Here is a 112034-nt window from a genome sequence, read left to right as displayed (position 1 = left end):
CTGCTGGTTGGTGGTTTCTTCGGACATTACACAAAAGCAACCAGACACCCTATGGATCGAGCGTTGGCAACCGAAGCAAGATCACACCCGTGATCACCGAACAGGCGATCACTGAACAGCCCCCCAGGGCTCAGCCGAGGGGATCGATCAGGCCGTAGAGCAACGCCATCACCGCCAGCTCCCGCTCGGTGAGCTCTTCAATCAAGGGCGGCAGGTTCGTTGCGGCGCCTGGGCTGCACCGAGCTGGCGTATCTCCTCGGGGAGATACACACCTCCTTCAGCGAGGGTGTGAAGGGCTTGAACGAAATCACCCTTGCCGGTGCCGAGGCTTGATTTGAAGATCACCGCATCGGCATAGGCCTGCATCGCCTCCTGCACCACGGCCTGGGTTTCACGCACCAGCACGATCAACAGCTGACAGGTGGGCAGCTCCGCCTTCACCTGCCGCAGCAGGTTCATGCCGTAGCCGGTCTCCAGATCCGAGCTGCAGATCAGCAGGCTCGGCTGATGGCGCAGCACCAGCTCAAAGCCTTCCTCTTCAGTGGTGGCAGCCCCCACCACGGCACGACGAATCGGTTCCGCCAGACAAAGGCAAGCCAGGATGAGGCGATCACCGCAGCAGGCCGCCACCCGCTGGTCTTGAAAAACTGCGCCGTCGCGTCGATGGCTTCATGCAACGCGCGCTACTCGAGCCGCAGCTCCATCCCAAGCATTTACGAATGCTTTTCTTCTAACGGCGTTTGGATAGCTCAGCTGCAGAGCCATCACGCCCACCATCCCGACGCACAACACCACGGATGCAGTGGGGATTCGCTCACGCCCCAGGCGCCAGGCCTGGGCGGCATCGACCGCCTGCACCGTTTCGGTCTGCAGCTCGCTCTTGCGCTGAAGAATTAGTCCATAAAGAGGAGACATCACAACCGGCGGCGCGCTTCCTTATTCAGCAACAAGCGATTGGATTCCACATTCCTCAGTTGGGGGAGCCGTGTGGGTGGTTGTATCCCTCAACTGAGGAATACAGCGCAATGACCAAGCGGCAAGCCACCTTCGTGTCATTTGGCACAACAGCATTGATGTGGAGCCAGCACATTGATGTTGTTGCTTGAAAGCTGTGGCCAGCAGGCTGCGTCGTTCCCTGCTTCAACTGGGTGACCGTGTTAGCCGCCGAGTGCAGCGCTGGCCTGAGGGATCCTGGCCTGATGCCATGCAACGCAGCCCCCGCCGCGTACGCAGCACCGCCAAGGATGTGATCAAAAGCACCGCCCAAGCAGCTCTGGGGCTGGGGCGCCGTGCTGCACGCCTCGGGATGGATTCGATCAAACGCGCCAGCAACCGATGAACAGTGGCTTGCTGGTGTTGTCTGTTCTGTTGTTTGTAGCGGGTGTCACCTTGATCAGCATGGGCTGATTAAGCACAAGTACTCAACTCGATTAAACGGATCGATCGACAACCAAATTCAAAAAAACGACAGCGGTTGATACAGCTTGCCGCTGGAATTTAACTGATTATTGATTCATCAAATCCCAAAGCAAATGGAATTCCTAGTTGCCAGCTGCTTCATTTTTCCGCTCTCAGCCCTGTGGATTCAATCCCGGGAAGACGACAACAATGAAGATGAGATGGACTTCCTCTGAATCAAGTTCTGTCGGACGGCAAGACTGAGGCCTTCAATAAATGGGCCAGAAGTTCCGCCGCCAGCATGGTGAGAGTGATACACCCAGCACAATTGACATGCCCTGATTGTCGCCGAGACGACAACTACATTCCTGGCCAATTCCAGATATTTGTCCCAGAAGAAATACATCACCTCCAAGCTGATGCCTGAATTCAAAGGCCATAAGCCTTGGCAATCCAAGTGATCAAATGAAGACGGGATGGACTTTCCCTGAATTAAGCCCTGGACGATGGCAAGGCTGATGCCTTCAACTCATGGGACAGAAGATCTGTGGCCAGCATGGTCAGAGCAACACCCATCAGCGCAAGAGCTATGCCCTGATTCTTGTCTGACGCAACAGCTACATTCCTGGACAATTCCAGATGTTTTTCCCAGGAGAAACGCATCAGCTCCAGGCCTATACATGCTTTCTAAGGCCATAAGCCTTTGCGATCCGAGTGATCAGCGGTATTCAGAAATGTTCTGTAATGACAGCAATGCATTGAGATGAGCATTCTTTCCTCAAATCGGTTGCAAGTACTACGTTTTTGATTTGCAGCAATAAAAGTTCTCGGGTACGTTCCGCTCACAAAGCCACAAGCCAATGGAACCGATCGCGTTGACTCTGGGCCAGAAATTTGAAGTCGAGAAATTCTCACGCGAGATCGACAACTCGGATGACCTTGCAGCCCTACGCAGCATTGCCAAAGAGCTGTTGGTGGCATGGAAACAACAGCAAGCCGCATCAGCCTGGATCGTGCGCCAGCAGTCCCAGGGCCTTTGAAATCAGCTCCCTTCGCTCTTAGCGCCAATGGAAGGCAACCAAATGATCACCACCATTACGTTGGAGCGAGATGTTCTGCGTCTTCTGCACCGTGTCGTGGCTGAAGCTCACGACAACTGGCCCGGCGGTGATGCCAACGAACAGGCCTGCCTGTTGAACATGAAGACCCAGCTCTATGCGGCCTTGATGGACCACCTGCTGGAATCGGGGTCCATCTGAGCTTTAGTTGAGCATGAAATAAGTACTTTTCCTTTACCCAGTAGAAAAACTCATGTTGAGGCAGGAGCAGCGGCAACAGACTTGACCCGGCCGTGGAGTTCACCATGCAATCTGATCGCTCCCGCCTGCGCGAACTGGAGATTCGTGTCGCCAACCCGCAGCACTGGAGTTCCGGCGAAAACCAGATCAATGTTGAAAACCTTAGGCAGCTGCGCTTTCAAATTGAAGATCAGCTCAAGAAACTGCACCTGCACAATCAGCCCTTACCTTGATCGGGCAGCTTGCATGTTCAGCTCGCCTCAGGCTCGGCCTGCGTTCGGCTGTGGATGAAGTCCCATGCCTCTTTCGCCGAGTCCGAGAAATGAATCAGATCGAGGTCGTCATCTGAGATCAAGCCCATCTCAGCGAGGTAATCAAAGTCCACCAGCCTCCTCCAAAACTCTGTTCCGAACAGAACAATGGGCATGCTGCCTTTGGTGCCGACTTGCCGCAGGGTGAGCAGCTCAAACAGTTCATCGAGCGTGCCAAAGCCGCCCGGGAAAAGGATGGCTCCAATCGAGCGCATCACAAAATGGAATTTACGCAGTGAGAAATAGTTGAACTTGAAGCAAAGGTCGGGGGTGATGAAGGGATTGGGATGTTGTTCAAACGGAAGCGTGATATTCAGCCCGATGGAACGGCAGCCAGCCTCAAAGGCACCTCGGTTGGCGGCTTCCATAATTCCCGGTCCGCCACCGGTCACGATCACGTGGGATGCGCATCCATGGCTTTGTCCTTTATCCGCCTGACCATGCTGGGAGGCCAAGGCGGCAAATTCTCGAGCTGCATCGTAAAAACGGGACAAATCCACGAGCTGTTTTGCGTGGATGACTTGCCTGTTCAACGCCGATGAGCCTGGAGTTGCGCTGAGCCGTTGCTCTGCTTGCGCCAGCTTCGCTGCAGCAGCGTCTTTATCGACGATTCTGGCGCCACCAAAAACAATGATCGTCGATTCGATCCCGGCAGTTTCCAGATACAGATCCGGCTTGGTGATTTCAAGCAACATGCGCACACCACGCATGGCATTGCTGTTCAGCAAGTCGGGATCTTCGTGGGCAATTCTGTAAGTGGGGGAATTCAGAATCGCATCGAGGTTGGCTCGTTCAGGTGTTGAAGGTTTTGGCAATTGAGTCATCTGTTCAACAGTCGTTGGTGTCGGCGATCACGGCGATGCCGTCTTGCGTCAGAGGATGTTGGCGGCCAGTTCGGCCAGTTCGCTGCGCTCTCCTTTGGTGAGGGTCATGTGTCCCACCAGGGGTTGGCCTTTGAGCTTTTCCACCAACCAGGTGAGCCCGTTGCTTTCGGCATCCACATAGGGATTATCGATTTGGTAGGGGTCACCGGTGAAGACAACCTTGGTTCCTTCACCCACCCGCGTCACGATCGTCTTCACTTCCAGGGGCGTGAGGTTCTGCGCCTCATCCACCACCAGGAACTGATTGGGAATCGATCGGCCGCGGATGGTGTTGATCGCTTCAACCTCCAACAAGCCCATGCCTTGCAGATCGGCCCAGGCGTTGCGTGGTTCGCGGTGTCGCTGTTTCTTGGTCTGCTCAGCCTCCTCGCCAGGGGACGAACCGGTAATGAAGTCGATGTTGTCGATGATCGGCTTCATCCAGGGGCCGAGTTTCTCCTCGAGCGTGCCGGGCAGGTAGCCAATGTCTTTGCCGAGGGAGATCGGTGGGCGCGTCACCAACAGACGAGCGTAGTAATGGGTATCGGCCACCTGGTGCAAACCCGCGGCGAGGGCCAGCAACGTTTTGCCTGTGCCGGCCTTGCCCACCAGAGTCACCAGAGCAACAGAGGGATCGAGCAGCAAATCCAGAGCGAAACTTTGCTCGCGGTTTCTCGCCTTGATGCGGCCCAAATGGGCACGATTCAGCCGGTGAAGCGGCTTGATGCTGTTGCTGTTGCCTTGATGCCGAGCCAGCAGGGTGTGGCTGTCGTTGTGCTGATCCACCAGAACGACGCCTTCATTGGCCTGGAGATGCTGCCCATCGGGATCGGTGAAAGCCTCCAGAGGCAGCTGATCCTCGTCATGCAGGGTCTTGATCGTCTCCGCATCGGTGCTGAGTTCACGGAAGCCTGAGTAGAGATCGTCAATCGAGACGTTGTCGTTGACATAGTCCTCGGCCTGCAGGCCCACCGCATCAGCCTTGATTCTCAGGTTGATGTCTTTGCTGATCAGCACAACCTCGGGCGCCTGCTTCAGCCCACTGCATCGCATCTGCTCGAGGGCCACCGCGAGGATGTTGTTGTCGCCCCCGCCCCCCTGAAGCTCTGCGGGTAAGTCTTGAAGGGCTTGGGCCTGACAGAAAATCACCTGCAGCATGCCATGGTTCGTTCCCTCGATCGGAACGCCATCAGCAAGGCTTCCGCGGGCACGATAGGAATCCAAGAGCCTTGCAATCCGCCGGGCATTTCGGCCTTTTTCAGAGTGATCTCTCTTGAAGCGGTCGATTTCTTCAACCACTTGCATGGGGATCACAACCCTTAAATCACCAAAGCGGTGCGGCGCCTCAGGATCGTGGAGCAGCACATTCGTGTCGATAACGACAATTTTATCTTTCATTGAATCGCACCATTAATTGATCAACTGGTGTTGAAAAGGCCATAAGGGTCGTGATTTGCAAATATCACCGCAGCAGATTCCTTTCTCCCCGCTGTTAAAACACGGGGAGATCAGTGGATGTCAACAACAAACATGGGCAGGTCAGCCAGGGTTTGTTGTTTAAACCAAAGGGAATCGATTGCGTTGCCTTGATGACGTCAGCTGAGACGTGCCGTGCTCAGTCGTCGTAGATCTTGCAACCAGGCGCAGTGGGGGACTTGTCGCAACGTTCCTCCCAGTACAGATCGTGCTGAGATTTCATCGCTTGCCTGGGTCTATCAGCCTGCTCTGGATGCGTCTTGTCAAATGCATTGAGGGGAATGCATAGATCGAAAAAACCTGAACAGATCGTGACCATCTCTCTCCTTGTCGCTGACTTATCTCTACTCCTCTCCCCTTCAAAATCAATAGGTACTTAACCCATGCCTTTACACAAAAAAACCGTTCTTCCGAAAGGGAAAACGGCCGATGGAACGCACAGCTGGATGAACCAACCGGCGATCTGGTCAGTTGTCTGACGGATGCTCAGGCAGCCTGCTGGTTGCCTGTCTCTTCTTCCTCGGACCGGATGAAGCGCTTGCGTTGAGCGGATTCATTTCCAGAAAGGTCGTTTGGCTTCGACGACCCATCGGATTTGGGTTCTGGTTTGTCCAGCCCCATCAAAAGTGGATGAATACCTCTCCTGCTCATTGGAGTTTCCTCTTATTAGGATCTCGCGTCGTGGTCTCTCGGCCCTTACGCGTGAGATAACTATCGCGCAGATCGGTTTCAGACGCGGTGCGCAATGCTTAAGAGAATCTTGCGAGTCGGCCAGCAAGGCCGGCCTGGGAAGGATTGAGGCAGCAGAGTGCGTTCATGAATCGAACGCAACGCACGGCGGAGTGCTCAGATGAATTGCATTCGAACCAGCCTCGCTGCGGCCAGCCTCGCTATCTCCACAGCAATTCCAGCAGGAGCGGAGATCGTTGCCTCAACATGCCGACTGCTCAGCTACAACGGCTCCAACACCACCGTTGAGACCTTCCGCTGTGACTTCATGCAGCGCGGCGGCAACGTGATGGTGAACAGCGCTGAGCATGAGTTCAGCTTTCTGGCTGCTGATCAGGGCGAGACCTACATCCGCATCAACTCCATCCCGCTTCGCTTCACACGCACGGGTGTATACACCCTGGAGGTAACGCAAGCGCCCTGGCTGCGATGACCGTTGCGACACCCACCCCAAATGAGGGCATCGAGAAGCGCATGCATGGGAGTTGATTGATCACACCGGCGGCAGATGTTGCAATATGTCTGCGGTCGTCGAGCCAGTGCCCTGAGGTTCTCCATGCTCTTGGGGTCTTCCTCCTCGAAGCCGAGAGAGCTTTGAAACCCACTCTTTCGGGTGGATAAGAAAAACCCTGGAGCCGTCACTCCAGGGTTTTCTTTTTTGGAGCAGCTCGTGGTGTAAGGAACGTGGCAGAGGAGAAGCAAAAAAAAGGAAGCCACCGTTCCCGTTTGCCTGCCGCCATAAAACAGAACCGTGCGTGGATGAAAGCGTGACCAACCAATGAGTATCGGGTGGTTACTCAATTCAGGATTTCTTCCGTGAATCTTCGGGGGGCATTGCCTCAGCAGGCATCTCGATGCTCATAGCGTCGAAGCAGTATTTAGCTCCCCTATGTGCCCACTTGACCTTTCCAGTCTCAAGTGGGGCGATGACGGCGAGTTGTCTCCCAACGACACCCTCAGCTTGGTGGAGCGATTGGCTACGGCAGAAGAGATCAGCCAAGGGGCCGACCAATCGAGTCTCAACTCCAGTTCCATTCCCCAGGAGGAACCAACGCAGGATTCCTGATCTGAGCAGATGGATCGAACAGGGTCAGGCTGACCTTGGACCTGCCCACGCCTGTCCACCCTCAGCTGAACGACTCAACCAACCAGCCGGTCATCGGAATTCATAAGTGCCTTTCAGTTCGAAACTCTCACCACTTCGCCTGAGAGCCCAGGACTTTGATAGATGACGCGATACACGTTCGTAAAAGCAAGCGATTTGGATCGTGCATTAACGAACGCCTTGAACCCAGTCTTGAAGCACTGCTTTTGAACCCATTGGTCAGCACCATTGCTTCGCTCAACGCAGTACATCGTCGGAGAAAAGAGGACAAGCAGCCTGATGAGGCTGCGGCGGCTTGCCCTCGATCTACAAGCCAGCTTCGGGATGACGTCTTCAGTTGGTGGCGCGGAGCTTGAAGCCGTCACGCACCAAGATTGTGTTTGTGTCTAAACGTCGATCACGCCTGGATGCACAAGACGGAATCACATCGCGTCGAGCGATGAGGGGATGCGATTCCGCCACCGGTGTGCCCTCGAACTCACAGCACGGCATCCCGGTTGTATCCCCACTCAGCGGATCGGAATCGAGTCACTTACTACCGATGCCCGTTCTTGCTTGAGCCCTCAGGGTGTGATCGTCAACACCAGAGACGATTCCAATCCTGAGACCAAATCGTGTTAAGTTTCGATAAGCGGTTCCAGGTAGATGCTGAAAGCTTTGTTCTCCCTGGTGTTTGCAGCAGTGATGTGGGTTCAGGTGCCCCAGTGGCAGCCGGACTGGTCGCAGTGCTCAGTTGATACGCCGGATGTGGATTGTCACTGGTACGTCACTGCACCAGACAACACCTTTGGCGAAGGCTTCAGCTGGGAGAACGCACCCTGGTTCAGTGCCGAAGGTCTTCGTGATGTGGGCGATCTGAACAACACAATGACAACGATTCACAGCCAGGCCCTTCCAGCCAGCTGAACGACGCTTGCCAATGTGGCTCAAAGCCTCTTACTCACTGGCTCCCGTACAATCAACGCAGAGAGCGAAGCGTCAGCCCTAACCTTTCATTTTGGAGAGACCTCGGTGACCGACTACTCAGCAGCTATCACCGCTCTCATTGTGGTCACCGTGGTCATTTCAGCTGCCGTCGTCTACGTGCTGGCTCAGCCGACTGACCTGCCGAGATACAAAGAAAACAAGGACCAATAGACGTCATCACGTCGGTAAATACTGACCTTGCCACCCACATCGCCTCCAAGGCCTGAATCCAGCACTAGGTTCTTCCAACTTGCGGCACACACCTCACATGAAGGTTCAGAATTTCGCATTAGTAGGTGGCTCATTGATCGTCGCGATCATGGCTGTAGTTGTTTTTATTGGCGCCGCTAACGCCGGTGACTGCCCTCGAAGCAAATCGGCTGAAGCGACCTCAGTTGAGGCCCATCACAATGCGGATGACAAGGCTGACGTTGAAGCTTGATCTGCTCAAACTATTCAGCCAAGAGGGGCAACTCCTCTGAAGCGATCATCTGGAGCGTGATCAACGCCTCACCGATGGTCTGCCCAACCAAGACCCATCGGTCAGCACCGCACGAAGCAACCCAGCTCGAGGATTACTCAAGCCGAAATGCGAGCGGAGCTCGAATTTTCTGGTTCTCGCTTCTCAGTGCAGGATTCCATTTGAGTTGCTGCGACAAACCAGTTGTGGCACTAGCCGTACCTCGTTTCAACTGCACATCGAATCACTCCTCAGCTTGATCCGCCCTCGCGCCCTGGTCTTTGCTGTTAGCCCTATTTTCAAGCGGTTCGGTGCTAAGGGTGTCGGCAAATATTTTCACTTTTGAAACTATTTCGCGAACAACACAGCCGAACTACGAGTTCAGATTGATACGCATAAACGGTATCCACGTGAACCTGCATCAACAACTATCATGCATCTGAGAGGTTTTTACTTGTAACCAGTAGAGTCATGCGGCTTGAAAAGACTCGTGCTTCGCAGGTCTTCTCCTCTCTCAGTGCCATTCCGTGTGACCAATCCCAAACCTAAAAGGTGGAGAACCTCCATCAAAGCAAGAGAGAATCAGCTAGTGACTCTTGCCAAAGAAGCTTTGCAAGAGAAGAAGGAAAGAAAAGTAATTAATTTTCTGGACTATATCGATCAGGACATCGCTACATAGCCATCATTTGGTGCGGCAAATTGAACACATCCGGCTGAACCACTACCTGATTGACTGCGCTGTAGCCCTCTGCGGGAGATTCACCACCCAGAGCAGGGAGAACACAAAAAGGCCTCTGGAGATCTCACCTCCAAAGGCCCATGTCCCTCGTTTGACGACAAGTCCACTTTCTTCCAGATGAGTCGTGAAAGGAAGTGGGAGAACCGTCTGAACAAGTCGCGAACACCGGCCACAGTTTGGTCGCCCACAGGCAAAAAAAGCGGCAGGGAATTCCGCCCATCAACAAGGGAGCGAATGCATTACAGGTGCTGGTGTCCCAGCGATACCACCCTCTTCAATCAGTCAGCACTGCCGTGGGCATCGTTTTCGAACTGCCAAAAAAATGGGGGCGTTACCTAAGCACCCCCGCATTTGACGCATCGCCCCTTCACCGAAGAAGCATTCAAACAATGACGTGGGGTTCAGCGACTGGTCGTCGCCATCACGACAAAACGAGGGCTGGGTTCAGCAACCCAAGAAAAAGACAGGGTTCCTTCGCCGCTACGGGTAAAAGCGCTTATCGGCGCTCTCTGGTACCGACCGCTACGACAGCGCTGCTTCAACCCGAGTCATTACTGAAGCAGGCCACAACACAACCTTCATGGAGTTCGCACTGCTTGCGTTGTTTACGTGCTCGCTTGCTTCAGTCATCGCAACAGTTTTCCGCGGGACCTACTGATGAGGAGCACGTCCCGTAGGTTTGCCTTGGAGCACCGCTTCGCAAGCACCGTGCTTTGGTCGCTTTTAGCTGCTCTGGTCTTCCAAGCACTGGTGAGTCGATAGACAGGTTCATCTGCACAAGCAATTAAAAACCCTTCTTGCGACGGGGTGAATGTCACTCCTTGACAAACCGCCGAATTATGCAGACATAGCGTTGAACTCTTGCCTGTTCTTCAAAACTTGAGCATTGATGTGCATCAAAACATTATCTGCTTCCTGAATAAATTTTTCCCGATACCATTCGTCCGAAACCCTTCCAGCTGCATCCATCAGAGTGATGTATTGCTCTTCAAGCGTCACCTACTTTATGCAGTTAATTGATAATGGCAGGGCTGACACAGGGCGCAGTAGTTGCTGATACCTGAGGCTCGATAAAAAGCATTCTGCTCGCTACGCAATTGGGCAATCAAAAAAAGACCTCCGCCTAAGGCAGAGGTCTCGAAACGATCTCAGGGATGCGACCTTGTTTCCATCCCATGAGGCGTTTTCCTCACAAGTGAATCGTGTCCAGAGAATGGAAAATCGGGAAGTCTTCTGTGGACAGCCTGTTGGTTGCCCCTCTGTCTGGTCGCTCATCTGAAGACGGTGGGGCGGTATCCCCACGCCCCAGTCCATGTTCAAAGCTTTTACAACGAACCGTGGGCGCTAACCAAGAAAAAGTCCTGGTGTTCGATGCCGGGACCTCCGCCTCTCATGCCGCGCCCAAGACCCAACAGACGACTAAGTATTGATGCGTATGGCGATACGACCAGCTTGTAGCAGATGGCACGTCTAAGCCCGTTTCGACAGGGCTACGACTGAAGTGCCCCGGGACGGCCCGAACCACTCAGGGGCGGCGAAACCAACTTCGAGCGGTCATCTGACCGGTAGTTTCGCCTGAGAAAGATCTGCAGAACCTCTCAGCTCCGACCAACGGCCTTGGCAAGGGCCTGATCCAAACGGATATACAAGGGCAGCAGCTTCGAGGGAACCTGCCTGAGGAATTCCCTTTCGGCTTTAACCGTGGCCAACGCATGGATCACTTGTCCCTTCTGGTCTTCGTAGGTGAAGACCTGAAGCCCTTCTGGTGAGACTTCAGCACCAACCTTGTTCCCGTCCCTAAGCAAAAAGCGCGCCACTTTCATTTGAAGCTCGGGTTGATTCTCAGATGGTTTTTCTCTGGCAGAGCTGCTGTCTGCATTCCGAGACCTGATCTGCCTCGCGCCGTGCCAACGAGGGCTTCAGACCCTTGGAACGATGTGGGTCACATAATCGGCGTCAACCCAATTGATAACGCCGGTATCGACAACAGCCACATGAAACATCGTCGGAATCCTGGAGTTCCTGGAACCACCATCGCCCCGGATCACGTCCGCCATGCGCCAGGCCCCATCCGTATCAGTGACGATCACGGTCATTCCCGACTTGACGCGCAGGAAACTGGATCCGACTTGGGCGTTGAAACGCCGCTTACACGATCAACCGCCACACCCATCACGCTAGTGCACCAGTACGGCCCCCAAGTAGCTCAAGGGGCCAGGAACAAAACCTGAAGGCTCAGGGAACAGGCTGAATTCGATGCCGGTTTCGGTCGCCAGTCGCCGTCGTAGTGGAGATGTGGATATTGATTGACGTACCTTTCCGGTCACAAAAAAGAGCCTTGCGGATCCGTGGGATCCCCAGCAAACGGAAGGTTTTGAAAAATGGAACCGTAGACAACGCTGATCTGATTCCCTGCATCGCCAGCAGGGAGTCAGTGCAGTGATCAGCGCCCAATGGTGAACGAAACAACCATTGGAAAGAAGGAGCCTTCGTCTGCGCCTTCCTGTTCCACCATGGCTTGGGTGGAAGCGGACAGGGAGCGGCAATGACACATTGAGACTGCACAATTGACGTGCCGCAATATTGTGACGCTCAAGAAAACAGTCTGATCACATCCATCTCGGCCTCCTCCTCACCCCGATGGTCTAGTTCAACACCCAAGCTGCTGCAATCAGAATGACCAGCCGAAGGGCATGACTGCAGATCCACCATGGTCTCGCCCTTTGGTGGCCAAGTCGTACATTCCCCTGGCATCTTTTTGCGGCTCATTAAAAACCCTCTTCATCAAGAAGGAAGAGTTCACCGAGGAACGGATCGTTGGTACCCGGTTCATCATTCCCGAGAACGACCTCGCGGATGGCTTCATCTGCCTTGAAATAAATGAGGTCATCTCGTTCAAGATCAACTCCGCGCATCTCTGGATGACCACCAACAAGCTGACGCGCTTCCTTCCATTCAGATAGTCGCTCGTAGAAGAGCTTACCGAGATAATCAAGCAACGCAAAACTGGAAAGCAATAAGAAACAAACATTGAGGAAGGCCATCTGCTCTCCTGCTCTTTATTGGCAGCATATTCCTTAAGCTCGAATACAAAAAGTCGTGCAATTACTACAGTATTTATACTGGTTTATCCAAGTGAACACGCAAAAGAGGACCAGCAGAGCTTCTAACAACAGCACCGTCCTGTTCAAGCAACTCCTGTTTGACATCTGCCAATACCTTCGCATGGGGGTATCAGGCTTCTCATATAGATGAGAGATTCATCTCACGCGGAAGGGCCGAAAGGCCACGACGCGAGATCTGCATAGGAGGTCTCAACAAAGAGAAGAAGAGGAATACATCCACTGTTAATGGGCTTGGACAAGCCAGACCGCAAAGTCGAGGACAAACCTTTGGACAGGCCGGACTCTCAGATGGCTGGGCTTGAGTCACCTCAAAACAAGCATTTCCTTCGTGCCGCGGCAGAAGAGGAAACACAGGCCAAAGCCGGCTGAATGAGATGAGTCCGACCAAGCTGACCAAAGCGCCAGCAGGCTTTGATTACTTCAGAGTTTGCGATCATCAAGGCATCTGCCATGTGGTCAGAGGAATGCGGGAAGTCCAGCAACTTCTTCATCAGAGGCCTGGCCTGACTGTCACCAAGATTCCTTGATGAAAGTCCTACGCTCTAAAGGGCTTGTCACTCACTACCGCTCACTTGCTTCGAGGAGGGAATGACCTTTCCCCCAGACCAAATCCGACATGCCCGTGAGCTGGCGAGAGAACGAAGGAAAGATGACGCGATTCAGCACCTGCTGAACGATGAGTTCAACTTGCGACCCGCCCAGTGCCGTGCGCTGCTCATTACCGCTCTAGCAGACGAGAAAACTGCTTAATCATTTCTCGAACATGACTACCGGACTGTGTTAACACCAATAGTTGTGAGTAAGGACAACCCTTGTACTGCATCCATCAAGAGGACGCTCCTGACCATTGGATCAAAGACTTGTGCTTTAAAACTGAGGTAAGGACCTATCTCCGAGCACGTGTCATGTCGAAGGTCAAGGCGTGCAGTTACAGAGTTGTCGCCCAGACCACTAACGATGTGAAAGCAATCGTTCGCGACGGCCAAGATTTTATGGGGTGACTGGAGTCCCCATTAGCTCTTGCCTTCGTTTGAAGTGAGGGCTCACTGGCATTCGATGCAAGCCCGTTGCATAGGTCTACCTTGCAACCGTCGTCCTTTTTAGGGACATGGGATTAGACGGTGTCGACAAGACAGACCGCTTCATCATTGCCGCGAGGAGACGAGCCGAAGCTGCGTTGCATGAGACGTCTCCAAAGCTGACGGCACTTGAAAAAGCGATGTGGCTCAAGTTGAAGAGAGGGGAGCGACCCTGCAAAAACAGCAAGGCCAGAACCTGAAGAACAGGTGCTCTGGGCTTACCCGTGGCAAACGGAGATGGGCTGAGATCCTGAAGCGGGCTAACCCCAATGCGGAAACCACTGAGGAAGAAGTCCTGCACGTGCTAGGCCAAGTACGACAGCAAGTGTCACCAGCTTCACTCCCGTCAGGATTCCTGCGGTCTTCCAGCTGAACAGTGATTTCGTAAGAGTGAACACCACGAATGCTCGGCCAAAGCACATCATGTGCCATTGACGAGCTGGGCTCCTGATTCTGACTGGGTCCCTTGCTCACTGGTCGCCAACTGAAGACATGATCCCGAAGCTCATTTGGAGATAGCAAGCGAGCAGCTCCACCCTCAGCAAGCTGAGAGCCTCAATGGATACAGATGATGTTCTGCGTTGAACGAAGCGATGGGCCCGACATTTGGTTTCAGGAACAGTGCTTCGAGACTGAGTTCAAAGCTTTCACCAACGCCCGGACCAAATCGCTAAATACTTTCGGGCTTTATCGAGTCGTCTACGAAAGCTCAGGCAACTCAGGTGAGGTGCTGAGGATTTCAAAAGGGAAAGCGATCCTGGCTGAAGATGACCGACTCGTTGGATAAGTGCTGGTGCCCAAACAGCGGAAATTCCGTGGTTTGGGCGGGTGCATCAAAAGCATTGCTAGAGCAAGGAACCAGGCAATAGCTGTGTACAACGTCGTTAAGCAAGAAGCTCCCGACCGTTGGGTCAAGGAGCTCTACTTCCAAACTGAATTCAGGGCCTACTTGTGTGCCCGCACAAAGTCGAAAGCGCTGATGTGCACTTACATGGTGGTTGACTCGACCACCAACCAAGTGACCTCGATCGTTCGTCATGGCAGGCCCCTTGTTGCATGAGTGATGATGACAGCGCCATCTGCCTGATCTGGGATGACATCGGCTAGCGCCACACTGTTGCTTTAGAAATTCTTCTGCTACTCATGCTGGCAGTGGCTCTCCTTCTACTCAGAAGGATCGCGAAGAGGACATATTCACGGTCCTACAGGCTTCCGCCACAAGATTTTGACCTAGAAGACTTGCTCCGATAGAGCGAAGAATAAAGCACCCAACATCAAAGAGTCTTTCGAAGACGAAAACCATCGACATGCCACTGACAGAAGCCCTGCAGCGTCTTCTTCAGTCCTTCAAAGTCAAGCAATCGCTGCCCACTCGGAATCTGGGCATGCGCATATGCATCCCACCAGCCGTCACTGATCAGCTTGTAGAGCTCCGAACGACTTGGATCCAAGAAGCTTCGCAGCGGCACTCACAATTATGAGTTGCATTGATCTGTCTACTTATATCTCTAAGTGTCCAATGTTTGGACAATGACTGTCTAGATGATCAACGCGCCTTCGGATGGCCTGCGTTGAGTTAGTCTAGAAGGACCACTAAAGAGTCCACCACTGAAGACCTCTCTCAAGGCTTATACGGTCCAACCAATCTAAAAGTAATTCAGCTTTGCCCCCAGTTAAAACCGAATTTTTTTGAGGCAGCGAACTCCATTTCTTTCCGGAGCTGCGACATCGCCTCGCGAGCAAACGCCTTCTCATTCTCCTGTGCGGTGATGATCTGTTTAGTAACCTCGCGAAGCTTATCTAAGTCTTGGCAGGCATCGATCTCTCGAAATGCAGCTTCGAGATGAAACCTTTGCTCAACTGAAAGATGGTGATTTGTCATGAGGGATGTAGAGGGAAAGGGCCTGGCGATTAGTCAGGCCAATAATTGCTTTAATCTCAAACAGTCGAAATGCTGAAAGGAGCCGCAGGGAAGCTAGTTGGCATAGGGTCGGACTTACCTTCTGCAAGTGCTTTCGCACGGATATACATCTGACTATTAGTTGCACCTTGAGCTTCCATCAAAGCAGCAACGACAGCCCAATTACGAATTTCGGTGGTCATGGGATTGATTAAAATAACTCAGTTACTCTCGCCAGCCTTAGAAGCACTGCGTGAGTGAGATAACCGAACCGCAACCGAACACCTTGCAAAAATCGAAAGCGCTAAACAAGAAATCAATCAAGCACCAGGGAAGTCAAGACAAGATAATGCGAGGGAAATGAACTCTTGAAACGTTAAAGTTTAGGATTCGAAGATTCACTATCATTACCTTTACGTGGTCCAAAACCAAACACATGCTGCACGGCGGAAAAAATTAGCAACGGTTTGAGAAGCACCATCAGCACTGAGGTTGAGACGGGAATCATGACTCGTCCTTCCATAGTTGTGAGGCAGCAAAACGCCAAGCGACGATTGAACTTGCAGAAGCACCGAACGCGAGAAATGCGATCAGCACCTGAGAAGTATTCATGGATAACTAACGGTTGATGAGTTTCTAGCTAGTCACTAACGATTGGCGCTTTTGTTACCGATAGGGGGTGTCTTGGCGGCTTAGCAAAGTCCAATTCTGGATCGATATAAAAATGGAGGCCGCCCCTCCCAGGTGGAAGAGACGGCCTAGCTCGCTCGCTTGTGCATCTTTAAAACCCATGATGTGATCAAGGGTTGAGAGACCAGCCCACCTACGACAGGAATGGGGTGACCTCTCCTATGGCTCGCTTCCGACACCCCTGAAGTGGCAGATCAGGGGCCATGCCGTATGTCATTGCTGACGTCGGGCGAAGCGTCGGTCTTTCAGGTACCTAGGGCCATGACGTCCAGGTGTTGGGCTGGTCTCCTACTGGGCACCTACGAACGGTGCGGAGGAGAGAGTCGACTGTTCTGACGTACTGCAGTGTCGTCACAGACGAGTAGCCCACGGTTGGGTGGAAACTGTTGGAGAAGGGACCTAAAAGTCAGGCGACTTCTACAGCTTGCTCAGGTGGAGTGTCGGCCGTCATTGGCTCCTCCGATCTCGATGGACTCACTCTCGGCAGCGGTCACGCACGAGGCAATCAGCCTTAACGCTCATTGCCTTTCAGGCCCTAACCATCCGATGTTGGTTTCGATTTGCTTTGCCAGGGAGGCAGGGGCAAGCAGTTTGGCGATCAAGGAGTGCCAGCCCGTCAGGAAGCCATAGGACTTTTCTTGGGGGACTAACCGGACACATCGGACATCCGATCTGTTTCTGTAACTGAGAGCAAAGTGGCAGCAGCGGCGAGAAACCCCAACGCTGACCCTCAGGATTTACACCAGCTCCAACCACCCCACTGCCCATCAGTTAAGTGATTATGCAGAGATCAGTGGAGGGCCATCAGCCTGATCTGATCAGACGAATCAGCGAAGAGGGTCAACCTCAACCGGAGCAATGGTCTGGAGCGTGTTCAACGCCTCACCGATGGACTGCCCAACAAAGATCCCACCGGTCAACACCACAGCGAAACAACTCAACCCGAGAATGAGTCCAGCTGCAATGCGAATGGAGCTCGTGGTTTCTGCTTTGCGTTGCTCAGTACTGAAACCCATCTGAGTTGTTGCGACAAACCAGTTGTGGCTCAAGCCGTCGTTCCTTTCAACTGCTAATCGAATCACGAGAGATGCTTGATGCTTTTCAGCACCCTTCCCACAACACTGGGCTGACTCCCAGGACATTTCACTGGCAGAGGTGTCAGTGGTGTTGTGAGCGTGCAGTGGACTTGGCGCCCCTTGGATTTAGATTCCGTTGCCGCAGAACGTTCAAAGACACCACCATCCCGGCTATGGGTTGAGAGCGGTTCAGACTAAATAGGGGGAGTATCCCTTGAGCCCAAGCAACGTCGCGGTGGATGCCTGATTCATGGAGTCCTCAGTCTTGGCTTTGCGTTTGAGACCCGTAGATAATTTGAACCAAAAACAGCACCAGGCCAGCGAGGGGCAACACAAGAGGAGTCATGTCACAAGATCCACTATTGATTCCACAAGACCACTGCATGAGCAAACCGCACTTGCAAATATCACGTAGCGCTGTTCAGACGCCAATCACGCTGAACTGACTCACCCCTGGTCAGAGAGAAGCCAGCTTCCTTGTCAGCGCCCAATAGTTATGCAGGTTCCATTGGATGGAGGTGATGGACGCTCCAACGGCACCGTCGCCGAGGCCATCGGTTCAGTGACGACCCAATGGGGCAATGGCAGTGGTGCCTCCGAATGCGTCTAGAGGGATGGCTGAGGGGCCGCCCTCTTTTTTGTTATGTCACCCACCCGTCGAGCAGATTGGGCGTTCCAGAGAATCGCTGCCATGCTTGGCGCATGGGCAAGAAAACCAAAGAAGCGAAAAAGGCCAAGGCGACCAACTCGGTCCTTCTCTGGCATCAGACTTTCATCAAGCGGATCAGGCAGCGGTTTGGTCTGAGCAAGTACCAAATGCTCTGGCTCACCTTCGGCAAAGGTCTAGTGATCGGGTACGTCCTAGCGTTCCTGGCTCACCGTTGAGTTCTGAGCACCGACGACTGAATGGACTCGACGCAGAAACTCATAAAAAAGCTTGTAGAGAGACGAATGCAAAACACTGGAGAGTCTCTAGCGGTAGCCACTGCAAACGTGATGGCAGCTTTCGAAAAGCTCAAAAAAAATGAGATCTAACCTGAAGCGAATCGATGGACATTGTTTGAGGCTCGCAAGGTCCGTGGGTGCGGCTTTACAGCTGAGAAAACCATAAATCCAAGGTGCAGACAAAAAAAACCGCCCCTAGATGTGGAGCGGTTCGTCGAAGCCGTGCAATCCCCATCACCCGGCTGTCTGCACCAGACATCGATGCACTGGTCAAATAGTACCCATAGATCACCTAGACATGGCTCCCTCCACAGTCACTTAAGGGTGCGGTGCCCTTCAAACTCGTTTGTTCTTGAGGTTGATGCGACGCTGCATGTAGCGGTTACTAGCTTTAGATTTTCAGCCCCCTCATCACCTGGCCCGCTCTTGAAGTGGGCTTTTTTGTAGCTCGACACCAAATATTGGGGAGCAGTTACTCAATGATGCGTCTGAACTTCTTTTTTTTGACCACACAGCCAGCGACACCACAGATCACTTCGTGGGTCTCGTCGCTCAGTTCGATGAGAGTTGGTGGCTCAAGTGATGCCAGGCGTTTACCAATCTTGCGAGCTGCCATAAACCACTGAAAGTCCATCTGTCTGGAAGAAGAGCAAGTGAATAAAAAGGCAAGGTCGTTCCCCTGCCTCCCCTTTTCACGACGCAGGCAAGCCGCCAAACTTGCCCCTCAATTAGTTTGTGCCCTTCCGATACAAAAGAAATCGGCCTAATGGCTCATTGCCATAGGGGTAGTCGATCAGACCCTTATGGCTCAACCGTTACTGCTGTTCCGCTGGCGTCCAACCAAATCCACCTGTGGGGTTCCCCTCCTATCGCTTCAACAGAACAAGAAGCAGTGTCAAGGAGCATCAAACGAGGGGCAGACCACTGCGAATGGATCACTTACACAGGTCTTTTCTTGAAGGATGCTGAGGCGTCCACGGCTAGAGATGAAAGCCCAGGCTCAGCTGCGCTCAATGCCTGAATGCTTTCTAAAACAGAGCCGCCGAGCTCCTCAAATACGTCGACGTCACTGTGTGTTCTGCATCCATCGAACAGTGCCGTAGACAAAGGCCATCACACCAATGATTACCGCGCAGGCTGCAGCGGTGAGGAAGAGGGTGTATGCATCTGAGCCTCCCTTCGCCTGACCTTTGGCTAAATCTGCCGCACAGAAATACAAAGGAGGAGACCGCCCTTTTGCGTTCGTCTTACCGTCTTAATGACCAGGTCAGTAGATGTTGTTCTCATCACTCACACCATTCTCTCCCCCACACTCAATCCATTCAGCATAACGATCTTGCCTACCGGGCCATAGGCATGACTTCTGATCCGCCAAGGGCTCTTCCTTTGGTCGCCAAATCATACATTTCTTGGTGAATGTTATCTGATTCCTTGTTGAACCAATTGGCCAACACTGGCTGCACAACTTTTTTGGGGCCCAGATCAACGAATGAATACTCAAGCGTGATGAAATCACCTCCAACAGTTCGATAACCAAGCTCACAAAGCATCTGACCACTTGCAGATGGATTATCAATCTGTGCTTGCGTTGCATTGAGGCTGAGCTCCTCCAGCTTGCTCGCAACAGTTCCATCGCCGCATGCGTCTCTGATTCTGATCATCAACGCTGATCCTTTACTTTGCCTCAGCAGGAGCTGAGTTTGCTTCCTCAAAACCCATTGACACGAAATGGAATTGGGGCCAACCGAGGTCTTGAAAAACGAGAGATCTTCCTTCCGGTTCTGGGCCTTTTTGTCCTGGTTGAGCCAACCAAGCCTAGAGAGGAGCCATTTCATCGCATGGTTTTCAACCGAAACAGTAGATAACCCATATTGGGGCTGAAAAGAGAGATTCTTTTTAACGCTTAACTCAAGTATCTATTGTTACCAAGAGGCTTGAACAAATGACATTGTCGAAGTGTGAGCGTTGTAACGCCCAGATAACAACGATGGAAGCCATGACATGGGTGATTTGCCAGAAAGCTCAATGGCTCACGCAGACTTAATCGCTCAGACCCCGCGCGGTTCGTCCATCCAAAAAATCGAAGCCGGCAAGTTTCTGGTGTGCGATAGCGAAAACGTGTGCTTCTTCACGCGCAGCCTCTATCTCGCCGAGGAGCAGCTGGAGGAAATGGAACTTGGCTACCGGTTCCCTTATTCAACCAATTTCTGCAAAGCACGCGCCTGACCAGTGGAGCCATGTGAATAACGAATTTCGCTGAATCGACTGGCTTTTGTGGCTTAAGCACGGCCAGTCCTGGCCTCATGCACCTAGCCCGGGACGCGGACCCATGTCAGCGGCAACTGCTGGGTCCGTTTGTCCAGTAAATCCAGCCGGGATCCCGTTCCCCATCAATCAAAAGGCCTGTAGAAACCTCTTCACAAGGTGGGGGCAATCGAGGCTTGAATGAGTCCGTATCAATCGCAACCATCATCTGGATCTACCGAAATTTTTGGAGGATCAGAACATCTTCAGAAGTTCCCCGCAAGCCTGCTGAATGGCCTGATCATTGGACCCTCAGTTGCCTGCACGCCAGATGTGGTGCTGAGCAGTACGGGGAGAGCGAGCTTAGCGCTAGCAGAAGAGTTTCCCCATCGAGAGCAATCGATAGAGAAACCCCTCCGTATCTTAAAGCTGTAGAAATCCAGTGAATCAGTCACAAATCGATATGAAGGAGCGAACATGATTAGACGGACTCGCATCGCTCGGGGAGGACCAGTTTCTCTTCGCGGTTCCGTGGCTCCACATCGTTAAGTCGCAGCTTGGTTGAAGGTCAGCCATCGCGGCAGAAGGAGCTGCTCGAAAACGCCAGTCACGCCCTGAGAACCATTCGGTCGAACGAGGCCTTGATGAGAAAATAATGAAAGAAATATAATTACCCATTTGCGATATTTAAAGCTTTGAAAACGAGCAGGCAAGCAAGTGCTTAAGTCATCCCGTTATTTCATGGAGGACAGTATGCACAGTCAGAAGAACTCCCCAGCCTGCTTTTTACGCTGGTCTGTGAGCAAGGTTGCTGACAGGCTTTATGCGGTTGCGGCGACGGTTGATGGAAAGGAATACGACTTTGTCGGCAATTTCAAAAGCGTTCGAGAAGCCCAACAAGCAGGCCGCCGCTACGCCGAAGACTTGGTTCACAACTCGATGGCCGGCGGTCGCTTATCACTGAAACAACAGCCTCTAGCTGCCTGATCATTTCCATTTGAACCTGACTTGAACAGAAGCATGGGTTCCCCTGGAGAGTGCACCTCCGGGTTTTTTTCAACCTGAATCCATGGAACACTTGGGCACCGCCTGAGAGCCAATGGCCAGCTTCGACAAGTCCACACCCTTCATGTTGCTGGCGCGAATCCACGTCAAACCCGGTTGTGTTGACCAGTACTTGGAGCTCGCCCGCGTCACCGATGAAGCCGTTCAGGCTTCAGAGCCAGGCATGATTCACCACACCTTTGATCAGGACCCAGACGATCCCCAGGCGTTCGTGTGGTCGGAGGTCTACGCCAACGACGAGGCGTTCAGTGCCCATGTCGCCAATCCTCCTGTCCAGGAGTATCTGCAGAAGCACGCGGAGCTTGGCGATGGCTTCACCGTTGAGGTTTACGGCACGGTCGGCGATGAATGCCGGCAGCTGATGGAGTCGTTTGGACTTCCACTCAAGATCTTTAAAACCAAGCTCGGTTACAGCAGAGTCTGAAGAACCTGGCTAAAAACATCGCTCAAGTAGTGGAAGTGATGCCTACGAGTTGCTGTTTAGTTCATTCTTGAGCTTGTCAAGACGCGTTGTGAGTTGCTTCGCACGACGGGTTGTGGGTTTGTCGCCATGGCACTTCAATGCTGTTTTGATCACAGCAATCTCCTTCTCAAGCTTCCGTCTCCTGGTGAAGAAAAGCGCTTCCTGAGCAAGGCCGATCAGAAAATCGCCCCGCGGGGCATAACAAGGAGGAGCTTCACCTGAGTTGTTATGCGCGGGCGCGTCCTCAGGTTCAATCATGATCCAAGGTTTTCTCTGCAACATCGGCCGCCACAAGAAATACATAGGAGAGTGCATTCATATGACTGGCCAGATCTTTGATCGATGCGACGATCTTCTTTCGCGACAAACCACTCTCTCGCTGAAGTCGAATGATGTCGTGCGTCAAACGGGTCACATGGTCGCGACCATAGTTGTAAGCAGTACCAAAACAATCCTCACTCTCCTCATCACTTCTGCAGGCTGAGGCAAAGTCTGAGGCGATTTTTTGGGAAAAATCTTCAACCTGATGGCAGGGCATCGCTTTCTGGATTTCCCGGAATGTACGGAAGGAAACAATGAAGCACCAATAACTTTTTCGACCAATGATTTAAACTTCGAATTCTTGCTTATCGATCAACAACAAAACTTTATGTTTTTCTTAGAGAAAAAAGATCCTCGAGATCTTGCTCGAGAACCTGGACTCACGCATCTACCAGTGCAAAGGTGGTTCGCCTTGGTTGGACTGTGGTCGCAAGCCAAGGTCACCAGAAGCTTCTCTCAAGCCTCGTTTTGACTGAGACAAGCTTCTTTTTCTCGAGCACAACAAACGCACCCATCAATGTTCTGTTGGACTCGCCAGCGCCCTTGAGGCATTGAGGCCCGAAAGGCTTCCTGCTCGAATCGGGCCACCGCCCAAGCTGCGAATTCGCCATCGTGAAGCCGGGGAGTTGCTCCGGCAGCAGTGCTTTGCAGAGCTGTCTTCTTTTGCCGTCGCCCCAGCCCCCTTGCCCCTTACCGCGCCACACATGAACCACCGCAACAGACCTGAGGGGAAGGCTGGCTGGTAAACCCAGAGCAGCAGAAGGTGGTGCAGTTCAAACGAGACGCAGCCACCGTTCATGCCCAATGGGTGGCGGTGCGCACATACAGATGGATTCCGCCCAATCCACCGGCGCCCCAGAACCGGCGGCGGATGCTGCGGCACAACTCGATAGAAGCCTGAAACACGATGCTCAAAACAGGCTGGCGGAGCTGTTCACCACCCGTGCGCTGATGGCATCAAAAACAATCAGCTAGGCCTTAGCCCTTTCCGTTGGACTCCACAGTTGTGGCTTGGGTGCAAGAGGGGAAGCATGAGCGCCATGGCGCCTTGACGAAAGGGCGATCAGAAGTGGAGATAGAAGCGTCAATCAATTTCCATCGAGGCCTGCATCGGAATCGAGGCCGACATCGTCGATGCAGGCTTGTTTGTCGGCTTGACACAACAGCTGCATCAGGTTTTTTCGATCAAGAGCTGACAACTCACCGTTGATTTCCCACTTCAGACAGGTTCTGCGCTGGCAGCTACCGGTATGACCCTTGAGGACCTGAAACATGACAGCCTCCTTTGGGCTGATGATTCGATCCCTAGGACGGATTGATCGAGTAATTCAAGAGCAGCAGTACCTACTTGCCTTGGTGCTCGCCAATGATCTCCAACCTTGCGCTGGTGAATGTCAGTGACGACTGCTGGACCCCTGCAAATTCTTTCGCCAACGTGATTGAAGTTGCGATCAACCGATGACCAACGGATCCGGCACCTGGACCAACAATCAGCCCCCAGCAGCAGCTGAAAAACTCTGGAGAGGCCTGGCTCTGGTGGGAGCCTTCCACATCGGAGGAATGCTGATCAACGTCATCTTCCAGATGATGGGCAACAACAGCCTGGATGGAATTCCGGCCAAATTCCTCGGCCTCTGAACCGATCAGCCAAGAACAACCACGTTCTTCAACCCCTGCCCATGGCAGGGGTTTTTTATTGGCGGGTGGCGACGCATTAAATGCGACGCAGGCGCAAGAGCAGCCAAAGCGAGACCCAGCCCTCTCAGACCGAGCACAATTGCTCATTGTTAAGGGAGATTGCGCAGCATTAAGTTCTCGGCGCATGCATGAGTCGTTCCCGAGGAGTGGGCTCTTTGGGAACTTTTTTTTGGGTAAGTTCGCATCAGGACTGCGATGTATCCCGTAGGTGGGCCTGCGGATACATCTCTTCCTATCTGTGGGCCGCTTCTCCATAACAGCGGAACGGAGCAGGGGAAGGAACCTGCTGCCTATTTCCTCCAAAAGCGATTGCCGTGGCGCTCGCGTCAACACAATCATCGATCAGGCGGGGATGATTCTCATTCAGCAGTAATGCCAATTTCGTCTCCTGAGAGTTCTCTGAGAAACGCTCCACTCGTCCCGCAAGCAGAGCTCAGCTGATCCACTCTTGAGGTGAAGGCAGTGGTGCCTTCAATGCGTCAAGCAAGAGCGGGCTGAGGGGCCGGCTCTTCTTTTTGAGGAGAAGGTCAGCAGTCCGCTTCACCAGCCACAAGACTGAAAGCAGCCGATCCACCGCCGTGCTCCACCCGCTCAAAGCGTTGCTGCTGGCGCTGAGCCTTTGGAGCATCCTCCCCGCAGCTGCAACCCCGATCAGTCGCGACGATCCGGAATCCACCGACCCTGGCCGCAAGGACATCTCAAGCGCTAGCGGGTCTGCCGTGGTGGTCACCGCCAATCCCCTCGCCAGCAGGGCGGCGCTGGCGGCGTTGAGCAACGGCGGCAGCGCCATCGATGCTCTGATCACAGCGCAAGCAGTGCTGGCGGTGGTTGAACCCCAGAGCTCCGGCCTGGCTGGTGGCGGTTTTCTGCTGCACTGGAATACCCAACAACGACAGCTTTCAGCCCTGGATGGCCGTGAAGTGGCCCCCGAACGCAGCCGCCCCGGGGACCTACTCGACGCCGCAGGGGATCCCCTCCCCTGGCGTCAGGCCACCAGCCAAGCCAACGCCATCGGTATTCCCGGCACCGTGGCTCTGCTCTGGGAGGCCCATCAAAACCACGGCCGTCTGTCCTGGGCACAGACTCTGCAACCGGCGATCGACCTGGCTAGTGCTGGCTTCCTGCCGAGCCCGCGGTTGTTGCGCTCCATTCGCCTGGCTCAGCGTTTCGGTGTCGCCCACAGCCCTGGATTTCAAGCGCTCTACCTGCCCGGCGGCAAGCCACCAGCAGCGGATCAACCCTTCCGCAACCCAGCCTTGGCTCGCACCCTGAGGCTACTGGCCAAAGAAGGGGGCCCAGCCTTTTATCAGGGGCCTCTGGCACAGCAAATCCTTGGTGGGATCAACGCCCTGCAAGCCAGCGAGCCGAACTTCCTTGGCTGGAGCTCCGCTGATCTGAGCAGCTATGCCGTGGTCCGGCGCCCCCCCCTCTGCAGCCAGGGTTTGCAGCACCGGATCTGCACGATGCCGCCCCCCAGCAGCGGTGGCTTGGCGCTGCTGCAAACCCTGGCGCTGCTGAACAAGACCACCAACCTGGCCGGCTCCAGCGCTGGTGAGCCGCAGGTGTGGCGGCAGCTGGCCCGCGCCCAGGCCTGGGCAGATGCCGACCGCCTTTATTGGGTGCATGACCCCATTGATGGCGCGGTTCCCAGCACAGCCCTGCTGGATCCGGCCTACATCGCCAGCCGAGCCAGAGCCGTGCGACGCGAGAACGGCTCAAGGCCAACGCCGGGTTTGCCGCCAGGCATCGATCGCTATCCCTACGGCCGGCCGGAACGCGGCACTGAACAGGGCACCAGCCAGATCACAATCGTGGACGTGGGCGGCAATATCGCCTCCTACACCTCTTCGGTGGAGACGATCTTCGGGAGTCGGCACCTGGTGGGAGGCATGGTGATGAACAATCAGCTCACCGATTTCGCTTTCAAGCCCAGCCTTGGCGGCAAACCGGTCGCCAACCGCCGCCTGCCCGGACGGCGGCCGATGTCGTCGATGGCACCGACGCTGGTGTTTCGCAACGGCGAGCCGGTGCTGGCCCTCGGCAGCCCCGGCGGCCGCAGCATTCCGCATCTCATCAGCCGGGTGCTGCTGGCGTCATTGGCCTGGAGCGAACCTCCCGCACGGGCGGTAGCTCTTCCCCATCTCTCCCGCCGGGGCGCAACTTTGGTGGTGGAAAGCGATCCGCCGCTGCCCTGGCCGTTTCCACTGGAGCAGCTCACGGGCGAGGCAAGCCTGCGGCGTCAGAGCATCGGCAGCGGCACCGCTCTGATTCAAAAAAACGATGCTGGCTGGCAGGGGGCCGCTGATCCGCGCCGAGAAGGAACGGCCCTGGCCCTGCCCTAATGCCGCCAACCGCCGATCAGCCCTTGGAGCGCAGGTGCTTGAAGCTGGGAACGCCATTGCCCCAGGCACGGGTGATGGCCAGGATTAGCGCCCCGATCAGGGCCAGGTTCATCGCAAAGCCGCTGTCCACCGGGAAGGTGTGAAAGATCAGCGTGGTGGGTACCAAGAACAGCAGCAGCAGCGAGGCCCCCAGCACCGTGTTGCTGCCGAACACCAGCAGGATCGATCCAGCGATCAGCACCACAATCGACGCCACCAACAGCAAAGAAGCCAGGGGTTCGGGAATTCCCTTGGAAGCGATGAAACCTGCGGTTTCACCAAAGTTGGTGAACTTGGCCGGCAGGGCATTCACAAATACGGCCGCCATCAGCACCCGGCCGAGGAAATCGAACAGCTTTGAAGCAGTCATGGAGATCAGTAGCCCGCAGGGGCAGAGGAGTCGTGACCTGCACCCTAGAGAGCAACTGTTCAGCAAGAACATTCATGCGCCACCAGAGGATGAGCTGATTCAGGGATGGAGATCAGCCGTCAAAGGCGGTAAGACGGAGTTCAGCAGGGTCGGGATGGGCCGAGCTGTCGATGCTGGAGATCAGGCCTTTCACCCAAGCCGACCTCGAGGTGGTCACGGCCCTGGCCCGTGAGCAGGATTTCGCTCCAGGTGTCGGCGACATCGAGATCTATGCCAACACCGATCGCCAGGGGGTTTGGCTCGCCTGGCAAGACAACGCACCGGTGGGGTGTATCGCGGCGGTCACCTACAACCCCGACTACGCCTTCATTGGCCTTTTCGTGGTGAAGCCGGAGCATCGGGGCCAGGGGATCGGCCGTCGCCTCTGGCAACACGCCTTAAAAACCCTCAGCGGCGTGCAGTGCATCGGGCTGGAGGCCGCGGTGCAGATGGTGGACTTCTACGAACAGGCTGGATTTCAGAAAAACTGCATCACCACACGCCGGCAGATGCTGTTCCGCAACGAGGGATCACTTGACGCAAGTCACAGCCAGCGCAGCGACGTTGCCGTCGTGCCCTTGCGCGAGGTGTCGCTGGATGCGATTCAGCGCTACGACGAACGCCATGAGATCAGCCCAAGGCCCCACTTCCTTGAATTATGGCTCCGCCATAGAGCGGGAGATGTGTTCGCGGCGAGAGATGCCGAGGGCGAATGCCATGGCTACGTGCGCATTCGGCCTTGCCTGCTGCCGATCGGCGAAGGATGGCGGGTGGGCCCCTGGCTCGCCGAAGACCCCGGCATGGCCTCGCTGTTGCTGAACAACGCCCTGATTCACCACAACGGTGTTGTGCTGATCGACACCCCCGGCCACAACCCGAGCGCCAAAACCATCCTCAGCGCCAGGGGCTTCAAACCCATGACGTCAACGGTGCGGATGTACAAGGGCGTGATGTCAAGGGGGCACGACCGCAACGTTTACGGCCTGGCCTGCCTCGAGCTGGGTTGAACGCTGAAGGATCACTCCACCAGAAATTCGCTGCGTAAGGCCCGCGCATCCTGGATCCGCTGCCCCACTGCGAGCTGGCGCAGGCGGGTGTTCAACCAGGCGCGCAATCGGGTGGATGACACCGACTTGTTAAGCAGACCATCCGAAGGCTCAGGCATGCCGAAGGGAATGGTTATCAGCCACACATGATGGGTCAGGTTAATCAGATCGCACCCACACCAACACCACTTTCAGCTGGTTCTCCACTGAAAGGCAATGCGTGTTCGTGCGGATTGCCAGGGCCTAACCCAGCCCCAAGACTGTGTGCATCGAGATCGGAGGCGTCCATGCGAGACGACGGTCCAACCGAGCAGACGTCAGAAGCAAGCTGACTTTCAGGCCCCTGCTCCAACATTTTTCACACCTCTTGTTGGGTGCACCCTTCGACAGGCCTTGTGCGAAAGGCCAGGCCGATCGGCAATCCATCTGCACCGTACCAGGTGCCCTAAGGAGCTCCCATCACCCGACCCATTGGAACATGGCCCCAGGCGCCATAAGCCAGTCGCTTCGACCTTCCTCAGCCACACCTGATGGATTGCGTCATGCACAAACGAGCGATTTAGGCCGCCTGTTCATCGGAACGGGACGGCCACGTCAACCCTGAACAACACCGTTCAGGCACAGACCCCCGGCCCCCTCCGTCACAGGGACCGGGGGTCTGCTGCCGAATCAGGCATTGCGCTTTTGATCAGCCTGCCGAAGTTGCTCCCGCAGGATGATCGGATCATCACAATGGGATCTGCGGTAAAGCGCTTTGATCTTGCGTGACTCCTCATCGAGCAATTCCAGCTCAACCGCGTCCGCCATTCCCACGGTGAAATCTTCGATCTGGCGGTCTTCAAATTGATTCTCCAGAGCCATCAACTCCTTCAACGAATCACTCATATACAGACAACTCGACGCCATCAATTTCAGGTTTTCCCGAATCTTGAGGTCTGCCTGCTCGCGCACATCCCGAGCCTTTTCCAGCGTGGCAATCAGATCAACACTGGCCGACTCCTCAATCGTTGCAGCAGACACCGTTGAGGTTGCTGCACAACCCAGCCCCAGCACCAAGAGCAACGCCAGAACGGATTGCAGAACCTTCATCGGAACCCTAGAAGACATGCCACGTTAGAGGGAGTAATGAGACGACGTCCCCTCGAATAAGGTAGACATCGCCTTGGATCCGCGACCACACCCCCTCGAGTGGGTGATGTGTGGACAACCCAAGAGCATGACCAACACAACTGCGAAAGCTCAACTGCTCGATCTGCTGATCGAACCGCTAGGAGACGCAAAGGGATCTACGCCCATCGGCAGAACCTGATGCAACGGGTGATGCGCATGCCGGATCTGGAGACGCGCAACCACCTCGATCGCCTCAGGGCAAGCCATTTGCCAGACACCTGGGGCCTCGAGGACACGGGAGCGCAATTCTTAAGGAATGCTGAGACACACAAAGAAAGTCAAGCCCGTGTCGGTTGTCGCAGCCCAGTCCAATCACGAATCCGTAGAAGGGCTCCAGTTTCAAGTGAGATCCCATGACCGAGACCCTGCGCCTGCCCCTACTCCGTTCAAGGCAACGGAACCGTGGAATCGATCGGCAATCACCTGTATCGGGTCTGCGAACCAGCCGGGTGCGCCGTTGCAATGGGGCTCAGCAACGCCCTCTACCTGAGCCGCAACGTGCCTGAGGTGGAACACAAACACTGCTCAAATCGATGACAAAAAAATTCGCTCCAGCCATGGAGCGAATCATGAAGCCGGGGCAATCCCCATCACCCAGCCGATAGCACCAGATGTTGATGCGATGGCCTGAAATTACTTATCCAGCCCCAGATCTAGGAGATCGATATCACTTATGCAGCGCCCTTGATCACAGACAAACGCTTCATATAGTGGCCATGGTCGTTACATTTGGAGCCCCCATCACCCTGCCCGCCACTTCGGCGGGCTTTTTGTAGCAAGACACCAGATCTAGCGCCGGACCAACACACTGCAGGCAGGTCACAAAAAAGAGGGGGGGGGTCCCAATACATCCCCTTTTCTAGGCAGTTCCCCCCCCTGTTCTGAGCTGGGGATGGGGAGTTATTCGTTCATTGTGTATCTTCTGGAACCTAACGGTATCAGTGATTGCACCTAGCCAGCAGTCAGCTCATCGATCCAACAGGCGTTCGTCAATCTTGGCATCGGGATTGAGCCTGATCAGCATCCAAAGCAACATGGCCGAACAATCTCTGTCACTCACGCCGTAGTCATATTTCCAGTCAGCAACCATCCCCCTGAGCTCATGCTGAGCCTGGGTGATGAATTCATCGTTCCATTCCTGCACCAATCCATTCACTCCTCTTCGAGATCCTCTTCTCTGACGTAAAAGGGTTCATCGGCACCGGGCTGATCGTTCTCCAGCACGAGCAACTTGAGCGAATCATCGCTCTCAAAAACAAACAGCCCATCCTCATCGGGATGAACACCCTGCATTTCGGGATGCTGATTGACGAGTCGCTTCAGCCGGCGCTTCTCTTTCCAGAACTTGTATCCCTTTTCAACCAGGTAAACCGCCAGAGCCAAGTTCACCAGCACCAAGGCGAGGAACTCCAAGGCCTGCATAAATCAAAACCGAGTTCCGATGACACTAGCGAGAGAAGCAGGTGGCGCCATAGCAAGCGATACCAAGCTTCCAAAGGCACGAAGAGGACGAGACAGGGCAGCGACGACGGCTCATAATGAGAATGATTCTCGAACTTCGAGGAGATTGCGATGGGCCAGGTGTGCCTGATTTCAGGTCCTCCGGGGTGCGGGAAAACAACCTGGGCGCTCCAAAGGCTTCAGCAGCATCAAGGCCCCTGCGCCTATCTGCGGCTGGAGGGAAACAAGGAGGCAGGGCTCGAGCAGGGGGCAGACAGCGGAATCGACCTGGCCTGGCTTAAGGACCAGGTGCCCAGACTTGAAGAGGCGGCGACAGCCGGCACGACAGATCTGAAGCAGGCAAACGATGGGCTGACCCTGATTGAAGTGCAGCAGTTCCATCCCCCCAACCAGGAGGGCGTCAAAGGGCTCGGAGACGACGTTCGTTCCAAGCTGGAGGCCTTGCAGCTGCAACCCGACCAATTCCTGCACTTCGGGCGAGACCCTGAATTGCCCTCAAATGACACCTTGGAGTTCAGAAAGCTCGAGGCCTGGCACAACTCCCTTTCGGGCTTTGTCTGGGATCCCAACAGCCTGAGCAGCTTCTGGTTTGAACTCGTCAACGGTGCCTACGGCGATGTGTACCGCGCCAAAGGCCTGATGAATCTTCCCGACGGGCGGGCATTTTTCTGCAATTGGATGGTGAGCCAGGAGTCATCCCAGTTCCTGCCCCTAGACACCACAGCACCCCCACAAGGTCGCCCCAGTCGAACCTCAGAGCTCGTTGTTCAGGGAAAGGCACTCAACCCTGAAGGCATTCAAGCCACCATCAACGACTGTCTTCTCGCGGATGACGTGCTCGCCATGCAGCAACAACAGCTCCAGCAACAACAACCCACATCGCGAGGCTGATTGACATGAACCAAGCCGTCATCTCCTGTTTGCACGCCAACCTTGCTGCCGTGGAGGCCGTGCTCGACGACATCGACTCCCAGGGCATCCAAACCATCACCTGCCTTGGCGACCTTCTCGGCTATGGCCCCCAGCCCAATGAAGTGGTGGAGCTAGTGCGTCAGCGTGAGATTCCCACTTGCCAGGGGTGCTGGGACGAGGACATCATTGACGGCCTGAACGCCTGTGAATGCAGCTATCCCTCCCAGCTGGCGGAACGACGAGGCCATCGCGCCCATCACTGGACAGCCGAGCTGCTGACGGAGGAGAACAAGGCCTTTCTGGCTGAACTTCCGATGACCCTGCGGCGCGACAAGCTGCTGTTTGTACATGGCAGTCCGAACAGTCAGCACGAATATCTGTTGCCTGACATGAACGCTTTTGCGGCCCTTGAGCGGGTGGAAACAGCAGGGGCGGAAACCTTGTTCTGCGGCCACACACACCAGCCCTATGTGCGCGAACTACGGCAGGGGTCCATTCGGGTGAAGGTGCAACAACGCGATCAAGGTGCACCAACCGAGCAGGAGCTGGAACTGCCAATGCGGCGGATCGTTAACGCTGGTTCCGTGGGAGAACCGCGTCATGGCAGCACCAAAGCAACTTACGTCATCCATAACGACAACACCGGAGAGGTGACGATTCGTGAGGTCGACTACGACGTCGCCAAAACCTGTCGAGCGATCGTTGATGCGGGCTTACCTGAGGTGTTTGCCTGGAGGCTCAGCCACGGCTTCGAATACGCCGAGCGGGCTGAAGATGCCAGCCATGTGTGTGAGCGCTGATGGAACGCTGGGCCCTGGTGAGTGGTCTCCAAGGAGACCTGGATCTGTACGAGCAGATTCAGAAGGAGTTGAAGCAACAGCGGGGTGTCGCCAACCTGTTCGTTCTCGGTGATGTAGTCGGATCAGAAAGCAAGTGCAATGCACTGCTCGAGCGCCTGAGGCAGCCGAAGCGCGCTGATCTTCAGCCCGAGTGCATCTATGGCTGGTGGGAAGAGCAACTTCTGGCGGAGTGCGGTTACCGCGGCGAACGCAAGGCTGAAAGCCTGAGAGCAGAGAAAGGCGAGGCGGCGGTCGGAGAGCTTCTGGCTGCGGTAGACGCCGACCATCTCAACTGGCTGGCATCGCTGCAGTTCGGCTTCATCGAACTCGACTGCGCATTGATTCATGGCAGCTCCGCTGACGTCGGCGACCGGCTGACGGAAGACACTTCAGCCCTAGTGCTGCTGGATCGGCTAACTCGGCTGGATGTGAACCGACTGTTTACGGCGCGATGTCAGCGTCAGTTCCGACTGGAGCTTTCCGGAGGATCGATCCAATCCCACGTCAAAGACCATGTCGGTGAACAGCAGAGCGAACAGGATGTGCCCAAACGAAGCGTGATCGGCATTGGCGGGGGGAAGCACTACACCCTCTACGACCCCGCCACGGATCACATCGAGTTTCGAATTGCGGGAGAACCCTCCCATGCTGCGGGCCGGGGCTTTGGCTGATAACCACGTTGCTCGAGCTCATTCAACGCGTAAGGCTGTCCATACGCTGGAGCCAGACAAAAACGCATGGTTGACCACAGCCAACAAAAGCTCACAGCTCGCCAGATAGTCCGAGCCCACGCCTACCCCGTATTGGCGACTGGTAAGCAGGCTCAGCCTGCTCAGCATCGCGGTTCTGCTGATTCCACAAGCCGTCAGAACCCATCGCTACAACCGCTGCATCGATGCGCAAATCGCCATGCGGGCCAGCATCAATCCAGAGGGAGACACAGCTCGCGGCAAGATGAACTACCTCAAAGCCGTCGAACACTGCGAAGGCTTCTGAACCGATGCGCGCCATCCACCATTTATCAACTCTCAGCTTCGGGATTTTGGCCCTGATGGTAAACCAAACGCCAGGAATGGCCCACGGCAAGGGGATGTACACAACGGAAATCGAAGCCCAGCAGCGGGCAGATGAAATCGGTTGTAGCAGCGTTCACGAGAACAACGGTCGCTGGATGCCTTGCACTGATGAACGGGAACTGCACCAACAGCTGCGAAAGCAATGAAAGCCTCAAGAACAACCAGCCGACAGGCGCGGCGCATCCATCGCTGGCTGGTGCCGATCGCCGCAGCACCGTTGCTAATCACCGCTGGAACCGGCTCCCTTTACAGCCTGCTGCTGGAGCAGAACATTGACGCCTTCTGGCTGCTCAAGCTGCACACAGGACAGTTCGGCTGGCTCAACCTTCAGCCCATGTACCCAATCCTGCTGGGAGGCCTGACAATTGTTGTGACTGTGTCTGGGCTGACGATGCTGGTCAGGCCAGCCCGAGCGAAAGGGGGTTGAGATCACCCGACGACCACACTCCGCGCAAGTGAAGCTGCATGAGCCATGCCACAGCACGATTCATGATTGGGGTGACCAGTGGCACAAGCCTCTGAAAAGAAACTCTGACCGTCGCGAACAAAAGCCTGAGACATCTGCACCTCGCAGAAGCAAGGAGACAAGCACAGGGATTAGCGGAAGCCATCAAAACCAATCAACTTTCTGTTGCATAAGCCGAAAAACAGAAGATCCCAGAAAGAACACACCATTCCCACACACAATTCATGCGGATATTGTTAACAGCTCTCATAACATAGAGAAATTGGCGGAAAAGAGTTGACTCAAACAGCAACAACAAGCAACAACCAAAAGAAGAAAGGTGAATAATCACGGCGAAACAAACCATATGACACACGCAGAAGCAATTAAATCCGCCGGGAATCAATCGGGGAATAGAAAAATAATCAGAACAGAGGTTCAAAACCAATGAACAAAATCAATCAACTCAGAAACAAGACGCTTCAAGAAATCAATGCATGGTGCTACCAACGAGCATCACACCTTTCTATCACTGGTGAGGACAAGGCAGCGCAAGCCCTAACGGAAGAGCACATGGAATCACTCCAAAATATTAACACCAAAAATATACTGTGGATTGAGAATTAACAGGCACAGCGCCTTTATCGCGACGACGCATTGTGTCGTACCTGACCTCAAAAAGAGCAAAAATTACAAGAAGAGACAAAATCAAAAAGCCACACCGTGCTATAAAAGACATCAAATGCGCACGAAATCTTGCAATACCTGTTCATACATAGCAAAAAAATATTAACAAGATAATTAAGCACTAGCCAATGTAACAAAAAGTACAAGTCAATGCGTCAATGAATACTCAGCACAGCAATCGAGATAAAAGAGGTGGGCCAATATCTCTGAATTCGTCCGAAACAGCTCGCTTAAAAAAAGCTAACATAGGAGAGGAAATAGAAATAACAGTAAAGATGGGCGTTATAAGGATTGCCGCCAAACAATCCCAGAATACAGAAGATATAACTTTAGCTTTTGCATGCAGGGCAGATGCTTTTAAATTCAACTACCCCAGAGATCTAGAAATCACAATAGAAGCCATAACAGACACAACTTATTTGGTGGAATCGACAAATAAAAGAGACTCCAATAAAAGCGACGATATCCTGGACTGGTTGATTCAACTACATATAGTGAGGCATGAAGCAAATGTGGAAAGACGACTAATGAAATTTTTTGAGTTATTGATGACCAGACTAGGCAAGAGAACACCGGAAGGATTATTACTGGAACACACACTTCCTCATGCGCGCATTGCTGAAATCATTGGATCAACAAGATCGACAGTATCAAGAACAATCAGCAACCTTAGAAAGAGCCAAAAAATTTATATTGATGAATTAAAAAATCAAGTCATCATGCCTGTTGACTAATTAACGCCCGCAACGGCATGTTCCACCCTTCCACTTAGAGCACTTTGATTTCTTACAACCCTTTTTCTTACTTACTGAAAGAAACTTTTCGGAAGACTCGGCCAAAATCGTATGCAATCAAGAAAACTACAATACTGCTTCACCAAGAGCTAAAACCACCTTGCAGGAGTAGCAAAAAGCACAAGCTAGCAACTCATCTGATCCCAATCAAGAGGGCCGACAGCCAACAGAGAGCGCTATCAATGATGATAAGTGCTAAGAAAATCGCGAATCAAAAGAACTTCGAGATGTATAGAAAGCTACACCAGAATGAACTAAACGAGTAGCAAGCAACACAGCAGAAGAGCAAAATGAGATTGCCCATTTTGGGCTTTCCTGTGTGAGGAATTCAAATGAAGCTTTTCCAGCAACTGCTGGTGGCTCCTGCCGCCCTTGGCCTTCTGGCCACCGGCGCCAATGCCGCCGAGCTGAACATCAACGGCGTTTCTGATTACGCGGCTTCCGCTGATCAGGTAACCAGCGTCTCCCAGTTCTCCGACGTCTACCCCACCGACTGGGCCTATCAGGCTTTGGCTGGTTTGGTTGAGACCTACGGCTGCGTCGCCGGTTACCCCAACGGCACCTTCCGTGGCAACCGTGCCATGACCCGCTACGAAGCGGCTGCCCTGCTGAACGCCTGTCTCGATCGCGTCACCGAAGTGACCGACGAGCTGCGTCGCCTGATGGCTGAGTTCGAAACCGAGCTGGCCATCATCAAGGGTCGCGTTGACGGCCTCGAGGCCCGCGTTGGCGAACTGGAAGCAACCCAGTTCTCCACCACCACCAAGCTCAAGGGGCAAGCCGATTTCTTCATTGGTGCTGTCTCCTATGAAGATCGGGATGACTGCAATGCAGCGAAGGCGGGTGAGTGCGAAGACGACGCTACTTCGTTCTCTTATCGCTACACACTGAATCTGAACACAACATTTACCGGCAAGGATCTGCTGTACACCCGTATTCGTACGGGCAACATGTCCAATGTGTGGACGCAGGACAACTCATACCTGTCAGACGCAAAATCAGGCACGAATTCACTCAAAGTTGACAAACTTTGGTACACCTTCCCTGTCGGTGACGAGTTCAAAGTCACGGTAGGTGCATTGGTCGAGAACTACTACATGGTGGAAACACCTACTCGCTATAAGCCAATCCTCAAGGCCTTCAAACTGGGTGGTTATGGCATCACAATGGGCGCAAGTACTGGTCAAGGTGCTGGCATCCAATGGCGTCAAAATGTAGCTCCTGGAGAAGCAGCTTGGAATGCTGCCATCAGCTACGTAGCTGATGGAAACGAGGGTGCTAGCTCTTCTTCCAAGAAAGGTCTGTTTGGTGAAGATACCGACGGCCTGTTCCTGAGCCAAATCGGCTACGGAAACAGGAAGTGGTACATCTCAGGTCTGTACGCTCACAAACAAGGTGAGCAAGGATCAGATCCTGCAGAAGGTTACTCGACTCCTGCAGTTAACAAGGATGACGCGGCACTGAATGCATTCGGCATTCGCGGCTACTGGTCACCAGAAGATTCGGGCCTGATGCCTACTGTCAGCGCAGGCATCGATTTCGGGTTCAATGATGCTAAAGCCAATGGTCAAGTCGAAGAAAGCTTCGGCTGGATGGTTGGCCTCAATTGGAAGGATGCCTTCATTGATGGAAATAAGCTGGGTGTAGCTTTCGGCAGCTACTCCAGCTATGCAACAGAAATGAAAGGTGACAGTGCCCCCGATGACGAAAACTTCGCCATCGAGGCCTACTATGACTACCAAGTCTCTGACAACATCACTGTAACTCCTGCAATCTTCTGGATTGAAGATGCTGATGGTGCAGCAGCTGTTGATGGTTCAAACCGCCTTGGTGGCTTGATCAAAACCACCTTCAAATTCTGATCCTTTAGTGAACAATACAGGCGCCTTTCGGGGCGCTTTTTTTTTAGCAAAAGAAAGGGGGCAAATGCCCCCTTAATCTAAAAAAGGATTGAAGTCACCAGCAGTTCTCGCCCTCTCCAATAGGGACGCAGATATCTTCTTGCTCAGCCTTTTTCTTTAAAGCAGCAGCATCAGCGTCCAAAATACTTTCCTCATCAACAGCTTGATCTGTAGTCCATTCCTTAAGACCTCCTGCATCCTGAGCATGCAAGGCTGGTGCAGACGCAACAAGAAGTGAGGTCGCAGCGACGAAAACTGAAATAGCAGAAGGCTTTGGCATGAAATAAATTTGAACTGATCCGATTGTAGGAAAGATAAGGGCAGGAAATACAAATAAGGACTATATCAAAATATACAAGTCAGCTCGAAAGTCGGCGAACAGCATTCGAGTAACTCTGGAAAATCAGATCAAGTTCATCGGATCGGCCATAGCGTGCCAACAAACCACGCGCTCCGGCATCTATATTGAACAAAATCGAGCGGTCGTCAGGAACCTTGACATAGCTCTCAATCCAGCCAACGCAAACATAACGGACACCGCTCAAAACCGGTTCAACACAATGGAGCGTAGAGGACGGATAAATGACGATTTGACCAGAAGGCAATCGAAATTCCTTTGTTTCCTCCCCACCGCTTTGGATCATTAAAGATCCACCCTCATAGGTGTCTTCATCACTCAGAAAACAGGTAAAAGACAAATCCCGACGACCATGACGTGAGAAAGGATTATCAACGTGCCATCCATAAGAATCACCAGCACTGGATCTAGAAACCAACAAGCTGTGGACCTTGCGAACAAGTGAAAAACTTTTGATCAGGGGATCGCTCGTAACAGCTGAAGTAATGCAATTACTAATCGCAAGAGTGAGCTCAGCATTTGGATCAAGCTGATGATTATTCTTCACCAGTGCAGCATGATCACCTGCGGTCAATCGACCATCTCGCCAGGGAAGGTTGGGAGCACTAAGGCGCTGCTGAAAGTCACGAACTGCAGGAAGAGGCAAAAGAGAATGCGTCAGAAAATCCATCGTTCAAAGAGTCTCAAGGATAAAAGCCTTTAACAAATGCTACAAAACGAACCATCAAACACAACTGACAGAGTGAATCGCTGGATTAGTATAAAAGAACTTAGTCTAGAGACATGGTTAGGTTCCTTGTGGCGCTGAGTTTAGTGGCACCATTTGCTGCCATACCTTCAGTAGAGGCAAAGGAAGTAAGGGTTTACTCAGGGCGGCATTACAACACTGATCGGAAAGCCTACAAACAATTTAGTAAAGAGACTGGAATCAAAGTAAGACTGATCGAGGCCACAGGGATATCACTTGTTGAACGTCTTAAACGAGAGGGAAAGTATTCAAATGCGGACGTGATCTTATTGGTTGATGCAGCGAGAATCAACAATGCTGCGGAGGCTGGTCTTCTGCAACCCGTACCCTCTAAAGAACTTCAGACGAATGTACCCTCACGTTATCGGGATCCATTAAATCGGTGGTTTGGCTTCACAAGGCGAGTTAGAGCAATCATTGTAAATCCTAAAATCGTGGATCCAAATACGATTAAAACGTATTCCGATCTTGCAAATCCAGTTCTCAAAGGAAAAGTCTGTTTGCGCAAAAGGAAAAACGTCTACAATCAATCACTTGTAGCCGATCAAATCATATTGAAGGGTGAAACTGCTGCTTCAGCTTGGGTCAAAGGGATGGTCAGAAATGTAAGTCAGCCTTACTTCGGTGGTGATGTATCACTGATTCGTGCAGTTGGACAAGGTAAGTGTGGAGTCGGGCTAGTCAATCATTATTATCTGGCACGAATGCAGGCAGGTTCGAGTGGGAAGGATGATCAGAATGTAACGTCAAATATTAAATTGGTCATGCCTAATCCAGCCCATGTGAATATCAGTGCCGCAGGAGTTGCAAATTCAGCAAAAAACAAAGCGGAGGCGATTAAATTCATTGAGTTTATTTCGTCACCAAAAGGTAGTCGTCTAATTGCAGACCCAACCTTTGAATATCCGCTAAACAACCTTGGGACATCAAAGGAATTGAAAGCATTTGGGACATTTACGCCAGACAATATTTCAATTAGTGCTCTTGGCGCAACACAGAAAGACGCAATCAAAGTGATGGCAAATGCTGGCTGGCGTTGACCTACAGGGATTAACGATAAGTTGAACGGAATACGGAATTAAAAGCTTTTGATAATGACTCTCATTTAACTTGGTGCAATCAACACACCAATCAAGCGCACCGATCTGTCTATGCGTATCATTTGGACATCGACAGGTAAAAAATGCTGAGCACAACCAACTCAAGTCCCGCTTCGTCTATCGCTTGCGGCCCATCAGGTCGGGCAATTGCAGAAGGGATCGACTCTGAACTACTGAACGCCATACAAGACCATCTCAACATGGAGAGGCAAGCCCATGCCTCCTATTTTGCCGCAGCAATCTGGTTTGCAGAACGTGAATTGAGAGGATTTTCAAGTTTCTTCCGAGATGAATCAAGTAGCGAGCACAAGCATGCTGCAAAGTTCGCGGAATACATCATTGCGAGGGGACAAAGTGTTGCTCTAAAAGCAGTCGATGCTCCATTCCAAAACTGGACTTCACCTGCAGATGTCATGGCTTCGGCATTCCAAATGGAAGTTGATGTCACAACCTCGTTGCAGCAGCTCTATTCCATGGCAGAAAGAGTGAATGATACACGTACAACAGTGTTCCTCGACCCAATGGTAGAAATGCAAACTCATTCAGAGCACGAATTTGCTCACCTGCTGGGACGAGTGAAGTTTGCAGACAATCAAGCAACAGCCTTGTTGATCATCGACAACGAATTGGAACAAGGCAACAATAAACCTGCTTCCCTACAAGGGCAGGTCTAAAGCAGTAACGAATAGTTTATCAATACGTATAAATATTGCGAAATCAAATATTTAATCCCTGCGGATCAATTACGAAACATTTGATATCTCGCATCAAGGATTTAGGTGACACTTCCAAATATTCAGCAATTAGTCGGTGGGACCACCCTTGGTTCCGCAATGCCAATGCAATCTTCAGACGCTTTTTACGCCAACCATTTGGAGTCCCTAAATAGTGCGAAACTCTAGAGGTTGAAATAGGATTCATAAGAATAAGGCTTTAGTTCATAATATTTAAATTGAATCATAATTTCGAGGTAGGCATCGATTAGATGTAACTAGTGATGATGATGAAAGCATGGTCGATACATGCCTGTGATCAATCTCAAATGTAGTCAATGAAGCACGTATAAGATACATATATTCGCGGTGACAATTAAGAATGTTTATCATAAGTTTTTAATTGGAGTGATGCCTGCATTCAAGGTCGAATTAAGGATGCCTGATGGAATCAAATACTTTGATTGTCCAGATGATGAATACGTTCTAGAAGCAGCAGAGCAAGCTGGAATTGATATGAGTTATTCATGTAGAGCAGGGGCATGCAGTACATGCGTGGGAAAGATTATTGAAGGAACAGTAGACCAGTCTGATCAAAGTTTTCTCGATGATGAGCAAATGGAGGAAGGCTATTCACTTCTATGCGTAACTTATGCAACATCAAATTTGATCGTAAAGACTGATTGCGAAGAAGAGCTTTGGTGAAAATAGATAAAGCGAAAAAATCCACGACTAATGAAAGCACATAGGAAAAAGGAAATTAGCTTGGTGGATCAGTATCTTAATGCGTCATGCTTCAACAAAATAAGCGATACTACATATCAAAGCATGCTGAAGTACGAATCAAAAGCCGACCCAATCGAAAGGAAGTTGATTATAAGGATGAAAGAACAAGTCAGACTCGGAAAAGTTGTGCTTTCTTCTTGATCAAAAGATAAAAGCTGATCGGCTTAGATGTGATAAAGAATACAGCAGGACGTCTACTCTGAGAGGGAACATAATCAAAAGCATAAGAAGATAAGAAAAATAGAATCAGATGAAAAACAGCAATATACTTTGGATAGATCTTCAACCGTCACTGTATTGCCTATTCAAACGAACAACACAGAGCCTAGGACAGAATTTTAAAGTCAAGAGATGGTCCTTCGAACATGATCTTGACGAATCATGTGATGTTGATACAGTCCACGGGCTACTGAGGCAAACAATAGATAATACTTCAAGACCAGTTCATCTCATTGGCCACGGGATAAGCGGTACAATTGCATATTTGTACGCTCAAAAATATCCAAATAATATATCCTCGGTTTCAGCGTTATCAGTAGATACCCATTCAACAAATCAATGGACTAGTCACTATCAGAGTATGCGCAGCCAATTGCCCTGCTCCAGATTTCATATTTTAAATCATCTAAGTAAGCTTTTGGTAAATGGAAATTCAGAGGAGGTTAGAAGTGTTATGACGAGACTATTAGCAAGATGTTTAGACAATGATTTTGTACATGGGTCTATCGTTAAGAGGGAAAAAATTGAGAATATAAATAAAGCCAACGTTCCCATACTCGTAATAAACGGGGGAAAAGATTTTGTTGTTGACGAACAGAGTTGTGACAGATGGAGACACTACCTAAAGCCTGGAGACTGCTACCAAAAAATTTCAAATGGACGCCATTTCTTCCCATTTACGGAATGGAGTAAAACCTCAAATATAATCGAATCATTTATCAAAATGGTGCCAGACAAAAGTCTTGATCTTGCACCTGATTACTACAAAAATCTAAGTATTAGTAAAGCCAATTCATGAATCAGATGAATAACTTCGACGTAATTATCATTGGTGGAGGGCCCGCAGGATGCTCGTGTGCACTGTATACAGCAAGATCAAATATATCAACAATTATCCTGGATAAAAATCAGGCTGTTGGTGCACTTGCAATCACTCACAAAATTGCGAACTATCCGGGAGTAGAAGGAGATACTTCAGGTGAACAGCTATTAAAAACAATGAGAACTCAAGCAATTAACTATGGAGCAGAATACAAGCAAGCTCAAGTATATGGAATCAGCATGACAGATTCTGAGAAGACTGTCTACACACCAGAGGGTACATTCGTCGGAAAGACATTGGTACTAGCAACGGGCGCAATGGGAAGAGCATCAACACTTCCCGGTGAGAATGAATTTCTTGGTAGAGGAGTTAGTTATTGTGCAACTTGTGACGGAGCTTTTTATAAGAACCAAGACGTAGCCGTCTATGGTTCAAATCAGGAAGCAATTGATGAGGCACTTGTACTCACAAAATTTGCATCAACAGTTCATTGGATTACTAACAGTAAGCCAAGTGTAAGCTCTCCAGAAGCACAAATTCTTCTCGAATCAGACAAAGTAAAACACTGGAAGCGAACAAGAGTCACCTCCATACAAGGGGATGATCAAGGAGTGAATAGTGTCATAGTGCAATCAACCGGAAAAGGTGAAGAGCAAATCGTCAAAGTTCAAGGTGCTTTTGTCTACTCCACAGGTTCACTCCCTATCACTGATTATCTACAAGAACAAATCCCGGTCAACCAGAATGGTGGAATTCGAGTTAACAACGACATGATGACAGATCTTGGAGGGGTCTGGGCAATCGGTGATATCCGTAATACACCCTTTAAACAAGCTGTTGTTGCTTGCGCTGATGGATGCATAGCAGCGATGGCAATTGATAAATATCTGAACCAGCGTAAAGACATTCGAGTGGATTGGGTCCATCGATGAAAAAGCGCCCTTTCGGGCGCTTATGGTTCAGCAATCAACTTGGTTCAAGACTCCGCGTTTATTTGCTGGACCCAGGCTTGCAATCGTTGATCCGTTAATTCCGACTCGTTGTCTTCATCGATTGCGAGTCCGCAGAACTTACCGTCAATAACGCTCTTTGATTCATCATAGGTGTACCCTTCTGTGGAGACCTTACCGATCAACTTGGCACCAGATTGAAGGAAGGCCGTATACAATTCCTCCATAGCATCACAGAAAAAATCGGAATAACCGGAGGAATCGCCTAGTCCAACGATAGCAACTGATTTTCCGGCAAAATCCTTATCTGGAATTTCCTGAACTAGATCATCCCATGCTGTTCCGGATCTTGCCTCGTCAGCACCGGTATTCCAGGTTGGAACGCAACAAATCAACGACTCAGCTGAAACCAACTCGTCAATTGAATCAATGTTGTCGACATCCTTCGCTTCTGTACCAGGAAGAAGCTCCTTCAGTCGATCAGCCACGTCTTCAGTTTTGCCCGTAGAGGTGGCAAAGAAAATGGTGAAAGTCATGCAAAAGAAATCACCCTACAAGAATCGCAAATACTCTTTATTCCCGATTAAAGCTTGTTTCAACTACAGGTGAGATAGATCACATCAGAAGAACTCATTCACCTGGATACGCCATAAGAAATTTTATCTAAGAATGTCTCAGAATATTCAAAGACTCGCGATATTCGGAGAGTGCTTGATCAAATCCTGTCTCACGAATGCGTTTGAGCCAACGGAGACGAACCAGGTCGTCACGCTCTAAGTGGTCAATAAATTCTTCGAGGATTTCTGATCCAACAAGCATGTCAAACTCTGAAGACCAATGTAGAACTTTAAAGAATGCTTTGAATTACAATGAGGCAAATGATGCTTTTCACTTGATCTTAAGTGATGCTCGACTTGAGCAATTTATAAAAAGATCAAGTTATAGAGCAGATTAAATCTAAGAAGTTTTTGTTTAGCTACTTTTGAGAAAAGAATACTTGAAATGTCAATCTAATTACCAAAAGCCCTCAGGCTATAAGCATACTTTATTTAACAAAGCATTATTATGGCAGCAAGCTCAAATGAGATGGCCATATAGACTGGACTGCAAGATTAGAACATAAGCTCAAAAAACACGATGTTGGAACCGAATCGTCAATAGACAACGAGAGAGCAATTCTTCTAACAAATATTTCTGTATAGATTCAGAATCAAGAAAACTGTTGAGCTCTGCCAAAGTTGTTTGCATCGCCAAACATCTATGACGGTAAAAAGATATCTCCGCAACGAGACGATCTTTTAGCTGCTCGTGCTGGCAATACTGAATTGAACGACTGGCACATTGAATTCGCCGCTGAATCCATTCAGCCTCTCTGCAGAGATCGCCAAGTACACCAAAGGAATTCACGATCCTCAGAATTGGAGAGGTGAAGAGTTGATGAGGTCAGGTGCAATACGCATCGTGACATCACCAGACGACATGGCGATCAAATCGGCTTGACGCCATTTCGAAAGAAGACGGGTAGTGGTCACCCGGGTAGCACCAATCAACTCGCCAAAACGATCATGGGTTAGACGGAAGGGAAGCTGATAAGCATCGCTGCAACGAAGTCCAAGCCGGTTGACCAATAGCGCCAAAAGAGCGTGAAGCCGTTGTTCTGCCTGACCCAGATGACGGACTCTCAAGAGCTGTAACGTCCACTCATTGACTGCGTCGATGCCGAATTCGTCAGTGGAGACGGAATCACGGCGAAACTTGAGCGCCGTGAGTGCCTCAACACAGGCCCCGTCACTGCACATGCGATCAGTGCGAAGCCTGTCGCCTGACTGCAAAAACGCCAAGGTCATTCCCTCGGTCTCCTCGCAAGGGCAATACACCCGGCAGACACCCTCCAACACTTCCAGAACGGTGGCCTGGTCTCGACCAGCAGGATCCAGCAGAACGGTCTGAAGCCTGGGCATCGACAAAGGTGCCGCTGGATCTTCCGGCAGGAAACGGTAGGCAGACGTCGTCACGAACTATCGCGAATGAGAATTACTCGCAAGAGTACAGACTTCCTGTCGATATTGCAAGTCATTCTCAATAAGGCTCTTAAACTGGAGTTCTTTCTCAATACGCTGCGAGGAGGCTCCCTCCGCACACAGAAGAAGTGAACGGAGCAGCTGCGCATCTCCCTGAATTCGAAGCATTGCCCTGATGTCTCTAGGCCTAGTACACCTCGACCGCTGAGAGACCAGTGGATCGCTTTCAACGCTGAGGTGTTCTTATTGAGCGTTTTCTCTGTATTTCCTTGTCATAACCACAAGGCACACAACTACGGTGTTAATCAGCCAACCCTCATGCTCAAACGGGAGAGAACTCAAAAAAAGTAATTAGAGACAAAAGCAGACCTAGATAACGCAGATGCTGTCTGTCGTCACGACCGGGTACAAACACCTGGCTAGTTGCGTAAGCAACCAGGTGTATCAGCATCACATGGATCTATCACATCAACCAACTAACCCCTGTCTATTACTGGATTTTGACAGGAGGACGGAACATCAACTCTTGGTCCAGCAACCAGAACTGTCTGGTGCGAAGGGGGGTCACCCACCGATACCTTGCAACCTCTCATAAGTCACAACCGGCACATCAGCACAGCACTCAGCCAAAAAACAGGGAGAAGCTTCCCATGGAGCATCGAATCCTCCATCCAATGGTTCCTGCAGTGAGCATTGGGCGCTGAGTGTCAGCTGACTCCTCTCCTCAACCGAAGGAGTCAGTTCAGCGTTTTAACCCAACAACTTTACAAAGGCTCATTTGATTCGATGATCTGCATCATCTGGAGCAGCTGAATCCTTATTCCAGCCCATATTGATTAATGTTTCCTTCGCAGGAAACCTCCAACCAATGGTGGGGGCAATCACCATTGGGCGCTGATAACACCACTGACTCCCTTCTGAAGATGCGGGGAGTCATATCAGCGTAACTTTAATACAAAAAAATTGCCAAATCTGATTTGACGCAGGCACTGACATTATCTGGAGTGACCCATGAAATGGATTGAAACTACTCAGTGAAATTCACTCGTAACATCTGCTTAAAGGATTTTATCCAGAGCCATTTCACGCTGGTCACAACACTGACTCCTCTCAAATGACTTGACAGGGCGAGAGACCAAGGGCACAGAGGAGAAGAAAACCAATCATCGATTCATTTGATGGCTGAGGATAGATGGTTTGTACTCGCGCTCTGAGAAAATCAGTCAGAATGAAATGGAGGGGTTCCTGCGAGGCACCTTCATCCGATGGCTTATCCGGGTCATCGCGCTGGGGTTACAACTGACTCCTCTGCTCAACTAGAGGAGTCAGTCCAGTTACTTATTCCCAGAATTGCATTGAATTATTATGGCCAAAAGCAAAGGCGTACGCGTCGTTGTCACACTCGAATGCACCGAATGCAGAACAGCGACCGCTGCTGAAAACGCAGACCTGGGGTCTCCCGCTATACAACAACAAAAAACCGAAGAAACAATCCAGAAAGGCTCGAATTGATGAAATTCTGCCCTTAACTCAACAGGATATTTCTTCATCGCGAAATAATATAGGTGACAAAGAAAAAAGGATCATTAGAAATACCAGAATCATCAATCAAGCCCTGTTCATATTGGAATCAAGAGATCCAATACTTTTACCAAATAAAGATAATCATCTCTTGACAAACGAGTCTAATTCATTAACACGAATAGCTGACTGCCAGATAGGGCTCAAAGACTGATACGGATTACTGAAGCATTACTAATAAATGCAAATCGATCAATGCAACCATCGATTGGTAGAATTTATAACAGAGCTTAGTCTGGCAGAATCTATACTTCAAGAATCAGCAATCAGATCTTGACCAACATCGAAGCATTCGCACACATTATTGATCTCGCTAATAGAACAAGTGATGCAGCTACTTACGAGTATTTAATGAGGGAGGCGCAGGAAATCATGCGCGACAAAAAGACGGAAGATATTGATTATTGCGATTTTAGGCAACTCGTAATAGAGCGACTTGAGAATCACACACTCAAAGCGAAAGAACAAGGCAGCAAAGAAGTAAAGAACGAATAACATTAATCAACATTGATTTTTTTGAAACTGATAAATACGGCTATAAGCATTCTATATGTACACAGTGAGGGTTGAACATAACAATATTCATCCAAGACATCAATGGCAACAAAAAAACCAAAGGCTTGCGGAGAGTAATAGGCTGCTCATGAAGCGTAAAATTCCAGAAAACTAATTTGGCATCACTACACGGGAGTGCATCAATTAAAACGTGGTACTGCGGCATGTGAAAGACACGGACTTATTCGCAACGCGAAAATTATATTGGGCAGTTCACTCCAGCCGGAGCTGTTCAAACAATGAATCTGACGATGTCAGTTGCATTGGGCGTTATCTGGCTCTTCTTCCCTCCAGGTTCAAGAGCCAGAGTGGCGATTTAACCAAACCAGGACAATTGATTGGTCTTATCTTTGCCCATCAATAACTGGCGTTGATGCTTTCTACTTCTCACCATCAACACAATGTCTCGAAAAACAAGCCGGTTGTCAAAACTTGACGCATCGGTATTAGAAGCGCAAATGCGCTGCGGAACGGAATGGCCGATAGGTCTTGTTGATGCAATTGCAGAAGCCCATCGGACCACAGTTCAAAATGTCATTGAGCGCCAACGTGTATTGAGGTCAACAGAAACACATGATCATAAATTAAACATTTATTTTTGAGATTATTTCAGTTTCTCCATGTCCTTATCAGGATTCAAAACTTCTGCAAGTGGAATTACATCTATTCCATCAACAAACAGCTTGGCTCTACATCTCTACAAAATATTTGGCGAAAAATGACTGGAGGCGAGCAAACTTTAAGATCAAGAAGTAGCAGCCAAAGCCATGCCATCAACTCCTAAAAAAGAAAAGGTGGCAACAAAAACCCAGCTTCGCTGAAAGCAAAGTAAGTATTTCAATCACCAATCTCATGTCTAAGATTCTTATTCCATTGTTTACTGCATTACTATTGAGTGCATGCGGACTCAATAGAGAAACTGGTGCCTCCTCAAATGATGGTCAGGCTGTAACCCCAGCAGATCAAAAAACTAAAAAACTATCCTTTGCTCTGTCTTCAGAACCGAATATTGACAAATCAACGTTGCTTGCTTCGCTCAAGGATGGAGGCTATGTCATTTATTTCCGTCATGCAACTACGGAGAGGGATTATGCAGACCAAGCTGATCCTCTGATGCGCCTTGATGATTGCAGTTCTCAGAGAAAGCTGAGCACTCAGGGCATCAAAGAATCTTACGAAATTGGCATATCATTTGCTTCAAAAGAAATCCCAGTCGGTGAAATTATTGTTAGTGAATATTGCAGGTCTTGGAAAACAGCAAACCACGCATTTGGAGAATGGACCCAAAAAGATTCCCGGTTAAACTTTTTGCCTTATGAGAATTACACCGAAGATCACATTGAACTGATGAAAAAGAATGTCATGCCTTTATTAACGCGCCCACCACTATCAGGAATCAATACAGTCATTGTCGGACATGATGATCCTTTTGAGGCAGTAACAGGAATTTATCCTGAACCACAAGGAATCGCATACATCATTCAGCCCGATGGGGGAAAGAGCTTCAAGCTCATCGCTAGTGTGTTGCCTTCTGAGTGGGCAACACTATGAGCACGACAGCCACTCTGATCCTTTATCATTTGACTTCAAAGATGTTCAGTATTTAACACTCACTTGATGCGCTGCCAACATCCAAGGCCATACAGAATAAGATAATTCTCATGTCGGCCTTGGACGGGTTTCGACAAAAATCAACGTGATCTATCTCTCGTTATTTCGGGAGATAGATTTTTTTATAGATTTGGCGAGAACAAGCCATGTATGACTGAAACGTGGTTTGGCAAATCATGCATACTCATACGTAATCCAGTTGGCACTAAATTAGTGTGGTGGGAATATTTGATACGACATCTGCCATCAATTGGCTGCAATCAAGTACCAAATTGATATTCTTACCAAAGCAAATAATTTTTCATTAGGCAGCTCAAAGAATTCAAACCAGAGAATCAAATGATCCCAATCGATAACTCACAGGATTAAACAAAAAACGTTGCAATCAAATGACTCCTTGACAAGTTAAATATGATTTACGGCTGCAAAGCTATGTAAAAGCAGATTTATTCGACAGAGAGCACTCATTATGTTTCTTGTGTCGCATCTTTCTGAAAATGCAGTCTTACGGAAGTTCGTCAGTCAGTTATGACTGGTGGGCTGGAAATGCAGGAGTCGCGAAGCGCAGCGGTTCTTTCATTGCAGCTCACGCTGCCCATGCAGGTTTAATCATGTTTTGGGCAGGTGCATTCACTTTGTTTGAGTTGGCCCGTTATGACGGAACAATGCCAATGGGAGAACAAGGGCTGATTTTGATTCCACACCTCGCCGGCCTTGGCTTCGGCGTAGGAGAAGGTGGAGTAATCATTGACCAAGAACCCCTTATCGCGATCGCAGCATTCCATCTGGTTTCATCTGCTGTACTTGGAGCAGCTGGAATCTGGCATACGCTTCGAGCGCCTAAGGACCTTTCCGAGGCTGAAGGGCGCGCGCAAAAGTTTCATTTTGAATGGAGTGATGGAAAAAAGCTCACTTTCATCTTGGGTCATCATCTGATTTTTCTCGGCCTGGGAGTCATTGCCTTCGTTGAATGGGCAAAGCGCCATGGAATTTACGACAGCGCCATCGGAGCTGTTCGACGGGTTGAACCAAACATTGACCTCGGGATGGTGTGGGGTTATCAGTCTAATTTTCTCTCCATCAGTAGTCTTGAAGACGTGATGGGTGGTCATGCTGTTTTAGCCTTCATTCTCACGATTGGTGGTGTTTGGCATATCATCTCCAGTCCTTTCGGTCCTTTCAAAAAGGTCTTGATCTACAACGGCGAGTCGATCTTGTCTTACTCGCTTGCAGGTGTAGCTCTAATGGGATTTGTGACAGCCATTTGGTGTGCTCAAAACACAACAATTTATCCCGTTGAGTTGTATGGAGATCCATTGAAATTGAATTTCGCTTTCTCTCCCTACTTCAGCGACGCAACTGCTCTTGAGGGTGGTGCCCACTCAGCCCGGGCTTGGCTGGCCAATACGCATTTCTACCTTGCATTCTTTTTCCTGCAAGGTCATTTTTGGCATGCCTTGCGCGGCATGGGATTTAACTTCAAGCGCGTTTCCGAAGCGCTTGACAACATGGGAAATTCCAAGGTCAGTGCCTGATTGATCTGCCGTTTCTGATGTACCCCTCATCTCATTGAGATGGGGGGTTTCATTTTTTGTTTCGCCATTCAAGCAAATATCCACTTCATCAGCCCTATACATGAACGGTAGGGGGCGCAGGCCAACAAACCGATGACAACAGTCAGCCTCGGTTGACATCGAATCCAATGAAAGGACGCTCAGCTCAGAACATAAATGTCGTCTTGATCAGGCCGCCAAGTTGCTGGAAGCTTGAACCGTCCGGTGTGAGCTCACCCATGGGTCGCGACAGATAGAACAGCGCCGGGGTGACGCTGATGTTGTCGGTCACTTGGAACTGGTACCACCACTCCCAGATGTACTGACCATCAGCAGGGGTGTCACCTCCTCGCATATCGGTCGCAAAAACAGGCTGGCCCACAGCCATTCCGGCGTTGTTCCCCGCCATCAACACATCGTTCCACTCCAGCCCAGCCCTCCAGGACTGACTGGTGCTCACCTGGCCCTTGCGCTGGGTGTCGGATTGATTGATGCCCCAACCGAGCGATAGAGAAGGAAGCCAGCCGCTCTCCAATGGCTGCCAGAAACCACCCAGGGCATAGGCGTTGGTCAAGGCCCGAGCACTGAAGCGATCCCTGACGAAGGGCGAGGCATACACGATCAGGTCTTGACCGTTCTGAACCTTGGAATAGAGGGCAGCAACGCCCCAGTTGTCACCCTCCCAACCCAGCTGCAGCGTGCCGGTGCCCCCCGCCTCGTCGGTGGCGAAACCACCGGAACGGGTGTCGCTTGATGCACCATTGGCCGCCACATAGTTAGCTGACGCGCTGGCTCCGCTTTCCGAGGCCCAGCTGATGCCCAAGCCCGCACCTTTGTTTTTGTTGTAGGCCCCCGGAGCTCCATTCACCGTGAGTACATCGAGAATCGGATCACTGGGATAGACGCTCGGCCAGATCGCGAGCATGTCTTCCTGGCCAACAATCGGGCCGGTGGTGATGGTGATCTCATCCCCCAACGGGAAGGAATAGAAGAGTTTGTCGATCGCCACCAGATTGGGGCGATAACCCGCCTGAAACGCAATTTCCAGTGTGGCCAGACCTGACGGCCCTCCACTGCCGAAGACGTTTCCGTCTCCGTCGAAGTTGCCGCCACGCAACACCGTGGTCAATTGATCCTTGCCGGTGAAGGAGGTCTCCAACCCAAGCTGAAGGTCGTAATTGAACGTGGTGCCGCCCAACGCTTCATTGCTCTCCGAACGCAACCGGGATGCGGAGCCCTTGAAGCGGCTGGCTCCGAACACCCAGGTGGCTTGGCCCTTGAGTTTGGTGGTGGTGGAGAACTGGGTTGCTTCCAGTTCGCCAACGCGGGCCTCGAGGCCGTCAACGCGACCATTGAGGATGGCCAGCTCGGTTTCGAATTCTTTGAGCAGGCGACGCAGCTCGTCGGTCACTTCGGAGATCCGGTCGAGGCAGGCGTTCAGCAGGGCAGCCGCTTCATAGCGGGTGATGGCCCAGTTGCCACGGAAGGTGCCGTTGGGGTAGCCGGCGACGCAGCCGTAGGTCTCCACCAGGTTGGCCAGAGCCTGATGGGCCCAGTCGGTGGGGTCAACGTCGGAGAATTGGGTGACGCTGGTGACCTGATTAAGGCTGTTGCCACTGGAAGTGGCCGCGTAATCAGAAACGCCGTCGATGTTCAGCTCGGCGGCATCGGCGCCGGTGGCCAGAAGGCAAAGGGCGGCGGGAGCCATCAACAGTTGCCGAACAAGCGTCATGCGTCATGGGCGATGTGCCCATGACGCAACATCCCTCTCTTGGCGTCAAGCCATCTGGGCAAGACGCAACAAGGGGTTTCAGTCGATCAGAGCTACCCAGGCAAAGGCCATGCCGATGCCCATCCAGATACCAGCACCAAGCCTTTGCCCCTGGGAGCCGAGGCGCTCCAGCAGGTTCTTGGACCAGTTGCTCACCACCAGCAGCAGTGCGCCTTGGCCGATCAGAAGGCCCAAGAAATAGGTGAACAGGGGGGTGGGTTCTGCTCCAACAATGGTGCTGCCAAGCAGAAAACCATGCAGGGCCACCAGCGGCAGCAACCAACGGGTGGAGGCCACGGTGAGAGCCATCAAACCCTCCGCCACCAGGCTGAGGGAAACCATGGCCTCCGCCCAGGGAGCCACGGCATCCGGCAGGGGGATGAACTGCGACAGAACACTGCCGCCCAGGCCAGCAGCCAGCAGAGGAATCACCCAGGCGCGGGGACGTTGCAGGCCGATGAAGGCGATGGCCAGCAGAAACAGGAGATGGTCAGGACCCAGCAGCGGGTGACCAATGCCACTGAGTAATCCCTGCAGGGGGGTGAGAGCAGCGCTGTCGCCCATGCCAAAGGGATGGTGGGCAAACGCCGGACTGGCCAGGAGAAGAACCGCCAGAAGCGAAGGGCCGGCGATCTGCAGCGGCCTGCGCAGGGCCAGTGGCAAAGAATTCATAAGTCGATCCTCGTCGGTTTGATCTGGCGGGCGTTCTGACTGACGTTGGCGGAGAGCCGACGTTTCACAGCTGCGGGACAGCGGCAGATTTTCACTGCTCTTTCCCCGTTTCCTCCAGCGGCTGTTCCCCGCTGAAACCAGCACTCCACCCTACCGGCGCCTGGCCTTCGCGCCTGATCAACGTTTATTCGGTCTGTGACGATGCATCGGCAAGATCGGTGGTGTGGAAATTCCAGCGATCACCGTCTTCCAGCCAGAGCTCCCAGGCCAGGCGGCGGCCGCTCCGTTTCAATCGCAGCTGGCCGCCAAACCCAGCCGGAGACGGCTGATAGAGCTCGGTGATGTCGTCAACAGGGGCTCCATCCCGGGTGAAGACCTGCTCCACCTGCTCACCAAGCCGGGCCGTCAGGTCGCTGCGCAGCTCATCAACCGTCACGCCTGCTGGCTCGAGAAATCGAGCACCAGATCGCCGACGTCATCACGACTGATCCGAAACCCGAAGCCATCAACGGTTCCGGTCCACAGGCCTGCATCGAGATCCGCCTCGATTCCCTCCAGCTGCTCCACCTTGTGATCGAAGAGCAGGCCGAAGCAATGGGCGGCGACCTGCGCGGCCTGGGACGCATCCATTTCATCCAGTTCGTGGGCTTCCACCGGACACCCATCGAGCAGTTCGGCATCGATGACGTTGCCGGACCCGACGTCCTCCACAAGAGCTTGCAATCCAGCTAGATCGTTCATTGCCGTCGCCGTTGAAGCAACACACGCATCACCATCATCCCTGGGCCAGCGCGGTGGTGAGGGCCGTGTCCACGCTCAAGGTGCGCGATCCCAGATGCACAGGCTGCGCGATCACCGCCTGAGCCAACTCCAGTTCAAACGGCACAAAACCACCCTCCGACCCCACCATCACCACGGCAGCCCCCGGTGGGGTGTCGCGTAACGGAAGAGAGGCCCCCATCTGGGCCATCCAGCAGGGGCGCCCGGCACAAAGCTCCTTGAGCTGGTCTTCAACAAAGGGGCGAAAGCGCCTGTGCTGATGCACCCGGGGCGCCACCGTGTCGCTGGCGCGCTCCATCCCAGCAAGCAGGGCATCGTGCACCTTCTCGGGTGCAAGCAAAGGCGACTGCCAATAGCTCTTTTCAACCCGGGCACTGTTGATCAGATGCAGGTTGGCCACTCCGTATTCGGCCACGGTGCGGAACAGACGGCGCAGCACCTTGGGCCTTGGCAAGGCCAGAACAATATCGAACCGATGGCGGGGCGGCGGTGGCTGGTTGAGGTCCACCTCCAGCACCACGGCATCTGCATCCAGCGCACAGATTCGGCCCTGACCCAGATCGCCATTCAGCTCACCAACCCGGATGCTGTCGCCCACTGCGGTCCCAAGCACCGAACGGATGTGATCCGCCCGCCGATCGATAAGACGAACATTCCGTTCATCCAGCCAATCCGAACGGTTGAGAACAACGATGTTCATGGCTGGATCTCTGGGATCAACAGCACACCACCACCAACAGATCCGTCAGTTCAGCACAACAATTTCCGAAGGCCACAATCCTCAGCAGTGTGCGAACACCCCGGGGATCAACTCCCGCTCAAGGCGCGCCTGAAACTCAGCGTCGGCAGCACGCAGCGCAGCGGGATCATCCTGGAACCAGCAGCCATAGAGAAGATTCAGGATCCGATCAACATCGAGATCTCGATCAGCCACGTCCTGCCAGAGGCGTTGGCTTAATTCAGCATCAGCCAGCTGAAATTGAGCCTGGGCCAGGCGTCGAGCTGCGCCGAAATGGTCTTGTTGCACCTGCCGCGACGGTGAGTCGTACTGAAGCAACCGTCCCTGGATCGTTTGAAGCAAACCCATGCCATCAGCTTTGCTGCATTCAGATTGAATCCGCAAATGCCGTTCGACAATGGGTCGTCATGCTGGTTTTCAAACAGCAGCCCCAAGGCCGTTCAGGACAAAACGATCAAAGGCGCGATCTACAGAAGTAATCAACACTGATCAAATCCCAACAGGATCCTGTCTTGCAAGGCAGCGTGATTCAGGCCAGGACGGTGCAATTGCAGGGCCGGGAGAAGATCGAGCACGAGATTGTTGGCCCGGCGGGATTCAACGCAAACGCCAACGCGATCCCCCAGGGAATGGGCCAGACGGATCTGATCCATCACCAGCTGCAACTGGAACACCTGCTGGTCGAGGCTTTTGGCGTGGGCAGCCCCGCTGAGGCTGCAGCCCAGCAGCACGCCCAACCACCAAACCTGTGATCGCATCGGCATCACACCACCAGAAGGCATCTCCCCCTCAACGTCCCATGCCGCCTCCCCCTGGGGTGAGCATGCGAATGGCCTCGCCCGCTTGGAGCTCAAGCTGCACGGCACCGGGCAAGGGATGGGCCACACCCTCACGGTCCAGCAGCATGTTCTGGCCACAAGCACCACTGGCCCCGCCGTTGAGGCCGATCGGGGCCACCTGCCGCGAGCCACTGATCAACGAGACACTCATTGGCTCGAGGAAACGGATCGTGCGCTCCAACCCGTCGCCCCCAGGCCATCGGCCCTGGCCGCCACTGCCAGAACGCACCGCGAAGGATTCCAACCGCACCGGATAACGGCTCTCCAGCACCTCGGGATCCGTCAGCCTCGAGTTGGTCATGTGCGACTGCAGCCCCACCGATCCGGCAAAGCCCTCACCAGCGCCGCCACCACCCGCCACCGTTTCGTAGTACTGACAGCGGCCATTTCCGAAGCTGACGTTGTTCATCGTTCCCTGTCCGGCCGCCTGGGCACCGAAAGCAACGAACAGCAGATTGCAGAGAGCCTGAGACACCTCGACGTTGCCGGCCACCACAGCGGCGGGGGGCCGCGGATTCAACAAACAGCCCGCTGGCACCACCAGATCGAGAGGCGCGAAACAGCCCTCGTTTAAGGGGATGTCGCTGTCGAGAAGACAACGGATCACGTAGAGCACGGCCGCCCGCGTCACCGCCAAGGGGGCATTGAAATTGCCCGGCCGTTGCGGCGATGTTCCGCTGAAATCCAAACGCAAGCGTTGGCGTTGCGGGTCGAGGCACAGCTGCACCACCAGGCAGGAGCCGTCATCCAGCGCCAACTGATGCCGGGCGTCCGGTAAGCGCAACAGCAGCCGCTGAACACTGCGGGCTGAATCCTTCTGCAGCAGGGTCATATGCCGTTGCACCAGGGTCTGCCCCTCCCTCTCCACGAGAGATTGCATCGCCACAATCCCCGCCTGATTGGCCGCCACCTGCGCCTGCAGGTCGGCCAGCAGTTCCGGAGGGTTGCGGGGGGGCGTCGCCATGCCGCTCCACACCGCTTCCAAATCAGCGGCGAGAACCCGGCCCTGGCGCACGAACAGCTGGTTGCGCAGCAGCAGGCCCTCATCGGCAATGGTGCGACTGAAGGACGGCATCGACCCAGGAGCGATGCCACCCACATCGGCGTGATGGCCACGGCTGGCTACAAAGAAACTGGGATGATTGCCGTTGCAGAACACCGGCGAGATGGCGGTGATGTCGGGCAAGTGAGTGCCGCCATGAAAAGGGTCGTTGCTGAGCAGCGTGTCGCCGGGCTGCAGCGATGCGACATCACCGGTCGCCACCTGGGCCAGCAGGTCGCGCACGGTGTCGCCCATCGATCCGAGGTGCACCGGAATGTGGGGGGCATTGGCCACCAGGGCACCCGAGGCATCGAACAACGCACATGAGAAATCCAGGCGCTCGCGGATGTTCACGGAGCGACTGCTCTGCCGCAGCTGTTCCCCCATCTGTTCAGCGATCGCCATGAAGCGGTGGCGAAACAGTTCCGCCTGCAACGGGTCGTGGGCATCAGCCTGTGCCAGCACAGGTGATCCGACCGCGGGTTGCCGACGCTCCAGCAACAGCGTGCCCTCCTCAGCCACCCGGGCCTGCCAGCCCGGCTCCAGCACCGTGCAGCCAGTGGCTTCAGCGATCAGGGCAGGGCCTTCAATCCGCTGATTCAGCCGCAGGGCACTGCGGTCCAGCAACGGAACCTGCATCCAACCGCTCGACTCCAGGTGCATCGACACCTTCGAGGATGTCTCCACCCCTAGCGATGGTTCGGCCATCTCAGCTGTGGCTGTGGCATCGAACTGTTGGGGTGCTGTGACCTCAACATTGAGCTGTTCGACTAGTAGGGCCTGATCGGCATCAATGCAGTAGCCGTAGCGTTGCTGATGGCTCGCCTGGAAAGCCGAGATCACGGCATCAACGCCTTGCTCAGCGAACCAGGGAAGCACCAGGGTCTGCTCGGCAGAGGGATAACGCAGGGCCAAGCTGACCCAAACCTCCGGCGCATCATCGTTGGTGTCGGTGCCATCCCCCTGGCGACGCAAGGTCTCCTGCGCTTCACACGTCAGCTGCACAACTTGATCGGGAAGAGCCGCCAACAGATCAGGCGAGAGGGCAGCACCGAGATGCACCTGCCGCCGGCAGCGCTGGCGGGCCTGGCCCATGCCAAAGGCGGAGAGGACTCCGGCCATGGGATGCAACAGCACCGTATTCAGCCCCAGTTCATCCGCCAGGCGACAGGCGTGCTGACCACCAGCCCCTCCGTAGGCCAACAAAACCCCGCCGCGAATGTCCTCACCGCGATGCAGCGACACCCGGCGAATCGCAGCGGCCATGGTTTCCACCGCCAGTTGCAACGCCCCACATGCCACCCGCTCCGGGGTCTGGCCTAGCGCTGCCGCGAGATTGGCGAAGCGATACCGCACCACCTCCACATCCGGTAGCAGATCCCCGGACAGGCCGAACACCGCCGGGAAGCAGTCCACCTGAAGCCTCCCCAGCAGCAGGTTGGCGTCGGTGACGGTGAGCGGTCCGCCGGCCCGATAACAGGCCGGCCCCGGTTGCGCTCCGGCGGAGCGGGGCCCCACCCGCAGCCGCTCCCCCTGCAGCTCCAGCACCGATCCGCCTCCGGCCGCCACGGTTTCAATCGGCAGACGTGGGGCCAGCAACTGCAAGCCGGCGATCTCGGTCTGCTCCTTCACTTGCCGCAAGGCCTGCGCATCGGCGGAAGCCACACAGAACACATCCGTCGACGTGCCGCCCATGTCAAAACCAAGCACCGGTACCCCGTCAAAGCCGGCCATCCGCGCCGCTGCTATCGCCCCGACCATCCCGGCCGCTGGCCCCGAAAGGATGGTGTCTTTCGCTTGCAGTCTGTCTGGAGCCTGCAACGCTCCGCTGGAGGTCATCACCCGCAGTGGTGTGGCGGCGCCGAGCGCCCCTTGCACCTGCTGCAGGTAGCCATCCAGCACCGGATGCACAGCCCCCTCAACCAACGCCGTCTGCCCGCGCGGCACCAACCGGGGCATCACGCTCACCTGGTGGGAGCAGACCACGGTGCGAAAGCCAAGCTCCCGCAACAATGCGGCGCAGCGCTGCTCATGGGCTGCGTTGCGTTGGGCATGCAATAACGCGACCACGGCAACATCCAGGCCGGAACGGCGCAGCTCCTCGAGACGCGACTGCAGCGGCTGATCCAGTACCAAGGGCTCCACCTCCTCACCCTGGGCATCGAGCCGACCGGCCAGCTCCAGCACCGTTTGCGCCAGGAAGGGGCGCTGGGGCTGCTCAAGCGCGAACAGATCGTCACGATGTTGATCGCCGATCCACAGCTGATCCCTCAGCCCGGCATTGGTTAGCAACAGCAATGGCGCACCAGCCCCCTCGAGCAACGCATTGGTGGCCACGGTGGTGCCAATGCGCACATCGTCGACGTCCCCCAACTCCATGGGTGGAGAAGCCGACGCCAACATCGCTTCCATGACCGAGACCGCAGGGTCTCCAGCACCGGCCTGCTCCGAGAGCACCTTGCGCACGTGCAGCCGCCCTTCTGGATCGCAACCGATCAGATCGGTGAAGGTGCCACCGCGATCAATCCAGAAGCACCACCCCATCGCAAGGCGACTGACGACTGGAATCCACCTTGCCGCGCCGACTCAACGACGGGCCAGGGCGTACTGATCCCTCCACAGGATCGCCTCCACAGGGAGCACCTCCCAGGGCTGAGGAAGCTGAAGACCAGCATGAACCGCACGGTGCCGGTGCTCACTGATCCAGAGCAGAGAGCCCACAACCCAGTTAGGAAGGTTGGCTAGGAGCCGGGCCTCGAATTCCTGGTCCGTCTCGTGCTCGTCGTAAAGCAGCACCGTCATCACCTCACGGTCATCCATGGTCCAGCGGACCAGCCAGGTGAGCAGTGGCTCTGGAATCAGCGACTCCCGAAGATCGAAATTTTCCTGAATGGCATGCGCCATCTCGTGGCGCAGCACCCGTTCGAGGTCCTGATCAGCACGATGAACGTTGTCATGGCAGAGCTCAATCAGATTCGTGCCCGTGATGTAGCCACCCATCAGGCCCGGTTGATCGCGGCAGTCACGGGGACTGTCGACAACACTCGCACCGGACAACGCCAAGAAAACAGATAAGCCGAGGTCCCACATCCTTTACCTCCTTAAACATCCCTTAAGGATCCAAGCATTGATCTTGTGCGTCTCAAGATCCACTCAACAAAGCGTTTCCTGTCTTTCCATTCACAGCACAAACTGAGAACGTTGAAAGGCAACTGCCGCCCGAACGCTTGGACAAGCCCGCCACGGCCTGGGCGATCTTTCAGGGGTTGCTGCTGGAAGCCGTTCCGTTTCTGCTGCTCGGCGTTGCCATAGCAGGGCTGGCCCGATGGGCGGTGCCCCCGGGTGCCTGGATTGAACGGCTCCCCAAGAATCCTGTGCTGGCTCCGATCATCGGGGCCCTGATGGGTTTTGCCCTCCCGGCCTGCGAATGCGGCAACGTTCCCGTCGCCCGCCGTCTGCTGGCCAGCGGGGCACCGATGGGCACGGCCTTCGGCTTTCTGTTTGCAGCCCCGGTGCTGAATCCCATCGTGCTTGCCAGCACTTGGGCCGCGTTTCCTAATCAGCCCTGGTTGCTGGTGGCCCGCCCATTGGGGGCCTTTCTGCTGGCGATCCTGCTGAGTCTGTTGCTGGTGCAACTGCCCGAGACGCAGCTCCTGGCAACAGCGCTTCTGGAGGAGCGCCGCATGAGCCAGCCCCTCAGCAACCTGGGGCTACTGCAGCGCAGCAGTGGTGTGATCGGCGGATCACCCAGCCCTCCCCGATCCGTGAGCGGCAGGCGCCTGAAGGTCTGGCAGGTGCTGGACCAGAGCTGCCGCGAATTTCTCGATCTTCTGGCACTACTGGTGCTGGGGTGCGTGATTGCGGCCCTAGTGCAGACCTGGCTGCCGCGCAGTTGGCTGTTGGCCGTAGGGGGCGCGCCGACGGCATCGATCCTGGCCTTGATGCTGCTGGCCGTGGTGGTGTCGGTCTGCTCCAGCGTGGATGCCTTTCTTGCGCTGGGGTTTGCCGCTCAGATCACCCCAGGGGCCCTGCTGGCCTTCCTCTTGCTGGGGCCCGTTGTGGATCTCAAACTCGCAGGCCTGTTCACCGTGCTGATGCGGCCAAGGGCGATCCTGATCACGGCGGTCGGTGCCAGTCTTGGCGTGCTGCTGATCGGTCAGTGGATCAACCTGTGGCTGCTGTGAGGGGCCGGTCGTGTTGAAGCGCGGAACCCTGCTGCTGCTCTGGGGCCTGACGCTGTTGTGGAGCTTCCACAGCGGTCGGCTCGATCTGCTGCTGCGGGGGGGTTTCCATGGCCTGGTGGGGGTCACCGGCCTGGTCTTGCTGATGCTGGGCGTGGCCCTTCTGCTGAAAAGAGAGAAACAAAACGAGGGCTGGCGCTGGCCCTGGCTGCTCAGCGGCATGATGGCTGCGCTGGTGCTGATACTTCCGCCGAGCCCCTCCTTCAGCGATCTGGCCAGCAACCGCCCCCAGGGCCTGCCCGATCCACCGGAATTGGCCTTTGTTCTACCCCCCGAACAACGCAGCCTCACGGAATGGGTACGCTTGCTGCGCAGCCAGCCCGACCCTGATCTTGTGGCCGGCAATCCTGTGCGCATCAGCGGTTTTGTCTGGAGGCAACCCCAGGGCCCGCCGCTGATCGCCCGGCTCACGGTGCGCTGTTGCCTGGCCGACGCCACGCCCGCTGGCCTGGCGGTGGAGTGGCCGGAGTCGTTCAGCCCCAAAACCAACCAGTGGTTGGCCATCGAGGGAATGATGAGCGTGCAAACACGCAACGAACGGCGCATCCCCGTCGTGATCCCCCAAAACATCACGCCAATTGCCAGGCCCAAGCGCCCCCTGGAACCATGACGCGGCGGTTCTTGCTGCTGATGCTGATGGCCTGCGCCGCTGTTCTGGCGCAGCAACAACTGCTGTTACGACAGCCTCCCCGGATGCTGCGCCTGGTGCCCCAGCAGGTGCAAAGCGGCAGCGCAGCTCTGGATCTGCAGTTCAGTCGCCCGATGGATCGCCCCCGGGTCAGCGAGGCCACCCGAATCACTCCGGCCGTGCCCCATCAGTGGCTTGGGGAGACGACACCACTGCGGATGGTGATCGATGCGGATGTAATGCTCACGGGTCCGCTCGAGCTATCGATCACAGGGGCGGACCAACGCGGTCTGCAGCTGGAGCCGCAGCAATGGTGGTGGGACCCGAGACCCTGGCTCATCGCGACGCGCCCCGTGCCGGGAGGCGAGCAGGTTCAACTGCAGGCGCGATCGGGAAAGTGGATGCCGATCAGTCGGGTCTGGCCCGCAATCCCCAGCGTCGTGCCCCTGGGAAATGGTCGAGGTATTGCGCTGGTGGGAAGCGATCAGAACGGCACCGAACAAGTCTGGTGGGACCAACTGACGCCCATGAGCACCGCCAAAAGCCTGGCGGCATTGGGGCCGCCGACGCTGAGCCGCACGGAACCGCTGTTGAAAGGGGAGGTGCTCTTCGCCCATCTCAGCAGTAATCTCAACGGTGATCTGCTGGTACAGAGCGGTGGCTTCCAGCCAGGCAGCGACAAGGCCCTTTTGCTACAGGCCGATGGCAAACGGAAGGCTCTTGATCTGAAACCATCCGGGCCGATGCAGTTGCTGCCGGCTGGAGGAGGCGTGGTGATGCCCACCTACAACGGCCTGAGCCTCCGCCCCCTGCAAGCAACTGAGCAAAAGCCGCAGATGCTGCCGGGGAGCAGGGAGGTGGGGGCCTTCTGCGGTGCCTCAGGACGGGCCGTGCTGATCCGGCACTGGCCGGATTACAGGCGCTCGATCGAGCTAGTGGTTCCTGGGCAAGCGCCGAAGCAATTGCACCTCGGTGATCAGGCGGTGCTGGGGGTCGCCTGCAATAACCGCGGTACACAAATCTGGGCCGTGCTGGGGCGCTGGAAGCAGCAACGGGGCAATCACGAACTGGTGCTTTTCAGCGACGCGGGAGAGGTGACAAAACGTAGGGCCCTGGAGCCATGGACGCTCAAGGCGGGCAGCCCCATCCAGTGGAACCCTGTGACCAACCAGCTGTTGATGACGCTGACGCGACCGAACCGAACCCATGCCCGAGCTGGCCTGATCGATGGCGACAGCTTGAAGCTCATCAAGGTGATCAACACGCCTGTTAGTGAAGCGCAGTGGCTTTCTGCAGGCTGAACAACAGCCCCTGATCACCGTCAAAAGCAAAACAATAAAAAACCTCTCCGATACAACCGGAGAGGCCAAAGTTGCAATCAACTCACAACTTATAGGTAATACCAGTACCTACATGGTGCTGGTAGCCATCTCCCCAGCCTTCAACATCCTCCCATGTATACACAACCTTCCAATGCGCAAAGAAATCAACTTTGTCGCTGACAGGCCTTGATATCATTATCTCACCAGCAAAATCAGTTCGCGAATCTAGATCACTTGCGTAGCTTCCTGGGGTGTAAAAACGAGGACCTGCTTCTATCTGAAAAGATGTTTCACCATAATTAAAGCTAACTCCAACGCGGGGATCTGTATAGTTCCCAATATAAACACCATCTACGCCCCAACCTTGTCGATGATCTACTGAAAGATAAGTTCCATCAATCAAATCAGACAAGGAATCCCCTAGACCAAAATCAACATCGCCATCTCCAAAAGCATAATTCACTTTGGCACCCAACTCATTCTTAACACCTTTTGACTCAAACTTTTCCCATTCATTTTCGTCAGCATGGAATTCCAACTCATCACTTGTGACAATGTATGGATTCCAATATGCCTGAATATTGAACCTATCTGAGTGTTTGTATCTAGCCTCTAAGAAAGCCTTGAAATCAACTCTTTCACGAGTTGGATGACCTTCGCTTTCCTCGTGCTCGTGCCCCTCTTCCTCTGCGTGCGCATGGATTTCTCCATAAAAATGCTCTGCGCCACCTCTGGTCAAAGTTGGCCCTACGAAAGCAGCCAAAGAAAATTGCTTTCCATCGCCAAGGCCCCAAGCAAATTCGCCGCCAATCAAAAAGTCAGCCGCATAATGCTTTTCTGGATTTTCAAGATTATCGTCAAATCCAGCATGCCCCTCAACTGTAATAAGGGGAGTGAAATCGAATTCACCAGCCTTCAATTCGGCACCACCTCCATGTGAACCGTGCGCATGAACTGGAGCCATGGACGCAACAGGACTCAGAAATAGAGTCAGAAGAAGAAGACGAGAACGGAACATGAAATAGAAAAAATTGAACGTGGAATTTGAACTTAGGCTTGGTCAACGAATAGATGACCATTGAGAGTTCAACGAGTTAGCACCTGAGATATCACAGGAACCACCCTGACCATTAACAATAGTGCAAACATTAAGCGTCGCCGTCGAAACAGCATTGCGACCAGCAGCAATTCCTTCTCCGTAGAGCGGTGTTGTCCAAATCGGCAAACCAGTGCTCTTGCTAATACGCTTCAGAGTTTTGTTGGCCAATGCCGCAGGAGAAAAAATTGTTTTGGCCCCTGATTCTTTTACTTCTTTGGTGATAGTTTTGAGACTGGAGGGCCGCAGAACACCACCGGTTGTGTGGCTATCCAACATCGCAATCTCGACCATTCCGAATCGATCTGCGAGATGGCTGTAGGTCTTGTGATCGGTAACCATGACTCGCTGCGCGGAGGGCAAAGAGCTGAACTGATTGGCTCCCCAGGCTTGAAGAGCTTGGAAAACTTCCAAAGCACGCGCCGTGCGTTGCTGCAATGCCGCACGATCACTGGCCGGCAGAACGGGGGCCAGAGAACTTGAGATGACCCGCACGATCGCAGCGGAATTGGCCGGGTCGTGCCAGACATGGGGGTCGCTGCCGCCATAGGACGGCAGGGCGACTTCACCGACGGCCACCACCGTTCCTGGTGACTTGAGCTTTTTGGCGGACGGGGTCAGCCCAAAACCAATGTGAAAAACCAGATCACTCTTGGCGATCTGACTGCGATCACTGGGCTTCAAGCGATAGGAGTGGGGATCACCACCAGGGGGGATCAGGCACGTGACCGAGGCGGCACCCGCAGCCAGGGTCTTGGTGAGATCACACAGCGTGCCGTCGACGGCCACCACCACAGGTTGAGCCGCATGAGCCGGAACAAGGGCAGCTCCAAGGGCTAGAGCAAAACTAACCCCCGCCGATCGTGCCAAAACAGGACGCATGGACGTCTTGGTGAGAATGATTATCATTTTGCTGAGCACTTGATCACTCGCCAACATGGGGTGTGCAAAACCTCAAGAGGCCCAAGTCCGGCCACCGAAGAGTTGATGAGCCATTCGTCGTGCGTGCTGAGCACAACAGAGCTGTGCTTTAGCTATGGAGGTCGCAACACCGTCGACCGCGTCAACCTGCAACTCCAAGAGGGAACACTGACGGCGCTAGTGGGGCCCAACGGAGCCGGCAAGTCAACGCTGTTGCATCTGATCGAAGGGCGACTGAAACCCAGCCAAGGAACGGTCAACACCAGCAAGCCAATCGGCCTAATGCCCCAACGGGCAGCCATTGATTGGTCGTTTCCGATCACCGCCCGCGACATGGTTCAGCTGGGTACTCCCAAAAAGGGCAAAGCCACAGCAGCGGACCACTGCGAACAGCTGCTGGAACGCGTCGGCATGGGAGACATGGGATCACGACGCCTCAACCAGCTCTCCGGCGGCCAGCAACAACGCGTCCTGCTGGCCAGAGGATTGATGCAGCAAACCGAAATCCTGCTGCTGGATGAACCCTGCAGCGCCATCGATCCACCGACGCGAGGCCATCTACTCAAGGTGATGCGGGATCAAGCGGAAGCAGGTCAGACGCTGCTGGTGAGCAGCCACGACTGGGGCAGCGCCCTCGACAGCTACGACCAGGTTGTTGTGATGGACGGCCAAATCCTGGCCAACGGATCACCCAACATGGTTCGAGAAAAACTGAGCGACCTTACTTGCATGATGGGGAGCCACTGCTGTGGCTGAACCCGACATCTGGTGGCTTCTGCCTCTGATGATCTCTCTGTTGATCGGAGCAATCTGTCCAGCAACTGGAGCGTTGCTGATCACCCAACGCAGGGTGTTGCTGGCCAACCTGATGGCCCATTCCGTTCTTCCCGGCTTGGTAGTCGCCCTGGCTATCGGTATCGACCCAAGCATCGGCGGCCTGATCAGTGGACTGCTGGGCGCCCTGGTGGCTGAACGCTTGAACCGGCGCTTCAAGGGCAGGGAAGAGGGCGCTATGAACACCGTGCTGGCAGGCTTCACCGCCCTAGGCGTGCTGTTGGTGCCCCTGCTGGAGGCACGGGTGGACCTAGAGACAATTCTGTTCGGTGATCTGCTGGCTGGCACCACAACAGATCTACTGCGTACAACCATCTCAGCCAGTGCCCTATTGGCAATGTTGGTGTGGGGCTACCGCGACCTGGTGTTCGTTGGCATCGACCCCGAGGGAGCAGCCATCGCCAAACGACCGGTGCTCTTGATTCGGCTGATCTGCAGCCTGATCACTGCCCTCGTGGTGATCAGCGCCATCACTGCCGTGGGCGTAATTCTGGTCATTGGCCTGCTTTGCGCTCCGGTGCTGATGCACGTGGAACGCAGCCGAAGCCTGAAAGAACTCATGCTGCGCAGCGCGAGCACGGGCCTGCTTCTGTGTGGCGGCGGGATGATGCTGGCGATTGCTATTGACCTACCCCCGGGTCCACTGATCGGAACATTGTGCTTGGCACTTCTGTTCACCTACAAGGCCAACACCGCAGAGCAAAAGTGATTGAAAGGCCTGATTTATGGCTTTTGATTTAAGAACATCCGATCAAGGCGTCGCCTCATTCTCCGCATCAATGTGCGCTCTTGCTCCAGGCGGTAAGTACGTCGAAAGGCCAGGAACAAAACTGTCGAGGTCGACGCCATCCCCACGCTGAACAGGGCAATCAAGCTTGCTTCGCTCATGGCTCCATCCACCGCGCTACTGAACAACGGCAAACCAACCACCGGCCAGGGCAGCAATCAAGCCACAAGCGAGTGCTTGAAGAACAAATTGGCCTGAATCTTTCTTTTCCCAACGATCAATAGCCTTCGATGCCGTACCGAACGGTTCTTTGTTTTTGATTAGCTTATCGATGTACCGCTCGATAAACTGATCATCGAGATCGAGCCGGCGAAGCTTGGAGCGAAGCTGGTTGAGCTCAAACTGATTCATCATTCAAAATCCCATAGCTTCATGGTTATCGAATGCTAAATAGCTGTTCCGAAAAAACTGATGTGGAATATATCAATCATGAGCAAAAAGGGCCAAGCAGGTAATTGAGGATGAACATCTTAGCGAGATTGCATTTTTAATGCGGTTCACCCGGACAGCTCACTGCAGCCAAGTGAATCGATCGAAACTTGACTAATTAACAGCAAGTTCATCAAAATCCTCAAAAGCCTTTAGAACTCTTTCTTCGCTTCGGTTGCATCACGTCTATTGTCTTTGGCCTTGTCTTACTGGAATACCAAACACGCTGCGCTTCGTCATAGCTCTCGACATCCTTGAACGATCCATCGCTCAACCACACGCGGTAGTGGTGACGGTCATAGGGTTCGAAACTGGTTTCGGTGAACTGTTTCATGCAATCCAAAAATAGTGTCAAGCAACATCTGCTGGTCAATCAGATGCAAGTCGAGTGAATGCTGCGCGACGAGGATCTCGATACCGCTCCGCCACATGCTTGCCCCATAGCCCTTCCCAGTAGAAGAAGATCACGCCATGACCGCGCTGGCGTGCCAGGCGAACCTTTTGTTCTAGAACAGCCATCGAGGTGGTGCGTCTGCCGAATCCTGCCAACACGCCAATCTGCGAGGGAATGCCCCAGTCGCGGGCTTTGCGCAGAGCCGGCTGATCCAAGTCCTTGGCGAATCCTTGAACGGAATAGGCATAGTTCTGCACCACCAACTCTTCAATCAACCCGCCCAAAGCCCAGAGCTCCCAATCCTGCAGCCAGAGGTTGTAGGCCGAACGGAAGGGGCCTGGAGAAAGGCTAATTCTGGTGGAGAGGCGCTCCTGCTTGAGACGTTGCCGCAACTCACGCAAGAGAGACGTGAGTTGATTGCGGCGCCATTTCATCCACTGTCGATTGCTGTGATCCCGAGGAGGTGCAAATCCCGTCTCCTGCTCGTACAGCGCCACGGTGGTGGGGTCATAACCGAACTCAACCGGCCAGGCGAAGTGATCGTCCAGTTGCAGGCCATCCATTGGACAGCGCTTCAAGGTTTCCACCACCAACCCGATGAAGCGGGCACGAACCTCCGGATGGGCTGAATTGAGCCAAGCCATCCGATGGTTGCCGTGCATCTTCATCCAACGCTGGCCATTGGCTTTGGCCAAGACCCAGCTGGGGTTATCGCGCACAACGGATGAATCGGCCGGCTCCATCAGGCCGTACTCAAACCAGGGCATCACCTTGATGCCGCGGCGCCGACCTTCCTCGGCCAGGGTGCAGACGGGATCAAGACCAATCCCAGCCTTCTGCAGCGGTGGCTCCACGGGAGCGAAGCGGCTGCGATGGAACGTGGTGCCTCGGCTCCAGACATTGGGCACAACGCGATTGAACCCCGCATCCTGCAGCTGCTGCATTGCAGCGCTGATGCGCTTCCGGTCGTAATAGAGCGGACTGGGGCTGTTGGTCAGCCACACCCCCATGGTGCTGCGGTTCCGGAGCAGACGACCCACTCGAGACTCTGCCATCAGAGGGGCTGGGAGCCCCGCCATCAGGCTGGCCAGAGCACAACCAATTAGAGGCCTCCACCGCTGAGACAACGCCGTTGAAGCACCGGGCCCCAACGATGACTCGGATCAACCGTAATCAAGCCGAACCAAGCCCGCTCATTCAACAGTCCATGGCCCGCAAGCCAGTGATTAGCGGAACATCGAGCTCACGGAGCTCTCTTCATGGATGCGCCAGATGGCCTCCCCCAACATGTTGGCCACGGAGAGCACCTTCAGCTGAGGGAAGACCCGATCCTGCGTGATCGGAATACTGTTGGTCACCACGACCTGCTCAAACAGCCCCTCGGAGGACAGACGTTCGCTGGCGGGGGGAGAGAACACGGCATGGGTGGCGCAGGCCAGAACCCGTTTGGCCCCTTGCTCCCGTAGCAACCGTGCACCCGCACAGATCGTGCCGCCGGTGTCGATCATGTCGTCGATCAGGATCGCCGTCCGCCCCGCCACATCACCAATCACCGTGAGGCTTTCAGCCATGTTGTGACCGGTGCGGCGCTTGTCGATGATGGCCAGCGGAGCATCGTTCATCTGCTTGGCAAACGCCCGGGCCCGCGCCACACCCCCCACGTCAGGAGACACCACGACCACATCTCCAAGGTCCTGCGTGGAGAGGTAGTCCACCAACACGGGGGATCCGTAGATGTGATCGCAGGGGATATCGAAGTAGCCCTGAATCTGGGCGGAGTGCAGGTCCATCGCCAGCACGCGGTCAACACCGGACTTCACCAGCAGGTTGGCCGTGAGTTTGGCGGTGATCGATTCACGACCGGCGGTCTTACGATCCGCTCTGGCGTAGCCGTAGTAAGGCACCACAGCGGTGATCTGCCGTGCGGAGGCCCGTCTGCAGGCATCCACCATGATCAGCAGCTCCATTAGGTGGTCGTTCACTGGCGCGCAGGTGGGCTGGATCAGGAACACATCACAGCCCCGGATCGACTCCTGGATCTGCACATAGAGCTCACCGTCCGCAAAACGCTTGCAGACGCGGGGACCATCAGGCACCCCGAGATAGGCGGAGATCTCCTTGGCTAGAGCAGGGTTCGAAGTGCCGCTGAAAAGACGCAGGCGGCGACTATCAGGGGCTAACTGCTCCTGATCGGAACGGGCTGCTGTCAGGAAACTGGTCACGGCGCCCGCGGAACGAATTCTGCTGTAATCCGATGGTAGAGGTGAGTAGTGCCCCCATGTCCACAGGTTTCCCACTGTTGGTGGGTGCGGGCCCCCTTCCAGAACTCAAAATGCGTCAAGCCTGCGAAGCCCTGGCCCGGGCTTGCCGATGCACTCTCACCACCGTGGCAAGTGGTGCTTCACCCGCTGAAATTTTGCAGACCAACCCGGCGGCCACAGGGCTGGTGCGGCTCAGCGGTGACGCAGCCAGAGCGACCCCAGGAGGAGATACCAGCTGGCTGCAGGCCCTAGCCGACTGGCGTCAGCCGGTGCTGCTGCTAACCAGTGCAGAACCCGACGGCGCCATCCCTGGCGCAGCCGCGGCCTATGCCGCCCTCTGCCGGGAACTCCATGTACCGCTGCTCGGCCTGGTGCAGCTCCAGGGCTCCTGGAACGGCCCAGCGCGACGCCGGGATGGCCTCAGCTGGCTGGGCTGGATTCCCGATCAACATCACCCGAATCAGGCCGAATGCATCGACGCCCTCGCCCGGAGACTTCACTCCGCAGCCCTGCTTAAGGCTGGGGCCAGAGGGGACGGCTGGCACCGGCTTTGATCTGGCGCAAGGTCTGCTCACCAGCCCGGTCGGCCAGGGGCAGGCGGCTGATCCGTGAGGGTCCAGGGCTGGAGATGAGCGCCGCTGCCAAGCTCAGCTGTTCCGAAAGACTCAGGTTGGTCTCCACCTCGATGTTCAGTTGGTTCACCAGCGCAGGAATCACCGCGATGCCACTGGGGTCCTTGACCTGTTCGACTAGACCCTCAACGAGGATGTTTTGGCGCTGGCGACGCTGGGAGACAGCCTTGGGATCGGGCAGGTGGCGCACCAGCTGTTCCGCCTGGGCGCCATTCAGACGCTGTCGCCCCGCCTGGAGCAGGACGGTGTAGCCCTGCGTCTTGTCCTGGCGCTTGTAGGAGTCGCTCAACACCACCTCCACCTCGCCCAGTCCATCCACCAGGCGGCGAAGGGCGGCTCGGGGCATCAGCACATAGCGCTTGGGATCACCCTCCTGGAGGCCAACAATGTCGCGGATGGCATCGCTGAGAAGACCGACGCCACCCCGTCGCCACAAATGGGCAAGGCTGCCAGGATCCTTCTCACCAGGAAGCTGAACGCCGAGCTCCGTTGGGATCTGGAGCACCTGAAGCGGCTCCTGGGCCGCAATGCGAAGCAACAGAAGTGCATCAGCATTGGCAGGCCCTTTGGGCGCAGCTTGATTGGAGGCCGCACCCAGCCGATCCGCATCAACACCAATCAGCAACACCGTGACGGGGATCTCGGGGAAGGGGGCCAGAGTTTCAGGTTGATCCGCACTCAGCGGAGCACCCGCGGCAACACGATCGGGTTCAGGCCAAAGCGTCGCCAGCAACCACCCGGTGACACCAATCCCCAGCACGGCGGAACCGACACGCAGCGCACCACGAACTCGGGGTGGCGACAACCAGTTCATTTCGCTGGACCAACAGCAATGGCGCTTAGTTTCGCCCAGATCTCCAGTTCCTAGCCTGGGCCCCGTGAAGCCGTCATCGATGTCCCTCCGCCACGACTACCGCAGCCGACCACCCGAACAGGTGCGCGTGGTGGTGTTCGGAGCCACGGGCTACATCGGCCGCTTTATTGTGAAGGAGCTGGTGGACCGTGGCTACCAGGTGATCGCCTTCGCCCGCGAGCGCAGCGGCATCGGTGGTCGCCAAAGCAGGGACGAAGTCATCGCCGAATTCCCTGGAGCTGAGGTGCGCTTCGGGGATGTCACCGATCCAGCCTCGATCTCAGCCGAGGCCTTCGATCAACCCACGGATGTGGTAGTGAGCTGCCTGGCCTCGCGCACGGGCGGCCGCAAAGATTCCTGGGCCATCGACCACGCAGCGACCCTCAACACCTACGAGCAAGGACGAGCTGCCGGAGCGGCCCATTTCGTGCTGCTCTCAGCCATCTGCGTGCAGAAACCACTGCTGGAATTTCAGAAGGCGAAGCTGGCCTTCGAAGCCGCGTTGCAGGCGGACAAGGAGATGACCCACTCCATCGTTCGCCCCACCGCCTTCTTCAAAAGCCTGGGGGGCCAGTTGGAAAGCTGCCGCAAGGGTGGGCCTTACGTGATGTTCGGAGGCGGAACCCTGGCAAGCTGCAAGCCGATCAGCGAAGCAGATCTGGCCCGTTTCATGGCTGACTGCATCCATGACGAGTCCAAACGCAACCAAGTACTGCCCATCGGGGGGCCGGGTCCAGCACTGAGCGCCCGGCAGCAGGGAGAAATGCTCTTCCGCGCGCTGAACAAGCCAGAACGAATGCTGTCGGTGCCGATTGCCTTGATGGATGCACCGATCGCTCTACTGGACGCCCTGGCTCAGCTATTCCCGGGCATCAACGACACGGCGGAATTTGGTCGAATCGGCCGCTATTACGCCAGCGAATCGATGCTCGTCTGGGACGAGCAAAAGCAGTGCTACGACGCGGATGCCACGCCGTCCTATGGAACCGACACGCTGGAACAGTTCTTCGAGCGCGTGGCCCGGGAGGGCATGGCTGGGCAGGATCTTGGGGATGCCGCACTTTTCTGAAGCAGCCATCCTTGGGAGACGAAGAGGCCCCCATGGATCAGTCCACTGTTGACCCGGCCAAGGCTGGACCTGGGCGCAGTACCGGAGTGCTGCTGCATCCCACCGCCCTGCCGGGCAGCCCCGTCTGTGGAAGCTTCGGAGAGCCCTGTCGCCGATGGCTCCAGCTGCTGGCCGACCATGACATCGGCGTCTGGCAAATGCTCCCCCTGGCCCCGCCGGATCCCACCGGCTCGCCCTACAGCTCTCCCTCGTGCAATGCCCTGAACCCCTGGTTCCTCGACGGCCAGGACCTGGCCAACGAGGGGTTCATCGGCGATGAAGCCCTCAGGGCCGCTCCAGGGGCTGATGCACCGCTGGAGGGAGCGGAGCGTGTGGAGTTCAACCTCGCCCAGAAACGGGCCAGTGCCCTGGGGGATGCACTGCTTGAAGCCTGGCCTGATCAGGATTCAGCGCGACATGCCGACTTCAAGCGCTGGACGCAACAGCAGCGCTCCTGGTTGGATGACCACGCCCGTTTCCAGGTCCTACACGATCAAAACCACAAAGCATGGTGGGAGTGGCCGCTCCCCCTTGCACGGCACGACAGTAAAGCCCTGCGGGCTTGGGCGGAGCAACACCATGACGCGCTGCTACGCGAAAAACTGATCCAGTGGCACCTCGATCGGCAGTGGCAGGCGATCCGCCATCAAGCAGCCAACCTGGGCATCCAGCTGTTTGGCGATCTGCCCTTCTACGTAAGCAGTGACAGCGCCGATGTCTGGAGCAACCGTTCCTTATTCACAGTCAAAGAGAACGGACAACTCACCACCCAGAGCGGTGTGCCGCCCGATTACTTCTCGGAAACCGGACAGCTGTGGGGCTCGCCGGTGTACCGCTGGGGACAGCATCGGATCACGCGCTTCAGTTGGTGGCGACGAAGAATTGCGCGCCAGCGGGAGATGGTGGATCTGCTGCGCTTGGATCACTTCCGGGCCCTTGCGGCCTTCTGGGCCGTCCCCGGTGGTGACGCCACCGCTGAGAACGGAAAGTGGCAGCCCTCCCCAGGTCATGCCCTGCTGAGCAAACTTTGCAGGGATGCCGGTGGTGCCCTCCCCTTGATTGCCGAGGATCTCGGCGTGATCACACCGGATGTGGAGGAACTCCGCGATGCCTTCCGGTTCCCAGGAATGAAAGTGCTGCAATTCGCGTTCGACGGCGAGCGCGACAACCCCTATCTGCCGGAAAACACCGATGGGCATCGATGGGTTGTATACACCGGCACCCACGACAACCCCACAACCCTGGGCTGGTGGAACGCTTTGGATGCCGACAGCCGGGGCCGCATCGCTGCTCGGGTGAATGGCGAGATCACGGCTCCGGCCTGGCATCTGCTCGACATGGCTTTTGCCACGACCGCAGGCCTGGTGATCGCCCCACTGCAGGACCTGATGCACCTGGACGACCGGGCCAGGTTCAACACACCCGGTACCAGCACAGGCAACTGGAGCTGGAGGCTTCGCAGCTTTGATACCGCACTGGGGAATGCCCTTGGCGGCTACGGGAGCAGGGGAGGAGTCTGGGGACGGTCGCTCTCAGGAGCCAGCAATTTGTTGACCCGGTAGATCCCCGGCCGCTCTTGATCCACAGGCAGAGGCTCACCGTTCCAGAGCACCTGATCCTCAGCACCAGCCGGGGGATCCAGGCGGACTTCAATCGGAGCCTGCAACTGCAGCGTCAACCTGCCGGCACTGGCCTTGAATTGGACCCGATCTCCCCCACCGCTGGAGAGGTGCAGCTCTCTCGGCTCAGCCACCACAACCTCCAGCACACCCTGGGACTGCGGCAGGGCACCCCGCACCAGCTCAAGCCAATGCTGAAGCGTGCGTTGCTGGACCTGTTCCAGGGGTCGCAAGGCCGCGATGGCTTCGTCTGAGCCTGCAAGGTTCGGGCCTCGGGTGATCGCCTCAACGTCAGCACGCATGGGCTCGAGGCTGAGGCTATTGCGCAGGGCCAGGTCCTGCTGTTGACGATTGATGGCCAGCAGGCTGAAGGCGATCACCGCCGCATAAACGACCGTTCCCTGCCAGGTGGTGAAGACATCGATGTTGCCCAGGGTGAAGCGGCCCAAACCCGCTTGGGCGCGTCCGCGGCGGAGCAATACCGGCGGTGGGAGCAGGGGGTCGAGGCATCCACCGGGCAGGGACAGGCGACGCTCGATCTGAGGGAGCATCGAGGCGAGATAGGCCCGCTCTGGCAGGGGATCACGCCAGCCCCGCTCCAGGGCCTCAATCACGGTGGTGGTGATCCGGGTCTCATTCGCCAGATCACGAAGCGAGAGGCCCAGTTCCTCTCGGCGCCGCAGCAGCATCAACCCCAGATCCAGACGCTGCTGCTCCTGGGCCTCAACCGTGTCGGCATCAGGGCTGCCCCCATTACGAGGACGTCGCAACCAAAGTCCTGGACGCTTCAGTCGCATGGGCTTTTGGGCAGATCCATCGAATCAGCCCGCTCGAGCAAGGGCTTCCATTCTCCCTCGCTCAACCAGATCCAGCACCCCTCGGCCAGATCACCGAGCCGCAACCCGGCAATCGCCGTGCGCTGGAGGTCCAGCACCGGATGGCCCAGGACTTCCGCCATCCGGCGGATCTGTCGGTTGCGACCTTCCCGCAGCTCAATCTCCAGAAGCGAACGGTCACCCCAAGCCCGCAACCGACGCACCCTGGCGGGGCGGGTCAAGCGCCCGTCTAGGGGCAGACCACTACGCCAGCGGTCCAGAACCGGCTCCGGTGGCACACCTTTGACCCACACCCGGTAAATCTTCGCGTGGCTGTAACGCGGGTGGGTGAGTTTCAAGGTGAGCTCACCCAGATCGGTGAGCAGAAGCGCGCCATGGCTGTCGGCATCTAGGCGGCCAACGGGGTGAAGACCAGCCCGATGCTCCATAGGCAGCAGGTCAAGAACCGTGCGGCGACCCTGCGGGTCATCACAGCTGCAGATCACACCCACCGGCTTGTTCATCAGCAGCACCCTTGCCACACTTCGGCAAGGCAAGGGCTGACCATCCACACAAATTGTTTGCTGCTGCAAATCCGCCTGGTCGCCAACGCGGGCAACCTGGCCGTCCACCGTCACACGGCCGGCCTGCAGCCATTCCTCAGCCCGGCGTCTGGAGCAGAGCCCGGCAGCAGCGATCAGTTTCTGCAGGCGCTGGCGCGTCATCCCAGGGGATCTCGGGGCAGCAGCAGCTCCATGCAGGCTCCGCCGAGGGGATGATTTTGGGCTTCGATGCGGCCGCCATGGTTCACGGCGATCTGCTGAACAATGGCCAGTCCAAGGCCACTACCGCTGCGCTTGGAACGGGCGCGGGAAGGATCTCCTCGATAGAAGCGTTGAAACATGCGCGTGAAATCGATCTCACTGAATCCAGGGCCATGGTCACGAATGCTGAGCAACCACCAACCGCCGTTCTGGCGCACACTCACATCAACGCTGCTGTCCTCAGGGGAGTAGCGCAATGCATTATCGAGAAGATTGAGCACCGCACGGTGTAAACGGCGCCGATCGCCACGCAGTGGTCCGCATTCGCTGCGGTCCAGCTGTAGCGTCACTCGCCGTTCCTCCGCAATCGGGCCAATGGATCCCCAGGCACTGTCCACCAGATCCTTCAGGGTGAGGGGAACGTGGTCGCTGTCGTCCTGGGGCAGGCTGTTCTCCAACCGCGACAGCTCCAGCAGGTCTTCCACCAGTAGCTGAAGACGCCGGAGTTCCTTCTGCAGCCGTTGCACTAGAGCCGTGTCTTCTTCCTTGACGGCAAGTTCCAACCGATCGCTCACCAGCATCAGGGCCGTTAGGGGAGTCTTGAGCTCATGGGCCACATCACTCACCCAACGCTCCTGTTGCTGTTGCTGGGCTTCGAGGGAATGACGGCTCTGGATCAGCACCAGCCTGCATTCATCAATGCCCAGCAGAACAACGGCCTCCAGCGGGGTCCCCTGTTGATCCCATTCACAACGCTGGGGACGAAGTTGATAGCGGTTGCTGAAGATCAACTCCTCCAAGGCAGGAATGTCGAGGACATCCCTGAACTTCATGCCACGAACCAGGCGATTGGAAGGGATGTGCAGCAGCCGTTCGGCCCGATCGTTGATGTAGGCAATGGAGTGATCCGGGGCCAGGATTATCCAGCCCTGGGTGGCCGCATCAATCCAGGCCAGCAGCTGGGGAGCGTTCAAGACGATGAAGCGATCCTTGGACACCAGGGCACGGCGTCGACGCTGCAGCAGAAGCGTGATTCCGATGCCAGCTGCAAAGCCAAGTGCGGCAGAGATCAACACAGCGCCCTCAGTCGAAGCGATACCCGAAGCCGCGAACCGTACGGATCAATTGAGGAGATGAGGGCTCCTGCTCAACCTTTTCCCGCAGCCAGCGGATGTGAACATCCACGGTTTTGGTGTCACCGATGAAGTCGACACCCCAGATTTTCTCCAACAGCTGATCGCGACTCCAGACGCGCTTGGGGTTCTGAATGAACAGCTCGAGGATCTTGTATTCCTTGGGGGAGAGGGTGAGGTCCGTGCCATCCCGGGTGACTCTGCATTCACTGGGAAACAGGCAAAGGTTGGCGTGACTGAGGGATTTCGGTTCGTACGACGACCTTTCCGTCTGACGGGCACGCCGCAGTAAGGCCCTGCAGCGTGCCACCAGCTCGCGTAGCCCAAAGGGTTTCACCAGGTAATCATCGGCACCCACCTCCAGCCCCAGCACCCGATCGGTCTCACTGTCACGGGCACTGATAACCAGGATCGGGGTGGTGTTGTTGATGCGACGGAGCTCACGACAAAGATCAAGCCCCCCCAAACCCGGGAGCATCAGATCGAGCACGATCAGATCCAACTGGTCTGAACTGTCAGCCGTGATCAGGCTGAGGGCTGAGGCGCCATCGGCGCAGGTGTGAACCTCGAAACCCTCCCCAAGCAATGCCTCTCCAACTGTTTCCCGAATACTGTCGTCGTCTTCCACCACGAGGAGACGACTTTTGGAAACAGCCGCAGACAGGGTTGTCACGTCTGGCAAAAGTGATTGAAACTCATTGTGAATAGCAGCCACTCTCTTTCTGGCAGAACACCGGCTTCGCTTAAGGGCTCAAATCACGAACGAAACGCTCCGTTGAGACGAAGCTCAAAAGAATTCGTCGAAGTTGTCGAAGTCAACCGCTTTGAACTTGCCAGCTTCAACCTGCTGCATCAGGCGCTCGAGTTGAGAAAACAAAGCTCCACCGGTCAGCAGCGATAGCAGCAGTGCAACCAGCAGGGCAGCGCCTGCGGCAAATCCGAAGATCTGAAGACAGCAGCCGATGAACAAAGTCACCCCGATGAGGGTGCCGGCATAGCTGAGGTTGATCTCGGCTGTCCCCAGTGGCAAAAGCGGGAGCCGGTCTTGCTTCCAGCCATCCAACTTGTTCTGCACCTGACGACCGAAGGTCAGGCCGCAGAGCACACCCATCAACAGACCAATGCCAGCCAGCAGGTAGGGGGGCTGGGGCAGGGTCATCATCTGGAGCAGCTGCTCAAGCTCCTGGGCGCTGATCTCCTCAGGCATCGAAGCCGATCTCAAAGATCTGAGACCTTAGCGGTGAGTTCGGCAATCTCGCTGGAGTCGTGATCTCAGCATCACGCTGCCGCCAGGGGATTGAGACCCCTCAACAGCCCACCGGCCAAACGCCGAGGGCCGAAGGTGCGTCCGAGCAGTCCGACCAGTGCACGCACGTCGTCAGTGTGCAGACGATCGTCACGGATCAGGGTCATAAGCAGCCGCTTGCGCAGGTCAGCACCATCTCGGCTGAACAAAAGCCGCAGTCCTGCCCCGGCCACAGGGATCAGTTCCTTGCCGGGAGCGGGAGCGTCCTGACCCACCACATCCAACAGACTTTCCAGCCGATCCAGGCGCAGGCGGCCTGATTCATCAAAGATCACCTCCAGCAGCTTCTCGCGCATCTCGCTGGTGTCTCCCGCCAACAGTCGACGGGCCACATAGGGATAGGCCACAGCAATGATCCGGAAGTTCGGATCGAGCCGCAGAGCAAGACCTTCCTGGCTAACTACGGCACGGATGATCAGGGCGAAGCGAGCCGGCACCCGGAAGGGGTAATCAAACATCAGCTCCGAAAAACGATCGGTGATCGCCTTGAAGTTGAACGATCCAACCGAGTCGCCGAGACTGCCGCCGAGCACCTCCTCGAGAGCAGGAATGATCTGTGTGAGATCGGCCGCAGGGCTGAGAAAACCGAGGGATTGGAAGTCCTTGGCCAACTCGGAGAAATCACCATTGATCAGGTGCACCACAGCACCAGTGAGGGTGAGCCGGTCGCTGTCGCTGATGGAGTCCATCATCCCGAAGTCGACATAACCCACATGGCCAAGATCGCCGGTGCGACCGGGTAGGGCGAAGAGGTTACCGGGGTGAGGATCGGCGTGGAAATAGCCGAACTCCAACAGTTGCTGTAGGCCGCAGATCACGCCGGTGCGGATCAACGCCGTTGGATCAAGACTCTGAGAGCGCAGCTCTTCGCTGTTGCGCATCTTGGCGCCATCGATCCAGGTGGTGGTCAACACTCGAGTGGAGCTGAGCATCCGCTCCACCTTCGGGATGTAGACCGCATCGTTGTCCGCGAAAAGAGTCGAGAACCGCTCGGCATTGGCCGCTTCCAGGCCGTAATCGATCTCCTCAAACAGGCTGCGGCCAAACTCATCAATGATTCCGCCTAGACCGAAACCAAGGTTGAGCGGCAGCAGCGGCGCCGTCATCACCCCCAGAGCCCGGATCAATACCAGATCCCGTCGCAGAATGAAGGTGAGATTGGGGCGCTGCACTTTCACCGCAACCCAGTGCTGGCCCTGCAGACGGGCTTTGTAAACCTGGCCAAGACTGGCGGCGGCGATCGGCGTGTCGGGGAACTCCTCAAACAACTCCTCGGCCGGAGCACCGAGTTCCTCTCGGATGCAGGCCAGGGCGATGGCATGGGGGAAGGCCGGCAGATCGTCCTGCAGGCGCGTCAGTTCTTCCAGCCAATCCCGACGCACCAGATCCGGTCGGGTGGAGAGGGCCTGCCCCAGCTTGATGAAGCAGGGCCCCAACCCCGTCAGGGTGTTGAGAATGCGACGCGCCAGCCCCTGCTGAACGGCGGGGTCACTGCTGCCTCCACGCAGCAGCAAGACCAGCACAAGCCCCGCCAAGGACCACAGCACATGCACTAGGCGCGGGATGGCAACCCAGGGACGCAGCAGTAACCAGCCCAGATCCCGCCCGGGGTCGTAACGCATCGCAACGCGATTAGTACAGAGGGAGACTTTAAGGAGATCAGACGGATTCGATGGCGCTTCTGCCCCAGCTCACCCGTCGAATCGGTCAGCCCCTGTTTCTGCCGGCCCATGGACGGGGGGCTGCCCTTCCGGATGGACTCCGTCAATTGCTGCGCCGCCGAGCTGGCATCTGGGACCTGCCGGAACTGCCAGCCCTTGGCGGTCCGCTGGAAGCTGACGGCGCCATCGCAGCAAGCCAACGCTCCGCCGCTGCACAGATGGGTGTGGCGCGCTGCTGGTATGGGGTGAACGGGGCCACGGGGTTGCTGCAAGCTGCACTGCTGGCCATGGTCCGGCCAGGAGAGCGGGTCCTGCTGCCCCGCAATGTCCATCGCAGCCTGATTCAGGCCTGCGTTCTTGGCGACCTGCGGCCGGTCCTGTTCGATCTCCCCTTCCAAAGCGACCGCGGCCAGCCGGCACCGGCAGATGCAGCTTGGATCGAAAGGGTGCTGGAGGCGCTGCCCTCTGACGGAACACCCATCCGTGCTGCGGTTCTGGTGCATCCCACCTACCAGGGCTATGCCAATGACCCGAGGGCGGTCATTCAGCGGCTGCAGAAACAGGGCTGTTGCGTGCTGGTGGATGAAGCCCACGGCTGTCATTTCGCCGCAGGAGTGGATCACCCCCTCCCCCCAAGCGCCCTGCATTGCGGAGCTGATCTGGTGGTGCATTCCCTGCAGAAATCAGCTGCTGCTCTCGCACAAACGGCGGTGCTCTGGCTGCAGGGGGAGCGTCTGGATCCCGTGCGGGTGGAACGCAGCCTGGGATTACTGCAGACCACCAGCCCTAGTGCGCTGCTGCTGGCCTCCTGCGAAGAAGCCCTTCAACACTGGCAGCGCCGCAGGGGACGCCGGCAATTGCTGCGACGTCTGCAGGAGGCCGAAGAGCTCGGCGAGGGCCTACGCAACAGCGGCGTGCCTCTGCTGAACAACCAGGATCCGCTGCGCCTAATCCTGCACACGGGACAGGCGGGAATCACCGGCCTGGATGCCGACGATTGGTTTCTGCCACGCGGGCTGGTGGGCGAATTACCGGAACCAGCCACCCTCACCTTCTGCCTGGGGCTAGCACGCCACAGAGGGCTGGGGCGCCAAATACGCCACCACTGGCAGAACCTGCTGCGGAGCTTCCCCGATCGCGCTCCCTTGCCAGCGTTCGAAGCCCCACCGCTGCCACTGGTCACCACCACAGCACAGTCACCAAGCCAGGCCTGGACGGCGGTGCATCACCAGGTAGCGTTGAAGGGCGCAGAGGGGTGCATTGCAGCTGAATTGCTGTGCCCTTACCCCCCTGGGATCCCCCTGCTGATTCCCGGCGAACGGCTGGATCGTCAGCGGCAGAGCTGGCTGGAGCGCCAGCAACTGCTCTGGGGAGACCGAATGCCCGACACGCTGTCTGTGGTGAACGGGGTGTGAAATCCACCCCCACAGCCGCTTCAATCCATGCATTCGGCTGCGGTGGATGAAACCTCTGACATCGCTGCTATTGGCGCTGATGCTGGCCTCCTCTGTTGGGGCCAGTCCAAGGAGCGAAGAGTTCGTGATTAGGGCTATCCGGGCGAGCGAAGAAACGACAGTGATCCAGGAGGCCGCCCCGGTCAGCCCCCTACCGGCCCCTCCTCCAAAACCGATGGCGACCGACTCAGCCATTCCAAGCAAGCTGATCGAGGTGGCTCAGGGAGCCGCGAGCTGGTATGGCCCGGGGTTCTACGGCCGCACAACTGCCAATGATGAGCGCTTCCGCAGGGCACGCTGACGGCGGCCCATCGCACACTCCCCTTTGGCACCAAGGTGCGCGTCACCAATCTGAGCAATGGCCGAAGTGTGGTGGTGAGAATCAATGACCGTGGTCCGTTCAGATACCACCGGGTGATCGATCTGGCCCATGGAGCCGCATCCCAACTCAAAATGATGCAGGAGGAAGAGGTGACGGTGAAGCTCGAGATCCTCTTCAAGGGCGATTGATAGGGTGACTTGAGGAAGCCTCCAATCAACGTGATACGTGAGGTTGTCCTCGATCAGAGCCAAGCACCAGCGGCCCCAGCAGCGCTGCGCAAACGGTTGATCAGTGGCCTCGGTGTAGGCGGCTTTGGCCTGCTGGTGGTGAGCCTGGGGGGGTGGTGGTTCACCGCCGCCCTTGGGGGAGTGGTGCACCTTGGCCTGCTCGAGTTCTTCCGGATGGCGCAATTCAAGGGAATTCGCCCCGCCACCAAAACCACCTTGGTGGCCTGCCAACTGCTGCTGTTCACCACCCAGTGGGCGATCCAGGGCGGGCTCCCCGCTGATGTGGCCCATGCTGTCTTGCCCCTCTCTGGAGCCGCCATTTGCGGTTGGCTGCTGCTGCAACCGGTAACGGGTTCCATCGCCGACGTTGCGGCATCGATCTTCGGGTTGTTCTACCTGGGTTTTTTGCCCAGCCACTGGCTGAGACTGCGCGGTTTGGACAACGGTCTAGAGATCACGCTGTCGGCCTGCTTGATGATCGTCGCCACCGACATCGGCTCCTGGGCCGTGGGACGCCGCTACGGGCGACGGCCCCTCTCACCGATCTCCCCCGGAAAAACCATCGAAGGGGCGATCGGTGGATTCATCTCAGCCATGCTGATCGGCCTGGTCTGCGGGCAGCTAATGGGCTGGGCCCTGCATGGCCTGCCGGGCCTGCTGCTGGGCGCATTGATCGCTCTGTTCGCACTGGTGGGAGACCTGACCGAATCGATGATGAAACGCGATGCAGGCGTGAAGGATTCCGGTGACGTGCTGCCCGGCCATGGCGGAATCCTGGACCGGATCGACAGCTATTTGTTCACCCCAGCGGTAGTTTTTTACGCGATCGCGCTGTGCCAACCGCTGTTGGCCCCATAACCAGCGCTACGGGGTGACGCTGGCCTGACCTTTGAGGGCCAACTGACCACTCGCCAGCTGCACGTGCACGATCCGAATGGCCGGATCCATCGGAAGCAGGGTGCACGGTTCATCGGCGGTCTCCGGCCGGAAGCACAACGTTCCCTGCTCAGCATTTAGGCGGAAGCGACGGCGAGCAGGGTCTTGATGAGCAGCGACGGGCACCTGCAACTCGAGCAGATCCGCATCAATGTGCAGAGCCCCCAACGGGCTGAGGCCCATCAGCTGCTCAGCCATCCAGTCCCCGAGCCAGCGCCAGGGTTCGGCCAGCAGAGCGCTGTTGAGCTGACGGCCGTTGATGCTCACCTCTCCCTCCACCTTGAACGGCTGCTGAAGGGCCAACATCTGACCGGGACTCAGCAGCTTCATGTCCACCGCAATCGGACCGCTGCACAACTCCACGCTCTGCAAGGGCAGCCCCTGAAAACAGACATTCCTCGCCTTGAGGGTTACGCCATCCAGACGCCCCCGCAGCAAAGACCAGGTGGAACCGTTCAGGACCAGCTCGAGGCTGGCGAGGCTGTCGCATTGGCTGCGAATCCAAAGGCGCAGCGCCCCTGCCAGCACCTTGAGAACGGGATCAGCCATGGGTCAACAGCGCATGACAACGGTCAGCCACCTTGCGGGGCTGATCGATATGGGGAAGGTGGCCGCAGGAGGGGAAGGTCTCCACAGGCTGATCCAGCAAGGCCTGAAGCGCCTGTTTCTGCGGAGCACGCAGAATCCGATCATTGTCACCCCAGATCACGTGCAGTGGTTGGGAAGGCAAGGGGTCGCCAGATCCAGCAAAACCGCCGCTGCGGGCGAAGGCCGCCAACGCCTCCGCCCAACTGGGGCATTGCAGATGCAACGAGGCGATTTGCTCTTCCGGAGCTCCCACATCCGCATCTGGGTCGGCGAAGGCCTGGCGACACAGCCCCCGCCGCACGCCAGGACGACCCAGAAACCAGGCACCAACACGATCCAGCAGAGGCGGCACGGGCATCGGACGCCCCGTGAGACCGGCTGGAGCCAGCAGCAGCAGAGAAGCCACGCGCTCGGGTTTACGCCGGGCCACCTCCACGGCCACGGAGCCTCCCATCGAAGCACCGATCAGGCCCACTGGAGCATCTGTGGGAAGCCGCTCCAGCAGGGCATCGAGATGCCGCAACACAGCCTCTGGCCCGTAGGTCAGGCCAAGGGGACGCGGCGAAAAGCCAAAACCGAACAGGTCGGGGATGAACATCTGAAAGCGATCAGCCAGGAGGGGAGCCAGACGCCGGTATTCGAGAAAACTGCTGTCGAAACCATGCAGCAGCAACAACGGAGAGCCCCGGCCGACCACCGCCACCGGGAAGGGATCATCGACACCCAAGCCAGACAAATTCCACCACTGCACTTGAGCAGCTAGGGACTCGGCCTGCGGGTCAAGCAGAGCCGGCCGCAATTGATCCAGAAGCGTCTTCAAAGGTTGATGGGGCTGAGTTCCGCAGCACCCACAAGGGCCTCCAGCAAAGCACCAGGCGTCACAGCGAAGGGCAAGTGATGCAGATCGGAACCATCGCGGCAGGCGAAACGACACACCTCCTGCAACTCACTGAGGCTGGCCTGCGCCAGACCAAGATCATCAAGGCTGACGGGCAGACCGAGCTGCCGCAGCAACGGCAGCAGCTGGCGATGCGCCTGAGCTGCAAGCCGGTTACAGCCCAGACGTTCCTCTAATCGAAGCTGCACAAGAATCCCGAAGCCCACCTTCTCGCCATGGAGAATTTGGTGACAGGCCTCCAGCTGGGTAAGGCCATTGTGAACGGCATGAGCCGCAACCGTGCGGCAACGGGCACCACCAAGTCCCCCCATCACCCCTGCGGTGAGAGCACAGGCTTCGGCAGTGCGCACCCAGGCTTCACTGTCTGGATCCTCAAGCGCAGTAGGACCGTCGATCAGCAATTGATCCCGCAGCACCCGCGCCATCTGCACTGCCTGCTGAACCAGACCATCGCTGCTACTGCCGCTGCTCACTGAGGCTTCGTACCACTTGGCCAGAGCATCAGCGACACCACTGGCCAAAGTGCGCGGTGGCGCCTGACGCACAAAGCCGTGATCAAAGACAAGAAGATCGGGGCAGCGATCGAGGGCCACATCCCCTTCGAAAGCACCCTGAGAGGAATAGATGTTGGAGAGAGCTGTCCAACCGGCACAGGTGGAGGCGCTCAGTGGAACGGTGATGCAGGGAAGGGATAGGCGATGGGCCAGCAACTTGCCGGCGTCCAGCACTTTTCCACCTCCAGCGGCCAGAACGGCGTCGCAGCCCTGGGCTTCAAAAGCCAATTTGTGGAGATCCTGCTCACAGCAGTCAAACTGGAGCTGAGCCTGAACGGGGAGGAGCCCTTGGCCCTGGAGATCCACCACCAAACGCTGACGCTGCTCAGCCGTACAGGAACTGCGACCCAGCACCAACGGGCGTGAGCAGAGACATTTGATCTGAAGCAAGGACTCATCCCAGGCCCCATCCCCCCGCAAAACGCTTGCGGGGGCAATGGAGTGGGACGAGACGGATCGAACCATTAGACGCTGGCGCCGGCAAGTTGCGGTGCCGTATCCACCTGACCTTTATGGCGGACCACCACCTTCTTGTTTTCGTCAACATCAACTTCGGCATGGTCGCCGTCCTTGATCCGACCCGACAGCACTTCTTCGGCGAGGGAATCCTCGAGAAGACGCATGACGGCCCGACGCAGCGGACGTGCGCCATAGGCGGGGTTGTAGCCCTCCTCCACTAGGCGCTCCTTGAACGCATCGGACACCGTGAGGGTGATGCCCTTCTCGCCCATGCGGCCAAAGACCTCCTTGAGCATGATCTCGGCAATCTCCTTGACCTCATCGCGGTTGAGCTGACGGAAGACAATGATCTCGTCGAGACGGTTGAGGAATTCAGGCCGGAAGTACTGCTTGAGTTCCTCATTCACCAGGGAACGGATCCGGGTGTATTGAGACTCCTCAGCGCTTTCACCGGAGAACTCGAAACCGAGGCCGCCGCCACCCTTCTCGATCACCTTCGAACCGATGTTCGAGGTCATGATTATCAGAGTGTTCTTGAAGTCGACTGTGCGGCCTTTGGAGTCTGTCAGACGACCATCTTCCAGGAGTTGCAGCAGCAGGTTGAACACATCGGGGTGCGCCTTTTCGATTTCGTCGAAGAGCACAACGGTGTAAGGCCGGCGACGCACGGCCTCGGTGAGCTGACCGCCTTCGTTGAAGCCCACATAACCCGGAGGCGAGCCGATCAGCTTGCTGACCGTGTGGCGCTCCATGAATTCCGACATGTCGAGGCGGATCATCGCCTCCTCGCTGCCGAAGAAGTAGGTGGCCAGAGCTTTGGTGAGCTCGGTTTTACCGACACCGGTAGGACCAGAAAAGATGAAGCTGGCGATCGGCCGATTGGGGTTCTTCAAGCCGACCCGGGCACGGCGGATAGCCTTGGACACCGCCTTGACGGCTTCGTCCTGACCGATCAGACGCTGGTGGAGAGTTTCCTCCATGTTGAGAAGCTTGACCGACTCGCTCTCGGTGAGCTTCTGCACCGGAACACCGGTCCAGGAAGCCACGATCTGGGCGATGTCCTCCTCGTTCACCATCGGTGAGCTGTCAGAGGTAGCCGCCTCGGTAACAGCCGTTTCATCGGTTTCAGAGATGGCGTCGGTTTTGGCCTCTTCCTTGTTGGTCTGAAGCAGAGAACGGATCTGCTCACGCAGTTCCACTTCCTTTTCGCGCAGTTCACCGGCCTTGGTGAAGTCCTGATCGCGGACGGCATCCTCCTTTTCCTTTTGCACCAAACGCAGTTCTTTGTCAACTTCCTTGGCCGCGGGGGGCAGCTTCGAATTGAGCAGACGCACCCGGGAACCGGCTTCGTCGATTAGGTCGATGGCCTTGTCTGGAAGGAAGCGATCCGAGATATAGCGATCACCGAGGGTTGCAGCCGCAACAAGGGCGTCGTCGGTGATCTTGAGGCGGTGGTGCTGCTCGTAACGCTCGCGAAGGCCACGCAGGATTTCGATGGTGTCGTCGATGGATGGCTCGCCCACATTCACCGGCTGGAAACGGCGCTCTAGGGCAGCATCCCGTTCGATGTGCTTGCGGTACTCATCCAGGGTGGTGGCGCCGATGCACTGGAGTTCGCCGCGGGCGAGGGCCGGCTTGAGGATGTTGGCGGCGTCGATCGCCCCCTCAGCAGCACCGGCACCGATCAGGGTGTGCACCTCGTCGATCACGAGGATCACGTTCCCGGCCGACTTGATCTCCTCCATGATCTTTTTGAGGCGCTCTTCGAACTCACCTCGGTACTTGGTCCCGGCAACGAGCAGGCCTATGTCAAGAGTGAGGACACGCTTGTCTTCGAGAATGTCTGGAATGTCGCCCTGCTGAATCCGCTGGGCCAGGCCCTCAGCGATGGCGGTCTTACCGACACCCGGCTCGCCGATCAACACAGGGTTGTTCTTGGTGCGGCGACCCAGAATCTGGATGACGCGATCGATTTCGTTGTGACGACCCACGACAGGGTCGAGCTTCGCTTCGGTGGCGAGCTGGGTGAGGTTGTTACCGAATTCGTCGAGTGTGGGAGTTTTGGTTGATCCCTTTCCACCGCCGCCACCGCCTCCGGCAGAAACTTCAGCGGTTTCACCAAGCATGCGGATGACTTGGGTGCGGACCTTGGCCAGGTCGACACCGAGGTTCTCAAGCACGCGGGCAGCGACACCTTCGCCTTCACGGATCAGACCGAGCAGCAGGTGCTCTGTGCCGATGTAATTGTGACCAAGCTGGCGAGCCTCTTCCAGAGATAGCTCCAGCACCCGCTTGGCTCGAGGCGTAAATGGGATCTCGACGGCAACGAAGCCGGAACCACGACCGATAATTTTTTCAACTTCAACTCGAGCATCCTTGAGGTTGACCCCCATGGATTTGAGTACCTTGGCGGCAACGCCCGTTCCCTCGCCGATCAGGCCGAGGAGGATTTGCTCGGTGCCAACGAAGTTGTGACCAAGCCTGCGGGCCTCTTCCTGGGCCAGCATGATCACCTTGATGGCCTTCTCGGTAAAGCGTTCAAACATCGCTGGGCCAATGCAGTGATGCGACCAAGCTATCAGGGTTGAGAGACCGCTGTGAGTGTTCGGTCTGTTCGGTCACTTTCCAGTCTGAGACTGGCCTGAACCGCTCGAAAAATAACAATGAATCCCAGAAGATTCACCGCTTTTTTTGTCTCCCAGGGACGGTAAACCGAACAACTTCAATCCGCCGACGTGGGCGACGGCGCTGACGGAATGCGACACCACTGGATATGGGCATCGCTACCATCGGAGTAGTACCCGGAACGGGTGCCTGCGGTGCGGAAACCGGCTTTGGCGTAAAGCGCCAGAGCGGCAACGTTGTAGCTAGCCACCTCGAGAGTGGCGTGCACTGCACCGTGCTGCCGTGCCCGTTGCAACAGTGCTTGCAAAAGCAGACCTCCATGGCCACTGCGACGCCTGTCGGGATCCACAGCCACCGCAGTGATGTGCAGCTCATCGGCCACCATCCAGCCGCAGGCCACACCCAACAGGGCGTCGAGCTGCACAAGACCGATGCAGAGGCGACGGGGATCGTCCAGCTCCCGCCGCCATTGCTCTGCGGTCCAGAGGCCGTTGAGCGCCCGTTGATCCAGTGCCAGACAGGCTTGCTGCCAGGACGGATCAAGACGCAGGATCTGCGGGGTCAGTCTGCCCACTGCAAGGTCGATTCTTAGATTGCCCTCCGATGCCGCCACTACGTGACCCAAACCATCACCAGTCAACGGCCCTTCGAGGCCAAGATGGATGTGGAGAGTCCCAATCGCAACCTGACCCCGATCACCACAGGACTCGACGGCACCGACCGTCTTGTTGTTGGGGGGTGTCGTCTCAGCGATCTGGCCGAGCGTTACGGCACACCGTTGTATGTGCTGGATGAAGAGACCGTTCGGGCCACCTGCCGGGCCTACCGCCAGGCCCTGGACAAGCATTACGCCGGGCCATCCCTGCCGATCTACGCCTCCAAAGCGAACAGCTCTCTGGTGATGAGCAGCCTGGCGGCCTCCGAGGGGCTGGGTCTGGATGCCGTGTCAGCCGGTGAATTGCTGACGGCGCTGCGCGGGGGGATGCCCGGGGATCGGATGGTGCTGCACGGCAACAACAAATCCGACGAGGAGCTGCTGCTCGCCTATGCCAACAAGGTGACGATCGTTGTGGACAACCAGCACGATCTCGATCGCCTCGCTGAACTACTGCCCGCTGGAGCCGAACCGGCATGCCTGATGCTGCGCTTCACCCCCGGCATCGAGTGCCACACGCACGAATACATCCGCACCGGTCACCTGGACAGCAAGTTCGGCTTCGATCCTGACCAGGTGGAGCCTGTGCTGCGCAGCCTGATGGGACAACCCTGGGCCCAACTCACCGGACTGCACGCCCACATCGGCTCCCAGATTTTTGAACTCGAGCCCCACCGGGATCTGGCGGCGGTGATGGCCGACAAGCTGAAGCTGGCCCGTGAGCTGGGCCATCCCGTAACCGACCTCAACGTTGGTGGTGGCCTTGGCATCCGCTACGTGGAGTCGGACGACCCTCCGAGCATTGGACAGTGGATCCAGGTGGTGGCCGAAGCCGTCACCAGCGCCTGCCAGGAACGGGGCCTCGAGCTGCCGCGACTGATGTGCGAACCGGGTCGTTCCCTGGTGGCAACCGCCGGCGTGACTCTGTATTCGGTGGGCTCGCGCAAAACGATCCCGAACGTGCGCACTTACGTGGCCATCGACGGTGGCATGAGCGACAACCCTCGCCCGATCACCTACCAGTCGCTTTACACCTGCTGCCTGGCCGATCGACCCCTGGCCAAGCCAGACGAAAGCGTGAACCTGGTGGGCAAGCACTGCGAATCAGGCGATGTGCTGCTGAAGGACCTCCCTCTACCCACCACCGAGAGCGGTGACATCGTCGCCGTCTTTGCCACCGGTGCTTACAACGCCTCAATGAGTTCGAATTACAACCGGATCCCGAGGCCCGCTGCCGTTCTGGTGCATGACGGTTCAGCGGAACTGGTGCAGAAACGGGAGCAGCCGGATGACCTGCTGCGCTACGACGTTTTGCCAGAACGATTCAACGCGTTACGTTGAAAGCAGTTTTGAGAAGGTCGGAGTGAACGTGTTGGCGGTGGTGGATCCGCGCCTAGTGCTCGACGTTCTCTTTGCCTCTTCCATCGGCTTCCTGCTTTTTTCTCGCGTCAACGAGCAGCGGACCCTCTGGTTGCTTCGTGGTTGGTTGTTTCTGGTGGCGATGGCCTGGTTTGTCCAGCGCTTCGCCAACCTGCCCCTCACCACAAAGCTGGTGGACGCTCTCGTCATGGCCTGTTCGCTGTCCCTGGCCATCCTTTGGCAAGGCGAACTGCGTCGCCTGATGGAGCTTCTAGGAACCGGTCGCCTCGCTGTATTGCTGGGCAATCCCCAGAAAGAGTTCAGAGCTTCGGCTGGAACCGTTAGCCAGATCACTGAGGCCGCGGGCCGGCTGTCTCAGTTGAGACGTGGTGCATTGATCGTGGTGGACCTTGGAAGCGACTTGAGACCCGAGGATTTTCTCAATCCCGGCATCCCCATTGGTGCTGTGCTAAGTCGCGAGCTGATGCTCAACCTGTTTGCCGCCGACACCCCCCTCCACGACGGTGCCGTTCTGGTGCGGGGCAATCGAATCGAGTCGGCAGGCGTGATTCTTCCCCTGTCGAGGCACAGCGTGAGCCGTTTCGGCACCCGTCACCTGGCGGCACTCGGCATCACCGAACGCTTTGATCGATGTATTTGCATTGTGGTGTCGGAAGAAACCGGAACGCTGTCTCTGGCGAACCAGGGCAAGCTGGAACGACCGATCACCAGTTCTCGACTCCAGGAACTGCTCAGGGAGCTGTTCAGCACCGCCGAATCGATGCCGCCGGCACGACGTACGGTGGGTAGCGCTCCGTCCGAATCGCTGTCTTGAGCCGCCCTCCGGCCACCAGCACTGACACGGCCGATCGTTCGCTTCTGCCTGCGGACCTCGACCCAGGTCGGCTCCCGCAGCATGTGGCCCTGATCATGGATGGCAACGGTCGCTGGGCCCAATCCCGCGGTTTGCCCCGCGTGATTGGGCATCGTGCCGGCGTTGAAGCACTGAAGTCCACCCTGCGGCTTTGCAGCGACTGGGGCATTCAATCCCTCACGGCCTACGCCTTCTCCACGGAGAACTGGTCGCGCCCTGGGGAGGAAGTGAATTTCCTGATGACCCTGTTCGAAGGGGTATTACAAGCTGAACTGCAGGCCCTCGAGGCCGAACAGGTGCGGATTCGCTTTCTCGGCGATCTGAACGCTCTGCCCCAGAAACTGCAGGAGCTGATTGCCGACGCAACGGACCGGACGGCGGGCAACAACGGAATTCACTTCAATGTGTGCACCAACTACGGCGGACGACGGGAGCTGGTGCGAGCCGCTCAGCGTCTGGCCCAACGCGCTGCTGCCGGGGAACTGGACCCCGTCAGCATTGATGACAACAGCATCGCCGCAGAACTGTTCACGGCTGGTGAACAAGACCCCGATTTGTTGATCCGCACCAGCGGGGAACACCGCATCAGCAATTTCCTGCTCTGGCAACTGGCCTACGCCGAAATTCATGTCACCGATGTGCTTTGGCCTGACTTCAATGCCGATGCCTTGAAAGCCGCTCTGCTCGATTTCCAAAGTCGCCACCGCCGTTTCGGCGGTCTTGATCCGATCAACCCATGACCCTCAGCATCCGCCACGACTGGACCACCGAGGAGATCCAGACCCTGCTGGAACTTCCCTTGATGGAGCTGCTCTGGCAGGCTCAAACAGTGCATCGGGAAGCTAACCCTGGCTACAGGGTGCAGCTGGCCTCGCTGCTGAGCGTGAAAACGGGGGGCTGCGAAGAAGACTGTGCCTACTGCTCTCAGTCGATCCACAACAGCAGTGACGTCACGGCCTTTGAGGCCCAGATGCAGGTGGAGCCGGTGCTTCAGCGCGCCCGGGCCGCCAAGGAGGCCGGTGCTGACCGCTTCTGCATGGGCTGGGCCTGGCGCGAGATCCGTGATGGCGCTCCCTTTGAGGCGATGCTCGAAATGGTGCGAGGGGTCCGCGGCATGGGGATGGAGGCCTGTGTGACCGCGGGGATGCTCACCGACCAACAAGCGGAACGGTTATCAGAAGCTGGCCTCACGGCCTACAACCACAACCTCGACACCAGCCCCGAGCACTACGACCGGATCATCTCCACACGCACCTACCAGGAACGGCTGGAAACCCTGCAACGAGTGCGCGATGCCGGCGTCACCCTCTGCTGCGGCGGCATCATCGGAATGGGTGAAACCCTGAGGGACCGTGCCTCCATGCTGCAGGTGCTGGCCAGCATGAACCCCCATCCCGAAAGCGTTCCGGTGAACGGGCTGGTGGCGGTGGAGGGCACCCCTTTGGAAGAGCAGGCTCCCTTTGAACCGCTGGAGTTAGTGCGGATGGTGGCGACTGCGAGAATCCTGATGCCTCACGCCCGGGTGCGGTTGAGCGCCGGCCGTGAATCGATGAGCCGAGAAGCGCAGATCCTCTGCCTCCAGGCGGGGGCAGATTCGATCTTCTATGGCGATGTTCTGCTCACGACCGGCAACCCGGATGTGGAGGCCGACCGCCAACTGCTCGCCGATGCGGGGGTAACAGCCAACTGGCAAGAGGAAGCGGCGGCTCCGGCCAGCTGCTCGCCCCACTGATCAGCCGCCCCCTAGTAACGATTGGTCCACAGGCACATTGTGGGTGTCTGTGCAGGGCAAGACCGGAAAAAGCCAGTCGATGAGGCGCCGTAATTGATCCCATCGTCATCCCCTCCCTGATTGGTCTGTTTGTTCTGTCCGTGATCCTGGAGGCGATCAAAGACCACAAGCAGCGTCACCACCATCACCGCTATTGAGATCCGGCCGACAGGTCCTGCGGGGACAATCCCGACTGTCACCAGCCGGAAACACTGCACAAAAGACTCATTGTGGGTGGCGTCCCTGTTGAGCTACACCGTATAGGTCTGTGGCACAGCCATGAAGATCGACAGCGCCAACGCTCAACCCATGGGAAGCCTGATCTTTGAAGGGGGACACAAGCCCTTTCATGCCCTGGCCTGTCCCCTGAAACCGGCGGCGGTTCGCATCAGCAGGAAAGCCTGACGACCAACAACACCCGTGGAACGACCCGGCCTGATGCAGGCTGGAGGAATGTTGAACCCCTGACAGCGTGGACCCGAGCAACCTGGAGCCTGTGCTGGCGAAAGACAGCCGACTCCTGGTGGCGGCGTTTTATGCCTTCACGCCCCTGGATGACGAGCGCCGGGAGACATTGCTAAGCAGCTTGCCGACCCTGGCTTGCGATGGCAGCGTGCACGGCTCGGTGTTGGTGGCCCATGAAGGGGTGAACGGCACGATCAGTGGCCCGGAATCAGCTGTTGATGCAGTGCTGGATCATCTGCGCGCTTCCCTGGTGCTTGGCAACGACCACTACGCACTGTTGGAGGTGAAGCGCAGCTGGGCCAACAAGCCGGTGTTCCGCCGCTTCAAAGCCCGACGCAAAAAGGAGATCGTGACCATCGGCGTGGACAGCGTGGATCCCCGCACCAGCGTGGGCACCTATGTGGAACCGGACGACTGGAATGCACTGGTGGATGATCCCGAGACCCTGGTGATCGACACCCGCAACAGCTACGAAACAGCGATAGGCACGTTCGAGGGGGCCATCGACCCCAGCACCGAGAGCTTCCGCGACTTTCCGAAATGGGCAGAGTCCACGCTGCGGCCCCTGATCGAACAAAAGGGCAGCAAACGCATCGCCATGTTCTGCACCGGCGGAATCCGTTGCGAGAAAGCCAGCAGCTACCTGCAGCAAGAGGGTTTCGGGGAGGTGCACCACCTGCGCGGCGGCATCCTGAAGTACCTCGAGCAGGTACCGGAAGCCGAGAGCCGCTGGCAAGGGGAGTGCTTTGTTTTTGATCAACGGGTGGCGTTGAACCACCAGCTGGAACCCGGCGAGCACAGCCTTTGCCACGCCTGCGGCCTGCCGGTGTCAGCCCAGCAACGCGAATTGCCTAGCTACATCAAGGGGGTTCAGTGCGTGCACTGCGTGGATCTCTTCACCGATGCCGACCGTGAACGCTTCGCCATGCGGCAGCGTCAGATCGATCAACGACAGATCGACCAACACAACATCGACCGGCAGCAAGCCTGAGCAGTCATGCCGCATCGGACAATCCCTGCCAGGGACAACCCGATGCCTTGCCGCCGATCCTTTACAGCTTCAGACGCTGCCCCTACGCCATGCGCGCACGCTGGGCCCTGCTGGAAGCAGGACTTCTCGTGGAGTGGCGGGAGATCGCCCTGAAGGCCAAACCGGCTGAGATGTTGGCGGTCTCCCCCAAGGGCACGGTGCCCGTGTTGGTGCTGCCGGACGGCACGGTGATCGAGGAAAGCCTGGCCGTGATGGAATGGGCCCTTGCTCAGGCGGACCCTCGCGAGCTGCGCAACACCGGCGATGCCTCAGCGCTGATCGAGCAGAACGACGGTGCTTTCAAACATCATCTGGACCGGTTCAAGTACACCGACCGCTACCCAGGCACCAACAAAGAAGAGCAACGCGCCGCCGGGCTCGCCATCCTGCAAGGCTGGAACCAGAGGATCGCTGATCAGGGCTGGCTGCTGGGCGAGCACTGCTCGATAGCAGATGCCGCCCTCTGGCCGTTCGTGCGGCAGTGGCGCATCGCTGATCCAGAGAGATTCGACAACGACAGCACTCTGAAGTCCCTACGCCACTGGCTCCAGCGATTCCTGGAGGATCCCCGATTCGAGCGGCTGATGCAGCGCGCCGACCCCTGGAATGCCGGGGGGCAGCAACATCACTTCCCCGCTGATGCCATCGCGGTGCCCCTGGATCAACCGCTGTTTCACCTGGCCCTCAAGGCCGACTGGCAGGCCGCCCAGGCCAGCGGCAGCTACCGCATCTCCACCCGGGGGATGACGCTGGATCAGGTGGGCTTCATCCACTGCTCATGGCAGGAGCAGGTGAAGGCCACATTGGTGCGTTTTTATGCGGACGCTGGCGAGGTGCTTCTGCTGGAGATTGATCCCGCCGCAGTAAACGCTCCCCTACGGGCCGATGCCATTCCCACCGGCGAACTGTTCCCGCATCTCTACGGCCCGCTGCCCCTGGAGGCGGTGCGTTCGGTCGTCGCCATGACCGCGGCAGCATGAGCACGGCCACCTCCCGATCGATGCTCGAACACCTGGAAGCCGAGGCCCGCGAACGGGGACTGCTGCTGCGATTGCAGGTGGGGCGCCCCCTCGGGCTGTGGAGCCTGCGGTTGGTGGTGGCCCGGCAAGCCGCCAGCGGCAGTCTTTTGCTTTTGGGGGAAATGAAGGGATGGGCCTACCCCGCTGCCACGGGCCTGCAGCTCGACACGATGAGGGTGATGCCGAAGGCACCTGCTGGCGTGGGTGATCTGATCTGGGCCGCCACCATGGCCTGGGCCCAGGAAGCAACGCCTTGTGCAAGGGCCCGGTTGCTGGCCATCCGCGACGACGAGCAGCAACACCGCAGGCTGGTGCGCTATTTCCGCCAACGCGGGTTCAACAAAACCCGCGATGTGGAAGCTGCGCTTTGGGATCTGCCCCTGCGCATGGTCTGGGGAGGCGCCGGGGCCCTGATGAGTAGTGATGTGGCAACCGTTCTGGACCGCAGTCTGCGGGGCTGGCGTCAGTCGGCGGCGTGATAACTGCTGCGCACCAACGGGCCACTGCGCACCTGAGCAAACCCAAGCTCACGGGCCACCTCCGCCAACGCGTCGAACTCCTGCGGCGTCCAGTAGCGGGCCACTGGAATGTGCTCAAGGGAGGGACGCAGGTACTGCCCCATGGTGATCCGTTGGCAATCCACGGCGCGGAGATCCTGGAGGGTGGCGATCACCTCGTCGCGGCTCTCCCCCAAGCCAAGCATCAGACCACTTTTGATGGGGATCTGAGGTGCAAGCTCCCGGGCCGCCGCGAGTAAACCGAGCGATCGTTCATAGGTCGCTCCCCGGCGCACCTCCCCCTGCAGCCGCTGCACCGTTTCCAGGTTGTGGTTGAAGCACACCGGTTGCGCCCCCAGCACTGTCGCCAGCCGCTCCCGCTGGGCCATCACGGCCCGCTCCGAGTCCGCCACACCGCCCCAGAAATCTGGGGTGAGCACCTCAAGGGCGATGAGCGGATTGCGGGCTCGGATCGCCGCCATGGTGCTGGTGAAAAGGCCAGCGCCGTGGTCGGGAAGATCGTCGCGGGCCACCGCCGTGAGCACTACGTAGCGGAGTTGCATCGCCTCCACCGCATCGGCCACCCGCTCCGCTTCCGCGGCATCCAGCGACATCGGGGCCTGGCCCTTGTCCACCTGGCAGAAGGCACAGCTGCGGGTGCAGATCGAGCCGCCCAAGAGGAACGTCGCTGTTCCGGCGGCGTAGCACTCGCCGCGGTTGGGGCAGCGCCCCTCCTCGCAGATGGTGTGCAGGCGGTTCTGCTTCACCAGCCCCTGCACCCGCTCCAACTCCGATGCGTTGCCAATCGGCCGCCGCAGCCAGTCCGGCAATCGCTCGGCGGGGGGAATGGCGCTGTACTTGCTCATACCGGCCGGCGCCCCTCCAGGGCGCGGCTCAGGGTGACCTCATCGGCGTATTCCAGTTCACTGCCCATCGGCAAGCCGTAGGCGATCCGGCTCACCGAACAGAAGGGCTTGAGCAACCGCCCCAGATACAAGCTGGTGGTGTCCCCTTCCACGCTGGGGGTGAGGGCGAGTATCACCTCACTGATCTCCTCACTGGTGATCCGCTGCACCAGTTCGGTGACGTGCAGAAGCTCCGGACCAATCCCGTCCATGGGCGAAATCAGGCCCCCAAGAACGTGGTAGCGCCCCTGGAATTCACGGGTGCGTTCCAGCGCCAGAAGATCCCGGGAATCCGCCACCACGCAGATCACGCCGTTGCGGCGCTCAGGTTTGCGGCAAATCTCACATTCGGGATCAGCGGAGAGGTGGAAGCAGGTTTGGCACTGGCCCACCTGGGTGCGGGCCGCTAATAGGGCATCAGCGAACTGATGGATCTGCTCCTCCGGTTGATTCAGAAGATGCAAAGCGAGCCGCTGGGCCGTGCGCGGGCCGATGCCAGGCAGACGCTCGAACTGATCAATCAGCCGGGCCAACGGTTTGGTAAAGCCGCTCAGTGGTCTGCCGCCGATGCGGGAAATGTAGGAGTTGGGGAGATCATCTGCCGCAACAGAGGTCACGACAATCAGGCCACGGAGGCAGAATGGTTCATGGATTGATCGCCCAGCTGATGCAGCTCCTCCAGTCTCTGAGTCGCGTGATCATTTGCGGCGCCTTGTCACTGATGCTGGGAGCCTGCGCAGCAGGACCAACAGCCGGACTGCAGTCGTACCAGAGCCCGGATGGCCGTTTCGCCTTCCTCTATCCCACAGGTTGGACTGAGGTTCAAGTGAGCAATGGACCACGGGTGGTGTTTCACGACCTGATCCACAGCGATGAGACCGTGAGCCTGATGATCAACAAGGTGAACGAAGACAACGAACTGAGTGAACTGGGCAGCGCCGTCGCCGTGGGAGAGCGGCTGCGCCGTGAGGTGATCGCCTCCGCCGGCAGCGGCCGCACCGCCGAGCTGGTGGAAGCGCAGGAGCGAGAGGTGCATGGCCGCACCTTCTACGACATGGAATACGCCGTGCACCTGGAAGATCGCGACCGCCATGAACTGGCGACTGTGGTGGTAGACCGCGGCCGCCTTTACACCCTTGCCACCAGCGTCAACGAAGACCGCTGGAGCAAGGTTGGTGATCTCTGCGGTCGGGTGGTTCACTCACTTACCCTGCTGATCTGATCAGAACAGGAAGCGGAAGCGTTGGCTGCCTTCGCTGTCACTGCTCGACTTGGCCGGCCATTCAGTGTCCAGATAGCTGATGCCATCGGCATTGAACGGAACCGACTTCAGGCTGGAAGCCTTCAGTTCGGTGGTGCCCATGGCGGTTATCAATCCACCCAGTTCCATCGGCCCCAGATCCGTCTCCAAGGCCTGGCCCGCAGCGGTGATCAACGCCGGCAGGCGGATCAGATTTTGTGGTTGTTTCATCTGCTCAAACAAACCCTTCAAGGCCAGCTGCTGCCGTTCCAGCCGGCCAAAATCGCCGCGGCCGTCGTTGCGCCAGCGCAGAAACCCCTCCAGATCCTTGCCCTTCAACAGCTGAGGGCCGGGCTGCAGATCGATCACCAGGTCCTGGCTGCGATCGACGTAATACAGGCGCTTGGGGACATCCACTTCGATTCCCCCCACCAGGTTGGCCAGGGTTTCGAGCGCATCCAGACGCACCACGATGTGGTAGCGGATCGGGCGGTTCATCAGGCGCGACAACTCCCGCTCCACCGCCTCCACTCCTCCGTAGGCCATCAGTGCATTCAGCTTGATGCCACCAAAGCCCTCAGCATCGATGTAGCTGTCGCGGGGGATCTGGGTGATCGACGTGGTGGTGCCATCCACCCGAACCGTGAAAATCACATCAGTGTTGTTGCCAGTGCGGTCTCGGCCCAGCACCACCACCTCCCTTGCCCCGAAGCCGGTCCAACCAACAAATGGGTTAGCAGGCGGCACAGGCTGAGGCAGCACGAAAGATTGATCTGCCGTCCTGGACGGCTCCATGATCAATCGGCTCAGAGGAATCGAAAGAATCAGGCCGCCGCTGAGACCCACCACCACAGCAGCAACGACCGGCCAAGTGATGGCCTCAGATGACGGCTTAGCAGGGGGGGTGGGTGGCATGGAATACACGCTATGCAGCATCTTGGCGCGCTCGTCCTATCTCCGGTAGTGGGGAGCGGGCCTCTGTTAAGCCAAGGGATCGCTGATCACCATCGAGGCGCAGGGGAGCTGGCGGATCAATTTGCTGATGCGATCACTGCCTGGAATCGGCAGACCAGCCACCCGCCTGCGTTGGGTGCGCAGGATCACGAGATCGTGTTCGCGGCTGAGGCGATTAATGGCCCCATCGATGCCGGGCCCCCGCACGATCACGATGTGGAACCGCTCCTCTGGAATCCCCGGCGGACGCCAGCGAATCAGCTGCTGCTCCATCCAGTGACGGTCCTGCCCGCTGAAGCGGGGGTCGTGCACATGCAGCAGGGTGATCCGAACGCGCTGATCCTCCGGGGCTGAGTTGATCACCCGCAGCGCCAGTTCGAATTGCTCGCGGGCGCTGGCGGAGAGGTCTTTGATCGGAACAAGGATTCGGGCCAGGCCGCTATCGGGCTCACGGCCCAGGTTCACTACCACCACCGGACAGTGGGCCGTGCGACAGACCCCATCAACGATGTCGCCCATCAGCCAGGCCCGGAGTTGATCGGTGCGAGCTGCACCGATCAGCAACAGATCCGCGGCCTGTTCCAAAGCTGTGCGGCTCATGCCGCCTGCAATGTCTTCATCCAGCCGCAGCAGACTACGGGTGGGCACAGCCAACTGGGCACCGATGCTCTCCGCCGTGCTGAGGCGTCCACGCGCTGCGGCAATAGCCCGGTTCAAACCACCCCGCATCTCTTCCAGGCTGGGATTCACCATCGCGAGGGGAAGCAGCAACCCTTCAGCCCCCGACGAACCCTGCACCAGGCGGGCCGCCATGCTCAACAACCCCTTCTCGGTGCTGGGGTTGGCCACCGGCACCACGATGCGCAGAGGGCGCTGGACGACCTCATTGACGCCGTCCAGCACCGCCGCCGCCTCACCGAAGCTGACTGGCACCGCATCGGGACTGTGATCCTTGAGCCGTGTCACCGACTGCTCCGTGAGGATCGGCCCCAGGGTGGCCGTCACCACCATTACCGCCAGCACACTGTTCAGCACGGTCTGATTGAGCAGACCCGCCTGGTAGCCAATGAAGGCCGTGGCCAGGGTCGCCGCCACCTTGGGCATCGTCAGAGACCACATCATCAGGATCTGGGCGCGGCGGTAACCGAATAGCCGTCCGCTCAGCCAGGACGCCAAACCCTTGCCGCCGATAGCGCCCACCAGCATTAGCGCGGTGAACTGAAAGTTGCCCAGGCTTTGGCCGAGGCTGCTCAGATCCAGCAGCAATCCCAAATCAATGAAGAAGATCGGGATGAACAGCACGCCACCCACAAAAATCACCTGTTCCTTCACCCGGCCCTCAGGCAGCACGGAATTCACCGCCAAACCAGCCAAGAAGGCGCCGACAATCTTCTCCACACCCGCCAGCTCAGCCCCCAGGGAGGCCAGGAACAGGGCCACCAAAACAGCGAGCACCATCCGATTTTCATCGCTGATGCCCCGCAGCACCAGGCGTCGGCCCAGCCAGCGGATGCCGATCACCACCACCAGAGCGAAGCCACCGATCTTGAGCAGCAGCAGGCCCAGGCCAAGGCCGTTGAGGCTGCCCTGGCCCAGCCCCAGTCCCACCGCCAACAGCAGCAAGGCCACGATGTCGGTGAAGATCGTGCTGCCCACGCTCACCACCACCGCCTCGTCCTTCTGGGCGCCGTAACTGCGCACGATCGGGTAACCAAGCGGAGTGTGAGTCGCCATCAGGGCGCCGAGCAACAGGCACGAGACCGAGGCGAAGCCCGCCATCAGGCCGATCGACACACCCGTGCCCACACCGATCAAAAGGATCAGCAGGCCGTAGATGAACGAGCGGCGCTTGACCCGATTGAACTCCTCGAGATCAATCTCCAGACCCATCGTGAACAGCAGATACACCGCCCCGAGATCGGAGAGCAGCCGTACCGTTTCGCTGCTGCTGTCGACCCAGTTCAAAGCGTGGGGACCTACCACTACGCCAGCCGCCAGCAACCCCACCAAATCGGGCAGACCCAGCCGTCGGATCAACGGCGGCACCGCCGCACTGATCGCCACTAACAGCGAGAACACCCCGAGGGGGTGATGCATCACGTGGCTAATCGAGGCCTGCATGGCCATGGCTGCACCGCCGGCTTGCGGACCCAGCATGGTCACCGGATCTTCCGGCAACAACAGCTGCTTCAGGAAGCGATAACCCCTTCGCCGGCCTGCACCTGCCATAGGTTGGTGTAGATCCCGCCGTGGGCCACCAGGCTGTCGTGGCAGCCCTGCTCAACAATCCGGCCCTGGTCCATCACCACAATCCAATCGGCATGGCGAACCGTGCTGAGACGGTGGGCGATCACCACGGTGGTTCGGTGCTGGGTGATCTGCGCCAAGGAGCGCTGGATGGCAGCTTCGGTGTCGTTATCCACTGCTGCTGTGGCTTCATCGAGCACCAGCACCGGGGCATCCTTGAGGATGGCGCGGGCCAGGGCGATGCGTTGGCGCTGTCCGCCCGAAAGGCGCTGCCCCCGCTCACCAACCAGAGTGTCGTACCCCTGGGGCAAGGCATCGATGAATCCAGCGGCTTCCGCCAAGCGAGCAGCCTTCTCAATCGCCACCGGATCGGGATCTGCGAACCCATAGGCGATGTTCTCGGCCACAGTGCCGTGGAAAAGGTAGACGTCCTGACTCACCAGGGCGATGCAGCGGCGCAGGTCTTGAAGCTGCAGGGTTTCGATGGGGACCCCATCCAGACAGATACTCCCGCCATCTCGCTCATACAACCGCAACAGCAGCTTCACCACCGTGCTCTTGCCGGACCCCGTCGCCCCGACAATGCCGAGGGTCGATCCCGCTTGCACGGTCAGATCGAAGCCCTGCAGCAGTGCTGTTCGGCCGCCATAGGCGAAATCCACTGCTTCAAAGCGAATCTCACCCCGCAGCCGCTGCGGATCCACAGGCACCGTTCCTCCCTGGATCAGAACCGGGGTGTCGATCAAATCGAGCACCCGTTGCGTGGAGGCCATCGAGCGCTGGTATTCATCCAAGGTTCGGCCAATGGCGGTTAACGGCCAGAGCAGGCGCTGGGTAATGAACACGAGAACGCTGTAAGTGGCCACCGGCAGTTCCCCGGCCAGGGCCTTGAAGCCACCGATCAACAGGATCGCCAGGAAAGCGAACAGAATCGCGAAGCGGATCAAGGGGATGAAGCCCGCCGAGAGACGAATCGCCCGGGCATTGCTCTGGCGGTAGGCCAGGCTTTCTGCTCGCAGCCGCTCCAGTTCCAGAGCCTCAGCGGTGAAGCTCTTGATCGTGAGCATCCCCCCCAGGTTGTTAGCAAGCCGGGAGGCGAGGTCGCCCGCCCGAGCCCGCACCTCCCGGTAACGCGGCGCCAGCTGGCGCTGGAAATGCAGCGATCCCCAAAGAATCACCGGAATCGGCAGGTAGGCGAACAGAGCAACCTCCGGCGCCACCATCGCCATGCCGATGCCCACCACCAGCACGGTTGTGATCAACTGCAGGATCTGATTGGCACCGCGATCCAGAAAGCGTTCGAGCTGATTGATGTCGTCATTGAGCACCGCCATCAGGCGACCAGTGCTGTCCTGCTCGAAAAAGGCCAGCTCCAGCTTCTGCAGATGGTCGTAAGCCTCGAGCCGCAGGCTGTGCTGGGTGGTTTGCGCCAGGTTGCGCCAGAGCACGTCGTAGAGGTACTCGAATAGCGACTCCGCCGCCCAGATCACAAAGGTGAGAAGGGCCAGACACCACAGTTGCTGGCCTGCGGTCCTTAGACCGAAACCCGCCAGCACAGACTGGTCACCGCGCACGACCACATCCAGGGCCAGACCGATCAAGGCGGGTGGGGCCAGATCGAACAGCTTGTTGAGCAGGGAGCAGCTAACCGCTGCAATCACAAGGCGACGCTGCGGCGCCAAGTGGCGCATCAGCCGAATCAAGGGGGAGCGATTCGCTGAAGCTTTCCTGAGGGTTCGTTCCGAAACGGTTTTCACTCCTGAAGACGCACTACAACGGAACCACAACTGAAGGAGGTGCCATGAGCCGATCGAGGTAGTTCAACCGCTTTCACTGTTACCTGGCGCGCCAGAAACGATGCGGACTGCGGGATGTCTTACCTCAGTTGCAGGACGCACGTGAGCATCAGCCAAGCCCAGCAGACTGCAGTGATGACGTGCTGCGTCGGCTGAGCTTGCGTGAATATGGAATCGGACCTTATGGAGGCCTAGGCCTGAGCCTCAGCCGCGGTAACCGCCACCACCACCGCGGGGGCCGCCTGAGCGCTCCCGAGGGGTGGCTTTGCTGACGCGGATCATGCGCCCCATCCACTCCACGTCCTGAAGATCGTCGATGGCTTTTTGCTCATCGGCATCGTTGACCATCTCGACGAAAGCGAAACCGCGTTTGCGGCCTGTCTCACGATCCAGGGGCAGGCTGCAGTTCTTGACCTCGCCGTACTCGTTGAAGAGATCAACAAGATGCTCTTGCTCTGCCTGGAATGAAAGATTGCCGATGTAGATGGTCATTGACCGTGGAACCGTTGAACTTGATCGATCGCTTGAGCCGGTTCCGAAAGCTCGGAAAAGGCCAATGCTCAGGCGTGAACCCGATGACGTTACAGGGCAGTCGCACGAATCAACACAAAAAAAAGAAGCAATTACGAAGATTCACCCCCAACCAAGCCATCCACTCCATTGTCAGAAGACCCTGACATAAGAGAGAGATGACATTCGAAAGCCTTTGTTTCCAAGCCATGGCCTGGACCGCCGATGGAGAGCTGGATCCAGTGGACAAGCTTGTGCTGCTCAACAACTTGATCCGGCAGGCCACTCCGAGCGAGCAGATCGAGTTGATTCAAGTGGTGGAAAAGTTGGCACTGCTTCAGCCCGAGGCCACCTTGCAGGTAAGCCATCTCTGACCCTTCTTGATCCCCGGGGATCAGAGTCCGTAGGTCTCGGCTGCCTTGACCTTGCAGTGGGCCTGGGCCGTCTGGATCTCTGCCCCGTTCTGCACCTCCGCCAGAAAACAATGGCAGGTGTCGGCCACCATTCCCTCAGGGGGAACAGTCCCAGCCCTCTGCAGCTCGGCCTTGATGGCCGTTCTGCAGAACTGGGTGATTAGGCTGTTGTCTGATGCGGTTGCAGACAAAGGGCCCAGAACCAAACCAACCGCCAGAAGCACACGCATCAAGAAGTCTGACTGATCTGTAGTTCGCGGTTCATCACTTTCAGGCATCGCAAGCTGTTGAACACGTCCTCGGGCATGCCCTTGGGTAGATCCACCAGGCTGTGATTGTCGAAAATCTGGATGCGGCCAATCATTCGGCCCTGCAGACCGGTCTCGCCAGCGATGGCGCCCACTAGGTTGCCCGGCTTGACCCGATCGCGGTGACCTACCTCAACCCGGTAGCGCTGCATGTTCTCCTCAGGAACCCGCGCCGGACGCTCGCGCCGCTCACGGCGCTCGCCCGAATTGCGGTCGCGGTCGCGGTCGTTGCGACGGGTGTTCTGAATCCAGTCATCGTCTCCCTTGCGCAGCAGCGCATCGGGTCCGATCGCCAAATTGAGCGCCGCCATGGCCAGTTGATCGGAGCTGAGCTCGAGCTCCGTGGCCACCCGCTGCATCAACTCTTGGAGCAGGGCCGCTTCATCGGCTTCAGGGCGTTGGGCCTGAGCAGCCTCACTTAAACGCTTACGCAGACGGTCCAACCGACCCTGGTTGATGGCCGTGTTACCGGGCACCTCCATTGCTTCGATCGGCTGACCCGTAGCCCGCTCCAGGTTGCGGATGAAACGCCGTTCCCGTGGGGTCACGAACAGAACCGCTTCTCCGGTACGTCCAGCGCGGCCCGTCCGGCCGATGCGGTGCACGTAGGCCTCGCTGTCGAACGGCATGTCGTAGTTGATCACCAGACCGATGCGTTCCACATCAAGACCCCGCGCCGCAACGTCGGTGGCCACGAGGATGTCGACCGATCCACTGCGCAGTCGCTCCACGGTGCGTTCCCGTTGGTTCTGAGGAACGTCGCCATTGAGCACCGCCACCTGATGGCCGCCGGCCTCAAGGGTTTCAGCCACGGTCAAGGTGATCGCCTTGGTGCGGGCAAAGATGATCACACCCTCACCACCACAGGCGTCGAGAACCCGTTGCAGGGCTTCGAGCTTGTGCGGCATCGGTACCGTGATCGAACGCTGGCGGATCCGCTTGCCTTCCTGATCCTTGGTGCGAATCGTGACCTCAGCAGGGTCCTTGAGATAACGCTTAGACAGGCGACGGATCTCGGGGGGCATCGTCGCGGAGAACAGCACCACCTGACGCTGCTCAGGCAATTGATCGAGGATCCACTCCACATCGTCGATGAAGCCCATGCGGAGCATTTCATCTGCTTCATCGAGCACCAGGCTGCGCAGACCGCTTGTGTCGAGAGTTCCCTGACGCATGTGGTCCATCACCCGACCCGGGGTGCCCACCACCACATCAACCCCGCGCCTTAGGGCACTGATCTGGGAGCGGAAATCCGTGCCGCCATACACCGCCAGCACCTTCAAATGGGGATGGCCGGCGGAATAAGCCTTAAACGACTCGGCCACCTGCATCGCCAGCTCACGTGTAGGGGCGAGCACCAAGGCCTGGGGTGTTTTCTGGCCACTCTCAAGACGCTCGAGCAAAGGCAACGCAAATGCTGCCGTTTTGCCGGTACCGGTCTGGGCCTGACCCACCAGATCGCGGCCGAGCATCAGCTCGGGGAATGCGGCCTTCTGGATGGGGGACGGATCGGTATACCCCTTGTCCGCCAGGGTGCGGAGCAAGGCCTCACTGAAACCAAAACCGGCAAAACCGGATTCCGGCTCAGCCGATGTGATCGTGGTGGTGAACACCTCTGCATTGGAATTGGATTCCGGGAGCGCTGATGCAGAAAGATCCACTGCGCAGGCGGAATCATCGCGCTGCTGTTGCTGTTCAGTCATGGAAGGTGGCTTCGCCTGATTGATCTCTGAAATCAGGCTCACAACCTCCCTGCAACTAAAGAGTTGCGCTCTGGTTGTGTTGCCTACGCTTCAAAGGTTGAACTCAATTTATCACCCGGCCGTAATCATCCTGCAGACGTTCGATGTCGTCTTCCCGCAGATCAACACCGTGCTGAACTTCGAGAATCAACAGATCTGAGCCTTCTGCACGGGCGCGATGCACAGCGCAGCAGGGGATAGAGAGCATGACGCCCTGGCTTGCGGCATGCCATGTCTCACCGCAGAGCAGAGCACCCGAACCTGATACCACGGTCCAACTTTCGCTGCGATGACGATGGCGCTGCAGGGACAACTGCTGCCCGGCACAAACCAACAGACGTTTCACCAAATAGTTGTCCCCCTGGGTCAACGTTTCGTACCAACCCCAGGGACGCTCAACCCGCATCAGTCCACCCGCGTCAGATCAACGTCACCAGGTCAAGGCTGGCACGGGCTCGCGTGATCGCTGTGTAGAGCAAACGGCGTTGATGTTCAGCAGCCGGGCCATCCTCGAGGGGATCTGGCCAGAGCACGATCACCCGATCCGCCTCACTGCCCTGGGCCCGATGGATGGTGAGCGCAACCGCCGGCTCCAGACGCCGCAAACGAGCTGGATGCAAACGGCGCACCTGCAGCTGGCCTTCCGGATCCACAACCTGGAACAACAGGCGTCGTTCAGAGCCTGCCCCGATCACCACCCCGAGGTCGCCATTGGCCAAGCCGAGTTCCGGTTGATTGCTGCCGCAGATCACCGGCAAGCCGATCGGCCAACGCTCGACCTTGCCGGCTGCATTGGCCCCCAGCAGCGTGCGGTGCACATCATCAAGACTCCACGGCCCCCGGCGGCGTGGACAGAGCAACAGGTCCTGCTCTAGCAGCGCAAACAAGGGCCGGGACTCCGCCATCAGCTCCTGCTCGGTACAGCGGTTGAGATCAACCGTCAGCGCCTGCAGCTGCTGAAGACGCTGGATCCAGCGCTGCCGCACCAAGGCCGGAAAACGACGCAGGAGACTGGGGTGCACCTGAAGATTGGCCTGCTCGGGCAAAGCAGCCAGATCCGCTGTAAAGGTCTTGAGATCCCCCTGGCGCAGCTGTTGCGCCACCTGCGCCAGGGCACCGCGGTTGCGGTAGGTGTGCTCGAGATGTATGGCGCCGGCACCGAAACGGCCGCGCACGTCAGGCTGCTGAAGCCGATGCCAGACCGCTCCACTTCCCACCGGCGGCAGCTGGGCTGGATCCCCCACCAACAGCAGCCGACAACCGCTGGACAACGCCTCCAGCAAAGCCTGGGTCAAGGCCAGATCCAGCATCGACATCTCGTCGATCACCAGCAGATCCAGCTCCAAGGGACGCTGGCGGTGCCTACCGAAGCCACGGCTGCCGGCCTCCAACCAGCGATGAAGGGTGCTGCAGGGCAATGGAGCCCGCTGCGCCAGCACCGCATCCCCCAAGCGCCTTGCCGCCTTGCCGGTGGGGGCCGCCAAACCGATGCGCAGGCCGGGATGGCGGGCTTCCGCCCGGGCCAGAATCTCCACCACCGTGCTGGTTTTGCCCGTGCCCGGACCACCGCTGAGCAGAACAACCGAGGCTTGATCCAGGGCACGCACGGCGGCGCACTGTTCAGGGTTGAGACGATCCGACAGCTCGAGATCGACAACCTTGTCGGGCTTTGGAACGGGGGCGTGGGCCCGCTCCACCAGCTCGGCCACCACCTGCTCCATGGCCTGCAACCAGCGGCGCCAGCCCAGCCGATCACCCTGAAGCAGCAGGGGGGAGGCCTCCCCCTTCAGCCAGCCACTGGCTTGGGCAACGGCAAGCCGTTCCGGCGTCAGCTTCACCGTCAACTCCCCCTGCTCCAAGGCCAGCACCATGTCGCGGCTGAGCTCCTCCAATGCGGGGCCATCCGCCTGGGGCGGGATCCGTCGCCGCAGTGCCGCATGGAGGCCGGCCGCAAAGCTGGAGGGCCAAGTGCTGGTTCCCTGGGGCAACAGCTCCGTCACACCGGCACCTCCCCCAGAGCTCGATCCAGCGCTGCAATGCGATTGAGCGGCACGGGTTCGACAATGCGCCCAGGCCCGACAGCATCCTCTGGAGAAGAAGCCACCGATCCGGGCATCCCCCGTAGGAAGCAGTAGACGTAGCCCCCCAGATGCTGCTCCGGGTCGTAATCCGGCAGCCGCCAACGCAGATGGCGATGCAAAGCCACCAGGTAGAGGTGGGCCTGCAGGGGGTAATGGTGATGCAGCATCTGCTCCTCCATCGCCTCCTGGGAGTAGTGATGCGGACCGCACCGTCCCGGCTCAGCACCGGTGCGTCGTTCACCGATCCAATTGCTCTTCCAGTCAAGAACCCACCAGCGCTTCTGCTGGGGGTCCTGGAACACCAGATCGATTGAACCGGTGAGAAAACCGCGGCTGTTGATCGAGAGCGACGCCAGCGCCGGGCTGTAGGAGCGGCCAAAACGGGCCTTAGTATCACAGCCGAAGGCAGCCACCAGATCAGCCGTGCGCACGTGCTGAACCGGCAGATCAAAACTGAGTTCGGGCAGGCGCTGGTGCGGCCCCAGCCGATCCAGCGACAAAGCACCCAGCGGTCCCCCCAGGGGCGTCTGCAACACCTGCTCCAAACCGATCAACACATCGTTCTGAAGATCGGGATCAAGCCCAGCCCGCCGCAACTCTGCCGTGATCAGGTCGAGCCGTTGGCGAGGCCCAGAGGCCTCCGCCGCAGAGAAGGGGAACTGTTCAAGGATCCGGTGCAGACAGTCCCCGGGCCCGGGCCCGCGCGGGAAGGCCGCCAGCGGCCCCATCTCAGACCATGCCGGTTCTGCACCGGCCAAGATCGATTCCTCGGCGCCGGGATCGGGATCGCGACCTTGCTCGTGGAGCTGAACGTCGTCGGATGAGGCAATCCAGGCCGAGTAGCTGGCCCGGCCCCAACTCCGGTCGATGCGCTTGGGAACCGAACCAAGGGCCAATGGCTCCACCACCAGCGGAGGCCGCCAACGCTTGCCGCTGGGCAGGCTCTCGACCAGGCCATCGATGCTGATCGGAACCTTTCGCGATGCAAGGGCATCGCTCAGCCGCTCATCGGTGAGGCTGTCGATCGCAGCCCCAGCGGCCTCAGCACCGAACAACCAGGCGGGCAAGGGTGAATCCTCCTGGCCGTTGGCCCTGGCCCAGATCAGGATCAACTGGGATTGGGCTCGGGTCACCGCGACATAGGCCAGCCGCTCGGCCTCAGCCGCAGCCTCCTGCTGCGCCTGTTGCGCCGCCTGCCAGCCCTCCCCCCAGTGAACGTCCACTCGCACCAGGCACTCCCCGGAGCGGGGGTCACGCCAGAGCGGACCGGACACCGCTGGGGGGGACTGCCAGAGGTAGGGACAGATCACCACCGGATATTCCAGACCCTTGCTGCGGTGAACGGTGACCACGGCGATGGCACTATCGGCCTGATCGCTGTGGGGCTGGCGGGCCTCTGGCACCGGCTGGCTGGGGTGCAACCGCTCCCGCCGCAACCAATCCGCCGCAGTGGCCACATCCAATCCCTGGCGGTGCATCACCTCCTGCACCAGCCGCGCCGCCTGCTGCAGATCCCCAAGCATCCGACCCCGTTCCGACAGCCCCGCCATCTGTTCACCCTTCAGCAGATCGGCCAGGGCCCCGAGCAGTCCCAGCCGCGGCATCACCTCAGCCAAACCGCGCAACTGCAGAGCCAACTGATCCAGCAGGGCCGGCTGCAGGGCATCGGGCGCGATGTTCATCAGTCCCGAGCAGGCCAGCAAACGCAGGCGGGCGTCATCACCCGGTTCCGCCAGGGCATCCAGGAACCACTGCAACAGCAACGCGGCTTCACTGTCGAGCACATCCCCCTGGGTTACCAGGCGGGTGGGGAGCCCGCAGACCCCCAGGGCCCGGCGCAGATCTTCCGCCTGTTGATGGCGACTCACCAGCAAACAGAGATCTGCTGGGGTGAGGTCCTCCCGTTGCTCCAGTTGCTCCAGCACCATCGCGGCGAGCCGGTGGGGCAACTCTTCCTCCAGGGCACTGCGGCTGGAGGTCGCCTCGGTGGACAGCATCAGCAGTTGCAGTGCCGGGGCGTCCTGGGGTGGGGTGGCGTAGCTACGGGGCTGCACCGCGGGCACCGTCAGTTCGGATCGGGGGAGACCGGGAGCCATCAAGCGGTTCAACCCCTCCATCAGCGGTGCCGTTGTGCGGAAGTTGTCGAGCAGGTGATCGATCCGCTCCACCTGATCCCGCGCTGCCATGTAAGTGGCCAGATCACCACCACGGAAGCGGTAGATCGCCTGCTTGGGATCCCCGACCATCAGCAGCAGGTGGCGTTCACCATCACCAAAAGCTCGCTGCAACAGCCGCCACTGCACGGGGTCTGTGTCCTGAAACTCATCCACCATCACAGCCCTGTAGCGCTGTTGCAGGGGGGCAAGCCAGGCAACAGCGCCATCGCCGGGGTCCATGGCGGCCAACAGGCCGCCAAAGGTGATCACACCGCGGCGGCGACGGCGGCGGTCCAGATCCCGCAGGCCCCGTTCCAGCAGGTACTGCCAAGTGCGCTCGATCGGTACATCCCAGAGCGCCGCAACTGCGGCCTGCAAAGCCGGCGTCACCAGGCTGGGGTCGGTCTCACCGCACTTGCGCGCGACCTTGCACCAACTGCCAGGGTGGAAGTACTCCTTCAGCGGCTTCTCATGGGCGGCAATCTCCAGCAGCGATGGCACTGCGGTCTGCCCATTCAGCCACTGGTTGATCTGCGCGCAACGATCGCTTTTGGGCTTGGCTGAGTAAGGGGTGGTGGGTGCACAGCCCTGGGCTTTCCATTGCTGGGCCGCCTGACGGAACCCGGCATCCAGAGCAACATGATCCCTCTTCCAGAGCGGCACGAAGTCGTCCCAGAGCTGCGCCAGCCAATGCTCCAGCTGTGGGGCGAGGGACTGGCCCAGATCGATCGCGCCATCACCGGCCCGGAACCGCGGCTGCTGTTCGCCATCCAGTTGCGCCAGCCCTCTGCGCAGGGTCTGGGGCGAGAGGCCGCGTTGACGCAACGCCTTGAACTGCTCCGGCGGCAGGCTGTGCAGCTCCTGTTGCCAAAGGTCCTGCACCACCTCGGATTGGAGCGCGGTGGCGTCGGTATCCAGCTGAGGCTCCATCGCCGCAGCGTTGCTGAGCGCCAGACGGCGAAGACTGCGGCGGCAAAAGCCGTGGATGGTGGTGATGTCGGCCCGGTCCAACTGCTCCATGGCCACCAGCAAGCGCCGAATCCACCGCTGACGAGCCTCCCCTGGCTCGCTACCCGCCAGCCACTCCACCAGGACGGGGTCCGGGGCAACAGTCTTCATGCCCTGCTCCAGCTGTTCGAGTCCCTGCAACGCCTGTTGCAGCCGCTGGCCGATGCGGGAGCGCAGCTCTTCGGCCGCTGCATCGGTGAAGGTCACTACCAACAAGGCCTCGAGGGCGTGGTCGGCCTCCGTGATCAGCCGCAGGCAGAGATGCGCCAGGGCAAAGGTTTTGCCAGTGCCAGCGCTGGCCTCAAGCAGGCGGACTCCAGGGCCGAGGGGATAGGTGTTGGCATCGAAGCGCTGGGCCATGGATGGAGTCTGCTTAACTCCGCTCTCAAAACCAGTGTTAACTTCCATTAAGCAGCTAGCGAAAGCTGCGAACTGGACTGGGTGCTGTCACACCCCAGAACTGAAGACGACCTGAGCGAGGGCCTGAAGAACCCTCGCTTTTTTATGGGCTTGTGAACGGATGCAACCCAACCCTTGAGAGAACAGGGGCTTGCGGTGTTGCCGTGCCATCAGGCCAGCACGTTGTGGGAAGCCACCGGCCTGTTGTGACCCACGAACGTCGTCAGAAATTGGCCCAACTGCTGGTGCGCAAGGCAGCAGCAGTTGAAAGCATCAACCAAGAACATCGGGCCTACTTCTTTCGCCATCAGGTAGGCGAGCCCGCGGTGATTTCCAACGAACGCATGCACGAAATGCTCGACGAGCTGTTCGACTAACGCAGCTGCGCCAGAAGGGGGCCGTACAGCAGCTGACACGCCTCCTGGAATCCGGCCTGATCCATTAGTTGCTCCGCAGCGATCTCCGTACCGAAGCAGAGCTGCATCACCGGGGTTGCCCCTTCGTCCTGCCAGGTCTTGCGAAAGTCCTGCTCCCCCGTCCCCGGTTTGCGCCGGTCTTTGACCACCATCTGCCAGCCGCTCTTCGGGGGAACCGGCCAGCAGCGCTCCAGCCCCTGTTGCGCCAGCCGCGCCAGCTGCTGCAGCTGGTCTTCGGCTTCAACCGTCGGCAAGACCGTCCAGCGCAAGTGCACCTCGGCGCCAGCCAACCTGTTGCTGCGCGCCACCACCGCTGAACCGGCGCCAGGAGCCAATCCCTCGGCACACAGCAACAGGTGCTGCAGCCAGCCGCGCATCACCGCCGCGGCCGTGAGCATGCCGGGCTGCACCACCACCTGGGTGTCACCGGCGTAGAGCAGGGGCATCGGCAGGCCGGCGAGTACAGGCACCTCACGCCGGCAGGGACCGAGCGATGCCAGCTGCCGTTGCAGGGCCTGCCAACGCTGCTGTAGTTCCTCCTGCTCAAGGGCCGCACCAGCCCCCGCAGGCAGCACACCCTGGCCCGCCAGCGACGCCGTCCAATCAGGCGCCGATCCAAGAATGAATTGCTCCTCAAGCTCGTGGTTGAGCAGCAGATAGCGCTGCAGCCCCTCCAACTCGAGCGTCTCGAGATCCTCCACTGCCTCAATGCCTTCCCCAGGCCGCAACCCCCGCGCCTTCAACCAGGCCTTCTGGGGCTGCTGCATCCAGGCCAGCAACGCTTCAGGGTCAAGGGCCGGGTCGTCTGCATCTCGTCCGTCGGCCTCGTCATCGGTGAACTCTTGCTGCCAAAGCGATGCCCAGGCCAGCCCCTGGGCATCCTTGGCCGATGCCGAAGCACGATCCAGGCAGCGGCGGGCCTCCAGCTGGCGCCGATCACAGCTGAGCGGCGCCTCAGGCCGGAAATTCTCACGGGAGAGAGGGTTGGCCGCCGGCGTAATCAACAACCCCTCCGTGGAAGCGCCGGCCCGTTGCAACTGCTCCTGCAGCACGGCAAGCCACTGTTCCACCGGCGCAGCAGGCGGTTGGGGCTCTCCGGTGCGCTCAAGCCGCCCACACCAGCTGATCAGCAGATGACGGCGTGCCGACATCAAGGCCTCCAGCAGCACATAGCGGTCCTGATCGCTGCTGCGGGGATCCCCTAGGCGCCGTTGCTGCTCGAGCAGATGAAAGCCAGGACGGCGGCTCGGGCGCGGAAAGTCAGCGCTGTCGAGGCCCATCAAGACCACCACCTTGTGGGGAATCGCCCGCATCGGCTCCAGGGCACTGATGGTGAGGGCGCCACTGCGATGCCCGAAGCGACCGCTGTCCACCGACAAGGCCTCCTGC

The 112034-nt window shown here is 57.1% G+C and carries 121 protein-coding genes, 1 pseudogene and 1 riboswitch (2 of these 123 only partly in view); of the genes and pseudogenes, 55 read left to right on the top strand and 67 right to left on the bottom strand.

The genetic code is table 11. The features are described from left to right. The 3 genes from FZX09_RS01950 to FZX09_RS01940 form a co-directional block, all read right to left on the bottom strand. On the bottom strand, positions 1-27 hold the 5' portion of the coding sequence (locus FZX09_RS01950; protein WP_226399491.1) for a hypothetical protein. It extends 207 nt beyond the left edge of the window; the window shows 27 of its 234 coding nt (coding positions 1-27); it begins with the start codon at positions 25-27; its stop codon lies beyond the left edge, outside the window. A 174-nt stretch (positions 28-201) separates the two neighbouring features. After that, the gene (locus FZX09_RS01945; protein WP_226399490.1) at positions 202-630 is read right to left on the bottom strand and encodes a response regulator; all 429 of its coding nucleotides are present in this window, start codon (positions 628-630) and stop codon (positions 202-204) included. 39 nt (positions 631-669) lie between these two features. Next, entirely contained in the window at positions 670-915 is a 246-nt protein-coding gene (locus tag FZX09_RS01940; protein ID WP_226399489.1) for a hypothetical protein, read from the bottom strand. A gap of 196 nt (positions 916-1111) precedes the next feature. Here FZX09_RS01940 and FZX09_RS01935 point away from each other — a divergent pair, with 196 nt between their 5' ends. After that, positions 1112-1339, top strand: a complete 228-nt coding sequence (locus FZX09_RS01935) for a hypothetical protein (protein WP_226399488.1) — start codon at positions 1112-1114, stop codon at positions 1337-1339. A gap of 551 nt (positions 1340-1890) precedes the next feature. Here FZX09_RS01935 and FZX09_RS01930 read toward each other — a convergent pair. Beyond that, positions 1891-2061 (bottom strand): hypothetical protein, encoded by a 171-nt coding sequence (locus FZX09_RS01930; protein ID WP_226399487.1) that lies wholly within the window; start codon positions 2059-2061, stop codon positions 1891-1893. A gap of 197 nt (positions 2062-2258) precedes the next feature. Between FZX09_RS01930 and FZX09_RS01925 the strand changes: the two genes are divergently transcribed. Both FZX09_RS01925 and FZX09_RS01920 read left to right on the top strand, forming a co-directional pair. Beyond that, a complete protein-coding gene (locus tag FZX09_RS01925) occupies positions 2259-2438 on the top strand; it encodes a hypothetical protein (protein WP_025362229.1) in 180 nt (59 codons plus the stop codon). A gap of 27 nt (positions 2439-2465) precedes the next feature. Then, complete coding sequence (locus FZX09_RS01920) at positions 2466-2657, top strand: hypothetical protein (RefSeq protein WP_025362228.1); 192 nt, start codon at positions 2466-2468, stop codon at positions 2655-2657. Positions 2658-2707: 50 nt separating this feature from the next. On the opposite strand, the gene FZX09_RS01915 is transcribed toward FZX09_RS01920, so the two are convergent. From FZX09_RS01915 to FZX09_RS01905, 3 genes are read right to left on the bottom strand one after another with little or no spacing between them, the layout of a single operon-like run. Then, on the bottom strand, positions 2708-2905 hold the full coding sequence (locus FZX09_RS01915; RefSeq protein ID WP_226399486.1) for a hypothetical protein: 198 nt from the start codon (positions 2903-2905) through the stop codon (positions 2708-2710). Positions 2906-2946: 41 nt separating this feature from the next. Further along, positions 2947-3831: an LOG family protein gene (locus FZX09_RS01910; protein WP_226399485.1), complete on the bottom strand. Its 885-nt coding sequence runs from the start codon at positions 3829-3831 to the stop codon at positions 2947-2949. A 48-nt stretch (positions 3832-3879) separates the two neighbouring features. Then, the gene (locus tag FZX09_RS01905) at positions 3880-5268 is read right to left on the bottom strand and encodes a PhoH family protein (RefSeq protein WP_226399484.1); all 1389 of its coding nucleotides are present in this window, start codon (positions 5266-5268) and stop codon (positions 3880-3882) included. A 928-nt stretch (positions 5269-6196) separates the two neighbouring features. Here FZX09_RS01905 and FZX09_RS01900 point away from each other — a divergent pair. From FZX09_RS01900 to FZX09_RS01890, 3 genes are all read left to right on the top strand, one after another. Continuing rightward, complete coding sequence (locus tag FZX09_RS01900) at positions 6197-6508, top strand: hypothetical protein (RefSeq protein WP_226399483.1); 312 nt, start codon at positions 6197-6199, stop codon at positions 6506-6508. A gap of 456 nt (positions 6509-6964) precedes the next feature. After that, on the top strand, positions 6965-7141 hold the full coding sequence (locus tag FZX09_RS01895) for a hypothetical protein (RefSeq protein WP_226399481.1): 177 nt from the start codon (positions 6965-6967) through the stop codon (positions 7139-7141). Positions 7142-7825: 684 nt separating this feature from the next. Next, positions 7826-8086 carry a hypothetical protein gene (locus tag FZX09_RS01890; RefSeq protein WP_226399479.1) on the top strand — a complete coding sequence of 87 codons (261 nt, stop codon included), beginning with the start codon at positions 7826-7828 and terminating at the stop codon, positions 8084-8086. Between the two features lie 2096 nt (positions 8087-10182). Here the strand turns inward: FZX09_RS01890 and FZX09_RS01885 are convergent. From FZX09_RS01885 to FZX09_RS01850, 8 genes are all read right to left on the bottom strand, one after another. Next, the gene (locus FZX09_RS01885) at positions 10183-10344 is read right to left on the bottom strand and encodes a hypothetical protein (RefSeq protein ID WP_226399475.1); all 162 of its coding nucleotides are present in this window, start codon (positions 10342-10344) and stop codon (positions 10183-10185) included. A gap of 599 nt (positions 10345-10943) precedes the next feature. Then, positions 10944-11168 carry a hypothetical protein gene (locus tag FZX09_RS01880; protein ID WP_226399473.1) on the bottom strand — a complete coding sequence of 75 codons (225 nt, stop codon included), beginning with the start codon at positions 11166-11168 and terminating at the stop codon, positions 10944-10946. 96 nt (positions 11169-11264) lie between these two features. Then, positions 11265-11441 (bottom strand): DUF3104 domain-containing protein, encoded by a 177-nt coding sequence (locus FZX09_RS01875; protein WP_370624154.1) that lies wholly within the window; start codon positions 11439-11441, stop codon positions 11265-11267. A gap of 672 nt (positions 11442-12113) precedes the next feature. Further along, complete coding sequence (locus FZX09_RS01870; protein WP_226399471.1) at positions 12114-12389, bottom strand: hypothetical protein; 276 nt, start codon at positions 12387-12389, stop codon at positions 12114-12116. A 389-nt stretch (positions 12390-12778) separates the two neighbouring features. Beyond that, positions 12779-12961, bottom strand: a complete 183-nt coding sequence (locus FZX09_RS01865) for a hypothetical protein (protein ID WP_226399469.1) — start codon at positions 12959-12961, stop codon at positions 12779-12781. Between the two features lie 2245 nt (positions 12962-15206). Continuing rightward, the gene (locus tag FZX09_RS01860; RefSeq protein ID WP_226399467.1) at positions 15207-15431 is read right to left on the bottom strand and encodes a hypothetical protein; all 225 of its coding nucleotides are present in this window, start codon (positions 15429-15431) and stop codon (positions 15207-15209) included. Positions 15432-15487: 56 nt separating this feature from the next. Continuing rightward, positions 15488-15652 (bottom strand): hypothetical protein, encoded by a 165-nt coding sequence (locus FZX09_RS01855; RefSeq protein ID WP_226399465.1) that lies wholly within the window; start codon positions 15650-15652, stop codon positions 15488-15490. Between the two features lie 1314 nt (positions 15653-16966). Continuing rightward, positions 16967-17155 carry a hypothetical protein gene (locus FZX09_RS01850; protein ID WP_226399463.1) on the bottom strand — a complete coding sequence of 63 codons (189 nt, stop codon included), beginning with the start codon at positions 17153-17155 and terminating at the stop codon, positions 16967-16969. Positions 17156-17917: 762 nt separating this feature from the next. Here FZX09_RS01850 and FZX09_RS01845 point away from each other — a divergent pair. Beyond that, a complete protein-coding gene (locus tag FZX09_RS01845) occupies positions 17918-18100 on the top strand; it encodes a hypothetical protein (protein WP_226399461.1) in 183 nt (60 codons plus the stop codon). A gap of 1400 nt (positions 18101-19500) precedes the next feature. Here the strand turns inward: FZX09_RS01845 and FZX09_RS01840 are convergent. Beyond that, positions 19501-19995, bottom strand: coding sequence for a hypothetical protein (locus FZX09_RS01840; RefSeq protein WP_226399449.1), 495 nt, complete (start codon positions 19993-19995; stop codon positions 19501-19503). Between the two features lie 166 nt (positions 19996-20161). On the opposite strand from FZX09_RS01840, the gene FZX09_RS01835 reads away from it, so the two are divergent. From FZX09_RS01835 to FZX09_RS01825, 3 genes are all read left to right on the top strand, one after another. Beyond that, on the top strand, positions 20162-20386 hold the full coding sequence (locus FZX09_RS01835) for a hypothetical protein (protein WP_226399447.1): 225 nt from the start codon (positions 20162-20164) through the stop codon (positions 20384-20386). 816 nt (positions 20387-21202) lie between these two features. Beyond that, positions 21203-21391: a hypothetical protein gene (locus FZX09_RS01830; RefSeq protein WP_115132832.1), complete on the top strand. Its 189-nt coding sequence runs from the start codon at positions 21203-21205 to the stop codon at positions 21389-21391. A 112-nt stretch (positions 21392-21503) separates the two neighbouring features. Further along, the gene (locus FZX09_RS01825) at positions 21504-21893 is read left to right on the top strand and encodes a putative quinol monooxygenase (protein WP_226399445.1); all 390 of its coding nucleotides are present in this window, start codon (positions 21504-21506) and stop codon (positions 21891-21893) included. A gap of 289 nt (positions 21894-22182) precedes the next feature. Here FZX09_RS01825 and FZX09_RS01820 read toward each other — a convergent pair whose 3' ends face one another. Further along, positions 22183-22470, bottom strand: a complete 288-nt coding sequence (locus FZX09_RS01820; protein WP_226399443.1) for a hypothetical protein — start codon at positions 22468-22470, stop codon at positions 22183-22185. Between FZX09_RS01820 and FZX09_RS01815 the strand changes: the two genes are divergently transcribed. Together FZX09_RS01815 and FZX09_RS01810 are read left to right on the top strand one after the other, a co-directional pair. Beyond that, on the top strand, positions 22459-22725 hold the full coding sequence (locus tag FZX09_RS01815) for a hypothetical protein (protein WP_226399441.1): 267 nt from the start codon (positions 22459-22461) through the stop codon (positions 22723-22725). The two genes, FZX09_RS01820 and FZX09_RS01815, sit on opposite strands and share 12 nt — an antisense overlap. A gap of 291 nt (positions 22726-23016) precedes the next feature. Beyond that, positions 23017-23154: a hypothetical protein gene (locus tag FZX09_RS01810; RefSeq protein WP_370624152.1), complete on the top strand. Its 138-nt coding sequence runs from the start codon at positions 23017-23019 to the stop codon at positions 23152-23154. Between the two features lie 187 nt (positions 23155-23341). Here the strand turns inward: FZX09_RS01810 and FZX09_RS01805 are convergent, their stop codons facing one another. Beyond that, a complete protein-coding gene (locus tag FZX09_RS01805; protein WP_226399439.1) occupies positions 23342-23527 on the bottom strand; it encodes a hypothetical protein in 186 nt (61 codons plus the stop codon). Positions 23528-23711: 184 nt separating this feature from the next. On the opposite strand from FZX09_RS01805, the gene FZX09_RS01800 reads away from it, so the two are divergent. Together FZX09_RS01800 and FZX09_RS01795 are read left to right on the top strand one after the other, a co-directional pair. Continuing rightward, on the top strand, positions 23712-23891 hold the full coding sequence (locus FZX09_RS01800) for a hypothetical protein (protein ID WP_226399437.1): 180 nt from the start codon (positions 23712-23714) through the stop codon (positions 23889-23891). A 638-nt stretch (positions 23892-24529) separates the two neighbouring features. Then, positions 24530-26293 (top strand): gamma-glutamyltransferase, encoded by a 1764-nt coding sequence (locus tag FZX09_RS01795; protein ID WP_226399435.1) that lies wholly within the window; start codon positions 24530-24532, stop codon positions 26291-26293. A 16-nt stretch (positions 26294-26309) separates the two neighbouring features. Here the strand turns inward: FZX09_RS01795 and FZX09_RS01790 are convergent, their stop codons facing one another. After that, positions 26310-26702: a DoxX family protein gene (locus tag FZX09_RS01790; protein ID WP_226399433.1), complete on the bottom strand. Its 393-nt coding sequence runs from the start codon at positions 26700-26702 to the stop codon at positions 26310-26312. Positions 26703-26872: 170 nt separating this feature from the next. On the opposite strand from FZX09_RS01790, the gene FZX09_RS01785 reads away from it, so the two are divergent. After that, on the top strand, positions 26873-27748 hold the full coding sequence (locus FZX09_RS01785) for a GNAT family N-acetyltransferase (protein ID WP_226399431.1): 876 nt from the start codon (positions 26873-26875) through the stop codon (positions 27746-27748). An 11-nt stretch (positions 27749-27759) separates the two neighbouring features. On the opposite strand, the gene FZX09_RS01780 is transcribed toward FZX09_RS01785, so the two are convergent. From FZX09_RS01780 to FZX09_RS01765, 4 genes are all read right to left on the bottom strand, one after another. Further along, positions 27760-27906 (bottom strand): hypothetical protein, encoded by a 147-nt coding sequence (locus tag FZX09_RS01780; protein WP_226399429.1) that lies wholly within the window; start codon positions 27904-27906, stop codon positions 27760-27762. A 550-nt stretch (positions 27907-28456) separates the two neighbouring features. Continuing rightward, positions 28457-28876, bottom strand: a complete 420-nt coding sequence (locus FZX09_RS01775) for a hypothetical protein (protein ID WP_226399427.1) — start codon at positions 28874-28876, stop codon at positions 28457-28459. 1048 nt (positions 28877-29924) lie between these two features. Beyond that, positions 29925-30101, bottom strand: coding sequence for a hypothetical protein (locus tag FZX09_RS01770; RefSeq protein WP_226399425.1), 177 nt, complete (start codon positions 30099-30101; stop codon positions 29925-29927). A gap of 8 nt (positions 30102-30109) precedes the next feature. Next, positions 30110-30379 (bottom strand): hypothetical protein, encoded by a 270-nt coding sequence (locus tag FZX09_RS01765; RefSeq protein ID WP_226399423.1) that lies wholly within the window; start codon positions 30377-30379, stop codon positions 30110-30112. A 150-nt stretch (positions 30380-30529) separates the two neighbouring features. On the opposite strand from FZX09_RS01765, the gene FZX09_RS01760 reads away from it, so the two are divergent. Genes FZX09_RS01760 through FZX09_RS01750 form a run of 3 tightly spaced genes read left to right on the top strand, consistent with a single transcriptional unit; the run spans position 30530 to position 32840 of the window. Next, entirely contained in the window at positions 30530-31309 is a 780-nt protein-coding gene (locus FZX09_RS01760; RefSeq protein ID WP_226399421.1) for a GTP-binding protein, read from the top strand. A gap of 5 nt (positions 31310-31314) precedes the next feature. Continuing rightward, positions 31315-32130: a metallophosphoesterase gene (locus FZX09_RS01755; protein ID WP_226399419.1), complete on the top strand. Its 816-nt coding sequence runs from the start codon at positions 31315-31317 to the stop codon at positions 32128-32130. After that, positions 32130-32840 (top strand): phosphoesterase, encoded by a 711-nt coding sequence (locus FZX09_RS01750; RefSeq protein ID WP_226399417.1) that lies wholly within the window; start codon positions 32130-32132, stop codon positions 32838-32840. Before FZX09_RS01755 ends, FZX09_RS01750 begins: the two co-directional genes overlap by 1 nt. A 91-nt stretch (positions 32841-32931) precedes the next feature. Here FZX09_RS01750 and FZX09_RS12005 read toward each other — a convergent pair whose 3' ends face one another. After that, positions 32932-33180 carry a hypothetical protein gene (locus tag FZX09_RS12005; RefSeq protein WP_370624151.1) on the bottom strand — a complete coding sequence of 83 codons (249 nt, stop codon included), beginning with the start codon at positions 33178-33180 and terminating at the stop codon, positions 32932-32934. A gap of 40 nt (positions 33181-33220) precedes the next feature. On the opposite strand from FZX09_RS12005, the gene FZX09_RS01740 reads away from it, so the two are divergent. Together FZX09_RS01740 and FZX09_RS01735 are read left to right on the top strand one after the other, a co-directional pair. Then, positions 33221-33391: a gibberellin regulated-like protein gene (locus FZX09_RS01740; RefSeq protein ID WP_226399415.1), complete on the top strand. Its 171-nt coding sequence runs from the start codon at positions 33221-33223 to the stop codon at positions 33389-33391. Further along, positions 33388-33672, top strand: coding sequence for a hypothetical protein (locus FZX09_RS01735; RefSeq protein WP_226399413.1), 285 nt, complete (start codon positions 33388-33390; stop codon positions 33670-33672). The genes FZX09_RS01740 and FZX09_RS01735 overlap by 4 nt, the downstream gene beginning before the upstream one ends. Positions 33673-33674: 2 nt before the next feature. Here the strand turns inward: FZX09_RS01735 and FZX09_RS01730 are convergent, their stop codons facing one another. Continuing rightward, positions 33675-33833 (bottom strand): metallothionein, encoded by a 159-nt coding sequence (locus FZX09_RS01730; RefSeq protein WP_226399411.1) that lies wholly within the window; start codon positions 33831-33833, stop codon positions 33675-33677. Positions 33834-34535: 702 nt separating this feature from the next. Here FZX09_RS01730 and FZX09_RS01725 point away from each other — a divergent pair. Together FZX09_RS01725 and FZX09_RS01720 are read left to right on the top strand one after the other, a co-directional pair. Then, positions 34536-35111, top strand: a complete 576-nt coding sequence (locus FZX09_RS01725; protein WP_226399409.1) for a helix-turn-helix domain-containing protein — start codon at positions 34536-34538, stop codon at positions 35109-35111. A 392-nt stretch (positions 35112-35503) separates the two neighbouring features. After that, on the top strand, positions 35504-37033 hold the full coding sequence (locus FZX09_RS01720; RefSeq protein WP_226399407.1) for an iron uptake porin: 1530 nt from the start codon (positions 35504-35506) through the stop codon (positions 37031-37033). 94 nt (positions 37034-37127) lie between these two features. Here the strand turns inward: FZX09_RS01720 and FZX09_RS01715 are convergent, their stop codons facing one another. Continuing rightward, positions 37128-37352 carry a hypothetical protein gene (locus tag FZX09_RS01715; RefSeq protein ID WP_226399405.1) on the bottom strand — a complete coding sequence of 75 codons (225 nt, stop codon included), beginning with the start codon at positions 37350-37352 and terminating at the stop codon, positions 37128-37130. Between the two features lie 79 nt (positions 37353-37431). Next, positions 37432-38100 (bottom strand): Fe2+-dependent dioxygenase, encoded by a 669-nt coding sequence (locus FZX09_RS01710; protein ID WP_226399403.1) that lies wholly within the window; start codon positions 38098-38100, stop codon positions 37432-37434. A gap of 113 nt (positions 38101-38213) precedes the next feature. Between FZX09_RS01710 and FZX09_RS01705 the strand changes: the two genes are divergently transcribed. From FZX09_RS01705 to FZX09_RS01685, 5 genes are all read left to right on the top strand, one after another. Then, positions 38214-39218 (top strand): extracellular solute-binding protein, encoded by a 1005-nt coding sequence (locus tag FZX09_RS01705; RefSeq protein WP_226399394.1) that lies wholly within the window; start codon positions 38214-38216, stop codon positions 39216-39218. A 143-nt stretch (positions 39219-39361) separates the two neighbouring features. Continuing rightward, positions 39362-39952 carry a ferritin gene (locus FZX09_RS01700; protein WP_226399391.1) on the top strand — a complete coding sequence of 197 codons (591 nt, stop codon included), beginning with the start codon at positions 39362-39364 and terminating at the stop codon, positions 39950-39952. Between the two features lie 450 nt (positions 39953-40402). Further along, positions 40403-40696 carry a 2Fe-2S iron-sulfur cluster-binding protein gene (locus FZX09_RS01695; RefSeq protein ID WP_226400326.1) on the top strand — a complete coding sequence of 98 codons (294 nt, stop codon included), beginning with the start codon at positions 40403-40405 and terminating at the stop codon, positions 40694-40696. 331 nt (positions 40697-41027) lie between these two features. Further along, positions 41028-41795, top strand: a complete 768-nt coding sequence (locus tag FZX09_RS01690; RefSeq protein ID WP_226399389.1) for an alpha/beta fold hydrolase — start codon at positions 41028-41030, stop codon at positions 41793-41795. Further along, entirely contained in the window at positions 41792-42751 is a 960-nt protein-coding gene (locus tag FZX09_RS01685) for an NAD(P)/FAD-dependent oxidoreductase (protein WP_370624149.1), read from the top strand. The genes FZX09_RS01690 and FZX09_RS01685 overlap by 4 nt, the downstream gene beginning before the upstream one ends. Before the next feature lie 44 nt (positions 42752-42795). Here the strand turns inward: FZX09_RS01685 and fldA are convergent, their stop codons facing one another. Next, entirely contained in the window at positions 42796-43305 is a 510-nt protein-coding gene (gene fldA, locus FZX09_RS01680; protein ID WP_226399385.1) for a flavodoxin FldA, read from the bottom strand. An 876-nt stretch (positions 43306-44181) separates the two neighbouring features. Then, positions 44182-44730: a Crp/Fnr family transcriptional regulator gene (locus FZX09_RS01675; RefSeq protein ID WP_226400324.1), complete on the bottom strand. Its 549-nt coding sequence runs from the start codon at positions 44728-44730 to the stop codon at positions 44182-44184. Between the two features lie 1425 nt (positions 44731-46155). Here FZX09_RS01675 and rpmG point away from each other — a divergent pair. From rpmG to FZX09_RS01655, 4 genes and pseudogenes are all read left to right on the top strand, one after another. After that, positions 46156-46319 (top strand): annotated as a pseudogene (rpmG, locus tag FZX09_RS01670) (50S ribosomal protein L33). Between the two features lie 325 nt (positions 46320-46644). Beyond that, entirely contained in the window at positions 46645-46866 is a 222-nt protein-coding gene (locus tag FZX09_RS01665) for a hypothetical protein (RefSeq protein ID WP_226399383.1), read from the top strand. A gap of 912 nt (positions 46867-47778) precedes the next feature. Further along, positions 47779-48477 carry a histidine phosphatase family protein gene (locus FZX09_RS01660; RefSeq protein ID WP_226399381.1) on the top strand — a complete coding sequence of 233 codons (699 nt, stop codon included), beginning with the start codon at positions 47779-47781 and terminating at the stop codon, positions 48475-48477. 557 nt (positions 48478-49034) lie between these two features. Beyond that, complete coding sequence (locus tag FZX09_RS01655) at positions 49035-50072, top strand: chlorophyll a/b binding light-harvesting protein (RefSeq protein ID WP_226399379.1); 1038 nt, start codon at positions 49035-49037, stop codon at positions 50070-50072. 184 nt (positions 50073-50256) lie between these two features. Here FZX09_RS01655 and FZX09_RS01650 read toward each other — a convergent pair whose 3' ends face one another. From FZX09_RS01650 to FZX09_RS01610, 9 genes are all read right to left on the bottom strand, one after another. Then, positions 50257-51822 (bottom strand): iron uptake porin, encoded by a 1566-nt coding sequence (locus tag FZX09_RS01650; RefSeq protein WP_226399377.1) that lies wholly within the window; start codon positions 51820-51822, stop codon positions 50257-50259. 78 nt (positions 51823-51900) lie between these two features. Continuing rightward, complete coding sequence (locus FZX09_RS01645; RefSeq protein WP_226399376.1) at positions 51901-52533, bottom strand: HupE/UreJ family protein; 633 nt, start codon at positions 52531-52533, stop codon at positions 51901-51903. A gap of 7 nt (positions 52534-52540) precedes the next feature. Beyond that, positions 52541-52690, bottom strand: a riboswitch (cobalamin riboswitch). A gap of 27 nt (positions 52691-52717) precedes the next feature. Further along, positions 52718-52969 carry a hypothetical protein gene (locus FZX09_RS01640; RefSeq protein ID WP_226399375.1) on the bottom strand — a complete coding sequence of 84 codons (252 nt, stop codon included), beginning with the start codon at positions 52967-52969 and terminating at the stop codon, positions 52718-52720. Continuing rightward, positions 52966-53274 carry a hypothetical protein gene (locus tag FZX09_RS01635; RefSeq protein WP_226399374.1) on the bottom strand — a complete coding sequence of 103 codons (309 nt, stop codon included), beginning with the start codon at positions 53272-53274 and terminating at the stop codon, positions 52966-52968. Before FZX09_RS01635 ends, FZX09_RS01640 begins: the two co-directional genes overlap by 4 nt. A gap of 34 nt (positions 53275-53308) precedes the next feature. Then, positions 53309-54013: a 16S rRNA (uracil(1498)-N(3))-methyltransferase gene (locus FZX09_RS01630; RefSeq protein WP_226399373.1), complete on the bottom strand. Its 705-nt coding sequence runs from the start codon at positions 54011-54013 to the stop codon at positions 53309-53311. Between the two features lie 81 nt (positions 54014-54094). Further along, positions 54095-54400, bottom strand: a complete 306-nt coding sequence (locus FZX09_RS01625; protein WP_226399372.1) for a hypothetical protein — start codon at positions 54398-54400, stop codon at positions 54095-54097. A gap of 131 nt (positions 54401-54531) precedes the next feature. Beyond that, on the bottom strand, positions 54532-54816 hold the full coding sequence (locus FZX09_RS01620; protein ID WP_226399371.1) for a hypothetical protein: 285 nt from the start codon (positions 54814-54816) through the stop codon (positions 54532-54534). Positions 54817-54841: 25 nt separating this feature from the next. Further along, positions 54842-58477 (bottom strand): hydantoinase B/oxoprolinase family protein, encoded by a 3636-nt coding sequence (locus FZX09_RS01615; RefSeq protein ID WP_226399370.1) that lies wholly within the window; start codon positions 58475-58477, stop codon positions 54842-54844. Positions 58478-58519: 42 nt separating this feature from the next. Continuing rightward, entirely contained in the window at positions 58520-58996 is a 477-nt protein-coding gene (locus tag FZX09_RS01610) for a hypothetical protein (RefSeq protein ID WP_226399369.1), read from the bottom strand. Positions 58997-59160: 164 nt separating this feature from the next. Here FZX09_RS01610 and FZX09_RS01605 point away from each other — a divergent pair, with 164 nt between their 5' ends. Genes FZX09_RS01605 through FZX09_RS01595 form a run of 3 tightly spaced genes read left to right on the top strand, consistent with a single transcriptional unit; the run spans position 59161 to position 62103 of the window. Continuing rightward, on the top strand, positions 59161-60117 hold the full coding sequence (locus tag FZX09_RS01605) for a permease (RefSeq protein ID WP_226399368.1): 957 nt from the start codon (positions 59161-59163) through the stop codon (positions 60115-60117). Positions 60118-60130: 13 nt separating this feature from the next. Further along, positions 60131-60784, top strand: a complete 654-nt coding sequence (locus FZX09_RS01600; RefSeq protein ID WP_226399366.1) for a TIGR03943 family protein — start codon at positions 60131-60133, stop codon at positions 60782-60784. Then, positions 60781-62103 carry a hypothetical protein gene (locus FZX09_RS01595; RefSeq protein ID WP_226399364.1) on the top strand — a complete coding sequence of 441 codons (1323 nt, stop codon included), beginning with the start codon at positions 60781-60783 and terminating at the stop codon, positions 62101-62103. The genes FZX09_RS01600 and FZX09_RS01595 overlap by 4 nt, the downstream gene beginning before the upstream one ends. 82 nt (positions 62104-62185) lie before the next feature. Here the strand turns inward: FZX09_RS01595 and FZX09_RS01590 are convergent, their stop codons facing one another. Further along, on the bottom strand, positions 62186-63088 hold the full coding sequence (locus FZX09_RS01590) for a hypothetical protein (protein ID WP_226399362.1): 903 nt from the start codon (positions 63086-63088) through the stop codon (positions 62186-62188). 96 nt (positions 63089-63184) lie between these two features. Continuing rightward, the gene (locus tag FZX09_RS01585) at positions 63185-63970 is read right to left on the bottom strand and encodes a metal ABC transporter substrate-binding protein (RefSeq protein WP_226400322.1); all 786 of its coding nucleotides are present in this window, start codon (positions 63968-63970) and stop codon (positions 63185-63187) included. On the opposite strand from FZX09_RS01585, the gene FZX09_RS12000 reads away from it, so the two are divergent. The 3 genes from FZX09_RS12000 to FZX09_RS01570 all read left to right on the top strand — a co-directional run bounded on the left by FZX09_RS12000 (position 63914) and on the right by FZX09_RS01570 (position 65684). Then, complete coding sequence (locus FZX09_RS12000) at positions 63914-64060, top strand: hypothetical protein (protein ID WP_226400380.1); 147 nt, start codon at positions 63914-63916, stop codon at positions 64058-64060. The genes FZX09_RS01585 and FZX09_RS12000 overlap by 57 nt on opposite strands. Before the next feature lie 147 nt (positions 64061-64207). After that, positions 64208-64897: a metal ABC transporter ATP-binding protein gene (locus tag FZX09_RS01575; protein WP_226399360.1), complete on the top strand. Its 690-nt coding sequence runs from the start codon at positions 64208-64210 to the stop codon at positions 64895-64897. Next, complete coding sequence (locus FZX09_RS01570; protein ID WP_226399358.1) at positions 64890-65684, top strand: metal ABC transporter permease; 795 nt, start codon at positions 64890-64892, stop codon at positions 65682-65684. Before FZX09_RS01575 ends, FZX09_RS01570 begins: the two co-directional genes overlap by 8 nt. 195 nt (positions 65685-65879) lie before the next feature. On the opposite strand, the gene FZX09_RS01565 is transcribed toward FZX09_RS01570, so the two are convergent. The 3 genes from FZX09_RS01565 to FZX09_RS01555 all read right to left on the bottom strand — a co-directional run bounded on the left by FZX09_RS01565 (position 65880) and on the right by FZX09_RS01555 (position 68807). Next, entirely contained in the window at positions 65880-66113 is a 234-nt protein-coding gene (locus FZX09_RS01565) for a hypothetical protein (RefSeq protein ID WP_226399356.1), read from the bottom strand. Between the two features lie 447 nt (positions 66114-66560). Next, a complete protein-coding gene (locus FZX09_RS01560) occupies positions 66561-67664 on the bottom strand; it encodes a glycoside hydrolase family 10 protein (protein ID WP_226399354.1) in 1104 nt (367 codons plus the stop codon). Between the two features lie 147 nt (positions 67665-67811). Then, positions 67812-68807 (bottom strand): ribose-phosphate pyrophosphokinase, encoded by a 996-nt coding sequence (locus FZX09_RS01555; RefSeq protein WP_226399352.1) that lies wholly within the window; start codon positions 68805-68807, stop codon positions 67812-67814. Between the two features lie 56 nt (positions 68808-68863). Between FZX09_RS01555 and FZX09_RS01550 the strand changes: the two genes are divergently transcribed. Further along, a complete protein-coding gene (locus FZX09_RS01550; protein ID WP_226399350.1) occupies positions 68864-69400 on the top strand; it encodes a hypothetical protein in 537 nt (178 codons plus the stop codon). Here FZX09_RS01550 and FZX09_RS01545 read toward each other — a convergent pair. Beyond that, positions 69360-70292, bottom strand: coding sequence for an LCP family protein (locus FZX09_RS01545; protein WP_226399348.1), 933 nt, complete (start codon positions 70290-70292; stop codon positions 69360-69362). The genes FZX09_RS01550 and FZX09_RS01545 overlap by 41 nt on opposite strands. A 79-nt stretch (positions 70293-70371) precedes the next feature. Between FZX09_RS01545 and FZX09_RS01540 the strand changes: the two genes are divergently transcribed. Beyond that, entirely contained in the window at positions 70372-71400 is a 1029-nt protein-coding gene (locus tag FZX09_RS01540) for an NAD(P)-dependent oxidoreductase (RefSeq protein ID WP_226399346.1), read from the top strand. 32 nt (positions 71401-71432) lie between these two features. Further along, on the top strand, positions 71433-73001 hold the full coding sequence (gene malQ, locus FZX09_RS01535) for a 4-alpha-glucanotransferase (RefSeq protein ID WP_226399344.1): 1569 nt from the start codon (positions 71433-71435) through the stop codon (positions 72999-73001). On the opposite strand, the gene FZX09_RS01530 is transcribed toward malQ, so the two are convergent. The 6 genes from FZX09_RS01530 to FZX09_RS01505 form a co-directional block, all read right to left on the bottom strand. Further along, positions 72935-73855, bottom strand: coding sequence for a RodZ family helix-turn-helix domain-containing protein (locus FZX09_RS01530; RefSeq protein ID WP_226399342.1), 921 nt, complete (start codon positions 73853-73855; stop codon positions 72935-72937). The genes malQ and FZX09_RS01530 overlap by 67 nt on opposite strands. Continuing rightward, positions 73846-74598 carry a pseudouridine synthase gene (locus tag FZX09_RS01525; RefSeq protein ID WP_226399340.1) on the bottom strand — a complete coding sequence of 251 codons (753 nt, stop codon included), beginning with the start codon at positions 74596-74598 and terminating at the stop codon, positions 73846-73848. Before FZX09_RS01525 ends, FZX09_RS01530 begins: the two co-directional genes overlap by 10 nt. Next, positions 74595-75713: a HAMP domain-containing sensor histidine kinase gene (locus tag FZX09_RS01520; protein WP_226399338.1), complete on the bottom strand. Its 1119-nt coding sequence runs from the start codon at positions 75711-75713 to the stop codon at positions 74595-74597. The genes FZX09_RS01525 and FZX09_RS01520 overlap by 4 nt, the downstream gene beginning before the upstream one ends. A 7-nt stretch (positions 75714-75720) precedes the next feature. Next, positions 75721-76434 carry a response regulator transcription factor gene (locus tag FZX09_RS01515; protein WP_370624176.1) on the bottom strand — a complete coding sequence of 238 codons (714 nt, stop codon included), beginning with the start codon at positions 76432-76434 and terminating at the stop codon, positions 75721-75723. 123 nt (positions 76435-76557) lie between these two features. Then, positions 76558-76977 (bottom strand): hypothetical protein, encoded by a 420-nt coding sequence (locus FZX09_RS01510; RefSeq protein WP_226399334.1) that lies wholly within the window; start codon positions 76975-76977, stop codon positions 76558-76560. A 71-nt stretch (positions 76978-77048) separates the two neighbouring features. After that, on the bottom strand, positions 77049-78698 hold the full coding sequence (locus FZX09_RS01505) for an AarF/ABC1/UbiB kinase family protein (protein WP_226399332.1): 1650 nt from the start codon (positions 78696-78698) through the stop codon (positions 77049-77051). A 50-nt stretch (positions 78699-78748) separates the two neighbouring features. On the opposite strand from FZX09_RS01505, the gene FZX09_RS01500 reads away from it, so the two are divergent. From FZX09_RS01500 to FZX09_RS01490, 4 genes are read left to right on the top strand one after another with little or no spacing between them, the layout of a single operon-like run. Further along, the gene (locus tag FZX09_RS01500; RefSeq protein ID WP_226399330.1) at positions 78749-80152 is read left to right on the top strand and encodes a lysine decarboxylase; all 1404 of its coding nucleotides are present in this window, start codon (positions 78749-78751) and stop codon (positions 80150-80152) included. Positions 80153-80198: 46 nt separating this feature from the next. Further along, positions 80199-80492, top strand: coding sequence for a hypothetical protein (locus FZX09_RS11995; protein WP_370624147.1), 294 nt, complete (start codon positions 80199-80201; stop codon positions 80490-80492). A gap of 35 nt (positions 80493-80527) precedes the next feature. Next, on the top strand, positions 80528-80701 hold the full coding sequence (locus FZX09_RS11990; RefSeq protein ID WP_370624146.1) for a septal ring lytic transglycosylase RlpA family protein: 174 nt from the start codon (positions 80528-80530) through the stop codon (positions 80699-80701). Positions 80702-80731: 30 nt separating this feature from the next. Further along, positions 80732-81598: a phosphatidate cytidylyltransferase gene (locus FZX09_RS01490; protein ID WP_226399328.1), complete on the top strand. Its 867-nt coding sequence runs from the start codon at positions 80732-80734 to the stop codon at positions 81596-81598. Positions 81599-81604: 6 nt separating this feature from the next. Here the strand turns inward: FZX09_RS01490 and FZX09_RS01485 are convergent, their stop codons facing one another. The 5 genes from FZX09_RS01485 to FZX09_RS01465 form a co-directional block, all read right to left on the bottom strand. After that, positions 81605-82225 carry an LmeA family phospholipid-binding protein gene (locus tag FZX09_RS01485; RefSeq protein ID WP_226399326.1) on the bottom strand — a complete coding sequence of 207 codons (621 nt, stop codon included), beginning with the start codon at positions 82223-82225 and terminating at the stop codon, positions 81605-81607. Next, entirely contained in the window at positions 82218-83084 is an 867-nt protein-coding gene (locus tag FZX09_RS01480) for an alpha/beta fold hydrolase (RefSeq protein WP_226399323.1), read from the bottom strand. Before FZX09_RS01480 ends, FZX09_RS01485 begins: the two co-directional genes overlap by 8 nt. Beyond that, on the bottom strand, positions 83081-84181 hold the full coding sequence (locus tag FZX09_RS01475) for an iron-containing alcohol dehydrogenase family protein (protein ID WP_226399322.1): 1101 nt from the start codon (positions 84179-84181) through the stop codon (positions 83081-83083). Before FZX09_RS01475 ends, FZX09_RS01480 begins: the two co-directional genes overlap by 4 nt. Then, a complete protein-coding gene (locus FZX09_RS01470; protein ID WP_226399321.1) occupies positions 84181-86721 on the bottom strand; it encodes an ATP-dependent Clp protease ATP-binding subunit in 2541 nt (846 codons plus the stop codon). The genes FZX09_RS01475 and FZX09_RS01470 overlap by 1 nt, the downstream gene beginning before the upstream one ends. A gap of 176 nt (positions 86722-86897) precedes the next feature. After that, a complete protein-coding gene (locus FZX09_RS01465; RefSeq protein ID WP_226399320.1) occupies positions 86898-87413 on the bottom strand; it encodes a GNAT family N-acetyltransferase in 516 nt (171 codons plus the stop codon). 3 nt (positions 87414-87416) lie between these two features. On the opposite strand from FZX09_RS01465, the gene lysA reads away from it, so the two are divergent. From lysA to FZX09_RS01430, 8 genes are all read left to right on the top strand, one after another. Next, positions 87417-88796, top strand: coding sequence for a diaminopimelate decarboxylase (gene lysA / locus FZX09_RS01460; RefSeq protein ID WP_226399319.1), 1380 nt, complete (start codon positions 87417-87419; stop codon positions 88794-88796). Positions 88797-88818: 22 nt separating this feature from the next. Next, positions 88819-89649 carry a diadenylate cyclase CdaA gene (gene cdaA / locus FZX09_RS01455; RefSeq protein ID WP_226399318.1) on the top strand — a complete coding sequence of 277 codons (831 nt, stop codon included), beginning with the start codon at positions 88819-88821 and terminating at the stop codon, positions 89647-89649. Continuing rightward, entirely contained in the window at positions 89646-90428 is a 783-nt protein-coding gene (locus tag FZX09_RS01450) for an isoprenyl transferase (RefSeq protein ID WP_226399317.1), read from the top strand. The genes cdaA and FZX09_RS01450 overlap by 4 nt, the downstream gene beginning before the upstream one ends. Then, a complete protein-coding gene (gene bioB, locus FZX09_RS01445) occupies positions 90425-91420 on the top strand; it encodes a biotin synthase BioB (RefSeq protein ID WP_226399316.1) in 996 nt (331 codons plus the stop codon). Before FZX09_RS01450 ends, bioB begins: the two co-directional genes overlap by 4 nt. Positions 91421-91738: 318 nt before the next feature. Continuing rightward, positions 91739-91864 (top strand): hypothetical protein, encoded by a 126-nt coding sequence (locus tag FZX09_RS11880; protein WP_255599576.1) that lies wholly within the window; start codon positions 91739-91741, stop codon positions 91862-91864. A gap of 67 nt (positions 91865-91931) precedes the next feature. Beyond that, a complete protein-coding gene (locus FZX09_RS01440) occupies positions 91932-92915 on the top strand; it encodes a rhodanese-related sulfurtransferase (RefSeq protein WP_226399315.1) in 984 nt (327 codons plus the stop codon). Between the two features lie 47 nt (positions 92916-92962). After that, positions 92963-93934 carry a DUF952 domain-containing protein gene (locus FZX09_RS01435; protein ID WP_226399314.1) on the top strand — a complete coding sequence of 324 codons (972 nt, stop codon included), beginning with the start codon at positions 92963-92965 and terminating at the stop codon, positions 93932-93934. A 20-nt stretch (positions 93935-93954) separates the two neighbouring features. After that, positions 93955-94452: a hypothetical protein gene (locus FZX09_RS01430; protein ID WP_226400320.1), complete on the top strand. Its 498-nt coding sequence runs from the start codon at positions 93955-93957 to the stop codon at positions 94450-94452. Here the strand turns inward: FZX09_RS01430 and lipA are convergent. After that, positions 94437-95336 (bottom strand): lipoyl synthase, encoded by a 900-nt coding sequence (lipA, locus tag FZX09_RS01425; protein ID WP_226399312.1) that lies wholly within the window; start codon positions 95334-95336, stop codon positions 94437-94439. The genes FZX09_RS01430 and lipA overlap by 16 nt on opposite strands. After that, positions 95333-95908, bottom strand: coding sequence for a recombination mediator RecR (gene recR, locus FZX09_RS01420; RefSeq protein ID WP_226400318.1), 576 nt, complete (start codon positions 95906-95908; stop codon positions 95333-95335). Before recR ends, lipA begins: the two co-directional genes overlap by 4 nt. A gap of 134 nt (positions 95909-96042) precedes the next feature. On the opposite strand from recR, the gene psbP reads away from it, so the two are divergent. Next, positions 96043-96597, top strand: a complete 555-nt coding sequence (gene psbP / locus FZX09_RS01415; protein WP_370624144.1) for a photosystem II reaction center PsbP — start codon at positions 96043-96045, stop codon at positions 96595-96597. Here psbP and FZX09_RS01410 read toward each other — a convergent pair whose 3' ends face one another. From FZX09_RS01410 to FZX09_RS01395, 4 genes are all read right to left on the bottom strand, one after another. After that, positions 96598-97530: an LCP family protein gene (locus tag FZX09_RS01410; RefSeq protein ID WP_226399309.1), complete on the bottom strand. Its 933-nt coding sequence runs from the start codon at positions 97528-97530 to the stop codon at positions 96598-96600. Between the two features lie 66 nt (positions 97531-97596). Further along, positions 97597-99696, bottom strand: coding sequence for a cation:proton antiporter (locus FZX09_RS01405; protein ID WP_226400316.1), 2100 nt, complete (start codon positions 99694-99696; stop codon positions 97597-97599). 62 nt (positions 99697-99758) lie between these two features. Next, positions 99759-101507, bottom strand: coding sequence for an ABC transporter ATP-binding protein (locus tag FZX09_RS01400; RefSeq protein WP_226399308.1), 1749 nt, complete (start codon positions 101505-101507; stop codon positions 99759-99761). A 309-nt stretch (positions 101508-101816) separates the two neighbouring features. Next, complete coding sequence (locus FZX09_RS01395; protein ID WP_226399307.1) at positions 101817-102104, bottom strand: RNA-binding protein; 288 nt, start codon at positions 102102-102104, stop codon at positions 101817-101819. A gap of 227 nt (positions 102105-102331) precedes the next feature. On the opposite strand from FZX09_RS01395, the gene FZX09_RS01390 reads away from it, so the two are divergent. Continuing rightward, positions 102332-102496, top strand: a complete 165-nt coding sequence (locus FZX09_RS01390; RefSeq protein ID WP_226399306.1) for a hypothetical protein — start codon at positions 102332-102334, stop codon at positions 102494-102496. A 20-nt stretch (positions 102497-102516) separates the two neighbouring features. On the opposite strand, the gene FZX09_RS01385 is transcribed toward FZX09_RS01390, so the two are convergent. The 5 genes from FZX09_RS01385 to FZX09_RS01365 all read right to left on the bottom strand — a co-directional run bounded on the left by FZX09_RS01385 (position 102517) and on the right by FZX09_RS01365 (position 110190). Then, positions 102517-102765: a hypothetical protein gene (locus tag FZX09_RS01385; RefSeq protein ID WP_226399305.1), complete on the bottom strand. Its 249-nt coding sequence runs from the start codon at positions 102763-102765 to the stop codon at positions 102517-102519. Continuing rightward, positions 102765-104546, bottom strand: a complete 1782-nt coding sequence (locus FZX09_RS01380) for a DEAD/DEAH box helicase (protein WP_226399304.1) — start codon at positions 104544-104546, stop codon at positions 102765-102767. Before FZX09_RS01380 ends, FZX09_RS01385 begins: the two co-directional genes overlap by 1 nt. 103 nt (positions 104547-104649) lie before the next feature. Beyond that, entirely contained in the window at positions 104650-104991 is a 342-nt protein-coding gene (locus tag FZX09_RS01375; RefSeq protein WP_226399302.1) for a phosphomannose isomerase type II C-terminal cupin domain, read from the bottom strand. Between the two features lie 13 nt (positions 104992-105004). Then, on the bottom strand, positions 105005-106573 hold the full coding sequence (locus FZX09_RS01370) for an ATP-dependent RecD-like DNA helicase (protein WP_226399300.1): 1569 nt from the start codon (positions 106571-106573) through the stop codon (positions 105005-105007). 8 nt (positions 106574-106581) lie between these two features. Next, positions 106582-110190 (bottom strand): UvrD-helicase domain-containing protein, encoded by a 3609-nt coding sequence (locus FZX09_RS01365; protein ID WP_226399298.1) that lies wholly within the window; start codon positions 110188-110190, stop codon positions 106582-106584. Between the two features lie 245 nt (positions 110191-110435). On the opposite strand from FZX09_RS01365, the gene FZX09_RS01360 reads away from it, so the two are divergent. Next, entirely contained in the window at positions 110436-110606 is a 171-nt protein-coding gene (locus FZX09_RS01360) for a hypothetical protein (RefSeq protein WP_226399296.1), read from the top strand. Here FZX09_RS01360 and FZX09_RS01355 read toward each other — a convergent pair. Then, positions 110603-112034, bottom strand: the 3' portion of a protein-coding gene (locus tag FZX09_RS01355; RefSeq protein ID WP_226399294.1) for an exodeoxyribonuclease V subunit gamma. Its footprint extends 1814 nt past the window's final position; the window shows 1432 of its 3246 coding nt (coding positions 1815-3246); the start codon falls outside the window, past its right edge; its stop codon occupies positions 110603-110605. The two genes, FZX09_RS01360 and FZX09_RS01355, sit on opposite strands and share 4 nt — an antisense overlap.

Source organism: Synechococcus sp. MU1643 (assembly GCF_020514095.1).
Classification (GTDB): Bacteria; Cyanobacteriota; Cyanobacteriia; order PCC-6307; family Cyanobiaceae; genus Parasynechococcus.
The sequence above is the reverse complement of the archived record's forward strand: the minus strand, read 5'-3'. Positions and strand labels throughout refer to the sequence as shown.

Excerpts from the sequence above, each read along its gene's own strand:
- FZX09_RS01620 (WP_226399371.1), bottom strand. The coding sequence starts at position 54,816 with ATGCCGATGCGATCACAGGTTTGGTGGTTGGGCGTGCTGCTGGGCTGC.
- FZX09_RS01650 (WP_226399377.1), bottom strand. The coding sequence starts at position 51,822 with ATGACGCTTGTTCGGCAACTGTTGATGGCTCCCGCCGCCCTTTGCCTT.
- FZX09_RS01635 (WP_226399374.1), bottom strand. The coding sequence starts at position 53,274 with ATGAACGATCTAGCTGGATTGCAAGCTCTTGTGGAGGACGTCGGGTCC.
- FZX09_RS01905 (WP_226399484.1), bottom strand. The coding sequence starts at position 5,268 with ATGAAAGATAAAATTGTCGTTATCGACACGAATGTGCTGCTCCACGAT.
- FZX09_RS11880 (WP_255599576.1), top strand. The coding sequence starts at position 91,739 with ATGAAGATCGACAGCGCCAACGCTCAACCCATGGGAAGCCTGATCTTT.
- FZX09_RS01775 (WP_226399427.1), bottom strand. The coding sequence starts at position 28,876 with ATGAAGGTTCTGCAATCCGTTCTGGCGTTGCTCTTGGTGCTGGGGCTG.
- FZX09_RS01735 (WP_226399413.1), top strand. The coding sequence starts at position 33,388 with ATGAAAGCCTCAAGAACAACCAGCCGACAGGCGCGGCGCATCCATCGC.
- FZX09_RS01755 (WP_226399419.1), top strand. The coding sequence starts at position 31,315 with ATGAACCAAGCCGTCATCTCCTGTTTGCACGCCAACCTTGCTGCCGTG.
- FZX09_RS01510 (WP_226399334.1), bottom strand. The coding sequence starts at position 76,977 with ATGCCTGAGGAGATCAGCGCCCAGGAGCTTGAGCAGCTGCTCCAGATG.
- FZX09_RS01565 (WP_226399356.1), bottom strand. The coding sequence starts at position 66,113 with ATGAATCAGTTTGAGCTCAACCAGCTTCGCTCCAAGCTTCGCCGGCTC.
- FZX09_RS01700 (WP_226399391.1), top strand. The coding sequence starts at position 39,362 with ATGCTGAGCACAACCAACTCAAGTCCCGCTTCGTCTATCGCTTGCGGC.
- psbP (WP_370624144.1), top strand. The coding sequence starts at position 96,043 with ATGCAGCTCCTCCAGTCTCTGAGTCGCGTGATCATTTGCGGCGCCTTG.
- FZX09_RS01690 (WP_226399389.1), top strand. The coding sequence starts at position 41,028 with ATGAAAAACAGCAATATACTTTGGATAGATCTTCAACCGTCACTGTAT.
- fldA (WP_226399385.1), bottom strand. The coding sequence starts at position 43,305 with ATGACTTTCACCATTTTCTTTGCCACCTCTACGGGCAAAACTGAAGAC.
- FZX09_RS12005 (WP_370624151.1), bottom strand. The coding sequence starts at position 33,180 with ATGGCGCGCATCGGTTCAGAAGCCTTCGCAGTGTTCGACGGCTTTGAG.
- FZX09_RS01800 (WP_226399437.1), top strand. The coding sequence starts at position 23,712 with ATGACCAACGGATCCGGCACCTGGACCAACAATCAGCCCCCAGCAGCA.
- FZX09_RS01615 (WP_226399370.1), bottom strand. The coding sequence starts at position 58,477 with ATGGGGTGGTGCTTCTGGATTGATCGCGGTGGCACCTTCACCGATCTG.
- FZX09_RS01895 (WP_226399481.1), top strand. The coding sequence starts at position 6,965 with ATGTGCCCACTTGACCTTTCCAGTCTCAAGTGGGGCGATGACGGCGAG.
- FZX09_RS01710 (WP_226399403.1), bottom strand. The coding sequence starts at position 38,100 with ATGGATTTTCTGACGCATTCTCTTTTGCCTCTTCCTGCAGTTCGTGAC.
- FZX09_RS01365 (WP_226399298.1), bottom strand. The coding sequence starts at position 110,190 with ATGGCCCAGCGCTTCGATGCCAACACCTATCCCCTCGGCCCTGGAGTC.
- FZX09_RS01380 (WP_226399304.1), bottom strand. The coding sequence starts at position 104,546 with ATGACTGAACAGCAACAGCAGCGCGATGATTCCGCCTGCGCAGTGGAT.
- FZX09_RS01675 (WP_226400324.1), bottom strand. The coding sequence starts at position 44,730 with ATGCCCAGGCTTCAGACCGTTCTGCTGGATCCTGCTGGTCGAGACCAG.
- FZX09_RS01475 (WP_226399322.1), bottom strand. The coding sequence starts at position 84,181 with ATGGTTCGATCCGTCTCGTCCCACTCCATTGCCCCCGCAAGCGTTTTG.
- FZX09_RS01575 (WP_226399360.1), top strand. The coding sequence starts at position 64,208 with ATGAGCCATTCGTCGTGCGTGCTGAGCACAACAGAGCTGTGCTTTAGC.
- FZX09_RS01630 (WP_226399373.1), bottom strand. The coding sequence starts at position 54,013 with ATGAACATCGTTGTTCTCAACCGTTCGGATTGGCTGGATGAACGGAAT.
- FZX09_RS01870 (WP_226399471.1), bottom strand. The coding sequence starts at position 12,389 with ATGGCCTTCCTCAATGTTTGTTTCTTATTGCTTTCCAGTTTTGCGTTG.
- FZX09_RS01385 (WP_226399305.1), bottom strand. The coding sequence starts at position 102,765 with ATGCGTGTGCTTCTGGCGGTTGGTTTGGTTCTGGGCCCTTTGTCTGCA.
- FZX09_RS01725 (WP_226399409.1), top strand. The coding sequence starts at position 34,536 with ATGAATACTCAGCACAGCAATCGAGATAAAAGAGGTGGGCCAATATCT.
- FZX09_RS01785 (WP_226399431.1), top strand. The coding sequence starts at position 26,873 with ATGCTGGAGATCAGGCCTTTCACCCAAGCCGACCTCGAGGTGGTCACG.
- FZX09_RS01845 (WP_226399461.1), top strand. The coding sequence starts at position 17,918 with ATGGGCAAGAAAACCAAAGAAGCGAAAAAGGCCAAGGCGACCAACTCG.
- FZX09_RS01550 (WP_226399350.1), top strand. The coding sequence starts at position 68,864 with ATGTCCACAGGTTTCCCACTGTTGGTGGGTGCGGGCCCCCTTCCAGAA.
- FZX09_RS01720 (WP_226399407.1), top strand. The coding sequence starts at position 35,504 with ATGAAGCTTTTCCAGCAACTGCTGGTGGCTCCTGCCGCCCTTGGCCTT.
- FZX09_RS01505 (WP_226399332.1), bottom strand. The coding sequence starts at position 78,698 with ATGCGTTACGACCCCGGGCGGGATCTGGGCTGGTTACTGCTGCGTCCC.
- FZX09_RS01625 (WP_226399372.1), bottom strand. The coding sequence starts at position 54,400 with ATGGGTTTGCTTCAAACGATCCAGGGACGGTTGCTTCAGTACGACTCA.
- bioB (WP_226399316.1), top strand. The coding sequence starts at position 90,425 with ATGACCCTCAGCATCCGCCACGACTGGACCACCGAGGAGATCCAGACC.
- FZX09_RS01825 (WP_226399445.1), top strand. The coding sequence starts at position 21,504 with ATGGCCAGCTTCGACAAGTCCACACCCTTCATGTTGCTGGCGCGAATC.
- FZX09_RS01375 (WP_226399302.1), bottom strand. The coding sequence starts at position 104,991 with ATGCGGGTTGAGCGTCCCTGGGGTTGGTACGAAACGTTGACCCAGGGG.
- FZX09_RS01780 (WP_226399429.1), bottom strand. The coding sequence starts at position 27,906 with ATGCCTGAGCCTTCGGATGGTCTGCTTAACAAGTCGGTGTCATCCACC.
- FZX09_RS01855 (WP_226399465.1), bottom strand. The coding sequence starts at position 15,652 with ATGACCACCGAAATTCGTAATTGGGCTGTCGTTGCTGCTTTGATGGAA.
- FZX09_RS01910 (WP_226399485.1), bottom strand. The coding sequence starts at position 3,831 with ATGACTCAATTGCCAAAACCTTCAACACCTGAACGAGCCAACCTCGAT.
- FZX09_RS01705 (WP_226399394.1), top strand. The coding sequence starts at position 38,214 with ATGGTTAGGTTCCTTGTGGCGCTGAGTTTAGTGGCACCATTTGCTGCC.
- lipA (WP_226399312.1), bottom strand. The coding sequence starts at position 95,336 with ATGAGCAAGTACAGCGCCATTCCCCCCGCCGAGCGATTGCCGGACTGG.
- FZX09_RS01595 (WP_226399364.1), top strand. The coding sequence starts at position 60,781 with ATGACGCGGCGGTTCTTGCTGCTGATGCTGATGGCCTGCGCCGCTGTT.
- FZX09_RS01900 (WP_226399483.1), top strand. The coding sequence starts at position 6,197 with ATGAATTGCATTCGAACCAGCCTCGCTGCGGCCAGCCTCGCTATCTCC.
- FZX09_RS01410 (WP_226399309.1), bottom strand. The coding sequence starts at position 97,530 with ATGCCACCCACCCCCCCTGCTAAGCCGTCATCTGAGGCCATCACTTGG.
- FZX09_RS01850 (WP_226399463.1), bottom strand. The coding sequence starts at position 17,155 with ATGGGTTTCAGTACTGAGCAACGCAAAGCAGAAACCACGAGCTCCATT.
- FZX09_RS01930 (WP_226399487.1), bottom strand. The coding sequence starts at position 2,061 with ATGCGTTTCTCCTGGGAAAAACATCTGGAATTGTCCAGGAATGTAGCT.
- FZX09_RS01920 (WP_025362228.1), top strand. The coding sequence starts at position 2,466 with ATGGAAGGCAACCAAATGATCACCACCATTACGTTGGAGCGAGATGTT.
- FZX09_RS11995 (WP_370624147.1), top strand. The coding sequence starts at position 80,199 with ATGAAACCTCTGACATCGCTGCTATTGGCGCTGATGCTGGCCTCCTCT.
- FZX09_RS01750 (WP_226399417.1), top strand. The coding sequence starts at position 32,130 with ATGGAACGCTGGGCCCTGGTGAGTGGTCTCCAAGGAGACCTGGATCTG.
- FZX09_RS01395 (WP_226399307.1), bottom strand. The coding sequence starts at position 102,104 with ATGACCATCTACATCGGCAATCTTTCATTCCAGGCAGAGCAAGAGCAT.
- FZX09_RS01540 (WP_226399346.1), top strand. The coding sequence starts at position 70,372 with ATGTCCCTCCGCCACGACTACCGCAGCCGACCACCCGAACAGGTGCGC.
- FZX09_RS01840 (WP_226399449.1), bottom strand. The coding sequence starts at position 19,995 with ATGAAATGGCTCCTCTCTAGGCTTGGTTGGCTCAACCAGGACAAAAAG.
- FZX09_RS01740 (WP_226399415.1), top strand. The coding sequence starts at position 33,221 with ATGGTAAACCAAACGCCAGGAATGGCCCACGGCAAGGGGATGTACACA.
- FZX09_RS01880 (WP_226399473.1), bottom strand. The coding sequence starts at position 11,168 with ATGAAAGTGGCGCGCTTTTTGCTTAGGGACGGGAACAAGGTTGGTGCT.
- FZX09_RS01765 (WP_226399423.1), bottom strand. The coding sequence starts at position 30,379 with ATGCAGGCCTTGGAGTTCCTCGCCTTGGTGCTGGTGAACTTGGCTCTG.
- FZX09_RS01695 (WP_226400326.1), top strand. The coding sequence starts at position 40,403 with ATGCCTGCATTCAAGGTCGAATTAAGGATGCCTGATGGAATCAAATAC.
- FZX09_RS01820 (WP_226399443.1), bottom strand. The coding sequence starts at position 22,470 with ATGCCCTGCCATCAGGTTGAAGATTTTTCCCAAAAAATCGCCTCAGAC.
- FZX09_RS01405 (WP_226400316.1), bottom strand. The coding sequence starts at position 99,696 with ATGGCCATGCAGGCCTCGATTAGCCACGTGATGCATCACCCCCTCGGG.
- FZX09_RS01525 (WP_226399340.1), bottom strand. The coding sequence starts at position 74,598 with ATGACGCGCCAGCGCCTGCAGAAACTGATCGCTGCTGCCGGGCTCTGC.
- FZX09_RS01865 (WP_226399469.1), bottom strand. The coding sequence starts at position 12,961 with ATGAAGAAGTTGCTGGACTTCCCGCATTCCTCTGACCACATGGCAGAT.
- FZX09_RS01715 (WP_226399405.1), bottom strand. The coding sequence starts at position 37,352 with ATGCCAAAGCCTTCTGCTATTTCAGTTTTCGTCGCTGCGACCTCACTT.
- FZX09_RS01940 (WP_226399489.1), bottom strand. The coding sequence starts at position 915 with ATGTCTCCTCTTTATGGACTAATTCTTCAGCGCAAGAGCGAGCTGCAG.
- FZX09_RS01890 (WP_226399479.1), top strand. The coding sequence starts at position 7,826 with ATGCTGAAAGCTTTGTTCTCCCTGGTGTTTGCAGCAGTGATGTGGGTT.
- FZX09_RS01590 (WP_226399362.1), bottom strand. The coding sequence starts at position 63,088 with ATGGCTCCAGTTCATGCGCACGGTTCACATGGAGGTGGTGCCGAATTG.
- FZX09_RS01430 (WP_226400320.1), top strand. The coding sequence starts at position 93,955 with ATGCTCGAACACCTGGAAGCCGAGGCCCGCGAACGGGGACTGCTGCTG.
- FZX09_RS01925 (WP_025362229.1), top strand. The coding sequence starts at position 2,259 with ATGGAACCGATCGCGTTGACTCTGGGCCAGAAATTTGAAGTCGAGAAA.
- FZX09_RS01470 (WP_226399321.1), bottom strand. The coding sequence starts at position 86,721 with ATGTTTGAACGCTTTACCGAGAAGGCCATCAAGGTGATCATGCTGGCC.
- FZX09_RS01390 (WP_226399306.1), top strand. The coding sequence starts at position 102,332 with ATGGCCTGGACCGCCGATGGAGAGCTGGATCCAGTGGACAAGCTTGTG.
- FZX09_RS01815 (WP_226399441.1), top strand. The coding sequence starts at position 22,459 with ATGGCAGGGCATCGCTTTCTGGATTTCCCGGAATGTACGGAAGGAAAC.
- FZX09_RS01485 (WP_226399326.1), bottom strand. The coding sequence starts at position 82,225 with ATGGCTGATCCCGTTCTCAAGGTGCTGGCAGGGGCGCTGCGCCTTTGG.
- FZX09_RS01860 (WP_226399467.1), bottom strand. The coding sequence starts at position 15,431 with ATGACAAATCACCATCTTTCAGTTGAGCAAAGGTTTCATCTCGAAGCT.
- FZX09_RS01530 (WP_226399342.1), bottom strand. The coding sequence starts at position 73,855 with ATGCGACTGAAGCGTCCAGGACTTTGGTTGCGACGTCCTCGTAATGGG.
- FZX09_RS01875 (WP_370624154.1), bottom strand. The coding sequence starts at position 11,441 with ATGACCGTGATCGTCACTGATACGGATGGGGCCTGGCGCATGGCGGAC.
- FZX09_RS01560 (WP_226399354.1), bottom strand. The coding sequence starts at position 67,664 with ATGGCGGGGCTCCCAGCCCCTCTGATGGCAGAGTCTCGAGTGGGTCGT.
- FZX09_RS01645 (WP_226399376.1), bottom strand. The coding sequence starts at position 52,533 with ATGAATTCTTTGCCACTGGCCCTGCGCAGGCCGCTGCAGATCGCCGGC.
- FZX09_RS01660 (WP_226399381.1), top strand. The coding sequence starts at position 47,779 with ATGTCTAAGATTCTTATTCCATTGTTTACTGCATTACTATTGAGTGCA.
- FZX09_RS01400 (WP_226399308.1), bottom strand. The coding sequence starts at position 101,507 with ATGCGCCACTTGGCGCCGCAGCGTCGCCTTGTGATTGCAGCGGTTAGC.
- malQ (WP_226399344.1), top strand. The coding sequence starts at position 71,433 with ATGGATCAGTCCACTGTTGACCCGGCCAAGGCTGGACCTGGGCGCAGT.
- FZX09_RS01685 (WP_370624149.1), top strand. The coding sequence starts at position 41,792 with ATGAATCAGATGAATAACTTCGACGTAATTATCATTGGTGGAGGGCCC.
- FZX09_RS01805 (WP_226399439.1), bottom strand. The coding sequence starts at position 23,527 with ATGTTTCAGGTCCTCAAGGGTCATACCGGTAGCTGCCAGCGCAGAACC.
- FZX09_RS01545 (WP_226399348.1), bottom strand. The coding sequence starts at position 70,292 with ATGAACTGGTTGTCGCCACCCCGAGTTCGTGGTGCGCTGCGTGTCGGT.
- FZX09_RS01500 (WP_226399330.1), top strand. The coding sequence starts at position 78,749 with ATGGCGCTTCTGCCCCAGCTCACCCGTCGAATCGGTCAGCCCCTGTTT.
- FZX09_RS01655 (WP_226399379.1), top strand. The coding sequence starts at position 49,035 with ATGCAGTCTTACGGAAGTTCGTCAGTCAGTTATGACTGGTGGGCTGGA.
- FZX09_RS01760 (WP_226399421.1), top strand. The coding sequence starts at position 30,530 with ATGGGCCAGGTGTGCCTGATTTCAGGTCCTCCGGGGTGCGGGAAAACA.
- FZX09_RS01790 (WP_226399433.1), bottom strand. The coding sequence starts at position 26,702 with ATGACTGCTTCAAAGCTGTTCGATTTCCTCGGCCGGGTGCTGATGGCG.
- FZX09_RS01835 (WP_226399447.1), top strand. The coding sequence starts at position 20,162 with ATGGGTGATTTGCCAGAAAGCTCAATGGCTCACGCAGACTTAATCGCT.